The sequence below is a fragment of the Pseudomonas sp. ZT5P21 genome (genome assembly GCF_054897785.1).
Window position 1 is genome coordinate 230687 of record NZ_CM142705.1, and the last position, 113212, is coordinate 343898.

106 protein-coding genes, 2 tRNA genes, 4 rRNA genes and 1 pseudogene (1 of these 113 only partly in view) are annotated in these 113212 nt (G+C 58.4%); 56 read left to right on the top strand and 57 right to left on the bottom strand.

Annotation, left to right across the window (positions count from 1 at the left end; genetic code table 11):
* Window positions 1–290: the 5' portion of a GFA family protein gene (locus ACYZT9_RS01070; protein WP_462008166.1), read on the bottom strand. Its footprint begins 112 nt before the window's first position; only the first 290 of its 402 coding nucleotides appear in the window; the start codon lies at window positions 288–290; its stop codon lies beyond the left edge, outside the window.
* A gap of 324 nt (window positions 291–614) precedes the next feature.
* Here ACYZT9_RS01070 and ACYZT9_RS01075 point away from each other — a divergent pair, with 324 nt between their 5' ends.
* The 9 genes from ACYZT9_RS01075 to ACYZT9_RS01115 all read left to right on the top strand — a co-directional run bounded on the left by ACYZT9_RS01075 (window position 615) and on the right by ACYZT9_RS01115 (window position 11158).
* Window positions 615–1922, top strand: a complete 1308-nt coding sequence (locus ACYZT9_RS01075; protein WP_462008167.1) for a CitMHS family transporter — start codon at window positions 615–617, stop codon at window positions 1920–1922.
* 85 nt (window positions 1923–2007) lie between these two features.
* Entirely contained in the window at window positions 2008–2775 is a 768-nt protein-coding gene (locus ACYZT9_RS01080) for a TerC family protein (protein ID WP_462008168.1), read from the top strand.
* Between the two features lie 298 nt (window positions 2776–3073).
* Window positions 3074–4732, top strand: a complete 1659-nt coding sequence (locus tag ACYZT9_RS01085; protein WP_462008169.1) for a Na/Pi cotransporter family protein — start codon at window positions 3074–3076, stop codon at window positions 4730–4732.
* A gap of 175 nt (window positions 4733–4907) precedes the next feature.
* Window positions 4908–6284 carry a M16 family metallopeptidase gene (locus tag ACYZT9_RS01090; protein ID WP_462008170.1) on the top strand — a complete coding sequence of 459 codons (1377 nt, stop codon included), beginning with the start codon at window positions 4908–4910 and terminating at the stop codon, window positions 6282–6284.
* A 279-nt stretch (window positions 6285–6563) separates the two neighbouring features.
* Complete coding sequence (locus ACYZT9_RS01095; protein WP_462008171.1) at window positions 6564–7592, top strand: DUF5924 family protein; 1029 nt, start codon at window positions 6564–6566, stop codon at window positions 7590–7592.
* A gap of 54 nt (window positions 7593–7646) precedes the next feature.
* Entirely contained in the window at window positions 7647–8795 is a 1149-nt protein-coding gene (locus ACYZT9_RS01100) for an ABC transporter permease (RefSeq protein ID WP_462008172.1), read from the top strand.
* Window positions 8792–9595: an ABC transporter ATP-binding protein gene (locus tag ACYZT9_RS01105; protein WP_462008173.1), complete on the top strand. Its 804-nt coding sequence runs from the start codon at window positions 8792–8794 to the stop codon at window positions 9593–9595. Before ACYZT9_RS01100 ends, ACYZT9_RS01105 begins: the two co-directional genes overlap by 4 nt.
* A gap of 1 nt (window position 9596) precedes the next feature.
* Window positions 9597–10535, top strand: a complete 939-nt coding sequence (locus ACYZT9_RS01110; RefSeq protein ID WP_462008174.1) for an MlaD family protein — start codon at window positions 9597–9599, stop codon at window positions 10533–10535.
* Window positions 10532–11158: an ABC-type transport auxiliary lipoprotein family protein gene (locus ACYZT9_RS01115; protein ID WP_462008175.1), complete on the top strand. Its 627-nt coding sequence runs from the start codon at window positions 10532–10534 to the stop codon at window positions 11156–11158. Before ACYZT9_RS01110 ends, ACYZT9_RS01115 begins: the two co-directional genes overlap by 4 nt.
* A 119-nt stretch (window positions 11159–11277) precedes the next feature.
* Here the strand turns inward: ACYZT9_RS01115 and ACYZT9_RS01120 are convergent, their stop codons facing one another.
* The 5 genes from ACYZT9_RS01120 to ACYZT9_RS01140 all read right to left on the bottom strand — a co-directional run bounded on the left by ACYZT9_RS01120 (window position 11278) and on the right by ACYZT9_RS01140 (window position 15755).
* On the bottom strand, window positions 11278–12507 hold the full coding sequence (locus tag ACYZT9_RS01120) for a nucleoside recognition domain-containing protein (protein ID WP_462008176.1): 1230 nt from the start codon (window positions 12505–12507) through the stop codon (window positions 11278–11280).
* 203 nt (window positions 12508–12710) lie between these two features.
* A complete protein-coding gene (gene gltP, locus ACYZT9_RS01125; RefSeq protein WP_462008177.1) occupies window positions 12711–14042 on the bottom strand; it encodes a glutamate/aspartate:proton symporter GltP in 1332 nt (443 codons plus the stop codon).
* A 713-nt stretch (window positions 14043–14755) separates the two neighbouring features.
* Window positions 14756–15220 carry an inhibitor of vertebrate lysozyme family protein gene (locus ACYZT9_RS01130; RefSeq protein WP_462008178.1) on the bottom strand — a complete coding sequence of 155 codons (465 nt, stop codon included), beginning with the start codon at window positions 15218–15220 and terminating at the stop codon, window positions 14756–14758.
* Between the two features lie 2 nt (window positions 15221–15222).
* The gene (locus tag ACYZT9_RS01135; protein WP_003177151.1) at window positions 15223–15387 is read right to left on the bottom strand and encodes a DUF1328 domain-containing protein; all 165 of its coding nucleotides are present in this window, start codon (window positions 15385–15387) and stop codon (window positions 15223–15225) included.
* A gap of 80 nt (window positions 15388–15467) precedes the next feature.
* The gene (locus tag ACYZT9_RS01140; RefSeq protein WP_462008179.1) at window positions 15468–15755 is read right to left on the bottom strand and encodes a hypothetical protein; all 288 of its coding nucleotides are present in this window, start codon (window positions 15753–15755) and stop codon (window positions 15468–15470) included.
* Window positions 15756–16190: 435 nt separating this feature from the next.
* Here ACYZT9_RS01140 and algB point away from each other — a divergent pair, with 435 nt between their 5' ends.
* Together algB and ACYZT9_RS01150 are read left to right on the top strand one after the other, a co-directional pair.
* Complete coding sequence (gene algB, locus ACYZT9_RS01145; RefSeq protein WP_462008180.1) at window positions 16191–17537, top strand: sigma-54-dependent response regulator transcription factor AlgB; 1347 nt, start codon at window positions 16191–16193, stop codon at window positions 17535–17537.
* A gap of 10 nt (window positions 17538–17547) precedes the next feature.
* On the top strand, window positions 17548–19338 hold the full coding sequence (locus tag ACYZT9_RS01150; RefSeq protein ID WP_462008181.1) for an ATP-binding protein: 1791 nt from the start codon (window positions 17548–17550) through the stop codon (window positions 19336–19338).
* A 7-nt stretch (window positions 19339–19345) separates the two neighbouring features.
* Here ACYZT9_RS01150 and ACYZT9_RS01155 read toward each other — a convergent pair whose 3' ends face one another.
* The 7 genes from ACYZT9_RS01155 to ACYZT9_RS01185 form a co-directional block, all read right to left on the bottom strand.
* Window positions 19346–20959 (bottom strand): EAL domain-containing protein, encoded by a 1614-nt coding sequence (locus ACYZT9_RS01155; RefSeq protein WP_462008182.1) that lies wholly within the window; start codon window positions 20957–20959, stop codon window positions 19346–19348.
* 76 nt (window positions 20960–21035) lie between these two features.
* Window positions 21036–21818: an N-acetylmuramoyl-L-alanine amidase gene (locus ACYZT9_RS01160; RefSeq protein WP_462008183.1), complete on the bottom strand. Its 783-nt coding sequence runs from the start codon at window positions 21816–21818 to the stop codon at window positions 21036–21038.
* A 102-nt stretch (window positions 21819–21920) separates the two neighbouring features.
* Window positions 21921–23984, bottom strand: coding sequence for a GGDEF domain-containing protein (locus tag ACYZT9_RS01165; RefSeq protein ID WP_462008184.1), 2064 nt, complete (start codon window positions 23982–23984; stop codon window positions 21921–21923).
* On the bottom strand, window positions 23981–24859 hold the full coding sequence (locus tag ACYZT9_RS01170) for an endonuclease/exonuclease/phosphatase family protein (RefSeq protein WP_462008185.1): 879 nt from the start codon (window positions 24857–24859) through the stop codon (window positions 23981–23983). Before ACYZT9_RS01170 ends, ACYZT9_RS01165 begins: the two co-directional genes overlap by 4 nt.
* A 14-nt stretch (window positions 24860–24873) precedes the next feature.
* Window positions 24874–25515, bottom strand: a complete 642-nt coding sequence (dsbA, locus tag ACYZT9_RS01175) for a thiol:disulfide interchange protein DsbA (protein ID WP_462008186.1) — start codon at window positions 25513–25515, stop codon at window positions 24874–24876.
* Between the two features lie 199 nt (window positions 25516–25714).
* Window positions 25715–26326, bottom strand: a complete 612-nt coding sequence (locus tag ACYZT9_RS01180) for a c-type cytochrome (protein WP_462008187.1) — start codon at window positions 26324–26326, stop codon at window positions 25715–25717.
* A 46-nt stretch (window positions 26327–26372) separates the two neighbouring features.
* Entirely contained in the window at window positions 26373–26663 is a 291-nt protein-coding gene (locus tag ACYZT9_RS01185; RefSeq protein ID WP_462008188.1) for a c-type cytochrome, read from the bottom strand.
* A gap of 191 nt (window positions 26664–26854) precedes the next feature.
* On the opposite strand from ACYZT9_RS01185, the gene yihA reads away from it, so the two are divergent.
* A complete protein-coding gene (yihA, locus tag ACYZT9_RS01190; RefSeq protein WP_462008189.1) occupies window positions 26855–27496 on the top strand; it encodes a ribosome biogenesis GTP-binding protein YihA/YsxC in 642 nt (213 codons plus the stop codon).
* Between the two features lie 370 nt (window positions 27497–27866).
* On the opposite strand, the gene polA is transcribed toward yihA, so the two are convergent.
* Window positions 27867–30635 (bottom strand): DNA polymerase I, encoded by a 2769-nt coding sequence (polA, locus tag ACYZT9_RS01195; protein ID WP_462008190.1) that lies wholly within the window; start codon window positions 30633–30635, stop codon window positions 27867–27869.
* A 74-nt stretch (window positions 30636–30709) separates the two neighbouring features.
* On the opposite strand from polA, the gene ACYZT9_RS01200 reads away from it, so the two are divergent.
* Together ACYZT9_RS01200 and ACYZT9_RS01205 are read left to right on the top strand one after the other, a co-directional pair.
* Window positions 30710–31000: a DUF2782 domain-containing protein gene (locus tag ACYZT9_RS01200; RefSeq protein ID WP_253434324.1), complete on the top strand. Its 291-nt coding sequence runs from the start codon at window positions 30710–30712 to the stop codon at window positions 30998–31000.
* Window positions 31001–31058: 58 nt separating this feature from the next.
* Entirely contained in the window at window positions 31059–32009 is a 951-nt protein-coding gene (locus ACYZT9_RS01205; RefSeq protein WP_462008191.1) for a homoserine kinase, read from the top strand.
* A 140-nt stretch (window positions 32010–32149) separates the two neighbouring features.
* Here the strand turns inward: ACYZT9_RS01205 and ACYZT9_RS01210 are convergent, their stop codons facing one another.
* Window positions 32150–33070, bottom strand: a complete 921-nt coding sequence (locus ACYZT9_RS01210; RefSeq protein WP_462008192.1) for a zinc ABC transporter substrate-binding protein — start codon at window positions 33068–33070, stop codon at window positions 32150–32152.
* Between the two features lie 66 nt (window positions 33071–33136).
* Here ACYZT9_RS01210 and zur point away from each other — a divergent pair, with 66 nt between their 5' ends.
* Genes zur through ACYZT9_RS01230 form a run of 4 tightly spaced genes read left to right on the top strand, consistent with a single transcriptional unit; the run spans window position 33137 to window position 35939 of the window.
* A complete protein-coding gene (gene zur, locus ACYZT9_RS01215) occupies window positions 33137–33619 on the top strand; it encodes a zinc uptake transcriptional repressor Zur (protein ID WP_462008193.1) in 483 nt (160 codons plus the stop codon).
* Window positions 33619–34404, top strand: coding sequence for a zinc ABC transporter ATP-binding protein ZnuC (znuC, locus tag ACYZT9_RS01220; protein WP_462008194.1), 786 nt, complete (start codon window positions 33619–33621; stop codon window positions 34402–34404). The genes zur and znuC overlap by 1 nt, the downstream gene beginning before the upstream one ends.
* The gene (gene znuB / locus ACYZT9_RS01225) at window positions 34397–35185 is read left to right on the top strand and encodes a zinc ABC transporter permease subunit ZnuB (protein WP_462008195.1); all 789 of its coding nucleotides are present in this window, start codon (window positions 34397–34399) and stop codon (window positions 35183–35185) included. Before znuC ends, znuB begins: the two co-directional genes overlap by 8 nt.
* A 37-nt stretch (window positions 35186–35222) precedes the next feature.
* Window positions 35223–35939 (top strand): PA5502 family lipoprotein, encoded by a 717-nt coding sequence (locus ACYZT9_RS01230; protein WP_462008196.1) that lies wholly within the window; start codon window positions 35223–35225, stop codon window positions 35937–35939.
* A gap of 119 nt (window positions 35940–36058) precedes the next feature.
* On the opposite strand, the gene katE is transcribed toward ACYZT9_RS01230, so the two are convergent.
* The gene (gene katE / locus ACYZT9_RS01235; RefSeq protein ID WP_462008197.1) at window positions 36059–38197 is read right to left on the bottom strand and encodes a catalase HPII; all 2139 of its coding nucleotides are present in this window, start codon (window positions 38195–38197) and stop codon (window positions 36059–36061) included.
* A gap of 261 nt (window positions 38198–38458) precedes the next feature.
* Here katE and ACYZT9_RS01240 point away from each other — a divergent pair, with 261 nt between their 5' ends.
* From ACYZT9_RS01240 to ACYZT9_RS01250, 3 genes are all read left to right on the top strand, one after another.
* The gene (locus ACYZT9_RS01240; RefSeq protein ID WP_462008198.1) at window positions 38459–39466 is read left to right on the top strand and encodes a methionine ABC transporter ATP-binding protein; all 1008 of its coding nucleotides are present in this window, start codon (window positions 38459–38461) and stop codon (window positions 39464–39466) included.
* A complete protein-coding gene (locus tag ACYZT9_RS01245; RefSeq protein WP_462008199.1) occupies window positions 39466–40140 on the top strand; it encodes a methionine ABC transporter permease in 675 nt (224 codons plus the stop codon). Before ACYZT9_RS01240 ends, ACYZT9_RS01245 begins: the two co-directional genes overlap by 1 nt.
* A 77-nt stretch (window positions 40141–40217) precedes the next feature.
* Window positions 40218–40988, top strand: a complete 771-nt coding sequence (locus ACYZT9_RS01250) for a MetQ/NlpA family ABC transporter substrate-binding protein (protein WP_462008200.1) — start codon at window positions 40218–40220, stop codon at window positions 40986–40988.
* Window positions 40989–41160: 172 nt separating this feature from the next.
* Here ACYZT9_RS01250 and ACYZT9_RS01255 read toward each other — a convergent pair whose 3' ends face one another.
* The 5 genes from ACYZT9_RS01255 to ACYZT9_RS01275 are packed head-to-tail and all read right to left on the bottom strand — an operon-like array spanning window position 41161 to window position 45064.
* Complete coding sequence (locus tag ACYZT9_RS01255) at window positions 41161–41796, bottom strand: SCO family protein (protein WP_462008201.1); 636 nt, start codon at window positions 41794–41796, stop codon at window positions 41161–41163.
* The gene (cyoE, locus tag ACYZT9_RS01260) at window positions 41793–42692 is read right to left on the bottom strand and encodes a heme o synthase (protein ID WP_462008202.1); all 900 of its coding nucleotides are present in this window, start codon (window positions 42690–42692) and stop codon (window positions 41793–41795) included. The genes ACYZT9_RS01255 and cyoE overlap by 4 nt, the downstream gene beginning before the upstream one ends.
* A complete protein-coding gene (locus tag ACYZT9_RS01265; protein ID WP_462008203.1) occupies window positions 42680–43753 on the bottom strand; it encodes a COX15/CtaA family protein in 1074 nt (357 codons plus the stop codon). Before ACYZT9_RS01265 ends, cyoE begins: the two co-directional genes overlap by 13 nt.
* Window positions 43754–43764: 11 nt before the next feature.
* Window positions 43765–44358, bottom strand: coding sequence for a hypothetical protein (locus ACYZT9_RS01270; protein ID WP_462008204.1), 594 nt, complete (start codon window positions 44356–44358; stop codon window positions 43765–43767).
* A complete protein-coding gene (locus ACYZT9_RS01275; RefSeq protein ID WP_462008205.1) occupies window positions 44324–45064 on the bottom strand; it encodes an SURF1 family protein in 741 nt (246 codons plus the stop codon). The genes ACYZT9_RS01270 and ACYZT9_RS01275 overlap by 35 nt, the downstream gene beginning before the upstream one ends.
* Before the next feature lie 70 nt (window positions 45065–45134).
* Here ACYZT9_RS01275 and ACYZT9_RS01280 point away from each other — a divergent pair, with 70 nt between their 5' ends.
* Complete coding sequence (locus tag ACYZT9_RS01280) at window positions 45135–45338, top strand: twin transmembrane helix small protein (protein WP_462008206.1); 204 nt, start codon at window positions 45135–45137, stop codon at window positions 45336–45338.
* Window positions 45339–45342: 4 nt separating this feature from the next.
* On the opposite strand, the gene ACYZT9_RS01285 is transcribed toward ACYZT9_RS01280, so the two are convergent.
* The 4 genes from ACYZT9_RS01285 to coxB form a co-directional block, all read right to left on the bottom strand.
* Window positions 45343–46230, bottom strand: coding sequence for a cytochrome c oxidase subunit 3 (locus ACYZT9_RS01285; protein WP_462008207.1), 888 nt, complete (start codon window positions 46228–46230; stop codon window positions 45343–45345).
* 25 nt (window positions 46231–46255) lie between these two features.
* Entirely contained in the window at window positions 46256–46807 is a 552-nt protein-coding gene (locus ACYZT9_RS01290; protein ID WP_462008208.1) for a cytochrome c oxidase assembly protein, read from the bottom strand.
* Between the two features lie 138 nt (window positions 46808–46945).
* Window positions 46946–48532: a cytochrome c oxidase subunit I gene (gene ctaD, locus ACYZT9_RS01295; protein WP_461956485.1), complete on the bottom strand. Its 1587-nt coding sequence runs from the start codon at window positions 48530–48532 to the stop codon at window positions 46946–46948.
* An 82-nt stretch (window positions 48533–48614) separates the two neighbouring features.
* Entirely contained in the window at window positions 48615–49742 is a 1128-nt protein-coding gene (coxB, locus tag ACYZT9_RS01300) for a cytochrome c oxidase subunit II (RefSeq protein ID WP_462008209.1), read from the bottom strand.
* A 370-nt stretch (window positions 49743–50112) separates the two neighbouring features.
* Between coxB and ACYZT9_RS01305 the strand changes: the two genes are divergently transcribed.
* A complete protein-coding gene (locus ACYZT9_RS01305) occupies window positions 50113–50763 on the top strand; it encodes a hypothetical protein (protein ID WP_462008210.1) in 651 nt (216 codons plus the stop codon).
* Between the two features lie 122 nt (window positions 50764–50885).
* Here ACYZT9_RS01305 and ACYZT9_RS01310 read toward each other — a convergent pair whose 3' ends face one another.
* The 3 genes from ACYZT9_RS01310 to ACYZT9_RS01320 form a co-directional block, all read right to left on the bottom strand.
* The gene (locus ACYZT9_RS01310) at window positions 50886–52412 is read right to left on the bottom strand and encodes a SulP family inorganic anion transporter (protein ID WP_462008211.1); all 1527 of its coding nucleotides are present in this window, start codon (window positions 52410–52412) and stop codon (window positions 50886–50888) included.
* 89 nt (window positions 52413–52501) lie between these two features.
* Window positions 52502–53233, bottom strand: a complete 732-nt coding sequence (locus tag ACYZT9_RS01315) for a carbonic anhydrase (protein ID WP_462008212.1) — start codon at window positions 53231–53233, stop codon at window positions 52502–52504.
* 243 nt (window positions 53234–53476) lie between these two features.
* Window positions 53477–54535 carry a PA0069 family radical SAM protein gene (locus ACYZT9_RS01320; RefSeq protein WP_462008213.1) on the bottom strand — a complete coding sequence of 353 codons (1059 nt, stop codon included), beginning with the start codon at window positions 54533–54535 and terminating at the stop codon, window positions 53477–53479.
* Window positions 54536–54762: 227 nt separating this feature from the next.
* On the opposite strand from ACYZT9_RS01320, the gene ACYZT9_RS01325 reads away from it, so the two are divergent.
* Entirely contained in the window at window positions 54763–55071 is a 309-nt protein-coding gene (locus tag ACYZT9_RS01325) for a hypothetical protein (RefSeq protein ID WP_462010298.1), read from the top strand.
* 205 nt (window positions 55072–55276) lie between these two features.
* On the top strand, window positions 55277–55918 hold the full coding sequence (locus ACYZT9_RS01330) for a phosphatase domain-containing protein (RefSeq protein ID WP_462008214.1): 642 nt from the start codon (window positions 55277–55279) through the stop codon (window positions 55916–55918).
* A 45-nt stretch (window positions 55919–55963) separates the two neighbouring features.
* On the opposite strand, the gene ACYZT9_RS01335 is transcribed toward ACYZT9_RS01330, so the two are convergent.
* Both ACYZT9_RS01335 and prlC read right to left on the bottom strand, forming a co-directional pair.
* On the bottom strand, window positions 55964–56251 hold the full coding sequence (locus tag ACYZT9_RS01335; protein ID WP_462008215.1) for a YheV family putative zinc ribbon protein: 288 nt from the start codon (window positions 56249–56251) through the stop codon (window positions 55964–55966).
* A complete protein-coding gene (gene prlC, locus ACYZT9_RS01340; RefSeq protein WP_462008216.1) occupies window positions 56248–58299 on the bottom strand; it encodes an oligopeptidase A in 2052 nt (683 codons plus the stop codon). Before prlC ends, ACYZT9_RS01335 begins: the two co-directional genes overlap by 4 nt.
* Before the next feature lie 89 nt (window positions 58300–58388).
* On the opposite strand from prlC, the gene ACYZT9_RS01345 reads away from it, so the two are divergent.
* Window positions 58389–58934, top strand: a complete 546-nt coding sequence (locus tag ACYZT9_RS01345; RefSeq protein ID WP_462008217.1) for a gamma carbonic anhydrase family protein — start codon at window positions 58389–58391, stop codon at window positions 58932–58934.
* 44 nt (window positions 58935–58978) lie between these two features.
* Window positions 58979–59629, top strand: a complete 651-nt coding sequence (locus tag ACYZT9_RS01350; RefSeq protein WP_462008218.1) for an HAD family hydrolase — start codon at window positions 58979–58981, stop codon at window positions 59627–59629.
* A gap of 93 nt (window positions 59630–59722) precedes the next feature.
* Here the strand turns inward: ACYZT9_RS01350 and ACYZT9_RS01355 are convergent, their stop codons facing one another.
* Entirely contained in the window at window positions 59723–60814 is a 1092-nt protein-coding gene (locus ACYZT9_RS01355) for an aminopeptidase (protein ID WP_462008219.1), read from the bottom strand.
* A gap of 60 nt (window positions 60815–60874) precedes the next feature.
* Between ACYZT9_RS01355 and ACYZT9_RS01360 the strand changes: the two genes are divergently transcribed.
* Window positions 60875–61297 carry a PA0061/PA0062 family lipoprotein gene (locus tag ACYZT9_RS01360; RefSeq protein WP_462008220.1) on the top strand — a complete coding sequence of 141 codons (423 nt, stop codon included), beginning with the start codon at window positions 60875–60877 and terminating at the stop codon, window positions 61295–61297.
* Between the two features lie 41 nt (window positions 61298–61338).
* Window positions 61339–61761 (top strand): PA0061/PA0062 family lipoprotein, encoded by a 423-nt coding sequence (locus tag ACYZT9_RS01365; protein WP_462008221.1) that lies wholly within the window; start codon window positions 61339–61341, stop codon window positions 61759–61761.
* 6 nt (window positions 61762–61767) lie between these two features.
* On the opposite strand, the gene ACYZT9_RS01370 is transcribed toward ACYZT9_RS01365, so the two are convergent.
* Window positions 61768–62007 carry a DUF1161 domain-containing protein gene (locus tag ACYZT9_RS01370; protein ID WP_462008222.1) on the bottom strand — a complete coding sequence of 80 codons (240 nt, stop codon included), beginning with the start codon at window positions 62005–62007 and terminating at the stop codon, window positions 61768–61770.
* Window positions 62008–62145: 138 nt separating this feature from the next.
* The gene (locus tag ACYZT9_RS01375) at window positions 62146–62577 is read right to left on the bottom strand and encodes an OsmC family protein (RefSeq protein WP_008152515.1); all 432 of its coding nucleotides are present in this window, start codon (window positions 62575–62577) and stop codon (window positions 62146–62148) included.
* 242 nt (window positions 62578–62819) lie between these two features.
* Between ACYZT9_RS01375 and ACYZT9_RS01380 the strand changes: the two genes are divergently transcribed.
* On the top strand, window positions 62820–63821 hold the full coding sequence (locus ACYZT9_RS01380) for an LLM class flavin-dependent oxidoreductase (protein ID WP_462008223.1): 1002 nt from the start codon (window positions 62820–62822) through the stop codon (window positions 63819–63821).
* Window positions 63822–63937: 116 nt separating this feature from the next.
* Here ACYZT9_RS01380 and ACYZT9_RS01385 read toward each other — a convergent pair whose 3' ends face one another.
* Complete coding sequence (locus ACYZT9_RS01385; RefSeq protein ID WP_462008224.1) at window positions 63938–64159, bottom strand: DUF1161 domain-containing protein; 222 nt, start codon at window positions 64157–64159, stop codon at window positions 63938–63940.
* 122 nt (window positions 64160–64281) lie between these two features.
* Window positions 64282–64497: a dodecin gene (locus ACYZT9_RS01390; protein WP_462008225.1), complete on the bottom strand. Its 216-nt coding sequence runs from the start codon at window positions 64495–64497 to the stop codon at window positions 64282–64284.
* Between the two features lie 157 nt (window positions 64498–64654).
* On the opposite strand from ACYZT9_RS01390, the gene ACYZT9_RS01395 reads away from it, so the two are divergent.
* Window positions 64655–64981, top strand: a complete 327-nt coding sequence (locus ACYZT9_RS01395; protein ID WP_462008226.1) for an ElaB/YgaM/YqjD family protein — start codon at window positions 64655–64657, stop codon at window positions 64979–64981.
* Here the strand turns inward: ACYZT9_RS01395 and ACYZT9_RS01400 are convergent.
* Window positions 64978–65871: a LysR family transcriptional regulator gene (locus ACYZT9_RS01400; protein ID WP_462008227.1), complete on the bottom strand. Its 894-nt coding sequence runs from the start codon at window positions 65869–65871 to the stop codon at window positions 64978–64980. The two genes, ACYZT9_RS01395 and ACYZT9_RS01400, sit on opposite strands and share 4 nt — an antisense overlap.
* A 124-nt stretch (window positions 65872–65995) precedes the next feature.
* On the opposite strand from ACYZT9_RS01400, the gene trpB reads away from it, so the two are divergent.
* Complete coding sequence (gene trpB / locus ACYZT9_RS01405) at window positions 65996–67231, top strand: tryptophan synthase subunit beta (protein WP_462008228.1); 1236 nt, start codon at window positions 65996–65998, stop codon at window positions 67229–67231.
* On the top strand, window positions 67231–68043 hold the full coding sequence (gene trpA, locus ACYZT9_RS01410; RefSeq protein WP_462008229.1) for a tryptophan synthase subunit alpha: 813 nt from the start codon (window positions 67231–67233) through the stop codon (window positions 68041–68043). Before trpB ends, trpA begins: the two co-directional genes overlap by 1 nt.
* Before the next feature lie 92 nt (window positions 68044–68135).
* On the opposite strand, the gene ACYZT9_RS01415 is transcribed toward trpA, so the two are convergent.
* The 10 genes and pseudogenes from ACYZT9_RS01415 to ACYZT9_RS01460 form a co-directional block, all read right to left on the bottom strand.
* Complete coding sequence (locus tag ACYZT9_RS01415) at window positions 68136–70097, bottom strand: DUF7844 domain-containing protein (RefSeq protein ID WP_462008230.1); 1962 nt, start codon at window positions 70095–70097, stop codon at window positions 68136–68138.
* Window positions 70094–70414 carry a DUF2388 domain-containing protein gene (locus ACYZT9_RS01420; protein ID WP_462008231.1) on the bottom strand — a complete coding sequence of 107 codons (321 nt, stop codon included), beginning with the start codon at window positions 70412–70414 and terminating at the stop codon, window positions 70094–70096. Before ACYZT9_RS01420 ends, ACYZT9_RS01415 begins: the two co-directional genes overlap by 4 nt.
* Before the next feature lie 27 nt (window positions 70415–70441).
* A pseudogene (locus ACYZT9_RS01425) lies at window positions 70442–70751 on the bottom strand (DUF2388 domain-containing protein).
* Between the two features lie 104 nt (window positions 70752–70855).
* A complete protein-coding gene (locus ACYZT9_RS01430; protein ID WP_017335802.1) occupies window positions 70856–71173 on the bottom strand; it encodes a DUF2388 domain-containing protein in 318 nt (105 codons plus the stop codon).
* Between the two features lie 410 nt (window positions 71174–71583).
* Window positions 71584–71799, bottom strand: a complete 216-nt coding sequence (locus ACYZT9_RS01435; RefSeq protein WP_462008232.1) for a DUF1127 domain-containing protein — start codon at window positions 71797–71799, stop codon at window positions 71584–71586.
* Window positions 71800–72118: 319 nt separating this feature from the next.
* Window positions 72119–73612: an acetyl-CoA hydrolase/transferase family protein gene (locus ACYZT9_RS01440; RefSeq protein WP_462008233.1), complete on the bottom strand. Its 1494-nt coding sequence runs from the start codon at window positions 73610–73612 to the stop codon at window positions 72119–72121.
* A 180-nt stretch (window positions 73613–73792) separates the two neighbouring features.
* On the bottom strand, window positions 73793–75229 hold the full coding sequence (locus ACYZT9_RS01445; RefSeq protein ID WP_462008234.1) for an NAD(P)(+) transhydrogenase (Re/Si-specific) subunit beta: 1437 nt from the start codon (window positions 75227–75229) through the stop codon (window positions 73793–73795).
* A complete protein-coding gene (locus ACYZT9_RS01450; protein ID WP_007947884.1) occupies window positions 75229–75552 on the bottom strand; it encodes an NAD(P) transhydrogenase subunit alpha part 2 in 324 nt (107 codons plus the stop codon). The genes ACYZT9_RS01445 and ACYZT9_RS01450 overlap by 1 nt, the downstream gene beginning before the upstream one ends.
* Window positions 75553–75567: 15 nt before the next feature.
* Window positions 75568–76689 carry a Re/Si-specific NAD(P)(+) transhydrogenase subunit alpha gene (locus ACYZT9_RS01455; RefSeq protein ID WP_462008235.1) on the bottom strand — a complete coding sequence of 374 codons (1122 nt, stop codon included), beginning with the start codon at window positions 76687–76689 and terminating at the stop codon, window positions 75568–75570.
* A 433-nt stretch (window positions 76690–77122) separates the two neighbouring features.
* Window positions 77123–78022: a LysR family transcriptional regulator gene (locus tag ACYZT9_RS01460; RefSeq protein WP_462008236.1), complete on the bottom strand. Its 900-nt coding sequence runs from the start codon at window positions 78020–78022 to the stop codon at window positions 77123–77125.
* A gap of 157 nt (window positions 78023–78179) precedes the next feature.
* On the opposite strand from ACYZT9_RS01460, the gene ACYZT9_RS01465 reads away from it, so the two are divergent.
* From ACYZT9_RS01465 to ACYZT9_RS01505, 9 genes are all read left to right on the top strand, one after another.
* Complete coding sequence (locus ACYZT9_RS01465; RefSeq protein ID WP_462008237.1) at window positions 78180–79361, top strand: acyl-CoA dehydrogenase; 1182 nt, start codon at window positions 78180–78182, stop codon at window positions 79359–79361.
* A gap of 13 nt (window positions 79362–79374) precedes the next feature.
* On the top strand, window positions 79375–80595 hold the full coding sequence (locus ACYZT9_RS01470) for a CaiB/BaiF CoA transferase family protein (RefSeq protein ID WP_462008238.1): 1221 nt from the start codon (window positions 79375–79377) through the stop codon (window positions 80593–80595).
* A 641-nt stretch (window positions 80596–81236) separates the two neighbouring features.
* Window positions 81237–82773: ribosomal RNA gene (locus tag ACYZT9_RS01475) — 16S ribosomal RNA — on the top strand.
* 82 nt (window positions 82774–82855) lie between these two features.
* Window positions 82856–82932, top strand: a tRNA-Ile gene (locus ACYZT9_RS01480).
* A gap of 28 nt (window positions 82933–82960) precedes the next feature.
* Window positions 82961–83036 (top strand) — tRNA-Ala (locus ACYZT9_RS01485).
* Between the two features lie 236 nt (window positions 83037–83272).
* Window positions 83273–86164: ribosomal RNA gene (locus ACYZT9_RS01490) — 23S ribosomal RNA — on the top strand.
* Between the two features lie 159 nt (window positions 86165–86323).
* Window positions 86324–86439, top strand: a 5S ribosomal RNA gene (gene rrf, locus ACYZT9_RS01495).
* A gap of 106 nt (window positions 86440–86545) precedes the next feature.
* A 5S ribosomal RNA gene (gene rrf, locus ACYZT9_RS01500) occupies window positions 86546–86661 on the top strand.
* The 16S, 23S and 5S rRNA genes sit together here with 2 tRNA genes alongside, the layout of an rRNA operon.
* Before the next feature lie 302 nt (window positions 86662–86963).
* Window positions 86964–88844, top strand: a complete 1881-nt coding sequence (locus ACYZT9_RS01505; RefSeq protein WP_462008239.1) for a methyl-accepting chemotaxis protein — start codon at window positions 86964–86966, stop codon at window positions 88842–88844.
* A gap of 147 nt (window positions 88845–88991) precedes the next feature.
* Here the strand turns inward: ACYZT9_RS01505 and ACYZT9_RS01510 are convergent, their stop codons facing one another.
* The 5 genes from ACYZT9_RS01510 to ACYZT9_RS01530 all read right to left on the bottom strand — a co-directional run bounded on the left by ACYZT9_RS01510 (window position 88992) and on the right by ACYZT9_RS01530 (window position 95967).
* Window positions 88992–89459: an SRPBCC family protein gene (locus ACYZT9_RS01510; RefSeq protein ID WP_462008240.1), complete on the bottom strand. Its 468-nt coding sequence runs from the start codon at window positions 89457–89459 to the stop codon at window positions 88992–88994.
* A 26-nt stretch (window positions 89460–89485) separates the two neighbouring features.
* On the bottom strand, window positions 89486–92902 hold the full coding sequence (locus ACYZT9_RS01515) for an amino acid adenylation domain-containing protein (RefSeq protein ID WP_462008241.1): 3417 nt from the start codon (window positions 92900–92902) through the stop codon (window positions 89486–89488).
* 13 nt (window positions 92903–92915) lie between these two features.
* Window positions 92916–93845 (bottom strand): diiron oxygenase, encoded by a 930-nt coding sequence (locus ACYZT9_RS01520; protein ID WP_462008242.1) that lies wholly within the window; start codon window positions 93843–93845, stop codon window positions 92916–92918.
* Window positions 93842–94618, bottom strand: a complete 777-nt coding sequence (locus ACYZT9_RS01525; RefSeq protein WP_462008243.1) for a DUF3050 domain-containing protein — start codon at window positions 94616–94618, stop codon at window positions 93842–93844. The genes ACYZT9_RS01520 and ACYZT9_RS01525 overlap by 4 nt, the downstream gene beginning before the upstream one ends.
* A gap of 638 nt (window positions 94619–95256) precedes the next feature.
* Window positions 95257–95967: a GntR family transcriptional regulator gene (locus tag ACYZT9_RS01530; protein WP_462008244.1), complete on the bottom strand. Its 711-nt coding sequence runs from the start codon at window positions 95965–95967 to the stop codon at window positions 95257–95259.
* Between the two features lie 199 nt (window positions 95968–96166).
* Here ACYZT9_RS01530 and lapG point away from each other — a divergent pair, with 199 nt between their 5' ends.
* Window positions 96167–96859 carry a cysteine protease LapG gene (lapG, locus tag ACYZT9_RS01535; RefSeq protein WP_462008245.1) on the top strand — a complete coding sequence of 231 codons (693 nt, stop codon included), beginning with the start codon at window positions 96167–96169 and terminating at the stop codon, window positions 96857–96859.
* Between the two features lie 14 nt (window positions 96860–96873).
* Window positions 96874–98820, top strand: coding sequence for a cyclic di-GMP receptor LapD (gene lapD, locus ACYZT9_RS01540; protein WP_462008246.1), 1947 nt, complete (start codon window positions 96874–96876; stop codon window positions 98818–98820).
* Window positions 98821–98977: 157 nt separating this feature from the next.
* Here the strand turns inward: lapD and ACYZT9_RS01545 are convergent, their stop codons facing one another.
* On the bottom strand, window positions 98978–99343 hold the full coding sequence (locus tag ACYZT9_RS01545; RefSeq protein WP_462008247.1) for a tryptophan synthase subunit beta: 366 nt from the start codon (window positions 99341–99343) through the stop codon (window positions 98978–98980).
* 230 nt (window positions 99344–99573) lie between these two features.
* On the opposite strand from ACYZT9_RS01545, the gene ACYZT9_RS01550 reads away from it, so the two are divergent.
* From ACYZT9_RS01550 to ACYZT9_RS01570, 5 genes are all read left to right on the top strand, one after another.
* Window positions 99574–100461, top strand: coding sequence for a TauD/TfdA dioxygenase family protein (locus ACYZT9_RS01550; protein ID WP_462008248.1), 888 nt, complete (start codon window positions 99574–99576; stop codon window positions 100459–100461).
* An 18-nt stretch (window positions 100462–100479) separates the two neighbouring features.
* Window positions 100480–101505 carry an ABC transporter substrate-binding protein gene (locus tag ACYZT9_RS01555; protein ID WP_462008249.1) on the top strand — a complete coding sequence of 342 codons (1026 nt, stop codon included), beginning with the start codon at window positions 100480–100482 and terminating at the stop codon, window positions 101503–101505.
* A 5-nt stretch (window positions 101506–101510) separates the two neighbouring features.
* Window positions 101511–102371 (top strand): ABC transporter ATP-binding protein, encoded by an 861-nt coding sequence (locus ACYZT9_RS01560; protein WP_462008250.1) that lies wholly within the window; start codon window positions 101511–101513, stop codon window positions 102369–102371.
* Between the two features lie 20 nt (window positions 102372–102391).
* Window positions 102392–103258: an ABC transporter permease gene (locus ACYZT9_RS01565; RefSeq protein WP_462008251.1), complete on the top strand. Its 867-nt coding sequence runs from the start codon at window positions 102392–102394 to the stop codon at window positions 103256–103258.
* A 219-nt stretch (window positions 103259–103477) separates the two neighbouring features.
* The gene (locus tag ACYZT9_RS01570) at window positions 103478–104053 is read left to right on the top strand and encodes a hypothetical protein (protein ID WP_462008252.1); all 576 of its coding nucleotides are present in this window, start codon (window positions 103478–103480) and stop codon (window positions 104051–104053) included.
* Here the strand turns inward: ACYZT9_RS01570 and ACYZT9_RS01575 are convergent.
* Together ACYZT9_RS01575 and ACYZT9_RS01580 are read right to left on the bottom strand one after the other, a co-directional pair.
* Window positions 104050–104808, bottom strand: coding sequence for a slipin family protein (locus tag ACYZT9_RS01575; RefSeq protein ID WP_462008253.1), 759 nt, complete (start codon window positions 104806–104808; stop codon window positions 104050–104052). The two genes, ACYZT9_RS01570 and ACYZT9_RS01575, sit on opposite strands and share 4 nt — an antisense overlap.
* A 2-nt stretch (window positions 104809–104810) precedes the next feature.
* The gene (locus ACYZT9_RS01580; protein ID WP_462008254.1) at window positions 104811–105341 is read right to left on the bottom strand and encodes an NfeD family protein; all 531 of its coding nucleotides are present in this window, start codon (window positions 105339–105341) and stop codon (window positions 104811–104813) included.
* Between the two features lie 258 nt (window positions 105342–105599).
* Here ACYZT9_RS01580 and ACYZT9_RS01585 point away from each other — a divergent pair, with 258 nt between their 5' ends.
* The 4 genes from ACYZT9_RS01585 (at window position 105600) to ACYZT9_RS01600 (ending at window position 109113) form a co-directional block, all read left to right on the top strand.
* On the top strand, window positions 105600–106061 hold the full coding sequence (locus tag ACYZT9_RS01585) for an aminoacyl-tRNA deacylase (protein WP_462008255.1): 462 nt from the start codon (window positions 105600–105602) through the stop codon (window positions 106059–106061).
* Window positions 106062–106229: 168 nt separating this feature from the next.
* On the top strand, window positions 106230–106475 hold the full coding sequence (locus ACYZT9_RS01590) for a DUF2789 domain-containing protein (protein ID WP_462008256.1): 246 nt from the start codon (window positions 106230–106232) through the stop codon (window positions 106473–106475).
* A gap of 221 nt (window positions 106476–106696) precedes the next feature.
* On the top strand, window positions 106697–107332 hold the full coding sequence (locus ACYZT9_RS01595; protein ID WP_462008257.1) for an NADH:ubiquinone oxidoreductase subunit N: 636 nt from the start codon (window positions 106697–106699) through the stop codon (window positions 107330–107332).
* 275 nt (window positions 107333–107607) lie between these two features.
* Entirely contained in the window at window positions 107608–109113 is a 1506-nt protein-coding gene (locus tag ACYZT9_RS01600) for a YdgA family protein (protein WP_462008258.1), read from the top strand.
* A gap of 3 nt (window positions 109114–109116) precedes the next feature.
* On the opposite strand, the gene ACYZT9_RS01605 is transcribed toward ACYZT9_RS01600, so the two are convergent.
* Entirely contained in the window at window positions 109117–110643 is a 1527-nt protein-coding gene (locus ACYZT9_RS01605; RefSeq protein ID WP_462008259.1) for an FAD-dependent oxidoreductase, read from the bottom strand.
* A 138-nt stretch (window positions 110644–110781) separates the two neighbouring features.
* On the opposite strand from ACYZT9_RS01605, the gene ACYZT9_RS01610 reads away from it, so the two are divergent.
* From ACYZT9_RS01610 to ACYZT9_RS01620, 3 genes are all read left to right on the top strand, one after another.
* Window positions 110782–111342, top strand: a complete 561-nt coding sequence (locus ACYZT9_RS01610) for a YbhB/YbcL family Raf kinase inhibitor-like protein (RefSeq protein ID WP_462008260.1) — start codon at window positions 110782–110784, stop codon at window positions 111340–111342.
* A 90-nt stretch (window positions 111343–111432) separates the two neighbouring features.
* Window positions 111433–111699, top strand: a complete 267-nt coding sequence (locus ACYZT9_RS01615; RefSeq protein ID WP_462008261.1) for a hypothetical protein — start codon at window positions 111433–111435, stop codon at window positions 111697–111699.
* A 392-nt stretch (window positions 111700–112091) separates the two neighbouring features.
* On the top strand, window positions 112092–112406 hold the full coding sequence (locus ACYZT9_RS01620) for a DUF6124 family protein (RefSeq protein ID WP_462008262.1): 315 nt from the start codon (window positions 112092–112094) through the stop codon (window positions 112404–112406).
* Between the two features lie 200 nt (window positions 112407–112606).
* Here ACYZT9_RS01620 and ACYZT9_RS01625 read toward each other — a convergent pair whose 3' ends face one another.
* Window positions 112607–112846: a pyocin S6 family toxin immunity protein gene (locus ACYZT9_RS01625; RefSeq protein ID WP_462008263.1), complete on the bottom strand. Its 240-nt coding sequence runs from the start codon at window positions 112844–112846 to the stop codon at window positions 112607–112609.
* Window positions 112846–113076 carry a DUF7683 domain-containing protein gene (locus ACYZT9_RS01630; protein ID WP_462008264.1) on the bottom strand — a complete coding sequence of 77 codons (231 nt, stop codon included), beginning with the start codon at window positions 113074–113076 and terminating at the stop codon, window positions 112846–112848. Before ACYZT9_RS01630 ends, ACYZT9_RS01625 begins: the two co-directional genes overlap by 1 nt.
* Window positions 113077–113212: the final 136 nt, after the last annotated feature.

Below are 113212 nucleotides of genomic sequence, written 5' to 3' on the forward strand. Positions count from 1 at the left end.
GTGGCGATTGTCAGGTCGATGCTCTCGGGACTGAGATGTGTCACCAGCGCCAGCTGCGCCCCACAGTTCGGGCAGAAATACCGTACGCAGCTTGATGAAGAAGCGTACTGCGCCGGTGCGCCTTTCACCCACTCAAAGACTGACGCGGGCACGGTGATCCAGGTGGTCACGATCCCGCCGCTGACCCGTCGGCAAATCGAGCAATGACAGTGGGCGATGTCCTGCAACGGACCACTGAATTGATAGCGCAGGTGTCCGCAATGGCAGCCGCCGGTGTGAATTGTGACCATGCTGTTTCCTCCTGTTGCGTATGTACCGACGCTTCCCCGACCCGGCCCGACGACCGGTTGCCCATCCGGTCAATGCTTTCACCGCCGAAAGCTGGGTGAAAGCTTCCCCGATTAGGATCGCCCCACTGCCGGCAACAGACCGGTCGGCCAATGCCAGTGTTTTTATCGCTTGCACAGCCCATTTAACAACAACAATGGTGATCCTGATGTCCTTTGCTACCCGCCGCTTCGCTGCAACTCCGCCCGTACGCCTCGTGCTTCCCGTTCTGCGCTGACCCACCCGGTTCGCTCATTCCCTAGCCGCGCTACGCCTGGAGTATTCCCATGCTGACTTTCCTTGGCTTTGCCATGGTCATCACCTTCATGTTCCTGATCATGACCAAGCGCCTTTCCGCGCTGATCGCCCTGATCATCATCCCAATCGTCTTCGCCCTGTTCGGCGGTTTTGCGCCGAAGATCGGCCCGATGATGCTCGAAGGCATCACCAAGCTTGCGCCGACCGGCGTGATGCTGATGTTCGCCATTCTCTACTTCGCCCTGATGATCGATTCCGGGCTGTTCGACCCGGCTGTGCGCAAGATCCTCAAACTGGTCAAGGGCGACCCGTTGAAAGTGTCGGTCGGCACCGCCGTACTGGCGCTCGTCGTTTCGCTCGATGGTGACGGTGCGACCACTTACATGATCTGCGTGGCCGCCATGCTGCCGCTCTACAGCCGCATCGGCATGAGCCCGCGGATCATGGCCGGGCTGATCATCCTCGCCGGCGGCGTGATGAACATGACCCCATGGGGCGGCCCGACCGCCCGTGCGGCCAGTGCGTTGCACGTGGACCCTTCGGCCATCTTCGTACCAATGATTCCGGCGATGGCTGCCGGTGTCCTGGCCATCCTCGCCATCGCTTACTTCTACGGCAAACGTGAACGTGCGCGTCTGGGTGAACTGCATCTGGTGGGTGACGAAATCGACCACAGCGAAATCAGTGTTTCGCAATTCCCGGATGCCCGTCGTCCGAAGCTGATCTGGTTCAACGGCGCCCTGACTTTCGCGCTGATGTGCACCCTGATCGCAGGCCTGCTGCCGTTGCCGGTGCTGTTCATGGTGGCATTCAGTATTGCAATGATCGTCAACTATCCTTGCCTGCAACAGCAGAAGGATCGCGTCGCGGCTCACGCCGGTAGCGTGCTGGCGGTGGTCGGTCTGATCTTTGCCGCGGGCATTTTCACCGGTATTCTGACGGGCACCGGCATGGTCGATGCGATGTCGAAAAGCCTGTTGGCGGTCATCCCGGATTTCCTCGGCCCCTACCTGGCCGTGATTACCGCGCTGGTGAGCATGCCGTTCACGTTTTTCATGTCGAATGACGCATTTTATTACGGCGTGTTACCAGTACTTGCCGAAGCGGCCAGTCATTACGGTATAACCGCGGTTGAAATGGCACGTGCCTCGATCGTCGGTCAGCCCGTCCACTTGCTGAGCCCGCTGGTACCATCGACGTATTTGTTGGTGGCCCTGGCCGGGATTGACTTCGGTGACCATCAGCGCTTCACCCTGAAATGGGCAGTGCTGGTGTGCATGTGCATACTGGTCGCCGCGTTGCTGATGGGGATTTTTCCGCTGTTCAGCACTTTATAAGCCCAAGACTCATCACAACGGGTCCTGGCTTTGCTGTTTGAAGCCCGGGCCCGTTGTGGTTTAACACTCGCTCAAAGGAATACACATGGAATGGCTGACCAACCCTGAAATCTGGGTTGCCTTCTTTACCCTGACCGCCCTGGAAATCGTCCTGGGTATCGATAACATCATCATGATTTCGATCCTGGTCAGCCGCATGCCCAAGCACATGCAGGCGCGCACCCGGATTTTCGGCCTGGCGCTGGCCATGGTCACGCGGATTCTGTTGCTGCTGTCGATCACCTGGGTCATGCGCCTCACCACAGATCTGTTCGTCGTGTTCGGCCAGGGCATTTCCGGGCGTGACCTGATCCTGTTCTTCGGTGGTCTGTTCCTGCTGTGGAAGAGCTCGCAAGAGATGTACCACGCACTGGAAGGCGAAGACGAAACCCACGACGAGCCGACAGGCAAGGGTGGTAGTTTCATCTACACCATCATCCAGATCGCGATCATCGACATCGTGTTCTCCCTGGATTCGGTGATTACCGCGGTCGGTATGGTTTCCCATGTCCCGGTCATGGTCGCAGCGATCATCGTCGCCGTACTGGTGATGATGCTGGCGGCTGGCACCATCAGCGCATTCATCGACAAGCACCCGTCGCTGAAAATGCTGGCGCTGTCGTTCCTGTTGCTGGTTGGTACCGTGTTGATTGCCGAGTCCTTCGAAGTGCACTTGCCAAAAGGCTACGTCTACTTCGCCATGGCGTTTTCGCTGGCGGTGGAAGCGGTCAACATCAAGATGCGCACCGCGATGGCGAAAAAGCGCAAACAGCAGGATCCGGTAAAACTGCGCAAGGATATTCCGGGGCAATAAAACTTTGTAGGAGCGAGCTTGCTCGCGATGGTCGTTAACGATAACGCGTGCTGACTGAATGTACGCGGTGTCCTTGTTACCATCGCGAGCAAGCTCGCTCCTACATGAATCGGGGGCCTTCGGGCCCCTTTTTCACGTCTGCATCAAGCTGTTTCATGACAGTTTTGTTTCAATCACTTCTTTAGCTATGCGATGCTGGCGCCCGGGCCGTTAGCCAACTACAGCTTAAGTACACAACGTAGAACGTCGCGGTACCGTCAACTTGCTCCTTTGGGGCGCTAGCACCACAGGGGGCCGTATGCTCACCCTGCTCAATCTGCTCTCTGCCGTCGCCTTGTTGATCTGGGGCACGCACATCGTCCGAACCGGCATCCTGCGGGTCTACGGTTCCAACCTGCGGCATGTGATCGGCCAGAACATGTCCAGGCGTTGGCTGGCGTTCATCGCCGGTATCGTCGTAACGGCCATGGTCCAGAGCAGCAACGCTACTGCCATGCTCGTCACCTCCTTTGTCGGTCAGGGCCTGATGGCGCTGACACCGGCGCTGGCGACCATGCTCGGTGCCGACGTGGGTACAGCGCTGATGGCGCGGGTCCTGACCTTCGATTTGTCTTGGCTGTCGCCGCTGCTGATTTTCATCGGGGTGATTTTCTTCCTGTCGCGCAAACAGACGCGGCTCGGGCAGATGGGTCGCGTCAGCATCGGCCTCGGGCTGATCATCCTGGCGCTACAACTGATTGTCGAAGCGGCTGCGCCGATCACCCACGCCCAAGGGGTCAAAGTGATTTTCGCTTCGCTGACCGGCGACATCCTGCTCGACGCTCTGGTCGGCGCACTGTTCGCGATGGTTTCTTACTCCAGCCTGGCCGCTGTCTTGCTGACCGCGACCCTGGCCGGCGCCAGCGTAATCAGCCTGCCCGTGGCCATCGGCCTGGTGATCGGCGCTAATATCGGCAGCGGCATTCTTGCGTTCATGAGCACCAGCATGCAGAACGCCGCGGGCCGTCAAGTGGCGCTCGGAAGCCTGCTGTACAAGCTGATCGGCCTGTTGCTGATCATCCCGGTGCTCGACCCGCTCGTGCACTGGATCGACAGTCTGGATTTCAGCCCACAGGAAATGGTCATCGGCTTCCACCTGCTCTACAACACCGCGCGCTGCCTGATCCTGCTGCCAAGCGTCGGGCCGATGGCCAGGCTTTGTGCGTGGCTGCTGCCGGAGCGGCAGGAAATCAACGGCACCGCCAGACCGCGACACCTTGACCCGACGGCGCTGGTGACCCCCAGCCTGGCGCTGGCCAACGCCGTCCGGGAAACCCTGCGCCTCGGCGATCTGATCGACAACATGCTGGAAGCCATGCTCGACGTGCTGCGCGGCAAGCAAACCGCCGTCACCCAGGAAATGCGCCGGCTGACCGATGATGTGGAAGCGCTCTACAGTTCGATCAAGCTCTATCTGGCGCAGATGCCTCGTGAAGACCTCAGCGAGCACGACAGTCGGCGCTGGGCGGAAATCATCGAGCTGGCGATCAACCTCAAACTTGCCAGCGATCTGATTGAACGCATGCTGCGCAAGGTGCAACAGCAGAAAACCTCGCAGCGCCGGTCTTTTTCCGAAGTGGGTCTGGACGAATTGGCGGGGCTGCACAGTCAGCTGATTTCCAATTTGCGCCTGGGACTGTCGGTGTTCCTTAGCGCCGACAAGGAAAGTGCCCGCCAGTTGCTGCGGGAGAAACGTCGCTTTCGCGCACAGGAACGCCGCCTGGCCCATGCACATGTCAGCCGGTTGCAACGCAAGATCGCGCAGAGTATCGAGACCAGTTCGCTGCACCTGGAGCTGATCGCCGACATGAAGCGCTTGAATTCACTGTTCTGCAGCAGTGCGTATGTGGTGTTGGAAACGTCTGACACTGGTGCGCTGGTCGTCGACGATTTGGCTGACATCACGCATTCGCCTTGAACGTCTGGCCGTGTGGTCAGTCAGTAACATTGGTTCAGCGTTAAGGCCATTCGCGAGCAAGCCCGCTCCCACATTGGTTTTGTGAACACCGCAAATTACCTGTGGGAGCGGGCTTGCTCGCGAAGACGGCCTGACTGACTACACGGATCTCCAATCGCTCGTACGGAAACTTGTTATGCGTTGTCTGCTGTTCGCCTGTCTGCTAGTTGGATCACTGCCATCGTTCGCCCTGGATCGCTTTCAGGTCGAGGGCTATACGCTGCCCAACGGTTTGCAAATGCTGCTCAAGCCCGGCACCGAACGCGGGCACGTGGCGATTCGTCTGGTGGTCGGCATCGGTATCGATGATTTCAGCTGCGCCGACAAGGAACTGCCGCACCTGCTCGAGCACCTGCTGTTCAGCGGCATCGACACTACTGGCGAAGGCGGTCTGGAAGAACGCATGCAGGCACTCGGCGGAGAGTGGAACGCTTACACCAGCAACGCCGATACCACGTTCGTCATCGAGGCCCCGGCGAAAAACCAGCGCAAGGTCCTCGATCTGTTGCTGGCGTTGTTGACTCAGACCCGAATCGACGACAACGCCATCAAGGCCGCCAAGCAGGTGGTCGAGCGCGAGGACGGTGGCCATTACTCGCACTTGCAACGCTGGCTGGATCGTCAGGACCTGGGCCACACGGCGAGCAATCAACTGGCCGTGGAGCTGGGCCTCAAATGCCCGGAAAGGGCTGAGGTCGATCACCTGACCCGAAACCAACTGGAGACGGTGCGCAAAGCCTGGTACGCGCCGAACAACATGACACTGATCATGGTCGGCGACCTTGAGCGCTTGTTACCGGCCTATCTCGAACGGGCCTGGGGCGAACTCGAAGCGGTTGACCCGACCGATCACCCGCCACTGCCGCAAATCCAGGCCAGTGCGGCGCACGAGCGCACGTTGAGTCGCGGCGTCGTCGGTGGTGGCGCGAAGTTGCACTGGCTGGTGCCGGAGCCGGTGCTGGAAGGCCAGCACGACGAAACCTTCGATCTGCTCAAGGACTATCTGGACTGGGCGCTCTATCGCCAGTTGCGCCTGGCGCACAGTTTGTCCTACGGCCCCTCGGCTGAACGAGAGGTGTTTGGCGGCGTGGGTTTCATGAGCCTCAACGCCGACCTTGAGCGCGAGGATGTGCCCGACGCCGAACAGGTGCTGGAAGAGTTGAAGGCCGGGCTGTTGAAGGACGGCCTGGACGCCGACACGTTCAACCGCCTCAAGCAGGCGGCCATCGCTCGTCAGGCCTGGGCGGTGCAAGGCAACAGCGCGCTGGCCGATTACTACTGGAGCGCGCTAAGTGACTACGAGGATGGCCGTTTCGCTGACCCGGCCAGGGAACTGCGGGGCGTGACGCTGGAAGAGGCCAACAAGGCCATGCGCGAGTTGCTCTCGCAACCGGGCTATCTGCGGATCGAGAAGCCGTTGATGAGTGATGACCAGTTGTTGTGGGCGATTGCCGGGGTGTTCGCTTTTATTTTGCTCGGGCTATTAGCCTGGCGCGTCCATCGCAGCCGTTAGCCAATTCCTGTGGCTGCGGGGCTTTTGTGGCGAGGGGATTTATCCCCGGTTGGGTCGCGAAGCGGCCCCCAGCGTCCGGCCCAACAAAACTGAATTGTACGGATTGGCGACTGCTTCGCAGCCGAACGGGGCGGTGCGACGTTTCGCTAAATCCCCTCGCCACAGTCAGATATCCAATCCGGGTTTTGTATTTGCCAAAGTGATCGGCACACTCGCCATACCGCCCTTCTCAGCGTTAACCTGTCGGGGATTTTTCCCACGACTATTGTGAATCGCCGAATGCCTACCCTGACCTTGTTCGTACAGCGCATCCTCGAATTGATGAAGCGCTACCCAGGGGTCATTGCGCTCGGCGGTTTCATCTCTGGTGTCGGCAGCTTCATGCTGGTGGATCGTCAGCAAGGCCTGGCGACCTGGATCACCATCATCATGGTGCTCAGCTGGATCTGGCTGATGCTGGAAAACAGCCTCACCAAGCTCTTCACCCGGGTCTTCAAACGGGAAATCCCCCAGCCGTTGCTGCGCTACGCCACGCAGATGATCCATCAGGAAAGCCTGTTCTTCGTCTTGCCGTTCTTTTTCATCACCACCACCTGGAACAGCGCCCAGCTGTTTTTCACCGGGCTGCTGTGCATCGCTGCGCTGATTTCCATTACCGACCCGCTCTACTACAAATGGCTGGCGCCCCGGCGTTGGGCGTTCCTGGCGCTGCACACGCTGACGCTGTTTGCCGCCCTGCTGACCGCCCTGCCCGTCATCCTGCACCTGACCACGTCCCAGAGCTTCAAACTGGCCCTGGGCACGGCCGTCGTCCTGTCGTTCCCGAGCCTGGCATCGATCTTCCCGATCCGAACCCTGCGCAATGCGCTGGCAATTCTGAGTATCACCGTCGGCATCGGCGGCGTGGGTTGGGTGCTGCGCTCCTGGGTGCCGCCGGCCACCTTGTGGATGACCGATGTGGCGATCAGCACCCAGGTGCAGGACCGCACGCCCGGCAAAAGCCTGAAAGAAGTCAGCGCCGAGCAGATCCGTGGAAACGGCCTGTACGCCTACACGGCGATCAACGCCCCGCGCGGTCTCGGCGAGCGGATTTACCACGTCTGGCAGTTCAACGGTAAAGAAGTCGACCGCATCGCGCTGGACATCCACGGCGGGCGCAAGGAAGGCTATCGCGCCTGGACGCACAAGCAGAATTTTCCCGGTAACCCGGCGGGCAACTGGCAGGTTCGGGTGCTGACCGAGGACGGCCAGTTGATCGGTGTGTTGCGCTTCAAGATCACGGACAGCACACCGACCAAAGAAAAGTAATGCGGTTCGTGCTATTACGTAGCTCTGCGTAACAGCCGAACAAGCACGGAGCTTATGACCAGCAACACAACGCCCGGCAGTGCCTTGATGGACACCTCGCACACCCCTGCGCATTTGCGGGTCGTGGGTGACTGGACGCTCGCCCATTACGCCGACCTCAAGGACCTGAGCGAAAAGCTTCACGGCCAATACGACGACAGCACCCACATTGACCTCAATGGCCTCGGTGCGCTCGACACCGCTGGAGCATCGCTGCTGGTGGAATTGCTCGGTTCGGACCGACTCGGTAAATCCACCGAACATCCCGCCTGCACCTTGTCTGGCGCCGATCGTGCCCTGTTACAGACTGTTTATCGCTCAATGACCGATTTCTGCGTGCCGATCAAGGAACCGGAAATCGGCGTCGGCGTCCAGCTGCTGACCCGCATCGGCCGCGCGGTGGACGCTGTCTGGCAGGACACCTTGCAACTGTTGGGTTTCGTCGGCCTGATCCTGGAAACCATCGCCCGTGGATTATTTCGCCCGAAGCGCTGGCGCATCACGCCAATGGTCGCGCACATCGAGCAAACCGGCCTCGACGCCGCGCCCATCGTCGCCCTGCTGACGTTTCTGGTGGGCGCCGTGGTGGCGTTTCTCGGGGCGACGGTGCTGGCGAGTTTTGGGGCGAGCATTTTCACCGTGGACCTGGTGGCGTTCTCCTTCCTGCGTGAGTTCGGGGTGTTGCTGACGGCGATCCTGATGGCCGGGCGAACTGCGAGTGCGTTCACCGCGCAGATCGGCTCGATGAAGGCCAATGAAGAAATTGACGCCATTCGCACCTTGGGCCTCGACCCGATGGAGTTGCTGGTGGTGCCGCGCGTATTGGCGCTGCTGGTGGCGCTGCCGATGCTGACCTTTCTGGCGATGCTGTCGGGAATTGTCGGCGGTGGAGTGGTGTGCGCCGTGGCACTGGATATCTCGCCGGCGATGTTCCTCTCGCTGCTGCAAACCGACATCGGTGTTCAGCACTTTTTGGTGGGGATCGTCAAAGCGCCGATCTTTGCGTTCCTGATCGCCGCCATCGGGTGCCTTGAAGGCTTCAAAGTCAGCGGCAGCGCCGAGTCCGTGGGCGCGCACACCACGTCGAGTGTGGTGCAGTCGATTTTCGTGGTGATCGTGCTCGACGCCGTGGCTGCACTGTTTTTCATGGAGATGGGTTGGTGAGTCGTCTACCCCGAGCGCCCTCCGAGGCGGTGATCGAAGTCCGTGGGCTGTGCAATCGCTTCGGCCGCCAGAGCGTGCACGAGAACCTCGACCTGGATCTGTACAAGGGCGAAATCCTTGCGGTGGTCGGCGGTTCCGGCAGCGGCAAATCGGTGCTGCTGCGCAGCATTGTCGGCTTGCGCCAGCCCAGCGAGGGGGTGGTGAAGGTGTTCGGAAAAAATCTGCCGACGCTGTCCGAAGACGAGCGGTCCAGGGTCGAACGGCGTTTCGGTGTGTTGTTCCAGAAAGGCGCGCTCTTCTCTTCGCTGACCGTGACCGAGAACGTCGCCCTGCCCCTCATCGAACACGCCGGCCTGAGCCGCAACGATGCCGAGCACCTGGCGGCGGTCAAACTGGCGTTGGCCGGGCTGCCACTGTCGGCGGCCGACAAGTATCCCGCTTCGCTGTCTGGCGGGATGATCAAGCGCGCGGCGCTGGCCCGTGCGCTGGCGCTGGATCCGGACATCCTGTTTCTCGACGAACCCACCGCAGGTCTCGACCCGATTGGGGCGGCGGCCTTCGATCAGTTGATCCTGACCCTGCGCGATGCGTTGGGCTTGAGTGTGTTTCTGGTCACCCATGACCTCGACACGCTCTACACCATCACCGATCGCGTGGCGGTGCTGGCGCAGAAGAAAGTGCTGGTGGCGGACGCCATCGACAAGGTCTCGGAAACCGACGACCCGTGGATTCACGAATACTTCCATGGCCCTCGCGGCCGCGCGGCGCTGACGGCCGCCCAACAGTTGAATGAGGTCTGAGATGGAAACCCGAGCCCATCATGTATTGATCGGCCTGTTCACCGTGATTGTGGTGGCAGCCGCCCTGCTCTTCGGCTTGTGGCTGGCCAAGTCCAGCGTCGACACCGAGTTCAAGGACTACGAAATTGTTTTCAACGAGGCGGTCAGTGGCCTGTCCAAGGGCAGTGCCGTGCAATACAGCGGGATCAAGGTCGGCGACGTGGTGACCTTGCGCCTGGACCCGAAAGACCCGCGTCGGGTGCTGGCGCGGATTCGGCTGGGCGGCGATACGCCGATCAAGGAAGACACCCAGGCCAAACTGGCGCTGACCGGGATTACCGGAACGTCAATCATCCAGCTCAGTGGCGGCACACCGCAGAGCCCGACGCTCAAGGGCAAGGACGGCGACTTGCCGACGATTGTGGCATCGCCCTCGCCCATCGCCCGTTTGCTCAATGACAGCAACGATTTGATGGCCGGCGTGAACGTGTTGATGCACAACGCCAATCAACTGTTTTCCTCGGAGAACGTCGAGCGCATCAGCAAGACACTGGAACATCTGGAACAAACCACCGGCACCATCGCCGATCAGCGTGGCGACATCCGTCAGGCGATGCAGCAACTGGCGTCGGTCGGTAAACAGGCCGGCGCTACGCTGGAACAGACGTCAGCGCTGATGCGCAGCGCCAACGGTTTGCTCAACGACCAGGGCAAGCAGATGTTCGGCAGCGCCGAGCAAGCCATGAAGTCGCTGGAACAAAGCAGCGCGACGATCAACAAACTGCTCACCAACAATCAGGACTCGCTCAACAGCGGCATGCAAGGTCTCAATGGCTTGGCTCCGGCGGTGCGTGAGCTGCGCGATACCCTGACGTCATTGCGCGCGATTTCCCAGCGCCTGGAAGCCAACCCCAGCGGTTACCTGCTGGGCAATGACAAGAACAAGGAGTTCACGCCATGAAGCTGACTCACATTGCCCTCCTCGGCGCTTTTGCATTGACCGGCGCCTGTTCGATCCTGCCCAAATCCGATCCGTCCGATGTGTATCGGTTACCTTCGGCCCAGAACAGCACCACAGCCAGCCATGGCACGCCGCAACGCTGGTCGCTGCGTCTGACCAAGCCGCAGGCCAGCGAAGCGTTGAACAGCCCGCAAATTTCCGTGATTCCTCACGGCGATCTGATCAGCAGCTACAAGGCTTCACGCTGGAGCGACCCGGCGCCGGTGCTGCTGCGCAATCGACTGCTTGATGGTTTCCAGCGTGATGGTCGGGTGCCGTTGTTGAGCACCGATGACAGCAATTTCCAGGCGGATCTTGAATTGGGCGGCAATCTGCAAGCGTTTCAGACCGAGTATCAAGGCACAGCTGCCAGCGTGGTCGTGCGACTCGACGCGTTGTTGGTGCGCGGTTATGACCAGCGCATTCTCGCCAGCCGTCGCTTTGAAGTGCGCCAGCCGTTGAGTGATGTGAAGGTGCCTGCGGTGGTTGTCGGGTTTGGCCAGGCGAGTGATCAGTTGACGGCGCAGGTGGTGAGTTGGGCGGTTGAGCAAGGGCAGAAAGTTGCGCAGCCACCAAAGCCTTGAAGGACACCGCAAACCTAATGTGGGAGCGAGCTTGCTCGCGATAGCGGTGTGTCAGTCAGCATCTACATAGACTGACAGACCGCTATCGCGAGCAAGCTCGCTCCCACAGGGGTTCTCGGTTAGCCGAAGAACCAGTAGCAAACGCCGATAGCGCCGAGCACCCCGGCCAGCTCCGCCAACAACGCACATCCCACCGCATGCCTTGCCCGCTGAATCCCCACTGCGCCGAAATACACCGCCAGCACATAGAACGTCGTTTCCGTACTGCCCTGAATCGTCGCCGCCACCAACGCCGGGAAGCTGTCTACGCCCGAGGTCTTCATGGTTTCGATCAGCATCGCCCGTGCGGCGCTGCCGGAGAACGGCTTGACCATCGCCGTCGGCAACGCATCGACAAAACGCGTGTCCCAACCGGCCCATTCCACCAGGTGCCGAATCCCGTCGAGGCCGAAATCCAGCGCCCCGGACGCCCGCAGTACGCCCACCGCGCACAACATCGCCACCAGATACGGCAGCAGATTCCTGGCCACGTCGAAGCCTTCTTTCGCGCCTTCGACGAACGCTTCATAGACCTTCACTTTGCGCAGCGCACCGATCACCAGAAATAGCATGATCAGCCCGAACAGCGTCACGTTGCCGAGGATCGAGGACAACCCGGCCAGCGCTGTCGCCGAGAGCGTTGTCAGCAACGCCATGAAACCGCCGAGGGCGAGGGCGCCGGGGATCAGATAGGCGAGCACCACCGGGTCCCACAGACGCAGGCGCTGCATGAACGCCACCGACAGCAATCCCACCATGGTCGAACAACTGGTGGCGAGCAGGATGGGCAGAAACACCAGCGTCGGATCAGGCGCGCCTTGCTGCGCGCGATACATGAAGATGGTCACCGGTAGCAGGGTCAAGGAGGAGGCGTTGAGCACTAGGAACAAGATTTGCGCGTTGCTGGCAATGGTGTCGCTGGGGTTGAGCTCTTGCAGCGCCTTCATGGCTTTCAGGCCGATCGGCGTAGCGGCATTGTCCAGTCCCAGGCCGTTGGCGGCGAAGTTCAGGGTGATGAGGCCGATAGCCGGGTGACCTGCCGGCACTTCCGGCATCAGGCGCAGGAACAACGGGCCCAGCGCCTTGGCCAGCCATTCGACGATCCCGGCCTTTTCGGCGATCCGCAGAAAACCCAACCAGAGGGTGAGGGTGCCGAACAGCAGGACCATGACCTCGACCGACAACTTGGCCATGGCGAAAATGCTTTCCACCATCGCCGCGAAGATCCCGGCGTTACCACCGATCAGCCATTGCGTCAGCGCCGAAACGGCCGCCACGATGAAGAAGCCAAGCCACAGGCCATTGAGCATCAGTTAAATCCCCGAAAAAAGGTGGCGAATGATAGCGGGGTAGCCAGAAACGACAAACCCCGGATTTCTCCGGGGTTTGTTTAGCGCGATGTACGCGGTCCACTGTGGGAGCGAGCTTGCTCGTGATTACGGTGTATCAGTCGATATCTATCTCGGCTGTCAGTACGCCATCGCGAGCAAGCTCGCTCCCACAGGGTTTTGTATTAACTATTCGAGACTTCACCCACCGGCAACTTTTCCTTGCTGCGCCAGTGTGGCAGCGAGTTCCAGTAGCGCTGGCCCTTGGCATCGTCGTACATACCTTCCCAGCGGGCGATGACCAGTACGGCCAAGGCATTGCCGATCACGTTCAGTGCGGTACGTGCCATGTCCATGATGCGGTCGACACCGGCAATAAACGCCAGGCCTTCCAGCGGAATACCCACGCTGCCCAACGTGGCCAGCAGCACCACGAAGGACACACCCGGTACACCGGCGATGCCTTTGGAGGTGACCATCAGGGTCAGCACCAACAGCAATTGCTGGCTGATCGACAGGTCGATGCCGTACAGCTGGGCAATGAAGATCGCCGCGATGCTTTGGTACAGGGTCGAGCCGTCGAGGTTGAAGGAGTAGCCGGTCGGCACTACGAAGCTGCAGATCGCTTTTGGCGCGCCATAGGCTTCCATTTTCTCGATCACACGTGGCAGCACGGTTTCGGAGGAGGCAGTGGAGTAGGCCAGCACCAGCTCATCCTTGAAGATGCGCATCAGCTTGATCACCGAGAAGCCGAACAGGCGAGCGATCAGGCCCAGCACTACAAAGGCGAAGAAGGCGATGGCGACGTAAACCAGGATCACCAGTTTGGCCAGTGGCAGCAGGGACGCGAAGCCGAAGTTGGCAACGGTCACCGCGATCAGTGCGAAAACGCCGATCGGGGCGTAGTTCATGATCATGTGAGTGACCTTGAACATGCTTTCCGATACGCCCTGGAACATCGTCACCAGCGGGTCGCGCAGGTCGGCTTTCAGGCTCGACAGACCGAGACCGAACAGCACCGAGAAGAAGATGATCGGCAGCATTTCACCGCGAGCGATGGCGGCGAAAATGTTCGACGGGATCAGGTTAAGGATGGTTTCGATGAACGCATGTTCATGCTGTACCTCGGCGGCAGTTGCCTGGTACTTGGAAATGTCCACGGTACCCAGGGTGCTCATGTCGATGCCGGCGCCCGGATGGAACACGTTGGCCAACACCAGGCCGACGAGGATGGCGATTGTGGTGACAATCTCGAAGTAGATGATGGTTTTCAGGCCGATGCTGCCGAGTTTCTTTGCATCACCGACACCCGCAATACCGACGATCAGCGACGAGATCACGATCGGGATCACAATCATCTTGATCAGACGGATAAAGATATCGCCTGCCGGTTGCAGGACGTTGCTGATCCACCATGCCTTCTCGGCACTGAAATGGTTGAGCAGCGCACCGATTGCAATCCCCAATACCAGACCGATGAGGATCTGCCAGGCGAGGCTAAGCTTTGCCTTCTTCATATCTTTACCCTTACTTGCGTTTGACTCGTGCAGATGCAGCAACTGGAACGCTTTTGGCGAAAAAGTCTTGAGCAACTGCCCCCGTATAAGGTGCCCCGGAGCGATTATTTATGGCTCTCTGGCAGGCGAAAAAGGCGCAACTATTCCGATGCAAAGAAGCGACGTCTAATGCCGTAAACGCCTACCCTATGCCGAATCGGCATGAGGTTTTCTGACTGAAACGCACGTCCCAACCGGTTCGAATACGACATTTCGGCAGGCATAAGTGCCGTGAACCGGCCAATTCCGGGCTAGGTGTGTATTTTTCGATTCCTGGAGCAGAAGGGTTATTTCAGAAAAATTCGACAATGAGGGACGAGAAATCTCTGGAAAATCAGTCGGTTTTTTCTCGATGTACGGTCACGCAAGTCACACCGGAAAAAATATTTTCCAGTGAATATTTGCGCGAGTGGGAAGTGAAGCAGCGAAATCGAATGGATCGGTCTGTCTTGACGTTTTGCGCATAAGCTCTTCGCAAGTCCGTCGCGGCCCTGTCGGGACGACGAACTTGCGTCGCAGCTTTTTCCTGACCCGGCCCTTGCGCAGACACTCCCTGTACCCGTAGGTCACTCCGCCCCTGAAACAGGCAGAACGTCCCGGCCCCTTGGTCATGCGTTAACCTTCTTCAGGTCGCGCATTGGAGAGAAGCATGCTGCTTCCTTCGTGTTACAAATTCAGTACCAGTTCGGATCTTTTTTCAGCTGTTCCATCAACAGGTCTTGCATGCCCTGGTCAGGCTTGCCGAGGAAGCGGTAGTCGGCATGCCGCGTGGGCGACTTGTCGGCCGGCAATCCTGCAGGCACTTCGACCAGCATGGCGTAGGCATCTTTCTTGTCGAAGCTGACGGCCACGATGAGGCGTTTGTTGAGGCATGTGTCATGCGATTCGCAGAGCGGCCCCACCAGGTACTTGTCGCCATCTTCTTCCACGGCATTCATTTGCTCGGCATCGCCGGACAGGTTCATGACCCATTCCGGCAAGCGCTCTTCCTTCTTTACCACACCCTGCCAGGTCTGATGGAACTGCGGGTCTGCGCTCAATAACTCGTTGACCCGTGCCTGGCCATCATTGGCCGCCATCGCGATGGCACTGCCGCCCATAACCAGGGCGGCTGCCAACGTTTTCAGGAAAACGTTCATCTTCAACCTCGACCGCGACGGCCAAAGAAGAACGAAGCAATGAACATCACCAGGAACACGACAAAGAGAATCTTGGCGATACCCGTGGCGGTGCCCGCGATACCACCGAAGCCCAATACGGCGGCGATGATGGCAATGATCAAGAATGTGATTGCCCAGCTCAACATGGTGATTCTCCTTACGCTTCTATTTAGAGGTGTTGCTTGTGATGCATTCCCGGCGCATCGAATGCGCCAAGTTCATGTGTTTAGAACACCCAACGTTCCTGACGTGGCGTGTCATCGACAGGCTGAGCCTGGTCGACGTCCATCATTCGCATCGGCACGCTGTCGGCGAAAGTGCTGCTGACGGCGCTGAAGTGGGTTTGGGTCGGATGCTGAATCGACATACGTGGCGTCTGCGGCTGTTGCCCTTGCTCCCAGCGCTGAAACTGCTGGCCACCGATCAGAGTGATCAAGAGCGCCATGACAGCAAACAGGCCTTGTTGGATATGCAGGGGCGAGATACGCAATCGGGCGGCACGTTGGCGACTCATTCTGAAGCTCCTCCCACACGGTGGTGATTTTGCTGAGGGCGTCTGTTCTGAATGCCCTGGTTAGTCAGGGTATTGCAGCCTGCATGCCAGTTTTTTTCTAGAAAAAAATATATAAAAATCAATAAGTTATGTTTGAACTGCATAACAGTTGGGACGCATCCTGCACGATGACCCTTTTGTCGTCGTGCGTAATGCACGAAAAATATGTAGGAACTTTCAGAATTTTTGAATTGCGCAGAGGGCGCAGGTGTCTCAAAGGGAGTCGCATAGCGCTTGAAAGCCGGTGATCTGATTAAAAAACAACGAAATCAAACGATTAGCCGTAGTGTGAGCAGATAGCTACCCTGAATCGCTCGGAATCGACCAGAATAAACCATGCAACTTGCCCGATTTTTCCGGGACTAACCAAGATCATTCATTAAGGAGCGTAGGAAAATGGAATCAGCCACCGAGCATCAGGGCCGCATTCTGCTAGTGGACGATGAGTCCGCCATCCTGCGAACTTTTCGTTACTGTCTTGAAGACGAGGGCTACAGCGTCGCCACTGCCAACAGCGCGGCTCAGGCGGATGCGTTGCTGCAACGCCAAGTGTTTGACCTGTGTTTCCTCGATTTACGCCTCGGTGAGGACAACGGCCTCGACGTGTTGGCCCAGATGCGTATTCAGGCGCCGTGGATGCGCGTTGTAATCGTCACCGCTCACTCGGCCGTGGACACCGCAGTCGACGCGATTCAGGCTGGCGCCGCTGATTATCTAGTCAAACCGTGCAGCCCCGATCAATTGCGACTGGCCACCGCCAAGCAACTGGAAGTGCGGCAATTGTCGGCGCGTCTGGAGGCACTGGAAGGTGAAGTGCGCAAATCCAAGGATGGACTGGATTCCCACAGCCCGGCGATGAAAGTGGTGCTCGAAACCGCCCGCCAGGTGGCCAGCACGGATGCCAATATTCTGATTCTCGGCGAATCCGGTACCGGTAAAGGCGAACTTTCCCAGGCCATTCACGGCTGGAGCAAGCGCGCGAAAAAATCCTGCGTCACCATCAATTGCCCATCGCTGACTGCCGAATTGATGGAAAGCGAACTCTTCGGCCACAGCCGTGGCGCATTCACCGGTGCGAGCGAAAGTACGCTGGGACGGGTAAATCAAGCAGACGGCGGAACGCTGTTTCTCGACGAAATCGGCGATTTTCCCCTGACGTTGCAACCAAAGTTGCTGCGTTTCATTCAAGACAAGGAATACGAGCGAGTCGGCGACCCCGTTACCCGGCGGGCCGATGTGCGCATCCTGGCCGCCACTAACCTTAATCTCGAGGACATGGTGCGAGAGGGGCGTTTCCGTGAGGACTTGCTCTACCGACTGAATGTCATCACCTTGCATTTACCGCCGTTGCGAGAACGACGGGAGGACATTCTGAACCTGGCAGACCGGTTCCTGGCTCGTTTCGTCAAGGAGTACGCGCGCCCGGCACGAGGCTTTAGCGATGAGTCCCGTGAAGCGCTGCTGAGCTACCGCTGGCCGGGGAACATTCGGGAGTTGCGCAACGTGGTTGAGCGGGCGAGCATCATTTGTCCACAGGAACGCGTCGAGATCAGCCACTTGGGGATGGCCGAAACCCCGTTGAACAATGCGCCACGCATTGGTGCTGCGCTGAGTCTGGACGAGTTGGAGAAGGCCCACATCGGCGCGGTGCTGGCCACCGCGGATACGTTGGACCAGGCCGCGAAAACGCTCGGCATCGACGCTTCGACGCTGTACCGCAAACGCAAGCAGTACAACCTGTGAGTCTTGCTTGATGAAACTGGCGATGAAGTTGCGTACGCGGCTTTTTCTGAGTATTTCCGCCCTGATCACCGTTGCGCTGCTTGGGCTGCTGCTCGGGTTGGTGAGTGTGATGCAGATGGCTGGAACTCAGGAAGCATTGGTGCGCAACAACTTCGTGACCTTGGACCTGGGTCTCAAACTGCGCCAGGCCTTGGGCGACCAACTGATTCTGCTGATGGCCGAGAAACCCGACCCTGCGGCGTTTGAAGCGTCCAAACAGCATTATTTTCAGCTGCTGGATGAAGGCATCGCCCATGAACAGAGCGGCGAGGGGCGCCCGTCCGGATTCTTGCAAGCCAAGGACGATTACCTGAGCTTTGTTCAGGCATTGGACCTGTCACGCGATCCTTCTCATGTGTTGAGCGGCAACGAAGCGCTCACCGAAAAATTCAACGTGTTGCGAAACGGTCTGATCGCCGAGCACAAGCACGCGCTGGATAGCATCAATGAAACGCAACGCCAGGCCCGGGATCGGGCACTGCTGATTGCCGGTCTGCTCGGGTTCGTCGGGCTGGCAGTGCTGATTATCGGCTTCGTGACCGCTCATGCGATCGCACGCCGATTCGGCGCGCCAATCGAAGCCCTGGCCCAGGCCGCCGATCATATCGGCCAAGGCAATTTCGAAGTGACCCTGCCGATTTCATCGGCGGCGGAGATGAATCAGCTGACCAAGCGCTTCGGGATCATGGCCGAGGCACTGCGTCAGCACCAAGCCACCAATATCGACGAGTTACTTGCGGGCCAGCAGCGTTTGCAGGCGGTGCTCGACAGCATTGACGACGGTTTGTTGATGATCGATCGCGATGGCCACCTCGAACACCTCAACCCGGTGGCGCAGCGCCAGTTGGGTTGGGACACCAACCGTCTCGGCCAAGGGTTGGGCTCGGCGCTCGAACGCCCCGAACTGGATCAACAGCTGCAACTTGTTCTGCGTGGAGGCACGTTGGAGCGTGCACCGGAAGACCTGAGTATCGAGGTCGATGGTGAATCGCGTTTGCTCACTTACAGTTTGACACCGGTCAGCCATACCCAAGGCCATATCCTGGGCGCGGTGATGGTGCTGCATGATGTTACCGAGCAGCGGGCGTTCGAAAGGGTGCGCAGCGAGTTTGTGTTGCGAGCGTCCCATGAATTGCGTACGCCGGTTACCGGGATGCACATGGCTTTCGGCCTGTTTCGCGAGCGCACACATTTTGCCGAGGATTCGCGTGAAGCCGACCTGCTGGAAACTGTGAATGAAGAAATGCAGCGCTTGATGCAGTTGATAAATGACCTGTTGAACTTCTCACGCTACCAGAACGGCTTGCAGAAACTTTCGTTGGCGCCGTGTTCCATCGAAGAATTGCTGGAGCAGGCCCGGTCGAGGTTTGCCGATTCGGCGAAAGAAAAGGGCATCGATTTGTTAGTGGAGGTGCAGGGGCCATTGCCGTGGTTACAGGCCGATCAGGCACAACTGGAGCGCGTGCTCGATAACCTCATCGACAACGCGTTGCGTCATACCGGCGCTGATGGCCAGATCCGGCTGCAGGCGCGACGCCACGGCGAGCGGGTGATTATCAGTGTCGAAGACAATGGCGAAGGGATCGCTTACGGCCAGCAGGGGCGGATTTTCGAGCCCTTCGTACAGGTGGGGCGCAAGAAGGGTGGCGCGGGGCTTGGCCTGGCGTTGTGCAAGGAAATCGTGCAGTTGCACGGTGGGCGGATGGGCGTCTATTCGCGGCCGGGGCAGGGCACTCAGTTCTATATGGCGCTGGCGGTCTGACGCGCGTTTACGCTTCGTCATCCAGGCGTCGGCCGGCCAGACGCCGGCCACGGGTAATCAGCTCGATGAACTGCACGGCGCTCAACGCATGGGCGAACAACCAGCCCTGGCCGAACTTCACCCCTTCACTGCTCAGAAACGCTGCCTGTGCTTCATGTTCGATGCCCTCGGCAATCACTTTGAGTTGCAGCGCCTGCGCCATGTGAATGATGTGCGGTGCCACGCCGCTGCTGGCGGCGTCATGCCCCAGCGCGTCGATAAACGCTTTGTCGATCTTCAGGCAATCCACTGGCAGGGTTTGCAGGTAGGCGAGGCTGCAGTAGCCCGTGCCGAAGTCGTCGATCAACACCTGATGTCCGACGTCACGCAAGGCTTGCAGGTTTTCCCGAGCCACCACCACGTCGATCAGGCCGCGCTCGGTGACTTCAAAAGCGATCTGCTTGGCCGCGACGCGGTGCAAGGTCAGCAGGCGCGCCATCACCTCGCCGATACGCGGCACCATCACATCGCAGGCCGCCAGGTTGACTGAGATATACAGCTGCGGATTGGCTCGCAGCAAATGCCCAAGCTGCTCAAGCAGGCGTTGCAGGACGAAGTCAGTCATCTGGCGGATCTGGCCGGTGTTCTCCGCCATCGGAATGAACAGGTCGGGGCTGGTCAGGGTGCCGTCGGGTCGGCGCCAGCGCAGTAAGGCTTCGGCCCCGACGCAGTTGCGGCTGTCGAGGTCGAAGATCGGTTGATATAAAACCTGCAACTCACCTCGGCGTATCGCGCCGGTCAATTCGGCGTCGAGCGACTGTCGCTGACGCACCAGCAGAAACACCATAAAACCCACAAGCAATCCCAGCACCACGCTAGCCGGTAGCAACCACCACCAGGCGGCGGGTACTTGCCTGCCTGTGCGCGGGGTGATCAGCACCAGTTGGTATTCCGGGTTGTTGGTCGGCATTCGATAAATCAACCGAGTCTGCGTGACTTGCAACGCATCGCGGCTTGTCGGCTGCCAGGATTCGATGGGGGGCCAGGGCTGTGCCGTACCCAGCACAGGAATGGCTCGTGTGCCGTGGGCGAGGACGACGAGAAGGCTACTGCCGGGCGACAGATCGACCATATCGGTCAAATGCCCACGAGAGGTCGCGACGCGAAAATTGCCACGCCCGAGCATCAGCGCGGCACGGTTTTCATCGGGTTCGGTGGTGGTGTTCAGCCAGTAGCTGTAGGTAGGCCCTTTGATGTCCGGCGCCCGTGCCAGCGACAATCCTTCCTGGCGCGGACGGTTAGAGCAGATTCGCGAGGCATCCATATAAGCGGCTTCGTAAACGAAGCGGTAATTGAAGGTAACCTGCTGCAAGGTCGCGATCATTTCGTCGTCGCAGGTTCGCAGCGGTTGGGCTTCCAGATCATCAAGGCTTTCGCGCAGCTGTCCGAAAAGCTGCTCCAGGCGCGCAAGGAACCGCTCGCCCTGGGCGTTCATCTCCTGGCTTTCGTTCTGCTCGATCTGATGCATGGCCACGAACAGGCTGCCTGCTATCAACAGTGTGGTGCTCAAGGCGGCAGCCAGCATCGCCAAAAACAAAGGGCGATAGAACCAGCTACGTAACGTCTCTTGAGCAGCGGTCATATTGGAACATCCGAAGAATTACCAATGAGTTATAGCTGCTGATCAGGAAAAAGCCCGGACCGTCGGGCGGGCGTCATTATTTTGTCTGGTTTAACACCTGAAGAAGTGCTGCCGTTTGCGCGTCCGGCATCCCGTCGAAACGGGAGGGTCGGAAATGCATCTGAAAAGCTGCAATCACATGGCGTGTCGCAACATCCAGCTCTCCAGTTTGCGGCGTGGCATATCCCAGGCGAGCCAATTGTCTCTGGAACCAGCTGATGCTCGGCAGTTCTACGTTGAACTGCACTTGTTGCCTTGCCACGGCCTGTTCGTCCGGCCAAATTCCCAGGCCTTCGGCCGCCAGGCGCTTCCAGGGGAAAAGCGGCCCCGGGTCCAGCTTGCGCAGCGGGGCAATGTCACTATGGCCGATGATGCCGCGGGGACTGATGGCATAGCGATTGCTGATGTCCTTGAGCAAAACGATCAACGACTGGACCTGGGCTTCGCTGTAGGGGTACCAGTAACGCCCTCCGGTCGGGATTTCCTTGAATCCGGGATTGACGATTTCGATGCCGATGGAGCTGGAGTTCAACCAGGTCCGACCCTGCCACTCACTCTCTCCGGCGTGCCATGCCCGCAGGCTTTCATCCATCAGCTTGTAGATGGTGGCGTCTTTATCGTCGCCGATCAGGTAGTGGCTGCTGACTTCGCCGTGGGTCAGCAGTTGCAGCGAGCGTTCCATTGATGCGGAGGTGTAATGCACTACCACGAACTGAATGCGGCTGTCGTGATTGACGGAAGCATGGCTGGTGTCGAACCGAGGCCCGCTGGCACAGCCGGCCAACAGAATCAGCGACACGATGAGGGCGAGAAATTTCATGGCAGGGACAGTACACGCAAGTCAGTAATGCAACAGTGTAACGTACTGACTTGCGCGACGGCGGCTAACGGGACCATTTAAACAAAATGGAACAATTGGCTATCAGCCGGGTTCCACCCGATTCCGGCCTGCATGTTTGGCACGATACAACGCCTGATCGGCCCTTTTCAGCACTTGATCACTGTGTTCTCCGGGTTTGAACGCAGTCATTCCCATTGAAACGGTGATCGTCACCGGCTCCCCCTTGAAATGGAAAGGGCAGGCTTCGATTGACACGCGCAGGTTCTCCAGCAATTTTGCCCCCGCCGCTGGCACTGTGCCTGGCATCAGCAGGACAAACTCTTCGCCGCCAAACCGGGCGATGAAATCGGTCCCGCGCAGCCGTTTGCGCAGCACGCTGGCGATGATTTTCAGCACCTTGTCCCCCGCCAGGTGGCCATAGTTGTCGTTGATGCGTTTGAAATGATCGAGGTCGAGCATTGCCAGCAATAAGGTATTGCCGTGTTGTTGCCACTGACTAATTTCGTGGTCGAGTCGTTCGCTCCACGCCGCCCGGTTGGGCAGCCCGGTCAGCGGGTCGATCAAGGCTTTCTGGCGCTGTTCTTCAAGATGCTCGCGGTAGCCTTGGGCTTCCTGCTCCATGTGCGCGACGCGTTCGGCCAGACCTTTAAGGCGGGCGGCCACTTCCTGCTCGCGTTCGTCGCGCTGTTTCTGGTGTTGATCCATGGTCCCGAGCAGGCCTTCGAGGTGGTTTTCCAGGACGTGCTTGAGATCCTCGAGATCCGCCGCTTCCTGCATGCTGCTCTGCAGGCCGTCGACCTGCTCGCGAATCTGCGTGTCCATTTCCCGCGCGGCAGAGCGGTTGTCTGCATGGCCATCGCTGGCGGCTTGCAGGTTGCTCTGAAATGACTCGAGGCGCTCGTTCAGTTGTTGCAGATAGGCTTCGAATTCATGCTGGCCGCTGTTGTTGATCGCCAGCATCAAGGTGGCCAGATCGTCGAGAATCGGCAGCAGTTCGTACCAGTTCAAACCATTTTGCAGGCGATCGCGCATCGCTTCGGCTTGTGGGCGATAACGCTCGGGTAGCGACAGGTCGTCAAGCAGGCCGAGTAGTGTGTCTTCGATGTGTTTGGCGACAGAGCTGTAGGACGGTTCTGGCGAGTCCGGGAGGGCGTAGAGAGTATCGTGTTCAGATTGTTCCGGATCGATGGCGGCCAATGCCTGGGCCTTGGCCGAGGGCAGGGGCAGGGCCAAGCGGTCGAGAAATACCGTCGGAGTCAGCTCGTCTGGATTGATCGCCAGTGGAGCCTCGGCAACCATTTTCAGGGCGGCCGATGCAGGCTGCTCTGGTTGTTCACCGTCCGGATGGGCCGGAGCAGACGCTTGCTGAGGCTCATGGACTGGCGGGACAAATGCCACGACTTCATCGAGTGACGTGGTCGCTGTGGTTGCTTCGATCACCTGTCGATCAGGCCGGGCAGGATGATCGGCGGGCGGCGTCACGGGTGGTTCGTGGGCAACTGGCGCGGGATCGACTGTCACTCGTGCCAGTTCGGGAGGTGCCGCAGCAACCTCTTCGACAGGCAGCGGGGTGGATACTTGCGCCTCCGGGGGCGCCACCTGCTGTACCGCATCTTCCGTTTCACGATGGCCAAACAAGCGCTGCAACAAACCTGGGCGACCGGGTTCCGCCGGGTTCTCCAGCTGGCTCAAGGCTTTTCCTTGCAGACCGCTCAGCTCGCTGAGCAGCAAAGGGATCTCGCGAGCCTGACCGACGCGTCCGTCCAGTGTTTTGGCGAAGTTCTTGAGTGGGCGGCTCACCTCCCGGGGCAGTGGCAATGTCTGCAGTTGCGCCACTAGCGCGGCCAGTGCGACGCTGGTCTGATTGACTCGGGTTTCGCGGCGCTGTTCAGAGTCGAGTACCGCTTTTTCCAGTCGTGGAAGCAGCGCCGCCAGGCCAGCGTCCATGTCATTGGTGCGGATTACTTCGCGCATTTCTTTCATGCACTGGTCGACCGAGCGGTCGGTGCCCTCGGCCGCCAAAGTGCTGCGCACCAACCCTCGACGCAACAAGTCGAGCCGGGCGTCCCATCGACGCTCGAGTTTTTCCTGTTGTTCGATGCTTTTGAGGTATTTCTCTTTCCAGCGCTCTGTTTCGTCGCTCATTCATGGGTTCCGCGAAGGGCAGGACTCAACGCGGGCAATGCATCGGCCGTGAGCGAACCCGGCAGACGAATCTCTACCGCGACCGGCAGGTGATCGGAAATGGGTTGTGCCAGCACTTCGACCTTTTCAAGGGTTAGAGTCGGGCTCAACAGAATATGGTCCAGGCAGCGTTGTGGGCGCCAGCTGGGGAAGGTCGCTTCCAGTTGCGGCGCCAATAGGCCGAGGTCGCGCAACGGGGAGTTTTGCAGCAGGTCACTGGCGTGGGTGTTCATGTCGCCCATCAGCACCTGGTGTTTGTAACCGCCGATCAGCTCGCGGATGTAAGCCAGTTGCATGCTCCGGGCGCGGGCGCCCAGCGCCAGGTGCATCATGACCACCACCAGCGCTTCCGGTCCTTCACCGAAACGCACCAGGATCGCCCCGCGACCCTTGGGCCCCGGCAGCGGATGATCTTCAATCGCCCACGGGCGCAGGCGGCTGAGCACGCCATTGCTGTGCTGGCCCAACCGACCGAGATTGCGATTGAGTTGTTGATACCAGTAGGGGAAAGCGCCGAGTTGGGCCAGGTGTTCGACTTGATTGACGTAGCCGGATCTCAGGCTGCCGCCATCAGCTTCCTGCAGGGCAACCAGATCGAAGTCACCCAGCAGACTGCCGATTTTTTGCAGGTTGTCGGCGCGCCCGTTGTGCGGCAACAGGTGTTGCCAGCCCCGGGTCAGGTAGTGACGATACCGCTCGGTGCTGATGCCGACCTGGATATTGAAGCTGAGCAAGCGCAGACGGCTGTCTGCTGGCAAGCCCGTCGATTCCAGGTGATGTTCGTTGACCCGCGGATCATGCAGGCCAACGATGCGGTCAGTACCCCAGCGGCGCATGGCAGGCCCCGGGCTTAGTTGGCAGCAGCCTTGTTAGCCGCTCGCTCTTTGTCGACCAGTTTGTCGGCCAGTTGCAGGGCTTGCTCGGCGCCGCCGGCAGAACCTACGTCAAAGCGATACTTGCCGTTGACGATCATGGTTGGAACGCCGGTGATTTCATATTTCTTGGCCAGTTCGCGAGCCTTGGTGATCTGGCCCTTGATGGCAAAGGAATCGAAGGTCGCCAGGAACTTGTCCTTGTCTACACCTTGAGTCGCCAGGAAATCGGCCATTTCATTTTTATCGACCAGCTTCTTGTGTTCTTTCTGAATGGCGTTGAACACCGCAGCGTGAACCTTGTTCTCGACGCCCATGGCTTCAAGAGTCAGAAACATTTGGCCGTGTGCATCCCATGGGCCGCCGAACATGGCTGGAATACGGACGAAATTCACGTCGGACGGCAGTTTCTCGACCCAAGGATTGATCACTGGCTCGAAAGCGTAGCAATGCGGGCAGCCGTACCAGAACAGCTCCACCACTTCGATCTTGCCAGGCACCGCGACCGGAACCGGATTGCTCAGTTCGACATAAGGGGCGGCGGGTGCTTCGGCGGCTTGGGCAGTCATGCCGAACAGGCTCGCAGCGACGAGTGCGGCGCTGATGATCAGATTACGCATGCTTTACTCCTGGACAATTGGGTCGCCTCGCGCGACCTGTTTTCAGACAGGTCGTGGCGGGCTTCAGTTCTGTAGTGTAACGGCAGCGGCCACAAAAAAGGGCGGCCTGAGCCACCCTTTTTATACTTGCTGCGACGGATTAATAGAGCGTTAACGTTGCAGGAGATGTACATCCCGCCCGACGCCCGATTCGCCAGTCTTAGTGCAGGCCCTGAATGTAACTGGACACTGCTGCGATATCTTCGTCGCTCAGGCGTTTGGCAATGGTCTGCATGGTTTTGGTGTCGCCATCGTTGGTGCGGCCGCCTTCTTCCTTGCGGAAATCGGTCAGTTGCTTGGCGATGTACTGAGCATGCTGGCCGCCCAGGTGCGGGAAGCCGGCAGCGGCGTTGCCTGCGCCATTTGGCGAATGGCAGCCGGTGCAGGCGGGCAGGCCCTTGGCAAGGTCGCCACCACGGAACAGTGCTTCACCGCGAGCCACGACTTTAGGGTCGGCGGCGCCAACGCTACCTTTCTGGCTGGCGAAGTAGGCGGAGATATCGGCCAGGTCCTGATCGCTCAGGTTGGTCAGCAGGCCGGTCATCTCAAGGACGACACGTTTGCCGGACTTGATGTCGTGAAGCTGCTTGTTCAGATAACGCTCGCCCTGACCTGCCAGTTTCGGAAAGTTAGGCGCCATGCTATTGCCATCCGGGCCATGACAGGCACCACATACTGCGGCTTTCGCCTGACCAGCAGTTGCATCACCTGCAGCATGGGCTATGCCGGAGATCCCCACGGTCAACAGCAGACTCACGATCAATTTGTTCATCAGCTAATCCAACTACGGCTAAGGGTTAAAGAGTTATGGACCGGGATCACTTGCTCATCCACTGGATGATGGCCTGGTAATCCTCGGCACTGCAGTCCATGCACAAACCACGCGGCGGCATCGCCTTGAAACCCTGGGTCACGTGTTGCACCAGCGTCTCCATACCTTTCGCCAACCTCGGCGTCCAAGCTTCCTGATCGCCCTTTCGGGGCGCCATGGGTAGTTGGCCGGAATGACAGGCACCACAAACACGGTTGTACACAGCTTCCGGATCCTGTGTAGCCTGAGCGCTGTAAAGCGGCATCAAGACACCGGCAGCTAGCAGCCATTTCGTCATAAAACGACCTTTTCAGGGTTGAGAGCGTTCTGCGTTCTAGTGCGCAATCAAGGTTAATCGCTCTCGTGAACTTCATCCTACGCTGGGACAAAGCGCACACAAAATCTGCGGCATTATATACTGGCGTCACTGAAACGGAAACGACACCGCTTGCCGCGTCCATTCCCGGCGCCGCCCACATCGGAAATCCCATGCAACTCAAGAACCCCATCCTCGGCCTGTGCCAACAGTCCACCTTCATGCTCAGCGCTGCCAAAGTCGACCAATGCCCCGACGACGAAGGCTTTGAAGTAGCCTTCGCCGGGCGTTCCAACGCCGGTAAATCCAGCGCGTTGAACACCCTGACGCATGCCAGCCTGGCGCGGACCTCGAAAACCCCGGGTCGCACGCAACTCTTGAACTTCTTCAAGCTAGACGATGATCGTCGTCTGGTCGACCTGCCGGGTTACGGTTACGCGAAAGTGCCGATTCCGTTGAAGCTCCACTGGCAGCGCCACCTGGAAGCTTATCTGGGTGGTCGCGAAAGTTTGAAGGGGCTGATTCTGATGATGGACATCCGTCATCCAATGACCGATTTCGACCTGTTGATGCTCGACTGGGCCGTCGCCAGCGGCATGCCGATGCACATTCTGCTGACCAAAGCGGACAAGCTGACTTACGGCGCGGCGAAAAACGTCTTGCTCAAGGTTCAGTCGGACATTCGCAAAGGATGGGGCGATGCGATCAGCATCCAGCTGTTCTCGGCGCCAAAACGCATGGGGCTGGAAGACGCCTACACTGTATTGGCGGGCTGGATGGAACTGGCTGACAAGGGCTCCGAGGTTGCCGGGTAAGCGTCCCTGCAAAAACAGTGGGCAAAAAAAACCCCGGACTTCTTATGGGGAGGGGGAAGTTCCGGGGTTCAAGCTCCGGACCGTTAGGGCGGGGTCCAGATATCTGCCAACACTTAACACAACATAGGAGCATGAAGGGCTTCACCAGCCATTCAGTTATTCTGAGTGGCAGTTCACAGGTTTAGTTCCGGCGTTCCAAAAACCATTCGAAATAAGTCGCGTCGATTTCCGAAATAAGCCCGCAGGTCGCATCATCGGACACAGTAGGAGCGAGCTTGCTCGCGATGGTCGTTAACGATAACGCGTGTTACCTGAATGAACGCGGTGTCCTCGAATTCATCGCGAGCAAGCTCGCTCCTACAGAAAGGGATCAGTGAGCCTCATCCCAGTTATTTCCTACGCCAACCTCGACCAGAAGCGGTACATCCAGCTTCGCGGCTTCGCTCATGTGCAGACGGATTTCCTCGCGAACCTGGTCAACCAGATCTTCACGCACCTCAAGCACCAATTCATCGTGCACCTGCAGGATGACTTTGGCATCGAGCCCCGATGACGTCAGCCATTTATCCACAGCCACCATGGCTTTTTTGATGATGTCCGCCGCGGTACCTTGCATCGGCGCGTTGATCGCCGTGCGTTCGGCACCTTTGCGTAGGGCCGGGTTTTTCGCGTTGATCTCCGGCAGGTACAGGCGACGACCGAAGATGGTCTCGACGAAACCTTGCTCGGCGGCCTGCGCGCGGGTGCGCTCCATGTACTCGAGCACGCCTGGGTAACGGGCGAAATAGCGGTCAATGTAAGCCTGGGACTGTTTACGATCCACGCCGATCTGCTTGGCCAGACCAAACGCGCTCATGCCGTAGATCAAGCCAAAGTTGATCGCCTTGGCGCTACGCCGCTGATCAGTGGTGACCTGTGCCAACTCAACACCGAAAACCTCGGCGGCGGTGGCTTTGTGCACGTCCAGGTCATTGCGGAAGGCGTGCAGCAAACCTTCGTCCTTGGCCAGGTGAGCCATGATCCGCAGCTCGATTTGCGAATAGTCCGCCGCCAATAGCTTGTAGCCTTTGGGCGCCACGAACGCCTGACGAATCCGTCGCCCTTCGGCGGTGCGGATGGGAATGTTCTGCAGGTTCGGATCGATGGACGACAAGCGCCCGGTGGCGGCGACGGCTTGCTGATAGTTCGTATGGATGCGGCCAGTACGCGAGTTGATCTGCTCGGGTAGACGGTCGGTGTAAGTGCTTTTGAGTTTGCTCAGCGAGCGGTACTGCATCAATACCTTGGGCAGCGGGTAGTCCTGTTCCGCCAGTTCGGCCAACACCGCTTCGGCCGTCGAAGCCTGGCCTTTGGCGGTTTTGCTGAGTACCGGCAAACCGAGCTTTTCGTAGAGGATGACGCCCAGTTGCTTTGGAGAACCGAGGTTAAATTCCTCGCCCGCAATGGCAAATGCCTCGCGCTCCAGGGCAACCAGTTTCTCGCCCAATTCCACGCTCTGGATGCCCAGTAGTTTCGCGTCCACGAGCGCACCCTGACGTTCGATCCGGGCCAGCACTGGCATCAGGGGCATTTCAATGTCGTTGAGCACTTTACCCAGACTTGGCGTCGCCGCGAGTTTTTCCTGCAGCGCCACATGCAGACGGAAAGTAACATCGGCATCTTCCGCGGCATAGGGCCCGGCCAGCTCCAGGGATATCTGGTCGAAAGTCAGCCGTTTGACGCCTTTGCCGGCGATCTCTTGAATGTCGGTCTTGCTCTCGCCCAGGTACTTCAGCGCCAGGCTGTCCATGTCGTGGCGGGTGGCGGTCGAGTCGAGCACGTAGGATTCAAGCATCGTGTCGTAGACAATGCCCTGAAAAGTGATCCCGTTGTTCTGATCGCCACCAATGGCGCAATTGGCGAGGATGTTGGTTTCGAACTTGGCATTCTGGCCGACTTTCAGCTTGTTCGGGTTTTCCAGTAACGGTTTCAATGCCAGCAGAACGAAATCGCGGTCCAGTTGTTCTGGCACGCCCATGTAGGAATGGGTCAGCGGAATGTAGGCCGCTTCGTTGGCAGCGACGGAAAAAGACAGCCCCACCAGTTGCGCGTGCTGAGCATCGGTGCCGTTGGTTTCCGTGACGAGGGCGATCAGTTGCGCCTTGTCGAGTTTGTCCAGCCAGGCTTCGAAGCGCTTGGCGTCAAGGATGGTTTCGTACTTCGATTCGACAGCCCCCGGCTGCTCCTGAACGACCTCGACAATCTCCTGGCCGGAACGCTTGGCATCACGCTGGTTCTCGTCTGACCAGCTCTTGAATTCCAGCAGCGTGTAGAGTTCGGCCAGTTTGTCGTGATCCGGCTTGCCCATTTGCAGGTCGTCGAGGCCGATGTCGAGCGGCACGTCGATCTTGATCGTCGCCAGTTGATAGGAGAGGAATGCCATCTCCTTGTGCTCTTCGAGTTTGGCCGGCAGGGTTTTTGCCCCACGAATCGGCAGGGTCGGAACGATGTCGAGTTGCGCATAGAGCTCGGTCAGGCCGCCGTTCACGCCCACCAGCAGGCCGGATGCCGTCTTCGGACCGATACCCGGAACGCCCGGGATGTTGTCGGAAGAATCGCCCATCAACGCGAGATAATCGATGATCTGCTCGGGAGCGACACCGAATTTCTCCTTCACGCCCTCTACGTCCAGGGCGCTACCGGTCATGGTATTGACCAAGGTAATGTGGCCGTCGACCAGTTGCGCCATGTCCTTGTCGCCGGTGGAGATGATCACCGGGCGGTCGGCCGCCGCGCTGCTGCGGGCCAGAGTGCCGATCACGTCATCGGCCTCGACGCCATCGACGCACAGCAGCGGGAAGCCCAGCGCTTTCACGCTCTGGTGCAAGGGTTCGATCTGCACGCGCATGTCGTCGGGCATGCTCGGACGGTTGGCCTTGTATTCGGCGTACATGTCATCGCGAAACGTCCCACCCTTGGCGTCGAACACCACGGCAAACGGACTGTCCGGGTACTGCTTGCGCAGACTCTTGAGCATGTTCAGCACGCCTTTGACCGCTCCGGTCGGCAGACCTTTGGAGGTGGTCAGCGGCGGCAGCGCGTGAAAGGCGCGGTACAGGTAAGAAGAACCGTCCACCAGGACGAGGGGGGCTTGGCTCATGAGCAGGATCAACCTTTTCGGCGGGTCCGGCGCTAGAATAGCGGGACCGTTGACGACAAAGGGACAAGGTTATCATGCGCACACTCAATCGCCTGTTGCTGGCTGGCTTGTTTGCAACCGTTCCACTGGCCGCCATGGCAGCGGACGATGCGCCGACACCGGAGCCGGAAGTCACGATCCGCACGGAAGGGGACAAAGTCATTCAGGAATACCGCCAGAACGGTTTCCTGTATGCAATCAAGGTCACGCCGAAAGGTGCACCGCCGTATTTCCTGGTGCGCGCCGACGGTACAGATGCGAACTTCATCCGCTCGGATCAGCCGGATATGCTGATTCCGTCGTGGAAGATTTTTGAATGGAAGTAGTTTCTTAATTTCAATCGGCGCTGGCTCAAGTAGCGGCGCCCGTACTGGCAGTTAAAACATGTCTGTGTTCACCCCGCTGGCTCGGCCCGAGCTGGAAATCTTTCTCGCCCCATACGGGCTCGGCCGCCTGCTTGATTTCCAGGGGATTGCCGCCGGTAGCGAAAACACCAATTTCTTTATCAGCCTTGAGCAGGGCGAATTTGTCCTGACCCTGGTTGAGCGTGGTCCGGTCCAGGAAATGCCGTTCTTCATCGAACTGCTCGATGTGCTGCATGAAGCCGATCTGCCGGTGCCCTACGCCTTGCGCACCACCGACGGTATCGCCTTGCGCGAACTGGCTGGCAAGCCTGCGCTGTTGCAGCCACGTCTGGCCGGCAAGCACATCAAGGTCGCCAACGCGCAGCATTGTGCTCAGGTAGGCGAGTTGCTTGGACACCTGCATCTGGCCACTCAGGCCAACATGATCAAGCGCAAAACCGATCGCGGTCTGGACTGGATGATGGAAGAGGGCACGCAGCTGTTGTCGCACCTGAATGCCGAGCAGAAAGAACTGCTGCAACGGGCGCTGGACGAAATCACACAGCAAAAAGAAAAGATTCTGGCGTTGCCGCGGGCCAACATCCATGCGGACTTGTTCCGCGACAACGCGATGTTTGAAGGCACGCACCTGACCGGGTTGATCGATTTTTACAACGCCTGCTCGGGGCCGATGCTCTATGACGTAGCGATTGCCTTGAACGATTGGTGTTCGGACGACAACGGGTTGATCGACGGGCCACGAGCGCGGGCGTTGCTGGGAGCCTATGCCGCGTTGCGTCCGTTCACTGCCGCCGAAGCTGAGCTTTGGCCAACGATGTTGCGGGTGGCGTGCGTGCGGTTCTGGTTGTCGCGGTTGATTGCGGCGGAGTCTTTTGCCGGACAGGACGTGTTGATTCACGATCCGATGGAGTTTCAGTTGCGGTTGGCGCAGCGACAGAAGGTCAGTACGCCTCTGCCTTTCGCCCTCTGAATGCTGGTCAGATAAAGACCGGCATCACTGCAATCCCCTGTGGGAGCGAGCTTGCTCGCGATGGCGGAGTAACATTCAGCATTGATGTTGACTGAACCGGCGCCATCGCGAGCAAGCCCGCTCCCACAGGTTTGTGCCGGTTACAACGACTCCAGACACCCCGCCAAATCATTCCCCAGCTTCTCCAGCAACTGCTCATACCCCTGAGCAGTGGCCGGCGTGTATCCGCCCAAGGCATCCAGCTCTGCCAGTTTCACCGGCAACCCCGCCACCAGCGTCTCCGCCAGACGCGGACGCAACGGCGGTTCACTGAACACACAGGTCTTGCCTACTGCCTGCAACCGCGTGCGCATCGCTGCGACGTGCTGGGCGCCGGGCTGGACTTCGGCGGCGACGCTGAACACGCCCGCATGCTTGAGGCCGTACGCCTCTTCGAAATAGTCAAAGGCTTCGTGGAACACAAAGTACGGTTTCCCCGCGATGCCCGCCAGACGCGCCTTCAAGCGCAGGTCCAGCGCATCAAGACGCGCGTCAAATGCCTTGAGGTTGCTTTGATAGCGCGCTGCATTGGCCGGATCGGCAGCGCTCAAATCAGCGGCCATTTTCGTCGCGATTACCCGAGCGTTGACCGGCGACAACCACAAATGTGCATCCAGGCTGCCGGGACGGTGATCGTGATCATGTTCATCGGCTTCTTCGGCGTGGGAGTGACTGTCTTCCGCGAAAGAACGCAATTTCAGCCCCGGCAGATCCTGCACTGCGACGCTCGGCAGCGTACGACCCTTCAGCACGCGAGGCAGGAAACCTTCCATGCTTGGACCGATCCAGTAAACCAGCTCCACCGATTGCACCTTCCGTACGTCGGAAGGGCGCAGGGCATAGTTGTGCGGCGAAGCACCCGGCGGCAGCAGCACTTCCGGAACTGCCACGCCGTCCTGCACCGCCGCGGCAATCAGCTGTAGCGGCTTGATGCTGGTGAGGACTGTGACTTCGGCATGAGCCGTACCGATCAACAGAAAACTGGCGACAAATGCGACAAAGATAGAAAAAAGTCGGGACACGATGACCACTCGAAGAGGCGAGAACGGGTAACATAATAACGTCTCTCACAAAACTCGTCGCCGCTCATGCCTAAAACACCGATTGCCAGCCGTCCCCACGACCACTCTCATTGTGTTCATAGTGCTCTGTCTGAGGCCGATGCCCTCTGCGCACGTCAAGGCCTGCGCCTGACTGCCTTGCGTCGGCGGGTGTTGGAACTGGTGTGGCAAAGCCACAAGCCGCTGGGCGCTTACGACATTCTTGCCGTGCTCAGCGAGCAGGATGGCCGCCGCGCTGCGCCGCCGACCGTATACCGCGCGTTGGATTTCCTGCTGGAAAACGGTCTGGTGCACCGGATCTCTTCGCTGAACGCCTTCGTCGGCTGCAATCACCCGGAACACGCCCACCAAGGCCAATTCCTGATCTGCCGCGAATGCCACGCCGCCATCGAACTTGAGCAGAAGTCCATCAGCGACGCGATCATCGGCAGCGCCGGGGATGTCGGATTTGTTGTAGAAACCCAGACCGTCGAAGTGGTCGGTGTCTGTTCGGGTTGCCAGGGGGCTTGATGAGCAACGCGCTGATCCTCCTCGAGCAGGTTGCCGTCACCTTTGCCGGGCAAAACGTGCTGGATAACATCGAGCTGAGCGTCGAGCCGGGGCAGATCGTCACCCTGATCGGCCCGAACGGTGCCGGAAAAACCACCCTCGTGCGGGCGGTGCTCGGCTTGCTGAAGCCGGACAGTGGCAGCGTGTGGCGCAAGCCGAAACTGCGAGTCGGTTACATGCCGCAAAAACTTCACGTCGATCCGACGCTCCCATTGTCGGTGTTGCGCTTCTTGCGACTGGTGCCCGGTGTGGATCGCTCTCGCGCGTTGGCGGCACTGAAGGAAGTCGGCGCCGAGCAGGTGATCGACAGCCCGGTGCAAAGTGTTTCCGGTGGTGAAATGCAGCGGGTGTTGCTGGCCCGGGCGCTGTTGCGCGAGCCTGAATTGCTAGTGCTCGACGAGCCGGTGCAGGGCGTCGACGTGGCAGGCCAGGCCGAACTGTACAGCCTGATCACTCGTCTGCGAGACCGTCATGGCTGCGGCGTGTTAATGGTTTCCCACGATTTGCATCTGGTCATGAGCACCACCGATCAAGTGGTCTGCCTCAATCGGCACGTTTGCTGTTCCGGCCATCCCGAGCAGGTCAGCGGCGATCCGGCTTTCGTCGAGCTGTTCGGAAAGAACGCACAAAGCCTGGCGATTTATCACCACCATCACGACCACGCCCATGATCTGCATGGTTCGGTGGTCACCGCGACCACGCCGGGCCAACCCCACGTTCACGGAGATAGCTGCAAGCATGGCTGATTTTCTGCTTTACGCCCTGCTTGCAGGCCTGGCTCTAGCGCTGGTGGCGGGCCCGTTGGGTTCGTTCGTGGTCTGGCGGCGCATGGCGTATTTCGGCGACACCCTGTCCCACGCGGCCTTGCTCGGCGTGGCGTTGGGCTTCCTGCTGGATGTCAGCCCGACCGTGGCCGTCACCGTAGGCTGTTTACTGCTGGCGGTGTTGCTGGTGACCTTGCAACAGCGCCAGCCGTTGGCGTCCGACACGCTTTTGGGAATTCTCGCGCCGAGCACACTCTCTTTGGGCCTAGTGGTACTAAGCTTCATGCACGAAGTGCGGATCGACCTGATGGCCTACCTGTTCGGCGATTTGCTGGCGATCAGTCCGACCGATCTGGCGTGGATTCTCGGTGGCAGCGCGGCCGTTCTGGCCCTGTTGGTGACGTTATGGCGGCCCTTGCTGGCGATCACGGTGCATGAAGAGCTGGCCAGGGTGGAAGGTTTGCCCGTGCCGGCGCTACGCCTGACCCTGATGTTGCTGATCGCCGTAGTGATCGCAGTGGCAATGAAAATTGTCGGTGTGTTGCTGATTACGTCGCTGTTGATCATCCCCGCGGCTGCGGCGCAACGTCACGCCCGGTCACCGGAGCAGATGGCGCTGGGCGCAAGCTTGATGGGCGTGCTCGCGGTGTGTGGCGGTTTGGCATTGTCCTGGTTCAAGGACACCCCGGCGGGCCCGTCGATCGTGGTGACGGCCGCCGCGCTGTTTCTGCTGAGTTTTGTCCTGCCCCGTCGAGGGGTGTAGACTTGCTCGTTTTTTGCGCAAATAGAGAGTCGCAGGAATGAAGCTGTTAGCCTCCCGTTATCTGCTCCTTGTCGCATTTTCACTGCTACTGGGTGCCTGTCAAAGCACGCCTCCGGCGGCCACCGAGCCCACTGATGCGCAGGCCGCGGCCATCGCGCAGCTCGAGCAAAGCCTCGCCAGCAGCGAGCTGGCCACTGCCGAAAGTCAACTGGCTGCGTTGCAGGCTGAGTCGCCGAACGACCCATTCCTCGTGCAGTACCAACGCCAACTCGCCGAAGCCTATCTGCAACGCAGCCAGATCGTGCTGCAAAAAGGCGATGTGAATGCCGCTGCCACCGCCTTGAGCCGTGCGCGGGCATTGATGCCCAAGGCGCCGGCGCTGACCGGTGGGGTCAACAACGCCATCGTCAATGCGCGCAAGGCTGAGCTCGATAAAGCCGAAGCGGCCCTGTTGGCTGCCGAGGCTAAACCGCAGGCGAAACTGATTGATCCGACCGCCGAAAGCACCACGATTGCGCTGAACCTCACCGATATGTCCAAGCTTCGTCGCCAACTGGATGCGATCGCTGCCGATGTGGTGAATTATCAGTGTGACGTGAGCATTCAGGCACCGCGAACGCAGGACTATCCGTGGTTGGCGACGTTGTTGACCAAACGGGTGAAGAAGCTGGATTCGGACTTTGATTTGAATCTGCAGAAGCAGATTGTGCGCAACATTCCGGCCCAAATAGTTTTGAGCCCGCGTAAACCCTAAAAGCTTCGCGAGCAAGCCCGCTCCCATAGGATCTGTGTCGTTCTCTAATTATGTGAACGACACTGAACCTGTGGGAGCGGGCTTGCCCGCGAAGGCGTCCTCGCTATCGATACAAATCTTTAAGCCGGAATCGCCTTGGCCTTAGGCTCCCGATCCCAAACCCGATGCTGCGCAATCGCGGCAAAAAACGGTTTGGTCAGCGAGGCATCCGCCCCGACGATCAACCCCGCGTCCACTTCCAGCTTCAACACATCCAGCAACTGCTTCGCCTCACCCTGCAGCGCAATCGCCTTCAAATGCTTGTACGCCTCCAACACATAGTGCAGCGCCACGCCATCACCGCTCAACGCCTTGATCGACGCCGCGCCACCCGGCACAAAGACCGCATCGAACGCAATGGATGGCAAGCCTTCCATCGACGCATCCACGGGCAGCAGTTTGCCGTCAGCAGTTGTCACCGGCGCCGATGTCGGGCCGAGCAATTTGGCATGGGCGCCTTCGGCCTTCAGCGCTGCTTTCATCGCATCGATAGCAGCACCTTCAACGCCATTGGCCGCCAGAATCGCGATTTTTCGGGTTTTGATATCACCCGGCAGCAGATTGGCCTGACTCAAGGCCGGCGAGCGGTCCAGCGAAGTTTTTGGCACATCGACAGTTCCAGCCTTTGGCGCCGGCAATCCAAGGTTTTGCGCCACACGGCTGGCCAGTTCCAGGTCGATGTTGGCGAGGATCTCATTCACCTCACGCGCACGGATGTACTCGCGCTCGACCTTGCCCAATTCGAAGCTGTAGGCCGAAATGATGTGTTCCTGCTCGTGCTTGCTCATGCTCTTGAAGAACAGGCGCGCCTGGGAGAAGTGATCGCCGAACGACTCGCTGCGCTGACGGATCTTGTTGGCGTCGATGCGCTCTGGATACGACTCGAAGCCACCATCCTGCGCGGCGGGTGGCGTTTCTTTCGGCCAGCCACCGTCGATGGAGTTCGGCTCGTAGGACGCGCGACCCTTGTCAATGGTGGTGCGGTGAAGCGCATCTCGCTGACCATTATGGAACGGTGCCACCGGACGGTTGATCGGGATCTCGTGAAAGTTCGGCCCACCGAGTCGGCTGATTTGCGTATCGGTGTAGGAAAACAGTCGACCTTGCAGCAGCGGGTCGTTGGAGAAATCGATCCCCGGCACGATATGCCCCGGGCAGAAAGCGACCTGCTCGGTTTCGGCGAAGAAGTTGTCCGGGTTGCGGTTGAGCACCATCTTGCCCAGTGGCGTGATAGGTACGATTTCCTCGGGAATGATTTTGGTCGGGTCGAGAATATCGAAATCGAAGGAATGTTCGTTTTCCTCCTCGACCACCTGTACGCCCAATTCCCATTCCGGGTAATCGCCCATCTCGATCGATTCCCAGAGATCGCGCCGGTGGTAGTCGGTGTCTTTACCGGCGAGCTTCTGGGCTTCATCCCAGACCAGCGAGCAAGTCCCGGCGGCAGGGCGCCAGTGGAATTTGACGAAGCGTGATTTGCCCTCGGCGTTGATCAGGCGGAATGTATGCACGCCGAAGCCTTGCATGCTGCGCAGGCTTTTCGGGATCGCACGGTCAGACATCGCCCACATCACCATGTGCGCTGATTCGGGCACCAGCGAGACAAAGTCCCAAAAGGTGTCGTGCGCCGAGCCACCCGTAGGAATCTCATTGTGTGGCTCGGGTTTTACCGCGTGCACGAAGTCAGGAAACTTGATCGCGTCCTGTATGAAAAACACCGGCATGTTGTTGCCCACCAGGTCGAAGTTACCTTCGTCGGTGAAGAACTTCACGGCAAAACCGCGTACGTCGCGCACAGTATCGCCCGACCCGCGCGGGCCTTGCACCGTGGAAAATCGTACGAAGACTGGGGTTTTCTTACCTGGGTCCTGTAGGAAACCGGCCTTGGTCAATACGGAATGATTTTCGTAGGTCTGGAAAAAACCATGAGCGCCAGTACCCCGGGCGTGGACGATGCGCTCCGGGATGCGCTCGTGGTCAAAGTGCGTGATCTTTTCACGCATGATGAAGTCTTCCAGCAGCGAGGGCCCGCGGGCACCGACTTTCAGCGTGTTCTGGTTGTCCGAAACCTTCACACCCTGATTAGTGCGCAGGGCTTGGTCGGTGGCGTCGGAACGGAATTTTTCCAGGCTGTCGAGCTTGGTGTTGGTGTTGCCGCGGTCCAGGGTGTCGGTCCCGGCCAGTGCGCTTTTGGGGGAGGCAGGCTTCTTGGTACTCATCAGTCGTAAACTCCTCGTTTCGTTCTCGTCCTAGCCGGACTTGTAAGCAAGGTTCCAGCCTCGACATCTGCAGTTATCGAGTTGCTTTAGTAGTGACTGGCGAGGGTTTCAGCCGTTCCTTTTTTATGACCTTTGATCGCGTTATTGCCAAATGGAAGGTTGAATGCGGAATAAATGCTAATAACCTCTATACGGAAAGGCTAAAATGCGCGCCCGGCTAACCGCTGATCCTTTTCTAACGCGCCCCACAAGGTTCGCTACGTGATCGAGTTTCAAAACGTCCACAAAACCTACCGCGTCGCCGGTAAGGATATTCCCGCCCTGCACCCGACCAGTCTGACGATTGAGAACGGTCAGGTCTTCGGCCTGATCGGTCATTCTGGAGCGGGAAAAAGTACTCTGCTGCGTCTGATCAATCGCCTGGAGAACTCCAGTGGCGGCAAGATCATCGTCGACGGCGAGGAAGTCACGGCGCTCGACGCCAACAGCCTGCGACGTTTCCGTCAGCAGGTCGGGATGATTTTCCAGCACTTCAACCTGCTGGCGTCCAAGACCGTTGCCGACAACGTTGCGTTGCCACTGACCCTCGCGGGCGAACTGACGCGCAGTGAGATCGATCAGCGTGTGGCCGAGTTGCTGGCGCGGGTGGGTTTGTCCGACCACGCCAAAAAGTACCCGGCGCAGTTGTCCGGTGGCCAGAAGCAGCGTGTGGGTATTGCCCGCGCTCTGGCAACCAAACCAAAAATTTTGTTGTGCGATGAAGCCACCAGCGCCCTGGACCCTCAGACCACGGCGTCGGTCCTGCAACTGCTGGCCGAGATCAACCGTGAGCTGAAGCTGACCATTGTCCTGATCACTCACGAAATGGATGTGATCCGTCGGGTCTGCGACCAGGTGGCGGTCATGGACGCTGGTGTGATCGTCGAGCAAGGCTCGGTGGCCGAGGTGTTCCTGCATCCCAAGCACCCGACCACCAAGCGTTTTGTGCAGGAAGACGAGCAGATCGACGAAAGCGAACAGCGCGACGATTTCGCTCACGTGCCGGGTCGTATCGTGCGTCTGACCTTCCAGGGCGAAGCGACCTACGCGCCGTTGCTGGGAACTGTCGCTCGGGAAACGGGCGTGGACTACAGCATCCTGGCCGGTCGTATCGACCGTATCAAAGACATCCCCTACGGGCAATTGACCCTGGCGGTTACCGGCGGCGATATGGAGGCGGCGTTTGCCCGCTTCACCGCGGCTGACGTCCACATGGAGGTGCTGCGCTGATGGAAGCCCTGACAAGTTTCTTCGCCAATATCGACTGGTTCGAAATCTGGCTGGCCACCGGCGACACTCTGCTGATGCTCGGCGGTTCGCTGTTGTTCACCGTGCTGTTGGGCCTGCCACTGGGTGTGCTGCTGTTCCTTTGCAGCCCGCGTCAGTTGCTCGAGGCCCGGGGCGTTTACGCGATGCTGTCGCTGGTGGTGAACATTCTGCGTTCGCTGCCCTTCATCATTTTGCTGATCGTGATGATTCCGTTCACCGTGTTGATCACCGGCACCTCGCTGGGTGTTGCCGGTGCAATTCCACCGCTGGTGGTGGGCGCCACGCCGTTCTTCGCGCGTTTGGTGGAAACCGCTCTGCGTGAAGTGGATCGCGGCATCATCGAAGCCACCCAGGCGATGGGCGCGACGACACGTCAGATCATCACCAATGCCTTGCTGCCGGAAGCCCGCCCGGGCATCTTCGCGGCGATTACGGTGACAGCAATTACACTGGTGTCCTACACGGCGATGGCCGGCGTGGTGGGTGCGGGCGGTCTGGGCGACCTGGCGATCCGTTTCGGTTACCAGCGTTTCCAGACCGATGTAATGGTGGTCACCGTGGTATTGCTGCTGGTGCTGGTTCAAGTGTTGCAAACCGTTGGCGATAAGCTGGTCGTACACTTTTCGCGTAAATAAGCTTTTGTCATTAAATGCATGAGCCGGCCATTCGCTGGCAGGCGCCGCAAACAGGCGCCGCACAAGGAGTTAGCTGAATGAAAAAACTACTCGTCGCGTTCGCTGCCGTTGCAGCCTTTTCCGCCCACGCCGACACCCTGACCGTCGCGGCCACCCCGGTCCCGCACGCGGAAATCCTCGAATTCGTGAAGCCGGCCCTGGCCAAAGAGGGCGTGGACCTGAAGGTCAAAGTCTTCACCGACTACATCCAGCCAAACGTGCAAGTGGCCGAAAAACGTCTGGACGCCAACTTCTTCCAGCACCAGCCGTACCTCGATGAATTCAACAAGGCCAAGGGCACGAACCTGGTTTCTGTAGGTGGTGTGCACCTGGAACCGTTGGGCGCTTACTCCAGCAAGTACAAAGCGCTGACCGAATTGCCGGGCGGCGCCAACGTGGTGATCCCGAACGACGCCACCAACGGGGGCCGCGCGCTGTTGCTGCTGGCGAAGGCTGGCCTGATCAAGTTGAAGGATTCGAACAACATCCTGTCGACCGTCAAGGACATCACCGAAAACGCCAAGGATCTCAAGTTCCGTGAACTGGAAGCCGCGACCATCCCACGCGTGCTGACCCAGGTCGACCTGGCGCTGATCAACACCAACTACGCGCTGGAAGCCAAGCTTGATCCGGCCAAGGATGCGCTGGTCATCGAAGGCAGCGATTCGCCGTACGTGAACATCCTCGTGGCCCGTCCGGACGACAAGGACAGCGAAGACATGAAGAAGCTGGTTGCGGCGCTGCACAGCCCGGAAGTGAAAGCCTTCATTCTCGAGAAGTACAAAGGCGCGGTCGTGCCGGCGTTCTGATCTGAAGCTGTAACGACAAATGGGGCGCATTGAATGCGCCCCATTTTTTATGCCTGAAACACCGAAACCTTGTGGGAGCGAGCTTGCTCGCGATAGCGGTCTACCAGTCAACATTGATGTTGAATGTACAGGTCCGATCGCGAGCAAGCTCGCTCTCACAGGTTCTGTCCTGTTACTTGCGGTTAAGCATCACCGGCAACTGCGCCACCAACTTGGCGTTGTTCAACGGCGCCCGAATAAACCCGCGCTGCGTTCCATCCGGCCCGATCACGGCCAGGTTGCCGCTGTGATCAACCGTGTAATTCGGCTTGCGGGTGTCTGCCGGAATAAAGGGAATGCTCACCGCATTGGCCAGTTTCTGGATGTCCTCCACCGACGACGCCGTCAGCCCCTGAAACTGCGGATCGAAGTAGCCCAGGTATTGCTTGAGCTGCTTGGGCGTGTCGCGGTTCGGATCGACACTCACCAGAATGATCTGCAACTTATCCACAGCCTCCGGCGGCAATTCGCTCTTGATCTGGCGCAACTGGGCGAGGGTGGTGGGGCAGATGTCCGGGCAGAAGGTGTAACCGAAGAACAGCAGACTCCACTTGTCTTTCAGCGCATTGACCGCCACCGGTTTGCCGTCCTGATCGGTCATCGTCACGTCCGGCAGGTTACGGCTTTGCGGCAACAGGATGATTCCGGCGTCAATTAACGCGGTCGGGTCGCCCTGGCCTTTGCCGGACAGCACTTTATTGATGGTCAGGCCCAGAACCAGCGCGATCAGGGCGACGAGGATGAAGACGGTTTTCTGAGTTCGGGTCATAGGTTCAACAGTAAGTAGTGGTCTACGAGCAGCGCGATAAACAGCAGGAACAAGTAGTAAATAGAGTACTTGAACGTGTTGATCGCCGCGTGCGGCCGAGTGCCACGGTACAGCACCACGGCCCATTGCAGAAACCTCGCGCCCAGTCCCAGCGCGCAAATCAGGTAGAGGATGCCGCTCATGTGGATCACGTACGGCATAAGGCTCACGGCCAGCAGCGCGAAGGTATAAAGCAGGATGTGGATTTTGGTGTAGTGCTCGCCGTGGGTCACTGGCAGCATCGGGATGTCGGCCTTGGCGTATTCCTCTTTGCGATGAATCGCCAGCGCCCAGAAGTGCGGCGGGGTCCAGGCGAAGATGATCAGCACCAGCAGCAGCGGTTCGGCGCTGACGTGGCCGGTGGCTGCGGTCCAGCCGAGCAGCGGCGGGGCGGCACCGGCCAGACCGCCAATGACGATGTTCTGCGGCGTCGCGCGTTTCAGGAAACCGGTATAGACCACGGCGTAACCGAGCAGGGAAGCCAGCGTCAGCCAAGCCGTCAGTGGATTGGTAAACGCCAGCAACAAAGCCTGGCCTAGCACCGCCAGCACCAATGCGAACGTCAGCGCCGCCGTCGGTGAAACCCGGCCTTCGGCCAAGGGACGCTTGTGGGTGCGCGCCATGACTGCATCGATTCGCCGGTCCACCACATGGTTGACCGCCGCCGCCCCACCGGCACACAACGCAATCCCCAGATTGCCAAACACCAGCACCGTCCACGGTACCCCGGCGCGGGTCGCGAGAAACATGCCGACCAGTGAGGTGATGAGCATCAGCACCACCACTTTTGGCTTGGTCAGCTCCAGGTAGTCACGCCAGATCGCCTGACTTTGACGTGCGCCGATCAGAGTCGCCATGGCATCTCTCCTTTTATTGTTATGGGCCCGGCTGAGTGTTTGCGCGGGCTGAAGCGCCAGCGTGTCTTTTGTTTGACCCGAACCAGACGGGTTCTCGCGTGGTAATTGACCAGCACCATCGTCAGCAATAGCGCTGCCCCACCGGCATTGTGAGCGACGGCCACCGGCAGTGGCAGGTGGAACAACACGTTGCTGATGCCGAGGGTGATTTGTGCAGCGAGAGCGATCAGCACCAGCCCGGCGAGTCGGGTCATGCCGACCACTTTCAGTTGCCACGCCAGACCGAGCAGCACCATTGTGACCAGCAGCGCACCGATACGATGAGTGACGTGAATCGCCGTGCGAGCATCGCTGTCGAGCTGCCCGCCAAGGTAATTGGGGCCGATGTGTTGGGTCAGGTGAAAGCCGTTGGCGAAGTCCGCCTGGGGCAGCCATTGCCCATGGCAGGTCGGGAAGTCGATGCAGGCCACCGCCGCGTAGTTGGAGCTGACCCAGCCACCGAGGGCAATTTGCAGGATCACCAGCAGTAACCCGGCCGTCGCCCAGTACTGCAAGCGCCGGGGCACGGTCAGCGCTGGCAGCACGCCGGACAGGCGCAAGGTCAGTAGAAACAACAGACTGAGCGTGGCAAAACCACCGAGCAAATGCCCGGTCACCACTTGCGGCCACAACTTGAGCGTCACCGTCCACATGCCGAACGCCGCTTGGGCAATCACCACCGCCAGCAGAAACAACGGCAACTTCACCGGTTGGCCCGGATGCCGGCGATGGACCCAGGCACGACCGGCCAGCACCGAAATCAACAAACCCAGCGTGCCGGCGAAGTAGCGATGAACCATCTCGTTCCAGCCCTTGTGGGCTTCGACGGGTGCATCGGGAAAATGCAGTTCGGCATGGGCCAGTTGGGCTTCGCTATTCGGCACGCTGATAAAGCCATAGCAGCCGGGCCAGTCCGGGCAACCGAGGCCGGCGTGGGTCAGGCGGGTGTAGGCGCCAAGCAGCACCACAATCAGTGCCAGCAAGGTGGCAAACAACGCGAGGCGAAATCCAGGTTTGGCCATGACGGATGCCCTTATCCGATGTTCGACAGTTTCAACAGATGACGCAGATCGTTGAGCAGGTCCTTGCCCTTCACGGTCGGGCCGTAGCGCAGCACCAGATTGCCGTGCGGGTCGATGATCCACAGCTGCGGCACGGTTTGATCGCCCGTGGTCTTGCTGAACGTGGTCAGGTCCATGGGATAGCGTTGCAGTTGTGGGTATTCACGGGTCAGCTTGGCGTCGTAGTCGCTGCTCAGTGGTTGCGCGGCTGCCAGTGCATGGCTGGCGCGGGACGCGTCGCGGCCGAGGCCGATCTGGATTTGTCGTGCCAGATACACCAATTGCTGGCAGTCCACCGAGCAGTCCTTCGGTGCGGTGACCAGCAACTGCCAGCGCTCCTCCTGAGCCTGTACACCGAGGTCTGCGCGGGTCTGGCCGTTGCCGATCAGTTCGCCGTGATAGCTGCGACCCTCTGGCACCCAGAACTGCAGTTTGTACATGCCGGTGGCGAGGATCATCGGACCGATCACCCCAAGCAGGATCAGCAACAACTGCAAGCGACCCTTGCGCCGATTCGCCGGCGTTTTCGCCTCAGACGTGCTGGGTGGATTCATGGCCGCTCCCATGGTGTTTCTCCTTTGCGTTGTGCCAGCCGAGATAGAGATAGAGGCCAAGCAGGGCGATCGACAGGGCGAACCACTGCACGGCATAAGCGATGTGTTTTTCCGGCCCCATGGCCACCACCGGCCAGTCGGCCTGGTAGGACGCGGGGCCGGTTTCTGCGCGTAATTCGTAGGCAAAACCTTCACGGTCCAGCGCCCCCCAGAGCTTCGAAGGCTCGACGGTGGTGACTAACCGAGGCCAGGTCGTGGTGTTCGGATCAGCCTGTAATTGAAAGGCCGCGCCGGGCGAAACATAGACCCAGGCCTCCAGGCTCAATGCTTGAGTCGGTGTGGTGAATTGCGCGGGGATGCGCCGGTCCGGCCATGGCAGCCAGCCGCGATTGACCAGTAGCCACAACCCTGTCACCTGATCTTGAAACGGTTGCAGCAGCTCGACGCCCACCTTGCCGTCGCGCTGACGGTTGTCCAATAACAGGCTGTGCGCCGCATCGAACTGGCCGTGCAGGCGAACCCGGCGAAAGGCCGGATCCTCGGTGTGTGGCAGTTCAGTGCTGGGCATCGGTGCGGCGGCACGGCGCTCGGCGTAGGTGTGCAGCAGCGCGCTTTTCTCCGCACCCCGGCTCAGTTGCCAGAAGCCGAGCGACACCAGCAACGGCAGCAGGAGGGCGACCACCAGCGTTGGTACGACGCCCGGCCGAAAGCGCTTCATGGCGTCGCCAGAAAGTCGGTAGTCGCGATAGCTATACTCAAGTGCATCGCCTGTCCCCCGGAGTTCCACCATGCTCAAAGCAGCCATCGTCCTGATGCTGATTGCCACGGTTGTCAGCCTGTTCAGCGGCCTGTTTTTTCTGGTCAAGGACGGCAGCAGCTCGAACCGCCTCGTCATTGCCTTGAGTGTTCGCGTTGCCCTGGCCGCCATCACCGTCGGCTTGATCGCCTGGGGGTTTCTCAGCGGCCAGTTGGTGTCGCATGTGCCCTGGTAGAACCTCAGAGCACGTAGACGAAAACGAACAGCCCGATCCACACCACGTCCACGAAGTGCCAATACCAGCTCGCTGCCTCGAAGCCGAACTGGTGCTCGTTATCGAAGTGCCCGCGCATGACCCGCATCAGCATCACGAACAGAATGATGGTGCCCATGGTGACGTGGGCACCGTGGAACCCGGTCAGCATGAAAAACGTCGCGCCGTAGATACCGGAACCCAGGGTCAGGCCCAGTTCCTTGTAAGCATGGATGTACTCTTCGGCCTGAAAGCCAAGGAACGCGCAACCCAGTAATACGGTGATCGCCAACCAGATTTTCAGCGCCCCGCGATGGCCTTTTTTCAAGGCGTGGTGGGCGATGGTCACGGTCACGCTGGAACTCACCAGCAACACGGTGTTAAGCAGCGGCAGGCCCCACGGACTGATGACTTCCTTCGGCGGCGGGAACAGTTTCGAGTCAGGGTTGTTCAGCAACGGCCAGACGAACTCGAAGTTCGGCCAGAGCATATGAGCCAGGCCTTTGGCGCCTTCGCCGCCGAGCGCCGGACCGGAGACTTGCCGCACATAAAACAGCGCACCGAAGAAGGCGATGAAAAACATTACCTCCGAAAAGATGAACCAGCTCATGCCCCAGCGAAACGAACGATCCATCTGCGCGCTGTATAAGCCGCTGCGACTTTCCTTGATCACCGTGCCGAACCAGCCGAACAGCATGTAAGCCAGCAACAGGCCGCCGACGGAAAAGATCAGCGGGCCGTGGGATTCCGGCCGCGCAGCCTTCAGGTCGTTGAACCAGGTCGCCAGGCCGAACACGGTGACGAACATGCCGACCGTGGCGATGATCGGCCACTTGCTCTGGGTCGGTACGTAATAGTGCTCATGAGTTGCCATTTATTGTTCTCCTTATCGGGCACGCTCAGCCGCCAGTATTTACAGCCACCGGCGGATGTCGGGCGGTGATATCGAACAGCGTGTAGGACAGCGTCAGGTGCTTCACATCCTTGGGCATGTCACGGTCAACGATGAAACGCACCGGCATCTCGATCCGTTGACCGGGCTGCAGCACTTGCTGGGTAAAGCAGAAACATTCGGTCTTGTGGAAATATGCCGCGGCGTTGCTCGGCGCGATGCTCGGCACGGCCTGGGCGCTCATTGGCCGATCGGTAGGGTTGTGCGCGATGAAGATCATCTCGTTCACCGCGCCCGGGTTGGCGGTCAGTTCGTCGCTCTTGGGATAGAAGTCCCAGGACATGTCGGCGGAGTTGGTCGACAGGAACTGCACGCGGACTTGCCGCGAAGTATCGACGGTTTGCTCGCCTTCATATTGCCCGGCGGTCTTGCCGTTGATGCCGAACGCCTTGCACATCACGTCGTAAATCGGCACCAGAGCGAACCCGAAGACAAACATCGCCACCACCACCAGCAACAGGCGCGTGACCAGCTTCTTCATCGAAATAGAATCAGCCATGATTTCTAACCTCTACACCTGCCCCTGTAGGAGCGAGCTTGCTCGCGATGGTCGTCAACGATAACGCTGGAGACCTGATACCCCGCGTCGCTCTCAGGTTTTTCGCGAGCGAGCTCGCTCCTACAGGGCTGAGGCTGTTCATTTCACTTCCGGCGGCGTGGTGAAGGTGTGATATGGCGCCGGTGACGGGATGCTCCACTCCAAGCCTTCGGCCCCATCCCACGGTTTGGCCGGTGCTGGCTCGCCGCCGCGAATGGTCTTGATCACGATGAACAGGAAGAAGATCTGCGTGGCGCCAAACATGAACGCACCGATCGACGACACCATGTTGAAGTCGGCGAATTGCAGGTTGTAGTCAGGAATACGCCGCGGCATACCCGCCAGACCCACGAAGTGCATCGGGAAGAACGCCATGTTCATGCCGATGAAAGAGAGCCAGAAATGCAGCTTGCCGAGGGTTTCGTCATACATGTGGCCGGTCCATTTCGGCAGCCAGTAGTAGGCCGAGGCGAAGATCCCGAAGATCGCCCCCGGGACCAGTACATAGTGGAAATGCGCGACCACGAAGTACGTGTCCTGGTACTGGAAGTCCGCCGGGGCGATGGCCAGCATCAGCCCGGAGAACCCGCCGATGGAGAAGAGGATCACGAACGCCACGGCGAACAGCATCGGCGTCTCGAAGGTCAGCGAGCCTTGCCACATGGTACTGGCCCAGTTGAACACCTTCACCCCGGTCGGTACGGCAATCAGCAACGTGGCGTACATGAAGAACAACTCGCCCACCAGCGGAATGCCGACCACGAACATGTGGTGCGCCCAGACGATGAACGACAGGAACGCGATGCTCGCCGTCGCATAAACCATCGAGGTGTAGCCGAACAATGGCTTGCGCGAGAAGGTCGGAATGATCGAACTGACAGCGCCGAAGGCCGGCAGGATCATGATGTACACCTCGGGGTGCCCGAAAAACCAGAACACGTGCTGGAACAACACGGGATCACCGCCACCGGCGGCACTGAAGAAACTGGTGCCGAAGTGAATATCCATGAGCATCATCGTCACGCAACCCGCCAGTACCGGCATGACTGCGATCAGCAGGAACGCGGTGATCAGCCAGGTCCAGACGAACAGCGGCATTTTCATCAGCGTCATGCCGGGGGCGCGCAAGTTGAGGATGGTCGCGATCACGTTGATCGCACCCATGATTGAACTGATCCCCATCAAGTGGATAGCGAAGATAAAGAACGTCACGCTTTCCGGCGCGTAGGTCGTCGACAGTGGGGCGTAAAACGTCCAGCCGAAGTTCGGTCCACCGCCGGGGGTGAACAGAGTGGACACCAGCAGAATAAACGCCGCCGGCAGCAGCCAAAAGCTGAAGTTGTTCATCCTTGGCAGGGCCATGTCCGGTGCGCCGATCATCAGCGGAATCATCCAGTTGGCGAGGCCGACAAACGCCGGCATCACCGCACCGAACACCATTACCAGGCCGTGCATCGTGGTCATCTGGTTGAAGAATTCCGGCTGGACGATCTGCAAACCGGGCTGGAACAGTTCGGCGCGAATCACCATCGCAAACGAACCGCCCAACAGGAACATGGAAAACGCGAACCACAGGTACAGTGTGCCAATGTCCTTGTGGTTGGTGGTCAACACCCAGCGCATCAGGCCTTTGGCGGGACCGTGGGCGTGGTCGGCATGACCATGGTCATCGATGACGGCGCTCATGGCGTGTCTCCTGCAAACAGATGGGCTGGGCAGGCCGGGGCTCGCAGCCCCGACCGGTTCCTTATATGCGCAATAGACCGGGTCATTTGCTTTCCGCCTGTTTCAGCTCCAGCACTTCTTTAGGTGTGACCATGTCGCCTTTGTTGTTGCCCCAGGCGTTACGTTCGTAGGTCACGACCGCTGCGATATCGACTTCCGAGAGCTGTTTGCCGAACGCTGCCATGGACGTGCCAGGCTTGCCGTGGAAGACGATGTTCAGGTGATCCTTGATCGGTCCGGTGGCGATTTTCGAGCCTTTGAGCGCCGGGAACATCGGCGGCAAGCCCTGGCCTTCAGCCTGGTGACAGGCAACGCAAGAGGTGTGATAGACCTTGTCGCCGCGCTCCTTGAGCTCGTCAAGGGTCCATTCCTTGCTGGTCAACTCTTTGAGCTGCAGGGCCTCGGCCTTGCGTTCGCCCAGCCAATTTTCGAAGTCGGCCTTTTCCTTGACCTCAACCACGATCGGCATGAAGCCATGGTCCTTGCCGCACAATTCGGCGCACTGCCCACGGTAAAGGCCGGGCTTGTCGATGCGGGTCCAGGCTTCATTGACGAACCCCGGGATCGCATCGCGCTTGACCGCGAAGGCAGGCACCCACCAGGAGTGGATGACGTCGGCGGAGGTCACGAGGAAACGCACCTTGGCGCCAATCGGCAGCACCAGCGGCTTGTCGACCTCGAGCAAGTAATGCTCGCCCTTGGCTTCCTTGTTATGGATCTGATCGGCGGGCGTGGCCAGATTGCTGAAAAACTCGACGTCCTGGCCCAGGTATTTGTAGTGCCATTTCCACTGATAGCCGGTGACCTGGATATCGATATCCGGCTCACTGGCGTCGTACATCTTGATCAGGGTCGCGGTGGCAGGAACCGCCATGGCCACCAGAATCAGGAAGGGCACGATGGTCCAGAGGATTTCGACGGTAGTGCTTTCATGGAATTTCGCGGCCACCTGCCCCGTCGAGCGGCGGTGGAGGATCATCGACCAAAACATGGCGCCGAAGACGATGATGCCGATCACTACACAGATCCAGAAAATGGTCATGTGCAGGTCGAATACTGCGTGACTGATTTCAGTCGCTCCAGGCGCCATATTCACAGTCCAGGCGGCTTGCGCCTGACCGAAAATCGACCACAACAGGAGGCCCATCCAGACGTGTGGATGTCGCATCATTGCGGGTTCCCCTTATCGTTCTTGTTATCCCGCCGGCTTTCACCTGCGGCAAGGGAGCGGCTTTTTCAGACTACGAACTTGAATCGCCGGCCTTGCTGCGTGCGCAGTCGGGCGTCATCAGCTAACTCCATTCCCACCCGAGTATAGACAGCGACTGGCACCTCGCAATGTGACGGCGTAAATGATCTGAAACAGCCGGGACTTGCGTTCCAGGTCCCGAATGGAGAAGGATGCGGACGAGTGGTGGCAAATGGATATAACTTTGGTGTCTCAAGGATGAAACAATTATGACAAATGCGTCTTAGCCTTTTTCGTAAGCCAGCTAAGTTATGTCTTCCCTATTTCATTGCCTTTGTTTCCTGGAGTTTTCATGAACACCGCCGCATTGCGCGAGCAGATCCAAAAAGCCCAACAACACGAGGCCGAGACTGGCCTGTTGACGCGTCAACTGGAAAGTAAACTGCCTCAGCTGCACCCATCGATTCAGTTACCGGAGGCTGACGCCAACGGCGTGCTGACGCGTTTTGTCATCGCCTACATCAATGAGGTTCCTGATCTGCTGGATGCAGCCAACGAAGTCGCCAGGGAAGCGGGTATCGAGTCACAGATCAAACCGGTGCTGAAAATTGCCGAACAATACTTTCTCCAGCCGCCGGACATCATGGCCGGTCACGTAGGGCTCGACAGCCTGCTGGACGAAGCCTATCTGGCGCATCGGTTGGTTGAAGAGGTCAACGACCTGTACATCAAGCACTTAGGCCAGCCACTGATCCCCTTGGACATGACTGTCGCCAACCTGATTGCTCACCAACTGATAGGTGAGGAGTTTGCCAACCAACTGGATGAAGTGGTGCACCACGCGGTGGACAACATGCTTGACGACGATAGCTTTGCGCTGGAGTCGGTGGAGGCCTACCGCGAGAAGCTCAGCAGCCCGGATACCGGCGCTGCGTGGAAGCGCTGGCCGTGCATGTCGCGCCGGTTGGGCGTGGGCCTTGAGCTAGACCAGCCTGCTGCGTAAATCCAAAGGCCACCCCCGTAACAAATGTGGGAACGGGCTTGCTCGTGAATGCGTTGGGACAGCCGACATCATTATCGACCGGTCTGACGCATTCGCGAGCAAGCCCGCTCCCACAGGGATTTTCAGCCAGCCGCACCAACACCCGTATTGGTTCGTAAACGCCCTTCCAGCCTGCGCTTCAACCCCCGCGCTTCAATCAATAGCGTCGAACCCTTCGCTGCATTGGCTCGCCCCCATTCCTCCAACAACTCCAGGCACGAGTGATCGATGTAGCTCAGGTTATTGAGCGGCACATGCACCGTCGCACCGGCGGGAATGGTCCCCAGCACCTGAGTCAAAGCCGGCACCTTGAGAAAGGTCGCAGCCCCAATCAATCTCAACTCCATTTCGCCGTCCTTGGGCAGATCGATCAGGCTGATCTTCAGCCGTGAGGCTTTCCACGCAAGCTTGGCCAAGGTCAAGCCGAAGCCGATCAACACGCCCGTCAGCAAGTCGGTAAAGACGATCGCCAGCGCCGTTGCAGCGTAGGTGAACATCGGCATCCGGCCGTATCGGCCCAGACCGCGAAAGGCTTTGAGGTCTACCAACTTGAAACCGGTATAAACCAGCACACCCGCCAGACTCGCCACGGGAATGCTTTGCAGCACGCTCGACAACAGCAAAACGAACGCCAGCAGCCACAGACCATGGAATATGGTCGACATTCGTGTGGTAGCACCGGCCTGCACGTTGGCAGAACTGCGGACGATCACGCCGGTCATTGGCAGTGCACCGAGCAGGCCGCAGAGCATGTTGCCGACACCCTGAGCCGACAATTCCCGGTCGAAGTCCGAGCGTTGACCGTTGTGCATGCGGTCCACCGCAGCGGCGGACAGCAGGGTTTCGGCACTGGCGATGAAGGCGACAGCGAACGCGGCGATCAGCAAAGTCGGGTAAGCGAGATTGAGCAAGTCCGCCGGTTTCAGCCAGTCGATGGCTTCTGCCAGATTGGCCGGGACTTCCACGCGTTTGACCTGTAAAGCGAGCATCAGGCTGGCGAGAGTCGCCAGACCTACACCCAGTAGCGCTCCCGGAATGAAGCGCAGGGAGTGTGGGCGGAGTTTTTCCCACAGGTACATCACCGCTATTGTTGCGATCCCGAGCAGACCTGCCTGCCAACCAAAGGAAGGCAAGGCTTGCGCGACGGCGGCCGGAAAGGCCGCCAGGTTATCCAGCCCCGACGGTTTGGGCACAGCGTCGAGCATCACATGCACCTGTGACAACACGATCAGCACGCCAATCCCGGCGAGCATGCCGTAAACCACCGCCGGCGCTGTTACCCGGAACCAGCAGCCCAGCTTCAAGCGTCCAGCGACCAATTGCAGAAAACCCGCCAGCAGCAGAATCGGCCCGAGCATGTCGATGCCATGCTGGCGCACCAGTTCGAACACCAGAACGGCCAAACCCGCCGCCGGACCGCTGACTTGCAGTGGCGAACCCGCGAGCCAGCCCACGACCAGACCACCGATGATCCCGGTGATCAGGCCTTTGGCGGGTGGTAATCCCGAGGCGATGGCGATGCCCATGCACAACGGCAGGGCGACCAGAAACACGACCACTGAAGCGAGCAGCTCCCGTGGCAGAACAGTTTTGAGTTGCGCAGCACGCATGTTGATTCTCCCGAAGTTTTCTTCAGGCATGGCAAAGCCAGGCTGCTTGATCAGCAGCCTCGGCCAAACCACACAGGATTTAGGAGTCGTTAGAAGCGCGCTTTGGGCGTCGCCACCGGAGTCGGATGGCTGCCATCGAGGGGCAGGAAACAAGCCTGATCCGCGTCGTAAGCTTTGATTTCGCTGGTTTTGATGTCGTAGACCCAGCCATGGATGAACAGTTGACCGTTCGCCATGCGCGAGGCTACTGAAGGATGGGTTCGCAAGTGCTGCAATTGGGCGATCACATTCTCCTCGGTGAGGACCTGCATGGTCTCGTTTTCGTCAGTGCAATTGCAGTTGTCGTGCACCATGGTTTTCGCGACTTCCGCATGCCGCAGCCAGGCCTTGACCGTGGGCATTTTTTCCAGGCTATCGGGATTGAGCACTGCACGCATCGCGCCGCAATCGGAGTGGCCGCAGATGATGATGTGCTGTACGCCCAGCGCCAGCACCGCGTACTCGATGGCGGTGGAAACGCCACCGTTCATCTGACCGTAAGGCGGTACGACGTTGCCAACGTTGCGGGTCACGAACAGATCACCCGGCGAACTATGGGTAATCAGCTCGGGCACTATGCGCGAGTCGGCACAGGTAATGAACATTGCCCGTGGCTGTTGGGCCGTGGCGAGTTTTTTGAAGAGCTCTTCCTGCTGCGGAAAGATCTCATGATGAAAATGCAAAAAACCGTCAACGATATGCTTCAGCGCTGCATCGGCGGTTTCCGCCTCCGGTTGGGCGGAAGCCGACACAGCCAACGGCTGTTTATCCTTGTCACTCATGAATTCATCCTCTTTGGCGGAGTCAGGGGATTTTCCCGTTTTGTCCGGTGTGAAGCCAGTGTCTGTTTAAAAACATTCGGGCGAGAATTTCGACCCGTCCAGTCACTCGATGAAGAAGGTAACTGCCGAAACTTAACTCAAACTGAATCAACCGCTCTAAAACGTGTGTTCCAGGTTACAAAAAATGTGACCAGCCTGACTACGCTGAGCGATTCCCGCGACGCAACCCTAGGCCCATTGTCCTCAAATCAACGACATCTGGCGACCCGGCGGACAAAAGGCTTCGCAATCCAGATTGAACCCTTCCCGGCGATTGAGCCCCAGGCGTTTGATGGTTTTGGCAAACCGTTGCGCCAGCAGGTCGGCAAATGGACCTTCGCCACGCATCCGACTGCCAAACCGACTGTCATAGAGCTCACCGCCGCGGCTCTGGCGGATCAGGCTCAGGACATGAGCGGCACGTAGAGGGTAGTGGGCCGCCAGCCATTCCTCGAACAACGGCGCCACTTCCAGTGGCAGGCGCAACATCATGTAGGCCGCACTTTGGGCGCCGACCGCCTGCGCCTCGGTCAGCAGGCCTTCGAGCTCGCTGTCGTTGATCATCGGAATCATTGGCGAACACAGCACACCTACCGGAACTCCAGCTTCACGCATCACACGGATCGCCCGTAGACGGGCCTTCGGTGCAGCGGCTCGGGGTTCCAGGATACGTTTCAGTTCATCGTCCAGGGTGGTGAGACTGATCATTACCGCCACCAGCCGTTGTTCGGCGAGTTCGGCCAACAGGTCCAGGTCGCGCAGAATCAGCGAGCCTTTAGTGACGATGGTCACGGGATGCCGGTAACGCAACAACACTTCCAGGGTTTTGCGGGTGATTTTGTACTCGCGTTCAATTGGCTGATACGGATCGGTGTTGGCGCCCAGGGCGATCGGCGCGCATTGATAACCACGCCGGGACAGCTGTTCTTCCAACACATCGGCAGCATTGGTCTTGGCGATCAGTTTGGTTTCGAAATCCAGTCCCGGTGACATATCCCAATACGCATGACTCGGCCGCGCATAGCAGTAGATGCACCCGTGTTCGCAGCCACGGTAAGGGTTGATCGTGCGATCGAAGGGCAGGTCCGGCGAATTGTTGCGGGTGATGATGGTTTTCGCGGTCTCGATGCGCACCTCCGTGCCCTGGGTCATTGGCGCTTCCTGATACCAGCCATCGTCCTCGGCCACCGAACGGTTCGGGGCGAAGCGGTTGTGCGGATTGATGGCGGTGCCGCGACCGCGGGGTGGCAAGGGAGTGCTCATCGATTAATACTCGTTGCTGTATGTGCATACAGTATCGGAGGTCGAGCGAGCCGGCCAGTGCCGTTCGGCGCTCTGGTGGGCCTGTCTACTTTTTTGACGCGGGGTTAATCGGGAAGTGCAACTTTGCGCAATGCCGGGAAACATATAACGGTTAGCCTGAAAGTAAATCCTGTAAGTACTATTCGCGGCACACGAGGTCTTCGTGAATTACTCATTAAAAGGAATTAATCAATGTCGTTTTTAATCAGCGCGGTATCTTTTTACAATTGTTGGCGCCAAGCGTTACCAATCCGCGGGAAGCACAAGTCGCCATGCAACTTGCTCGCAAAGTGACGGGCTGGGACCCCGTAAATCAAGAGCCGACGGAGGCACTTGTGGATTCTGTCTACGTGACGGCGATCTCGAATGACGGTGGCCGGTCTTTCAGCATCAAAGCTATTAACAGCGATGTGGACGGAGACGGCGATATTGACAGTGACGACAAGGCGAAGCTACTGGCTTTGGTAAACGCTTATTCCAGTATCGTCAATCCGTAAGTATGTTTGTCAACTAAGCCTGTGCGAACACTCATGCAGGCTTAGTTGTGATGGGTGTGTCGAGTGAGCCATCGCAGGTGTTGTTGAAAAGCTCGGATTCAATGGGCGCTGATTCACGATTCTTTGACAGGGGGCTCACGGACCTTTGACCGCTCAAGGCCCATTGTGGCGTCGTCACCCCCGCCTCTCAATACGGTCGCCGAACATGTCCCCACGCCTTATTCCTGCGATGTGTCTGTCGCTGGTTGCACTGTTCTACCTGACGTTTGTTCATGCTGACGAGACGGTCGTGACCCGTCCTTCGGAGTGGGCTCAACCGGTAGAGGTTCAATACAACCTCTTCCAGATGTCCCCGACCCTCTACCGCAGCGCATTACCCGACCGAGGAGCCGTTCCCTTGCTGGCGAAGCTCAAGGTCGCCACGGTAATCAATTTCCTGCCCGAATCCGATTCAAGCTGGCTGGCCACGCCCGGTATCGATCAGGTTCAACTGCCTTACCGTACCAATCACGTGGATGATGCGGATGTGCTCAGGTCCCTTCGTGCCATTCAGAGCGCCGAGGCCAAAGGCCCGGTCCTGATGCACTGCAAACACGGCTCGGATCGGACTGGTCTGATGGCCGCCATGTACCGGGTGGTCGTGCAGGGATGGAGCAAGGAAGACGCGCTGAGCGAGATGACTCAAGGTGGCTTTGGCGACAGCACCCACTTCCGGGACGGTGTTCGTTACATGATGCAGGCCGATGCCGACAAGTTGCGCACTGCGCTGACCAACGGGGAGTGCAGCACGAGCCCGTTTGCCGCGTGTTCGATGAAAAACTGGTTCAAGTCCGCCCACGTCGAGTAGACACCACCTCCCACGGCATTGCGCTGTGGGAGGTGCTCGCTGTACTCAGTGCTGTTCGTCAGGCTTTTTCTTCAGCTTCGGGTTCGGGAAAAACTGCACGGCTTGAACCTTGGCGTCCGGCACTTTCAGCGCCGAAGTATTGACCCGCGTACCCAATTCCTTGGGCACGGACAGGCCTTGTTCATTCAACGTGTCCGAATACCCGCAGGCCACGCACTCGCGATGCGGGACGTCGTCTTCGTTCCACATCATCAACTTGTCCGGCTCGCTGCACGCCGGGCAGACCGCCCCGGCAATGAAGCGTTTTTTTGTCTTCACAGGCCCGTCACTCATGCTGCTGCGTCCTCACTCAGGCCGCTGTGGCGCAAGAGTGCGTCAATCGACGGGGCACGGCCTCGGAAGTCGACGAACAGCACCATCGGCTCCTGAGAACCACCGCGCGCCAGGATCGCTTCGCGGAAGGCGCGGCCGGTTTCAGCATTGAGCACGCCATCCTCTTCGAACTTCGAGAAGGCGTCGGCCGACAGCACTTCAGCCCACTTGTAGCTGTAGTAACCCGCCGCATAACCACCCGCAAAAATGTGCGCGAAGCTGTTCGGGAAGCGGTTGTAAGCCGGCGGGCGCATGACTGACACTTCGTCTCGCACGCCTTCGAGCACTTGCAGCACGCTGCGGCCATCGCCGTGGGTGGCATGCAGTTCGAAGTCGAACAACGAGAATTCCAGCTGACGAACCATCATCAGCCCGGACTGGAAGTTCTTCGCCGCGAGCATTTTCTCCAGCAGGTCCTGGGGCAGTGGCTCGCCGGTTTCGTAATGACCGGAGATCAGCGCCAGGCCTTCCGGCTCCCAGCACCAGTTTTCCATGAACTGACTTGGCAACTCGACCGCATCCCACGCCACGCCGTTGATGCCGGACACGCCCGCGTGCTCGACGCGGGTCAACAGGTGATGCAGGCCGTGACCGAATTCGTGGAACAGGGTGGTCACTTCGTCGTGAGTCAGCAGCGCTGGTTTGCCGCTGTCGGCCGGGGTGAAATTGCACACCAGATTGGCCACAGGGTTTTGCAGCGAGCCTTCAGCGGTGCGGCGGCGGTCGCGGGCACCGTCCATCCACGCACCACCGCGCTTGTTGGCGCGGGCGTAGAGGTCGAAGAAGAAGCGGCCGACATGCTGGCCGTTTTCCGTGATCTCGAACAGGCGAACGTCCGGGTGCCACGTGTCGAAGCCTTTCTGCTCGGCGATCTCGATGCCGTACAGACGTTGAACGATGGCGAACAGACCGCTCAACACTTTATCGATCGGGAAGTAGGCGCGAAGGGCTTCCTGGGCAACGCTGTAACGTTGTTCGCGGAGTTTTTCGCCGTAGAAACCGCTGTCCCAGCTTTGCAGGTCCGGGCAGCCTTGTTCGGCGGCGTAGGCCTTGAGCTGTTCCAGATCGTGGGCGGCAAAGGGCTTGCTGCGCTTGGCCAGGTCGCGCAGGAAACCCAGTACCTGATCGCTGGATTCAGCCATTTTGGTGGCCAGACTCAGCTCCGAAAAACTGGCGAAGCCCAGCAGTTTGGCCAGTTCCTGACGCAGGTCGAGGATTTCTTCCATGACCGGGCCGTTGTCGTTCTGGCCGGCATTCGGTCCTTGGTCAGACGCGCGGGTGCAGTAGGCGGCGTAGACTTCTTCGCGCAGGGCACGGTCTTGCGCGTAGGTCATCACCGCGTAGTAGCTCGGGAATTCCAGGGTGATCAGGAAGCCCTCCAGACCCTTGGCCTGGGCAGCGGCGGCCATTTGCGCCTTGGCCGAATCGGTCAGGCCGGCGAGGGCGGCTTCGTCGTTAACGTGCTTGGTCCAGGCTTGAGTCGCGTCGAGCAGTTGGTTGGAGAAGCGGCTGCCCAGTTCCGACAATTTGCTTTGCACTTCGGCGTAACGTTTTTGCTCAGCTTCCGGCAGATCGATACCCGACAGACGGAAGTCACGCAGGGAGTGTTCCAGGATAGTTTTCTGCGCAACGTCAAAACCGGCGGCTTCCGGGCTCTTGGCCAAGGCTTCGAAAGCCTCGAACAATTCGCGATTCTGACCCAGTTCGGTGGAGTAGGCGCTCAAGGCAGGCAAGCAGGACTCGTAGGCTTCGCGCAATTCGGCACTGTTGCACACGGCATTCAAGTGACTGACCGGGCTCCAGGCAGCGCCCAGACGGTCGTTGAGTTCGTCCATCGCCAGCACCAGGCCGGCCCAGGTCGGTTGTTTGCCCTGGGTTTTGAGGATCTCGATAATCGCGGCGCGGTTGTCAGCCAGGATCTTTTCAATGGCCGGTTGCACGTGTTCGGCACGGATCGCCGAGAACGGCGGCAGGTCGTAGGACTGCAGAAGAGGGTTGTTCACGCTCACGGTTGGCACCTTGGCTGGAAGAAACATGCGGCCATCTTAATTACAATCGACGCTCACCGCAGCTATCGGCAACAGAGAGAAACCCTATCGTGACCCTTCGCAAGTATCAGAACCACACGCCGCTGCTGGGCAAAGGCGCTTTTGTCGACAGCTCGGCGGTGGTAATCGGCGACGTCGAAATCGGCGATGACAGCTCCGTTTGGCCGCTGACGGTGATCCGCGGCGACATGCACCGCATCCTCATTGGCGTACGCACCAGCGTTCAGGATGGTTGTGTGTTGCACATCACCCACGCCGGGCCGTTCAACCCCGATGGCTTTCCGCTACTGATCGGCGACGATGTGACCGTCGCGCATAAAGTCATGCTTCACGGGTGTAGCGTGGGCAGCCGGGTACTGATCGGCATGGGCAGCATCGTCATGGACGGTGCGGTGGTTGAAGATGACGTGATTATTGGTGCCGGCAGCCTGGTACCGCCGGGTAAACGACTGGAAAGCGGCTTTCTGTATGTAGGCAGTCCGGTGAAACAGATCCGTCCGCTGACTGACAAGGAACGCGCCTTTTTCACCTACAGCGCGGCGAATTACGTGAAGCTCAAGGATCTGCATCTGGCTGAAGGCTACGATCAGCTTTAAGCCTCTGATAACGGAAAGCGTCTCGCACTGGCTCAGGATTTTCCATGCAATACGAAACTGTTTTGTTCGACCTCGATGGCACCCTGACCGACCCGCGCGAGGGCATCACCCGCTCGATCCAGTTCGCCCTGAGCAAACTGGGGATCGATGAACCCGACCTGACCAGGCTGGAACACTTCATCGGCCCGCCGTTGTTGCAGGCGTTCATGCAGTTCTACGACTTCGACGAGCCCAAAGCCTGGGAGGCGGTGAACTTCTATCGCGAGCGTTTCAAGGTCACAGGCCTGTATGAAAACCGCGTGTTCGATGGTGTTACGCCGCTGCTTGAAACCCTGGGCGACCAGGGTCGCCAGCTGTACGTCGCGACCTCCAAGCCGTGGATCTTCGCCCGGGAAATCGCCCGGCACTTCGACTTTGCCAAACACTTCAAGGTCATTTACGGCAGCGAACTGGATGGCACGCGGACCAACAAGGTCGAGCTGATCGCCCACCTGATGGCCGAAGAACGTCTGGACCCGGCCACCACCCTGATGATTGGCGACCGTAAACACGACCTGATCGGTGCGCGCAGCAATGGACTGGACGCGGCGGCGGTGGGGTATGGTTTTGGCAGCCGGGAAGAGCTGAGCGCAGAAGCGCCGACCTATCATTTTGAAACGCTGGAGGAGATGCATCAGGCGTTTTTGCAGCGCTAGTTAAATCGCCTTCGCGAGCAAGCCCGCTCCCACAGTGGATCTGCGACATGCACAAATCCCTGTGGGAGCGGGCTTGCCCGCGAAGAGGCCCATTCAGTCGCCGGAAGTGTTCGATTCCGCCAAGGCTTTCAATGCCGCCTTCCGCTCTTTTACGGGCAACTCGCCAAGCCTTTCCACCGCCGCATAAAACGCCACCCAATCCCCACTTCCCTGTTTGAACAACGCCGCAAACGCCGGCACCCATTGGTCATACAACCCAAACGGCAACAACCGGGCATTGTTCATCGGCGCGTTGATCCACGCGTCATAGCGTTTATCTCCGGCCCATTGGCTGTCTCGCACCTTGCTGTACTCGCTGCGTAGTCGTTCGAACTCTTCAGCTTTACGCTGGCGCATTTGCTCCGCGGCCAACGGCTGAACGTAAAGCCGTTCTAGCCGCGTACGGGTGTCCAGAACCAACTGAATAAACTGATCCCGCCGCTGCGCGGGAGCGCCATTGTCCGGCGCTAACCCGCGATGCGCACGCCACTGCCGAGTGCCTTCCTGCTCCACGAACGTGGCAAAAGACTCGTTGAATTCGGTGTCGTCCTTCACATAAAAGCGCTGGTGCGCCAACTCATGGAAGATCAAGGTCGCCAACCGCTCATCCCCCCAGCCCATCATCGAACTGATGATCGGATCGTTGAACCAGCCGAGCGTCGAATAAGCCTCGACACCGCCAATCGACACGTCCATACCTTGCAGTCGCAGCAATGCTGCTTCGCCACGGGCCGCGCTCTGGCTGTAATAGCCGCGATAGGCCACGCAACCGGCAACGGGGAAACAATGATTTTTCGGCGTCAGGGAGAATTCCGGCGTGGCGAACACGTTCCAGACTACGAACGGTCGGCCAATGTCCGCGTATAAACGGTAACTCTGGTTATCTGGCAGATGCAGTTGCTGGCTGGCGAACATTCGCGCCTTCTGTGACTGAGCCAGATGCACACGCAGCTTCTGGTCGCGAGACGGATCGGCAATCACGTCAGAAACCGGTTCCCGGGCTCGCAGCAACTGCAGTTGACCACTGGCCAATTGACCGTAATAGCTGACGCTGGCGCAACCATTGAGCAACAAAAGCAACACACCCGGAAACAAAACGCGCAAAACGCGATCAAGTAACCCATGGCTTGGACGCGGCTTGATCAAAATAAAATCATCCCTGGAGAGTCTGTTCGCAAGACTATCCCGCCTGACTGGAGCTCCGCTATGCGCAAGATGATGCTGACGGGAGGTCTGTTGATGCTGACAGGCTGTGCAGGATTTGGATTACCTCACCACGATCCCGCTCAAGCGTGGATCGATCTCGAATCACAGCAGGAAGACACCGCGCTGCAGGCGCTGGAAGTCGATGACAAGGCCGCCTCCGACAAGCGCTATTTCGAGGTTCAGCCCGGCAGCCACGAGTTGACGGTGCGTTATCAATTTCCGGTCGAACCGAGCAATATCGGGCCTGACGCAGAGCCGCTGCGGCGGGATTGCCAACTGAATGTGAAATTCAACAGCTTCAACGCGGGTGAGAAATATCAACTGCAGGCAGGGAATATCGGTTTCCGGCCTTGGGCCAAGCTCTATGATCGACAGCGAAAGGTGATAGGCCAAGGCACACCGGCAGGCTGCCAACGCACCTGATCGGCGCTATGCTGAATTGACCAATCCTCGGGACATTCATCATGCGCAGGTTGTTGCTATTGCTCGTGGCAGGCACCTTCGCCGGTTGCCAGAGCCCATTGCCGGCGGTTAATCCACAGATGGCCTGGGTCGAATTTTCTACGCCATTCCCCAATGATAAGTTGCTGATGGCGGAACGACTGGACAAGCAGCGATTGCGTGATGGGCGTTTTTTCCAAGTGACGCCGGGTAGCCATGAGCTGATCGTTCGATTCGACTTTGAAGTGCCCGGTGGCGGGGGCTTGGGTATGATGAACGGCCCCTCCGAACGGTTGTGCTACCTGACCATCAACTACGATCATTTCGAAGCGGGGCAGCGTTATGTGCTGGAAGGCCGTTCGATAGCGTTCACCCCCGGCGCCCGGTTGTACAACGCCAAGCGCGAGATAGTCGCTGAAGATCGAGAATCCTATTGCCTCATGTGAGGCGAATCAGCGGTCGTTCTTCTGGTAAATGATGGCTTTGGTGCCGTAATCACAAGTGCCGACGACCATGGCGACGTCATGCTTGTCGGCCTCTTCCTTGGAAACAATCTCTAGCGTGTAGGAAGGCACCGCGTTCGCCTGAATCTTCACTTCGATCTCGTTCTTCAATTCTTCGCAATCTTTGGGCGCTGCGTACGCCGAGGTCGCCAACGCACTGCAGAAAATCATGAGGGCAAAACGTTTCATTGATGAAGCTCCTTTGAGGCGCACGCGTTTTCGCTGCTGTCATTTATTCGACCACAGTCACGCCAGCCGGGTTTTGTTTCAGCGCAAAAAAATCGCAGCCTGTCGAAGGCTGCGATCACTTATCGCGATAACACGGATCTAGCTGACCAGTGTGGCATCCAGACTGATCTTCGCATTCAGCACTTTGGACACCGGGCAACCTTCTTTGGCTTTATTGCTCAGCTCCTCGAACTGCGCCTGGGTCGCCCCAGGGATTTTTGCCTTGAGGATCAATTTCACTGCCGTGATGGCGAACCCGCCGTCCACCTGGTCCAGTGTGACCTCGGCATTGGTGTCGATGCTGTCAGCCTTGAGACCGGCGTCGCCGAGAATCATCGAAAAAGCCATGGAGAAACAGCCAGCGTGGGCCGCGCCGATCAGCTCTTCCGGATTGGTGCCTTTACCGCCCTCGAAACGGGCCTTGAAGCCGTAGGGTGCTTCTCTGAGAACACCGGTTTCCGTGGAAATCGATCCGATGCCGGTTTTCAGGTCACCTTCCCAATGCGCTGATGCTTTCTTGGTAATCGCCATGTCTGCCTCCTCAAGTTCCGGCGCGGAGTGTCGCGCCTTCGTGGTTTTCGGTTGCTAGGGTTCTGAGGATAGACGGTGGCGCAAAGTTCACCTGATCTGATTAATCCTACCGTTTTCGTAGGAAATTTTGCTCTCGCTATTGAAACTCGGGTATATGCCCTCATTGCATGAAACACGCTTATGGATTCGGCAGGTTTTCGTTACGAGAAAAAACCTGCGCCCTCAATTGGAGAAGCAGGTTTATGAAACGACTGTCCGATATCAAGTTCTCGACTCTTGATCTAGTGCCCGTGCGGGAGAACGGCAGTGCAGCCCAGTCGCTGCGTAACTCCCTGGACCTGGCACAGCACGTCGAAAAATTCGGCTACAACCGTTTCTGGGTGGCCGAGCACCACAACATGGACGGCATCGCCAGTTCGGCGACTTCCGTGCTGCTTGGCTATCTGGCCGGCGGCACTTCCACCATTCGGGTCGGCTCGGGTGGCGTGATGTTGCCCAACCACGCGCCGCTGGTGATAGCCGAGCAGTTCGGTACCCTCGAAAGCCTTTATCCGGGACGGATCGACCTCGGCCTGGGACGGGCCCCCGGTTCTGATCAGATGACCGCCCGCGCCCTGCGCCGTGAGCGCTCCGGCAGCGCCGACGATTTTCCTGAAGATGTGGCAGAGCTGGTGCGCTACCTCGGCCCACGCACGCCGAATCAGCGAATCATCGCGATGCCGGGCACCGGCACCAATGTCCCGGTTTGGTTGCTGGGTTCGAGCCTGTTCAGTGCACAACTGGCGGGCGAGCGCGGTTTGCCCTACGCCTTCGCTTCCCATTTCGCGCCGCGATTGATGCATGAGGCGATTCGCGTCTATCGCAATCACTTCAAGCCTTCAGCGGTCTTGGATAAGCCCTACGTGATGCTTGGCGTTCCGCTGGTGGCGGCAGACACCGACGAGCAGGCCGAGTTTTTGGCAACGTCGGTTTATCAGCGCATCCTCGCGTTAATGCGTGGCCAAAGCCTGGTGCAACGTCCGCCGGTGAACACTATGGACGGGCTGTGGCTGCCTCATGAGAAAAGCGCGGTCCATGATTTCCTTGGGCTAGCGATGGTCGGCAGTCCGCAAAAAATCCGCGCCAAACTGGACGTGTTGATCGAGCAGACCCAGGCAGACGAGCTGATTTTTACCTGCGATCTATACGAACATGCCGATCGCGTGCACTCCTATGAGCTGCTGGCGCAGGTCATGAAAGGCTGACACCTGTAGGAGCGAGCTTGCTCGCGATGGACGTCAACGATAGCGCATGCTTTCTGAATAAACGCGGCGCTCTCCCTTCCATCGCGAGCAAGCTCGCTCAGTGAAGCGGAATCAGCCTACCGCTTGTAGACGATCTCCTTGGAGCCTTTTTCACAGATGCCGACGACTTTTCCGTCAGCAGCGGTGCCTTTATCCACGATCTCAAGCGAATAGCTAGCAACGCCCTTGGCGTCAAGTTTCGCTGCGATTTCGGCTTTCAGCTCTTCGCACGACTTGCCGGCAGCAAACGCTGTACCCGCAAGGCTCAACAAACCTACTGCCAACATAAACTTCTTCATCGGTCGCACTCCCTGGTCGGATCAAAGGGAGCATCCAGCCATGGGCGGGATGCACTCATGTAGCGCTTTGCCATTCCCTATGGCACTCGGCCAGCGCGCAAGTTCAGAAGACTCGCTCAAACTCAGCTACTGGCAATCCGGAACCCGACTTTGAGCGTAACCTGGAAATGTGCAGCCTTACCGTCCTTGATGTGCCCGCGGGTCTCGGTCACTTCAAACCATTCCAAGTATTTGATGCTCTTGTTGGCTTCGGCCAGCGCGTTGTTGATGGCATCCTCGATGCTGCTGGTGGATGAGCCGACAAGCTCGACTTTCTTGTAAGTGTGATGGTCAGTCATGGGCGTTCTCCTTGGGTATGAAATACAGCCTAGCAGTGATTTTTCGTATTACTTCTGTCGGCCATTGCGAGGCAGAAGTTCAGATTTACTGCACTTTCTCGATCCCCTGAAGTCCCAACCAACACACGTCACTCATCACCAATGCAGGAGAGCCACCATGGCCAACACCTCTTTACGTAAAGCCTCATTGCAAAGCATGGAAGCCGAGATCGAGAGTCTGCTGAAGTCTTTGGAAAACCTGAAGGACGATGCCTCGGACGAGTCGCGTAAAACACTCAAGGCCCTGAAAGCCAACGCCGAGAGCGCGCTGAAGCATTCGCGCCATCTGCTCAGCGACGCGTACGAAGAAGTCAGAGTCAAAACCCGTGAAACCGGGATCGCCACGCGGGACTACGCGCAGGAACACCCTTGGACTACAGCCGGTGTCGCTGTGGGAGCGCTGGGTCTGCTCGCGGCTTACCTGCTGTTCAAGCGCGGCGACTAATCTGCTTGGCGCAGCTCGTTTTTGAGCCACTGCGCCAGTTGCCGAGCGCGCCCGTCTGCGGCGCGCTTGGGTAGCCATAACGCCAGTTGCGCCGAAGTTTCACTGAAGCCCCACGGCGCAACCAGGCGACCGGCCTTCAAGTCCTCGGTCACCAGCGGTTCAGGGGCAATCGCGACACCCAGCCCGGCAACCGCCGCCTCCAACAAATAATACAAATGCTCGAAACCCTGCCCGTACTTCAACGCATTGGCGTCGAGGCCGCTTTGCTGCGCCCAACTTGGCCAGGCCTGTGGACGTGAAGTCGTGTGCAGCAACGGCTCTTTCAACAGCGCGCTTGCAGGTGCTTTTTCGAGTCGGTCGTAACCGGCGGTGCGTGGGCTCATGACCGGTCCGATTCGTTCGCTGGCCAATTCGTAGACCTGCATGTCGGACGGCCATGGCGGCTCGGCAAACACCAATAACGCGTCGAGCCCCGGTCGACGAGGATCAAGATCGCCTTCTCCGGCCGACAGGTGCAGGCGCAGGTCCGGTAGGTCAGCATTCAACCGTCCCAGACGCGGAATGAACCAGCGCGCCAGTAGACTTCCCGAGCAGCCGAGCACGAACGGTGCTTCGGCAGTGCTTTGCGTCAATTCGGCGCAGACTGTGCGCAACCGTTCGAACGCCTCACTGCTTGCGTCGCGTAATCGCACACCGGAATCTGTGAGTTTAAGGCCGCGCCCGTCCTTGATGAACAAGCTCACGCCGAGATGCTCTTCGAGCACTTTCAGTTGCCGGCTGACTGCGCCATGGGTGACGTGCAGTTGCTCGGCGGCTTGGCTGACGCTGTTCAGGCGAGCAGTGGCTTCAAAAGCGCGAAGAGCGTTCAGCGGAGGAAGGTCATGGCTCATGGGGTCTGTGAGTTTTCCTGACAGGTTGCGGCGATCTTATCGGTTTTCAGCCTGGGGCGTCAGGGGTAAAGTTAAGCCAACTCTCTTCAAAAGCGTCATCTCACGTATTCAACCGGAGCGACCCATGACCCAGACTAATCTGCGCAACGGCCCCGACGCCAACGGCCTGTTTGGCGCGTTCGGTGGCCGCTACGTCGCCGAAACCCTGATGCCGTTAATCCTCGATCTGGCCCGCGAGTACGAAACGGCCAAGGAAGATCCGGCCTTCAAAGAGGAATTGGCCTACTTTCAGCGCGACTACGTCGGACGTCCAAGCCCGTTGTATTACGCCGAACGTCTGACCGAGTTCTGCGGCGGTGCGAAGATTTATCTGAAGCGTGAAGAGCTGAACCACACCGGCGCGCACAAGATCAACAACTGCATTGGCCAGATCCTGCTGGCCCGGCGCATGGGCAAGAAACGCATCATTGCCGAGACCGGCGCCGGCATGCACGGCGTGGCAACCGCTACCGTAGCCGCGCGTTTTGGCCTCGACTGCGTGATCTACATGGGCACTACCGACATCGAGCGTCAGCAAGCCAACGTTTTTCGCATGAAACTGCTGGGCGCCGAGGTGATCCCGGTTGTGGCCGGCACCGGCACCCTGAAAGATGCGATGAACGAAGCCCTGCGTGACTGGGTGACCAACGTTGACAGCACCTTCTATCTGATCGGCACTGTCGCCGGCCCGCACCCTTATCCAGCGATGGTTCGCGACTTTCAGGCCGTCATCGGCAAGGAAACCCGCGACCAGTTGCAAGCCCAGGAAGGCCGGCTGCCCGACAGCCTGGTGGCGTGCATCGGCGGTGGCTCCAACGCCATGGGCCTGTTCCATCCGTTCCTCGACGACAAAAGCGTCGAGATCATCGGTGTTGAAGCCGCCGGACACGGCATCGAAACCGGCAAGCACGCCGCCAGCCTGAACGGCGGCGTACCGGGTGTGCTGCACGGCAACCGCACGTTCCTGCTGCAGGACGACGACGGCCAGATCATCGACGCCCACTCGATCTCCGCCGGCCTCGACTACCCGGGCATCGGCCCGGAACACGCCTGGTTGCATGACATCGGTCGCGTTCAATACACCTCGGTGACCGACGACGAAGCCCTCGATGCGTTTCACAAATGCTGCCGCCTGGAAGGGATTATTCCTGCACTGGAAAGCGCCCATGCCTTGGCCGAAGTGTTCAAGCGCGCACCGACCCTGCCCAAAGATCACCTGATGGTGGTCAACCTGTCCGGCCGTGGCGACAAAGACATGCAAACCGTGATGCACCACATGGAACACTCTCAACAAGAGCAATCCCAGCAGGAGAAACACTGATGAGCCGCCTGCAAACGCGTTTTGCCGAACTCAAGGAACAAAACCGCGCCGCCCTGGTGACCTTCGTCACCGCTGGCGACCCGAGCTATGACACTTCCCTGGCAATTCTCAAGGGTTTGCCCGGTGCTGGCGCCGACGTGATCGAGCTGGGCATGCCTTTCACCGATCCAATGGCCGACGGCCCGGCGATCCAGCTGGCCAACATCCGCGCCTTGGGCGCCAAGCAGAATCTGACGAAAACCCTGCAAATGGTTCGCGAGTTCCGTGAGGGCAATACCGAGACGCCGCTGGTGCTGATGGGGTATTTCAACCCGATTCACATGTACGGCGTGCCGCGTTTCATCGCCGACGCCAAAGAGGCCGGCGTGGATGGTCTGATCGTGGTCGACCTGCCGCCCGAGCATAACGGCGAACTGTGCGACCCCGCCCAGGCTGCCGGTCTGGACTTCATCCGTCTGACCACCCCAACCACCGATGATGTGCGCCTGCCTACGGTGCTGAACGGCAGTTCCGGTTTCGTCTACTACGTGTCTGTTGCCGGTGTGACCGGTGCTGGCGCGGCGACGCTGGAGCACGTTGAAGAGGCGGTTGCGCGTCTGCGTCGCCACACCGATCTGCCGATCAGTATCGGTTTCGGTATTCGTACACCTGAGAAAGCGGCGTCCATTGCGCGTCTGGCTGATGGCGTGGTGGTCGGTTCGGCACTGATCGACCACATCGCCAATGCTTCGACGCCGGATCAGGCGGTTGATGGCGTGTTGAGCCTTTGCGCTGCGCTGGCCGATGGCGTGCGTAAGGCTCGCGTCAGCTGAAGGTAAAGTTCCTGATGCAGAGGAATTACAGCCTCGTGGCACAGAATAACCAGCAAGACCGAGGGCTTCAGGACTACTTTCTGAAGCCCTTTTTATGGCAGCTCCAACCCGCCCGCTGCTTTATGCAATGTGCGCAAATGCTCACCAACCTGTTTCAGGTTGGCTTCATTGGCGGCCATCTCCATTGCACGGCTCGGCTCGAGCAATGCTCTCACTTCTTTGTCCAGATCACCGGTCAATGCCTGAAGCTGCTTCTGTCGCAGGCTGCTTTCCGATTCCAGGCGTTGCCATTCGCTGGGTTGAGGCAAGCCATAACCGCCGGTGCCGAGTAGCTCCGCCGGACGGCTGAGGAAGCCGCTGTTGGCGAGAATCTGCTGCAACGTCGCGTTGGCTTTGTCCATGCCGCCGTTCTTCAACTCCCGAGCGCCGAGATAGCGTTGCTTCACTTCGTTCTGGGCCAGCACCAGTTGTTGTCGGAAAGCTGCCTGTTCCAGTAGCAGCAACGCCGCGCTGGTGCGTAAATCGGCCTGATCGATCCATTGGCGGCGCTCTTCAGCCTTCAATGCCAGCCAGTCTTCGACCTTGTCCTGTTTGATCGGCAGGTGCTTCTTCAGCACTTCGAACATCGCTTGATAGCGATCGCGGAAAGAGTCGAAGCGGTAGCCCAGGCGCAGTGCTTCGCGAGGATCATCCAAAACGCTGGTATCCGCCAGTCCGCGACCCTTGAGCACTTCCAGCAAGCCGTTGGGCATGATGTTGTCCAGCCCGACCAGCTTTGCGTTGTTGGTGCCACTGCGGAGCAACTTCAGACCTTCTACCGCGCAGTTGTTGGACAGGAAGAAGTAATTGCCGTCGTAGCTCCAGTGCATTTCGGCGGCGTGTTCCACTACGTCTTCAATCTCGTTGCGCGAAAAATTCAGCGGCACCGAGGCGAGGCTGCGCAGTTCGGTCTTGGTGTACTCGTCGATCACTTGGGCCAGCGGCAAGACGAACAGGCGCGACGGGTATTTGCCGACCAATCCGTCCCAGCTCGACAGCTGTACGTCACCCACGAAGGCACGGTAGGACAACACCAGGTGCTGGTCCAGATCCAGCCGACAATCCGGTCCACGTGGCCGGCCGGGTGCGCAGATCACCAGGCGCAACATGCTGTGGCCCCAGCGGCTGACCCAGTTCTGGTTGGCTTCGGCCAGCAGATAATCCACGGCATACACCCGTTCCGGATTGACCTGCCCCAAGGGCTGTTTGGCGAAATCATTGCCGGCGTTCAGGAAGGCGAAGGATTTGCCGCAGGTGTCTTTGGCGGCGGGTGCCCAGCCGAAATGTTCTTTGTAGTAGCGGTACAGCGCAGGGCGGCGACAGGCGTAGCTCGGGTCAAGAAGGAAATACTCCATGTTGACCGGGACGAACTCTTTGGGGCTGCTCGTTTCGTAAATGTCCGGGCTGCGGGCGATCTGTCGGTTGTGCTGTTCACGCTCGCCGCGACGGCCGACGTATTGCGGCCAGCCAGCGAGGTCGAGCAGGCGCGGGTCATCGCTGAGGGTAAAGCGTCGGGAGGATTGGCCACGGCATTCATCCGGAATGCCGATCAGCCCGGAACTGTTGTTGCGCCGGGTGCAGCGCTGGATAAGTGCACGCTCGGTGGTTGACCAGAGACGCGAGCGGTCATAGATGTGAGTGAGCTCGTGCAGCACCGTAGCCAGCATTTCACGGCGGACAGTGCCGTGGGGGCGATAAGTCTTTTTGGTTGCAGCGCTGCCGTCGGTGAGGCTGGCAAGCAGGTTGCGATTGAGATCGAGCTCGGACACCAGTGACGCCTGGCCGTAGGCGTTGCTTGGCATGTCATCGGTCCAGCCGACGTCGATGCGCCGGTCGAGTTGTTCGATGAACCGCGGCGGCAACGCTTGCATGGCTTCATCAAGCAGCGCCTGGCTGGCTTGTTGTTGCGCAGGGCTCAAACCTTCGGCCTTGAGCCGTAATTGCAAGCCGGCCTGAGCCGTGTTGCCGAGTAGCAACACAACCCCGGCCAGCAGCCAGGCACCTAACGAGCTCACAGTGCGAGGATGGCTTCGGCGAGTACTTGGTCACTGGCATCCCGGGCTTCCGGTACGCGGGTGCGCAATGTGTTGAAGGCCGCTTCAAGGTGCGCGCCACGGATTTCACCCTCACTGGCGACGAAGCTGGCCGCATCGTCGTGGGCTTCACGGACGATTTTCGAGTCACGGATAGACGTAGTGGTGTCGGACGTGAAATCAAGCGTGCGTTGGGTGGCGTTGATGATGATGTTACTGGTGGCTACCAGGGTGTGTGCCTGGGCCAGATCGGCCAATAAAACCAAGCCAAGGGTGAGGACAATCAGCGGGCTACGCATGGAACGACTCCGGAGGAACAAGGATAACTATTGGACGAGAATAGCCCGTGCCAGTTCAAGGTCGCTTGCATGAAGTTTTGGCTGGGCTCGACGCAGGTAGACCAGGGCGGACTCCAGTTGCGCTCCTCGCAATTGGCCGTCACTGGCTATGAAGGAAGCGGCGTCATCCCTGGCGGCGAGCAGTAGCTTACGGTCGAAGGGGGGCAGAGGTCACCATGCTTGTGGCGTAGCCTGTGGCCACGAGCCCCTGTGTCGTCAGGTCAAAGGCATGGGCCGAGCCAGCCCACCAGGCCGCCATGAAAACAGGTGTCATCAATAGATGTGCAGGAAAACGCATAAGACTCGACAGTTGAAGGTCAGCCCAAAGGCTATCGCAACGCCCGGTCTAGAGCCAGTGCGAAGCATTGGGACACATTGCGTGTCCCGGGAGGAGAGGGCGTTTTAGATCGTCAGAATAGCCTGAGCCAGTTGAGCATCCGTTGCGTTCAACCCCGGCGCCTGATGGCGAATGTGGTCGAGTGCGCTTTCCAGTTTCACGCCACGGATGGCGCCTTCGCTGGCGACGAAGCTAGCGGCGTCATCACGGGCGGCACGGACGATCTTGTCATCGCGAAAGGACGACGTGACATCGGAAGTCGCGTCGGACGTTGCCTTGAGTGCACCGACGACGGCATCGGTGGTCACGATGAAGCTGGTGGCGTGGGAATTGGCAGCCACGGCAAGCAGGGCTGCGGCGCTGAGCAGGCGAAGTCGGGACATGGTGTAACTCCTTTGGGTAAACCGATTGAGAGTGGCGCGGTATCTGTTGGATCAGACGCCTGTCGCGCAGCCATCGCCACGTTCGGACTTGATATTAGGCGTGTAGGTATCGGTTCGCACAGTCCTGTCTGTTCAAGCCAGCATCAGTAAGTGATCCATGGGTTCCTTTTTGCGGGCGGGGAGGGATTTCCTGAAGATCCCGCCGACACTACGCGACAGATGCACTCAGTTGAAATTGTACTGGTTAGATTTGGATTGTTTTCGACTGTACTTGTTTGCGGTTGTGCCTAGTATTTAGAGGCTTCGGTGACCAAAACGACAAAACCCGTCGTGGTTTCCCACGACGGGTTTTGTTTGTTCAATTCGGGTGCTGGCGGTTGACCCTGAAGGTCAGAGCCAGCGACGCTAAATTAGCGCCAGAACGGCTTGCTCAGCTCTTCGTAGCGTTGTGCTTCGCTAATCCCGGCGTCAGCCAGCAGACGCGAATCCAGACGAGCCAGTTGATGGCGGCTGGCGATGCGGCGCTGCCACAGCATCAGGTTGGCGATAACGCGAAGAGGCATGGAAGCCTGGGTTTTTGCAGCAGTATCTTCGAAGAACAGATCGGAACTGAGTGTACGTTCCATGGTTGACATCCTTCCGCTTGTGGCGGGATTAGGTAGTGGTTTAACTGATGCCAATGATCCTCTCGTTTGGCCAGTCTCTCTAGATACAGTTCACCTGTATTGTGAGGGACCAGTTAACTGTTAAAGGGGGGTGTACTGGTCGAAATTGAGGCAACTGTACCTATCGGCACTGATATGGTGCGTTTTTTATGACTAAGGTCGAAAAGGCTGGTTTTTACTGTAGGAAAAGACCGGTACAGCAGTACAGTTTTAAACGCATTTGTGCCGAACAATAGCGAGCCGACGAAACTGTGTTTGCGTCAGCTGCTATCTGTATCAATTACCCAGCGAGCATCCGCCCGGTTTCTTCCAGTTTAATGTGCCAGCTAAGGGCGTCACGCAGGATATGCGGCGTGTGTCCGCCAATGGCGCACGCGGCGGTGAAGTAGTCGTCCAGCGCTTGGCGATAGTCCGGGTGCACGCAGTTATCGATGATGACGCGAGCCCGTTCCCGTGGGGCCAGACCCCGTAAGTCGGCCAGCCCGATCTCGGTCACGAGGATGTCGACGTCATGTTCTGTGTGATCGACGTGGCTGACCATCGGCACCACGCTGGAGATCGCGCCGCCTTTTGCGATCGACTTGGTCACGAAAATCGCCAGGTGCGCATTGCGCGCGAAGTCGCCCGAGCCACCAATGCCGTTCATCATCCGCGTCCCGCAGACATGGGTGGAGTTGACGTTGCCATACAGGTCAAACTCCAGCGCCGTGTTGATGCCAATGATACCGAGCCGGCGCACCACTTCCGGGTGGTTGGAGATTTCCTGCGGCCGCAAGACCAGTTTGTCCTTGTAGCGATCGAGGTTGCCGAACACATCGGCGTTGCGACGGCTCGACAAGGTGATCGAACTGCCAGATGCGAATCTCAGCTTGCCAGCGTCGATCAGGTCGAAGGTCGAATCCTGCAGCACTTCGGAGTACATGCTCAGATCTTCGAACGGCGAGTCGATCAGGCCGCACATCACGGAGTTGGCAATGTTGCCAATGCCGGCCTGCAGTGGGCCCAGCTTGTTGGTCATGCGCCCGGCCGCCACTTCCTGCTTGAAGAAGTCGATCAGGTGGTCGGCAATGGCTTGAGTATCGACGTCGGGCGGCAGCACGGTTGAAGGCGAGTCGGGTTGGTTGGTGATCACGATCGCGACGATCTTTTCTGGCGGGATCGCAATGGCGGTGCTGCCGATGCGATCGTCGACCTTCACTAATGGAATCGGCGTGCGTGTCGGGCGATACGTCGGGATATAGATGTCATGCAAACCCTCGAGGTTCGGGTTGTGCGCCAGGTTGATCTCGACGATGACGTGTTTGGCGAAAATCGCGAAGCTGGCCGAGTTGCCCACGGACGTGGTCGGCACGATGTGGCCTTGCTCGGTAATCGCCACAGCCTCGATCACGGCGATGTCCGGCAGTTTCAGCTGCTGGTTGCGCAATAGCTCCACGGTTTCCGAGAGGTGCTGATCGATGAACATCACTTCGCCGGCGTTGATCGCCTTGCGCAAGGTGCTATCGACCTGAAAAGGCATGCGCCGCGAAAGAACGCCGGCTTCAGTGAGCTGTTTATCGAGATCGTTGCCCAGGCTGGCGCCGGTCATCAACGTGATTTTCAGCGGGGTGACCTTAGCGCGTTCGGCCAATGCATGGGGCACGGCTTTGGCCTCGCCGGCGCGAGTGAAACCACTCATGCCGACGGTCATGCCGTCCTCAATCAGAGCGGCAGCATCGGCGGCGCTCATCACCTTATCCAACAACGAAGGCAAGCGAATACGATCACGGTACATGGATTGTCATCTCGGGCAACGGAAGCAAGGAGTGCAGTCTAGTGATTTGAAAAAAATCCGTCCCGCTACCATGGTCGAATGTCGAGCCCTGATTTAGAGCCTTTGGTCGGGTTTCACGGGGAATAAAAAAACCCCAGCCTACTAAAGGCCGGGGTTCTTGGTATTGCGCTGGAGCAGGTTTTACTCGACGGCTTTGACCATGTCTTCGATGACTTTCTTGGCGTCGCCGAAGACCATCATGGTTTTATCGAGGTAGAACAGTTCGTTGTCCAGACCGGCATAGCCGCTGGCCATCGAGCGCTTGTTGACGATGATGGTCTTGGCCTTGAACGCTTCGAGAATCGGCATGCCGGCAATCGGCGATTTCGGGTCGTTCTTCGCGGCCGGGTTGACCACGTCGTTGGCGCCCAGTACCAGCACCACGTCGGCCTGGCCGAACTCGGAGTTGATGTCTTCCATCTCGAACACCTGGTCGTAAGGTACTTCGGCCTCAGCCAGCAATACGTTCATGTGGCCAGGCATACGACCGGCGACCGGGTGGATCGCATACTTCACGGTCACGCCGCGATGAGTCAGTTTCTCGGTCAGTTCTTTCAGTGCGTGCTGCGCCCGTGCTACTGCCAGGCCGTATCCCGGAACGATGATTACGGTGTCAGCATTGGTCAGCAAGAAGGTCGCGTCGTCAGCCGAACCGGATTTCACCGGGCGAGCCTCTTTCGAGCCGGCAGGGCCGGCCGCATCCGCGGTGTTGCCGAAACCACCGAGCAGTACGTTGAAGAACGAACGGTTCATCGCCTTGCACATGATGTACGAGAGAATCGCACCGGACGAACCCACCAGCGAACCGGCGATGATCAGCATCGAGTTGTTCAGCGAGAAGCCGATACCTGCCGCTGCCCAGCCAGAGTAGCTGTTGAGCATCGACACCACCACCGGCATGTCCGCGCCGCCAATCGGGATAATGATCAGCACGCCCATCACGAAGGCCAGGGCCAGCATCAGGGCGAAAGCGCTGAGACTGCCGGTCAGCATGAAGGTGATGCCCAGCGCCAGGGTCGCCAGACCCAGCAGCAGGTTCAGCTTGTGCTGGCCGCTGAACTGTACCGGTGCGCCCTGGAACAGACGGAACTTGTACTTGCCCGAGAGCTTGCCGAACGCGATCACCGAGCCGGAGAAGGTGATTGCACCGATGGCTGCGCCGAGGAACAGTTCCAGACGGTTACCGGCAGGAATAGCATCACCCAGTTGCTTGACGATACCCAGCGACTGCGGCTCAACAACAGCCGCGATGGCAATGAATACCGCGGCCATACCGATCATGCTGTGCATGAAGGCGACCAGTTCCGGCATCTTGGTCATTTCAACGCGCTTGGCCATGATCGAACCGGCAGTACCGCCGACCAGCAGGCCGACGATGACGTAACCGATGCCGGCGGTGGCAAGCTCTGCGCCCAGCTTATAGATGAGGCCCACGGTGGTGAGGATTGCCAGCGCCATGCCGAGCATGCCGTACACATTGCCGCGCCGCGACGTGGTCGGGTGCGACAGGCCTTTGAGGGCCTGAATGAAGCAGATCGACGCGATCAAGTAGAGCGTCGTTACAAGGTTCATGCTCATTACTTGGGCGCCTCTTCTTTTACGACTTTCGGGGCTTTTTTCTTGAACATCTCAAGCATTCTGCGGGTGACCAGGAAGCCACCAAACACGTTCACCGCCGCCAGGGCCACCGCGAGGGTGCCCATGGTTTTGCCCAGTGGCGTCACGGTCAATGCCGCGGCGAGCATGGCGCCGACGATCACGATCGCCGAGATCGCGTTAGTCACCGCCATCAACGGCGTGTGCAGCGCAGGTGTAACGTTCCAGACCACGTGGTAACCGACATAAATCGCCAGCACGAAGATGATCAGGTTGTAGATACCGGGGGAGATAAGCTCTTCCATCGTCTGAATCCCTGCTTAGGCGTTTTTGCGGATGACTTGGCCGTCGCGGCACATCAGGCACGCGGCGACGATGTCGTCTTCGAGGTTCAATTCGAACTGGCCTTCTTTGTTGAAGACCAGCTTCAGGAAGTCCAGCAAGTTGCGCGCGTAAAGGGCCGAAGCGTCTGCCGCGACTGCGCCGGCCAGGTTGGTCGGGCCGCAAATGGTCACGCCATTCTCGACCACCACCTGATCGGCAACGGTCAGCGGACAGTTGCCGCCCTGTGCCGCGGCGAGATCGATGACCACCGAACCTGGCTTCATTTGCGCCACGGTTTCCGCGCTCAACAGCGTCGGCGCCTTGCGACCCGGGATCAGCGCAGTGGTGATGACAATGTCAGCCTGCTTGGCGCGCTCGTGCACGGCCAAGGCCTGACGTTGCATCCAGCTGGCGGGCATTGGGCGTGCGTAACCGCCGACACCTACGGCGCATTCACGCTCCTCATCGGTTTCGTAAGGCACGTCGACGAACTTGGCGCCGAGGGATTCGATCTGCTCTTTAACCGCAGGACGCACGTCAGACGCTTCGATCACCGCACCCAGACGTTTCGCCGTAGCGATCGCCTGCAAACCGGCTACACCGGCACCAAGAATCAGCACGCGCGCCGCTTTCACGGTGCCCGCCGCGGTCATGAGCATCGGCATGAAGCGTGGATAGTGGTGAGCGGCCAGCAACACGGCTTTATAGCCGGCGATGTTGGCCTGGGAGGACAGCACATCAAGGCTCTGAGCGCGGGAGGTGCGCGGCGCAGCTTCCAGTGCGAACGCAGTAATGCCGCACTCAGCCAGCTTGGCGATGGTTTCATTGCTGAACGGGTTGAGCATGCCCACCACAACGGTGCCGCTCTTGATCAGAGCGAGTTCGCTGTCGCTGGGAGCGACCACCTTGAGAATCAGCTCGGCACCAAAGGCATCGTTGGCGCTGCCAATGGTTGCGCCTGCCGCTTCATAAGCACTGTCGACAACGCTGGCGTTAATGCCGGCGCCGCTTTGAACAGTGACCTTATGACCTTGGCCGATCAGCTTCTTGATGGTTTCCGGGGTTGCAGCAACCCGTGTTTCACCCGTCTGGGTTTCGATTGGAACACCAATGTGCACGTCAAATCTCCTGCGTGATCTTATTGAGTAAACCCATGCACTACGGATGGTGCGGCTGGGGCGGCCGATCAGCACGGTCCCGCCGAATCAGGGCGGGGCGCGGCATTTTGCAGGCGAACTTTGTGCCCTTCAAGGGTTTATGACGCGTGACGGAAAATTAACTACAAGTCATCCCGTGACCGAATGTCGCACTGACCGGTTCAATCCCTTGCAGGCCGTGCCTTGTAAGGATTTTGGCCGAAATTCAAGAATTTACACATCGGCACGGTGAATGAGGTGATATTGCTGCTGAATAGCGGCTCAAGGCCACGTCTTCAGGCGCTTGTGGGACGTTTGTACCGCTTCTCGGTACAGTCTGCGAATATGCGACAAATACTTATATCTGTAGGGCTTTTAGTTTATTGACTACGAGGTCAATAATCGCGTTGAGCCTTTATCCCTCTAGGCTGTAGCTTTGTGCCTGATTCACCAGCCAGTCGCGAAATGCCTTCAAAGACGCGGATTCGACTTTTCGCTCGGGAATCATCAGGTAATACGCCTTGATGCTGGACAGCGCCTGAGCGTTGGCAATCACCAGGCGCTTCTCCGCCAGTTCGCGTTGAATCAGGAACGGCGGGATTAAGGCGATCCCCATGTCATGCATCGCCGCTTGGGCAAGCATGGAGAATAGCTCGTAGCGCGGTCCTGTCATGTCGCGCGGGATATTAAGGTTTTGCGAGTTGAACCATTGGCGCCAGGCGTAGGGGCGGGTGGTCTGTTGCAGTAGGGGCAGTTCGGCAATTTCAGCCGGTGTGAGACGTGTCTTTTTGCCCAGTAGGGCGGGGCTGCACACGGGCATCGGGTTTTCGCCCATCAATCTGTGGGATTCAGTGCCTGACCAGTCCGCATCGCCGAAGTAGATCGCCGCATCGAAGTCTGTGTCGGCAAACAGGAAGGGGCGGGTGCGGTTGGTGAGATTGACCGTCACTTCAGGATGTTTTTGCTGAAAATCCTTGAGTCTTGGCAGCAGCCATTGGGTGCCGAAAGTTGGCACAACGGCCAGTTCGATCACGTTGGCGCCTTGCTGGCCCATGACCGACAAAGTGTCGCGCTCAACGGCGTCCAGTTGGGTGGCGACCCTGCGGCTGTAGGAAAGCCCTGCTTCCGTCAGCTTGACCCCGCGTCGGGAGCGTCGGAACAATTCCACACCGAGGAACTCCTCAAGGCTGGCGATCTGTCGGCAAATCGCTCCCTGGGTGAGTGAAAGTTCCTGAGCCGCCTTGGTAAAGCTTTCATGGCGTGCGGCCGCCTCAAAGCTGATCAGGGCTGTTGTGCTGGGAATCTTTCTGCGCATGTACATCAACCTCACTAATACATCGCATTAAAGCTGTTTCGCGACGTTTCGGAGTGAGAAATTAGCACAACAGTATGCAAAATCCTCGTTTGCCGTGAAGCCGAGCCGGGCCTAGGATCGTTCCACGATATTTGACCCTATTCGAGAGGACACACTCATGGGCGGTAAAGCTAGCTTCAACTGGATTGATCCCCTGCTGCTGGATCAACAGCTCACCGAAGAAGAACGCATGATCCGCGACACCGCCGAGCAATTCGCTCAGCAAAAGCTCGCGCCACGTGTTCTTGAAGCATTCCGCCATGAGAAAACCGATCCGGCAATCTTCCGCGAGATGGGCGAAGTCGGCCTGCTGGGCGCAACCATTCCTGAACAGTATGGCGGCAGCGGCCTGAACTACGTCAGCTACGGCTTGATCGCCCGTGAAGTCGAGCGCGTCGACTCGGGCTATCGCTCGATGATGAGCGTGCAGTCCTCATTGGTGATGGTGCCGATTAATGAATTCGGTACTGAAGCCCAAAAGCAGAAGTACCTGCCAAAACTTGCCACGGGCGAGTGGATCGGTTGCTTCGGTCTGACCGAGCCCAACCACGGCTCCGACCCAGGCGCGATGATTACTCGTGCGCGCAAAGTGGAAGGTGGCTATAGCCTGACCGGCAGCAAGATGTGGATTACCAACAGCCCGATCGCCGACGTGTTTGTGGTCTGGGGTAAGGACGACGCAGGCGACATCCGTGGCTTCGTACTGGAGAAGGGCTGGAAAGGCCTGAGCGCTCCGACGATCCACGGCAAGGTCGGCCTGCGTGCGTCCATCACGGGTGAGATCGTCATGGACAACGTGTTTGTCCCCGAAGAAAACATCTTCCCTGACGTCCGTGGTTTGAAAGGCCCTTTTACTTGCCTCAACTCTGCGCGTTACGGTATTTCCTGGGGCGCTTTGGGTGCAGCTGAGTTCTGCTGGCACACCGCTCGCCAATACACCCTGGATCGTCAGCAGTTCGGTCGCCCGTTGGCCGCTACTCAGCTGATCCAGAAGAAGCTGGCCGACATGCAGACCGAGATCACCCTGGCGCTGCAAGGTTGCCTGCGTCTGGGTCGCATGAAAGATGAAGGTACTGCGGCGGTCGAGATCACGTCGATGATGAAGCGCAACTCCTGCGGCAAGTCCCTGGACATTGCTCGTATGGCGCGTGACATGTTGGGCGGTAACGGTATCTCCGATGAATTTGGCGTGGCTCGTCACCTGGTCAACTTGGAAGTGGTGAATACCTATGAAGGTACGCATGACGTCCACGCATTGATCCTTGGTCGTGCGCAGACCGGCATCCAGGCGTTCTATTAATAGGAGAACGGTCATGGGCGCGCTTTCACATCTACGGGTACTGGATTTATCGCGGGTGCTGGCCGGACCGTGGTCCGGGCAGATATTGGCGGACCTTGGCGCCGAGGTGATCAAGGTCGAGCGTCCGGGCAATGGCGATGACACGCGCGCCTGGGGGCCTCCTTTTCTGAAGGATGCCTATGGCGAGAACACCAGCGAGGCCGCCTATTACTTGTCGGCCAATCGCAACAAGCAATCCGTGACCATCGACTTCACGCGCCCGGAGGGGCAGAAGCTGGTACGTGAGTTGGCGGCCAAGTCGGACATCCTGATCGAGAACTTCAAGGTCGGCGGTCTGTCGGCTTATGGGCTGGACTATGAGTCGCTCAAGGCCGCCAACCCGAATCTGATCTACTGCTCGATCACGGGTTTTGGTCAGACCGGTCCGTATGCCAAGCGCGCAGGTTATGACTTCATGATCCAGGGCCTGGGCGGTCTGATGAGCCTTACAGGTCGGCCGGAAGGAGATGAGGGCGCAGGGCCGGTGAAAGTCGGCGTGGCGCTGACGGATATTTTGACCGGACTCTATTCGACTGTGGCGATCCTGGCGGCACTTGCGCATAGGGATCATGACGGTGGCGGTCAACATATTGATATGGCGTTGCTGGATGTGCAGGTGGCTTGCCTGGCCAACCAGGCGATGAACTACCTGACCACGGGCAACGCACCGAAGCGTCTGGGTAATGCACATCCGAACATCGTGCCTTATCAGGACTTTCCTACAGCAGATGGCGATTTCATCCTTACCGTGGGTAATGACGGGCAGTTCCGCAAATTTGCGGAAGTGGCCGGGCAGCCGCAGTGGGCGGATGATCCGCGCTTTGCGACCAACAAGTTGCGGGTGGCGAACCGGACGGTGCTGATTCCGTTGATCCGTCAGGCTACGGTGTTCAAGACCACTGCTGAGTGGGTATCGCAACTGGAGCAGGCGGGCGTGCCATGTGGGCCGATCAATGATCTGGCTCAGGTGTTTGCCGATCCTCAGGTAAAAGCGCGAGGACTGGCTATCGAGCTGCCGCACGTTCTGGCCGGAATGGTGCCGCAGGTGGCGAGCCCGATACGCATGTCCGAAACACCAGTGGAGTACCGCAATGCGCCTCCTTTATTGGGTGAGCATACGCTGGAGGTGCTGCAGCGGGTGTTGGGTCTGGATGCGTGTGCGGTGGCGGCTTTTAAAGAGGCCGGGGTGCTTTGAGAATTCCTTCTATATAGAGGGCGTGTTTTCGCTCTTCTATATAGAGGGAAACGGGCTGTTTTCCAGGCTTCTGCAAGTTATTGATAGAAAAGCGTAATTAAGGGTTGACGGCAGATTCTGGAAGTCTATAATTCGCCCCACTTCCGGCGCAGTCGAAACGGAAAACTCCTTGTTAAACAAAGAGTTACGCAGTTTTCGGCAGCGAGTTGCTTCAGGTCATCGAAGCCCAGAAGGAGTTGGTAAGGCAGTGTGTTTTCGCCTTATTGACGTTTCGATCCCCTCGGTCGAAAGCGGAGAAAAAGAGGTGTTGACAGCAGCGAACAACGCTGTAGAATTCGCCTCCCGCTAACGAGAGATCGGAAGCGCAAGTGGTTGAAGTTGCAAAGGAAACTTTGAAAACTTCTGAAAATAACCGCTTGACAGATACAGAGGACGCTGTAGAATGCGCGCCTCGGTTGAGACGAAAGATCTTAACCAACCGCTCTTTAACAACTGAATCAAGCAATTCGTGTGGGTGCTTGTGGAGTCAGACTGATAGTCAACAAGATTATCAGCATCACAAGTTACTCCGCGAGAAATCAAAGATGTAACCAACGATTGCTGAGCCAAGTTTAGGGTTTCTTAAAAACCCAAAGATGTTTGAACTGAAGAGTTTGATCATGGCTCAGATTGAACGCTGGCGGCAGGCCTAACACATGCAAGTCGAGCGGTAGAGAGAAGCTTGCTTCTCTTGAGAGCGGCGGACGGGTGAGTAATGCCTAGGAATCTGCCTGGTAGTGGGGGATAACGCTCGGAAACGGACGCTAATACCGCATACGTCCTACGGGAGAAAGCAGGGGACCTTCGGGCCTTGCGCTATCAGATGAGCCTAGGTCGGATTAGCTAGTTGGTGAGGTAATGGCTCACCAAGGCGACGATCCGTAACTGGTCTGAGAGGATGATCAGTCACACTGGAACTGAGACACGGTCCAGACTCCTACGGGAGGCAGCAGTGGGGAATATTGGACAATGGGCGAAAGCCTGATCCAGCCATGCCGCGTGTGTGAAGAAGGTCTTCGGATTGTAAAGCACTTTAAGTTGGGAGGAAGGGCAGTACATTAATACTGTGTTGTTTTGACGTTACCGACAGAATAAGCACCGGCTAACTCTGTGCCAGCAGCCGCGGTAATACAGAGGGTGCAAGCGTTAATCGGAATTACTGGGCGTAAAGCGCGCGTAGGTGGTTTGTTAAGTTGGATGTGAAAGCCCCGGGCTCAACCTGGGAACTGCATTCAAAACTGACAAGCTAGAGTATGGTAGAGGGTGGTGGAATTTCCTGTGTAGCGGTGAAATGCGTAGATATAGGAAGGAACACCAGTGGCGAAGGCGACCACCTGGACTGATACTGACACTGAGGTGCGAAAGCGTGGGGAGCAAACAGGATTAGATACCCTGGTAGTCCACGCCGTAAACGATGTCAACTAGCCGTTGGGAGCCTTGAGCTCTTAGTGGCGCAGCTAACGCATTAAGTTGACCGCCTGGGGAGTACGGCCGCAAGGTTAAAACTCAAATGAATTGACGGGGGCCCGCACAAGCGGTGGAGCATGTGGTTTAATTCGAAGCAACGCGAAGAACCTTACCAGGCCTTGACATCCAATGAACTTTCCAGAGATGGATGGGTGCCTTCGGGAACATTGAGACAGGTGCTGCATGGCTGTCGTCAGCTCGTGTCGTGAGATGTTGGGTTAAGTCCCGTAACGAGCGCAACCCTTGTCCTTAGTTACCAGCACGTGATGGTGGGCACTCTAAGGAGACTGCCGGTGACAAACCGGAGGAAGGTGGGGATGACGTCAAGTCATCATGGCCCTTACGGCCTGGGCTACACACGTGCTACAATGGTCGGTACAGAGGGTTGCCAAGCCGCGAGGTGGAGCTAATCCCAGAAAACCGATCGTAGTCCGGATCGCAGTCTGCAACTCGACTGCGTGAAGTCGGAATCGCTAGTAATCGCGAATCAGAATGTCGCGGTGAATACGTTCCCGGGCCTTGTACACACCGCCCGTCACACCATGGGAGTGGGTTGCACCAGAAGTAGCTAGTCTAACCTTCGGGAGGACGGTTACCACGGTGTGATTCATGACTGGGGTGAAGTCGTAACAAGGTAGCCGTAGGGGAACCTGCGGCTGGATCACCTCCTTAATCGACGACATCAGCTGCTCCATAAGTTCCCACACGAATTGCTTGATTCATTGAAGAAGACGATAAGAAGCAGCCCGAAATTGGGTCTGTAGCTCAGTTGGTTAGAGCGCACCCCTGATAAGGGTGAGGTCGGCAGTTCGAATCTGCCCAGACCCACCAATTTTTGTGTGGGAACCTGTAGCAATACGGGGCCATAGCTCAGCTGGGAGAGCGCCTGCCTTGCACGCAGGAGGTCAACGGTTCGATCCCGTTTGGCTCCACCACTACTGCTTCTGTTTGTTGAAAGCTTAGAAATGAGCATTCCATTGTGATGATGGTGAATGTTGATTTCTAGTCTTTGGCTAGATCGTTCTTTAAAAATTTGGGTATGTGATAGAAAGATAGACTGGACGTTACTTTCACTGGTAACGGATCAGGCTAAGGTAAAATTTGTGAGTTTAATCGCGAATTTTCGGCGAATGTCGTCTTCACAGTATAACCAGATTGCTTGGGGTTATATGGTCAAGTGAAGAAGCGCATACGGTGGATGCCTTGGCAGTCAGAGGCGATGAAAGACGTGGTAGCCTGCGAAAAGCTTCGGGGAGTCGGCAAACAGACTTTGATCCGGAGATGTCTGAATGGGGGAACCCACCTAACACAAGTTAGGTATCTTAAGCTGAATACATAGGCTTAAGAAGCGAACCAGGGGAACTGAAACATCTAAGTACCCTGAGGAAAAGAAATCAACCGAGATTCCCTTAGTAGTGGCGAGCGAACGGGGACTAGCCCTTAAGTGGCTTTGAGATTAGCGGAACGCTCTGGAAAGTGCGGCCATAGTGGGTGATAGCCCTGTACGCGAAAATCTCTTGGCCATGAAATCGAGTAGGACGGAGCACGAGAAACTTTGTCTGAATATGGGGGGACCATCCTCCAAGGCTAAATACTACTGACTGACCGATAGTGAACTAGTACCGTGAGGGAAAGGCGAAAAGAACCCCGGAGAGGGGAGTGAAATAGATCCTGAAACCGTATGCGTACAAGCAGTGGGAGCCCACTTTGTTGGGTGACTGCGTACCTTTTGTATAATGGGTCAGCGACTTATTTTCAGTGGCGAGCTTAACCGAATAGGGGAGGCGTAGCGAAAGCGAGTCTTAATAGGGCGTCTAGTCGCTGGGAATAGACCCGAAACCGGGCGATCTATCCATGGGCAGGTTGAAGGTTGGGTAACACTAACTGGAGGACCGAACCGACTACCGTTGAAAAGTTAGCGGATGACCTGTGGATCGGAGTGAAAGGCTAATCAAGCTCGGAGATAGCTGGTTCTCCTCGAAAGCTATTTAGGTAGCGCCTCATGTATCACTGTAGGGGGTAGAGCACTGTTTCGGCTAGGGGGTCATCCCGACTTACCAAACCGATGCAAACTCCGAATACCTACAAGTGCCGAGCATGGGAGACACACGGCGGGTGCTAACGTCCGTCGTGAAAAGGGAAACAACCCAGACCGTCAGCTAAGGTCCCAAAGTTATGGTTAAGTGGGAAACGATGTGGGAAGGCTTAGACAGCTAGGAGGTTGGCTTAGAAGCAGCCACCCTTTAAAGAAAGCGTAATAGCTCACTAGTCGAGTCGGCCTGCGCGGAAGATGTAACGGGGCTCAAACCATACACCGAAGCTACGGGTATCACTTAGGTGATGCGGTAGAGGAGCGTTCTGTAAGCCTGTGAAGGTGAGTTGAGAAGCTTGCTGGAGGTATCAGAAGTGCGAATGCTGACATGAGTAACGACAATGGGTGTGAAAAACACCCACGCCGAAAGACCAAGGTTTCCTGCGCAACGTTAATCGACGCAGGGTTAGTCGGTCCCTAAGGCGAGGCTGAAAAGCGTAGTCGATGGAAAACAGGTTAATATTCCTGTACTTCTGGTTATTGCGATGGAGGGACGGAGAAGGCTAGGCCAGCTTGGCGTTGGTTGTCCAAGTTTAAGGTGGTAGGCTGGACTCTTAGGTAAATCCGGGGGTCTAAGGCCGAGAGCTGATGACGAGTTACCCTTTGGGTGACGAAGTGGTTGATGCCATGCTTCCAAGAAAAGCTTCTAAGCTTCAGGTAACCAGGAACCGTACCCCAAACCGACACAGGTGGTTGGGTAGAGAATACCAAGGCGCTTGAGAGAACTCGGGTGAAGGAACTAGGCAAAATGGCACCGTAACTTCGGGAGAAGGTGCGCCGGTGAGGGTGAAGCATTTACTGCGTAAGCCCATGCCGGTCGAAGATACCAGGCCGCTGCGACTGTTTATTAAAAACACAGCACTCTGCAAACACGAAAGTGGACGTATAGGGTGTGACGCCTGCCCGGTGCCGGAAGGTTAATTGATGGGGTTAGCTAACGCGAAGCTCTTGATCGAAGCCCCGGTAAACGGCGGCCGTAACTATAACGGTCCTAAGGTAGCGAAATTCCTTGTCGGGTAAGTTCCGACCTGCACGAATGGCGTAACGATGGCGGCGCTGTCTCCACCCGAGACTCAGTGAAATTGAAATCGCTGTGAAGATGCAGTGTATCCGCGGCTAGACGGAAAGACCCCGTGAACCTTTACTATAGCTTTGCACTGGACTTTGAATTTGCTTGTGTAGGATAGGTGGGAGGCTTTGAAGCGTGGACGCCAGTTCGCGTGGAGCCAACCTTGAAATACCACCCTGGCAACTTTGAGGTTCTAACTCAGGTCCGTTATCCGGATCGAGGACAGTGTATGGTGGGTAGTTTGACTGGGGCGGTCTCCTCCTAAAGAGTAACGGAGGAGTACGAAGGTGCGCTCAGACCGGTCGGAAATCGGTCGTAGAGTATAAAGGCAAAAGCGCGCTTGACTGCGAGACAGACACGTCGAGCAGGTACGAAAGTAGGTCTTAGTGATCCGGTGGTTCTGTATGGAAGGGCCATCGCTCAACGGATAAAAGGTACTCCGGGGATAACAGGCTGATACCGCCCAAGAGTTCATATCGACGGCGGTGTTTGGCACCTCGATGTCGGCTCATCACATCCTGGGGCTGAAGCCGGTCCCAAGGGTATGGCTGTTCGCCATTTAAAGTGGTACGCGAGCTGGGTTTAGAACGTCGTGAGACAGTTCGGTCCCTATCTGCCGTGGACGTTTGAGATTTGAGAGGGGCTGCTCCTAGTACGAGAGGACCGGAGTGGACGAACCTCTGGTGTTCCGGTTGTCACGCCAGTGGCATTGCCGGGTAGCTATGTTCGGAATAGATAACCGCTGAAAGCATCTAAGCGGGAAACTAGCCTCAAGATGAGATCTCACTGGGACCTTGAGTCCCCTGAAGGGCCGTCGAAGACTACGACGTTGATAGGTTGGGTGTGTAAGCGCTGTGAGGCGTTGAGCTAACCAATACTAATTGCCCGTGAGGCTTGACCATATAACACCCAAGCAATTTGTGAACTCGAAAGAGGCCAGATTGCGGTGTGTGAAGACGACACGAACCGAAAGTTCGAGAGACTCGCAAAACACCAAACTATCGCATACCCATTCGCTGGAGCGTGAACCTGCAAAGGCCCACGACCTGGCTACCGAATTTCTTGACGACCATAGAGCATTGGAACCACCTGATCCCATCCCGAACTCAGCAGTGAAACGATGCATCGCCGATGGTAGTGTGGGGTTTCCCCATGTGAGAGTAGGTCATCGTCAAGATTAAATTCCGAAACCCCTATCTGCGTATGCAGGTAGGGGTTTTGTTTTAGTAGAAGTCACCGATTTTGCTGGCACGTTACCGCGTAACGGGCTGGTCACAGAATTTCTTGACGACCATAGAGCATTGGAACCACCTGATCCCATCCCGAACTCAGCAGTGAAACGATGCATCGCCGATGGTAGTGTGGGGTTTCCCCATGTGAGAGTAGGTCATCGTCAAGATTAAATTCCGAAGCCCCTGTCTGCTAACGCAGACAGGGGTTTTGTCGTTTCGGGCTCACTAAAAAGCCCAATCGCCCTCCACACGAATGCTACCTCACGCGCTCTATCGCACCGTTTGGCAGGTATCTGACGCAACGGCCGACCATTTCACACATATCTCTAAGATTTATCTCGTTTGTGCCGACAGACTGATGAGACATGCGTGCACCAAAGTAGAGCGGTCATAGAACGCCGCTCGAGCTGTACATGGAATGTTGCAACCCGGACCGCATCCCCACTTTCTGCATAAGAAGTCCCATGAAATGAATCTCAAGTTCAGCCATAAAATCCTGTTGGCCGCCTCCGGCGTCGTGGTGCTGGCTTTTGCGTTGTTCACTTTGTACAACGACTATCTGCAGCGAAATACCATTCGGCAAAACCTCGAATCCTCTGTTCAACAGGCCGGTGACCTTACCGCTAGCAGTGTGCATAACTGGATGAGCGGCCGCGTGCTGGTCCTGGAAAACCTCGCGCAGAATGTCGCTCATCAAGGCGCCAATGCCGATCTGCCGGGTCTGGTTGATCAGCCGGCCTTCACCTCGAATTTCCAGTTCACGTACGTTGGCCAGACCAATGGCGTGTTCACCCAGCGCCCGGACGCGAAGATGCCGGACGGCTATGACCCGCGTCAGCGGCCTTGGTACAAGCAAGCAGTTGTCGCTGACAAAACCATGTTGACCCCGCCTTACATGGCCGCCGTCGGTGGCCTGGTCGTGACCATCGCCATGCCGGTGAAAAAGAACGGCGAATTGCTCGGCGTAGTCGGCGGTGACCTGAGTCTGGAAACGCTGGTGAAGATCATCAACTCGGTGGACTTCGGCGGCATCGGTCACGCGTTTCTGGTCAGTGCCGACGGTCAGGTGATCGTGAGCCCGGATAAAGACCAGGTCATGAAAAACCTGAAGGACATCTACCCTAACGCGAGCCTACGCATCGAGAAGGGTAATCAGCAAGTCACCCTGAACAACCAGGAGCGCATCCTCTCGTTCACCCCGGTCAACGGTTTGCCGAATGCGGCGTGGTACATCGGTCTGTCGATCGACAAGGCAAAGGCCTACGCGCCGTTGAGCCAGTTCCGCACCTCGGCGTTGGTCGCGATGTTCATCGCCGTGGCCGTGATTGCAGGGCTGTTGAGCCTGTTGATCAACGTGTTGATGCGCCCACTGACAACCATGGGTCGAGCGATGCAGGACATCGCCCAGGGCGAGGGTGACCTGACCCGTCGACTGGCCGTGGAAAGCAAAGACGAATTCGGCGAACTGGGCGGTTCTTTCAACCAGTTTGTGGAGCGGATTCACGCGTCGATTTCCGAGGTGTCGTCGGCCACTCGCCAGGTCCATGACCTGTCGCAACGGGTCATGGCTTCGTCCAACGCCTCGATCGTCGGCTCCGATGAGCAAAGTGCGCGCACCAACAGTGTGGCGGCGGCGATCAACCAATTGGGTGCCGCGACTCAGGAAATCGCTCGCAACGCCGCCGATGCCTCGCAGCACGCCAGCAGCGCGAGCGAGCAGGCGGATGACGGTCGTCAGGTGGTGGAAAAAACCATTCTGGCCATGACCGAGCTGTCGCAGAAAATCAGCCTGTCATGCACACAGATCGAAACCCTTAATGCGAGCACCGACAACATCGGGCACATTCTCGACGTGATCAAGGGCATCTCCCAGCAAACCAACCTGCTCGCCCTCAACGCAGCCATCGAAGCGGCCCGCGCCGGTGAAGCCGGGCGTGGTTTTGCCGTGGTGGCAGACGAGGTGCGCAATCTGGCTCATCGTACGCAGGAATCGGCCGAGGAGATTCACAAAATGATCACCTCGTTGCAGATCGGTTCTCGCGAAGCGGTGACCACCATGAACGCCAGTCAGGTATCCAGTGAAGAGAGCGTTGAAGTGGCGAATCAGGCGGGTTTGCGCCTGGTCAGTGTGACCCAGCGCATCGGCGAAATCGATGGCATGAACCAGTCGGTGGCCGCGGCGACTGAAGAACAGACTGCGGTGGTGGAAACCCTCAACGTCGACGTTAACCAGATCAATTTGCTGAACCAGCAGAGCGTGGCCAACCTCAATGAAACGTTGAAGGATTGTGATGCATTGTCGTTGCAGGCTAATCGGTTGAAGCAATTGGTTGATAGCTTCAAGATTTGATTTTGTTTAGTTCTACCGCGTCATCGTTCATTCGCGAGCAAGCCCGCTCCCACTGGTTGACCGCATTCCTTATGAAGGAACGCGGTCAACCAGTGGGAGCGGGCTTGCTCGCGAAAGCAGCGGCTCAGTCACCGCAGAACAGAACCCCTACGCAAAAAGCTTCAGCACATTATTCATCGCATCATCCGCAAACCCCTGCACAAAAGCCTTGAACCCAGGCAGCGCCTCGGCACTACCCTGAGCCGGTTCGGCAATAATGGTCCAGGTCGCTCGGGACTTGCCTTCACCCAGCGCTTCAACCGACATCGCCGCCCACAAATTTGCTACACCTAAGGTGTTGTAGATCGTAGTCCAGGTCATGCTCAATGCCTGGTCATCCCGCGAGTTGAGTTGCTCGACCACCAGGTTGCCGTCCTTGAAGAATTTCTTGCGCAACGAAGACACGCCTTCGCCGGTCGTCTCGATGTGCGACAGCGCCGGGATGAATTGATCGAAGCCGGCAAAGTTGCCGACCACCGCCCAGACTTTCGTGGCATCAGCCGGCACGTCCACTGAAGACACGACGTGGCAGCCATCAGGGTTTTTGATCAGGGTATCGGGTTTCAGAATGCTCATGGTCTTGCTCCATTGGGTTGAGTGAATCAGATGAAGTTGATTTCTTTGAGGTAGTCGCAGCCACGACGCAGCAGCGCCGGGGATTTTTTTGGGTAGCGCGCGCCCATCTGGCGCACACCGGCCTGGGCGTTGTCGTGGCCGATCATCGAGATGTCACCGATGTCTTCCTCGAAGCCGTTGAGGTAGAAGCCGAGTACACCGAACAGCGCGTTGTCGCTGTCGACCCGGCCCAGTTGCTGCTGCCAGTCGGCAACGCTGACCATGGAGAATGTCCGGCCGGCCTCACGGAAGGACGCGACGTAATCGTCCCAACTTAAGGGTTCGGGGTTGTGCAGGTTGAACACCGCTTTTTCCGCTGAATAGCGACTGGCGTGGAACGCGATGAAACGGGCGAGAAAATCCACCGGCATCAAGTCGAAATTCAGCGCGAACTCCGGCACCTGACCGAGCTGGATCGAGCCCTTGAGCATCAGCATCAACCGATTTTTGTGCGGTTGGCAGACACCGGTGAGGCTGTTGAAACTGATGTTGCCGGGACGATACACATTCACCCGAACCCCAAGCTCCCGCGCTCGTTCGAGGATCCGTTCGCCGACCCATTTCGACAGGTTGTAGCCATTCTTGATGTAGATCGGCGGGGTCTGCGCGGCGGGCAGTTCAAGCACCCGGCCGTCGTCGGATATCGAGCTCGACGCTGACAGTGTCGAAACGAAATTGAAGATCTTTTTACTGCGCCCTTCACACAGTCGCAGGCACTCGAAAATCGGTTCGACGTTGTCCCGCGCCAGCGACTCGTAATCGAGCACGTGATTGACGTTGGCGGCGTTGTGCACCAGCGCGCCGAACTCGCGATCAAGACGCTCGTAAACATCCATCGCGAGCCCGAGTGAGGGACGTGTGATGTCCGCCGCGTAAACCCGCACCCGGCTCAGATCCAGATGCTCCAGACGGTTTTCCCGCAACGCGTGAGCGAAGCGGTCTGCCGCCGATTGCCCGCCGCCATCGCGCACCAGACAAGCCACTTCGCTGGCACCCCAGGCCAGCAACGCCTCGACGATGTGCACGCCGACAAAACTGTTGGCGCCGGTGACGATCACCTTGTGCACATCACCCATGCGGCTCACCGGCAGCGGCTGCACCTCCAGTTCGCGGAAGGCATCGGCCATGGCTTGTTCGCTCAGTACTTCTTCGGTGCCGGAGCCGCGCACCAGCGTCGCCAGTTTTGCAATGGTGGGCAGTTCGATAAAGCGGTTGATCGAGATGCTGCGCCCGAACTCTTCACGCAGACGCAACAGCATGCGCGACAGCAGGATCGAGTGGCCGCCCAGATTGAAGAAGCTTTCGTCGGTAGAAATATCGCTGGCCGGCAACTCCAGCAGCTCGGCCCAGATCTCCAGCAGCAGCGCTTCATCGGCGTTGGCAGGCAAACGCCGCGACACGTTTTCGGCAATGCAGACGGGCAGTTTCAACAGGGCTTTGCGATCGACCTTGCCGTTGCTGGCGAACGGCATGCTCGTCAGTTCGGTCCAGGCGGTGGGCTGCATGTAGTCGGGTAAAAACCGAATGCCGTGCGCCTTCAGCGCTTCGCGCGCGGCGCCCGGTCGGGTTTCCTGAGGCTGGGCGAGGAAGGCAAGGATCCGCCGTTGGCTGTCGATCACCACCGCCACCTGGCGGTACAGCTGACTGTCGCGCAGGCAGCGTTCGATCTCTTCCGGCTCGACCCGAAAGCCACGAATTTTCACTTGGTTATCCCGGCGTCCGCACAGCTCGATGCCTGCGCGGGTCCACTTCGCCATGTCGCCGGTGCGATAGGCGCGCAAACGCTTACCGTTCGGCAGGCACAGGTTCAAATAGCGTTCGGCGGTGTGCTGCGGATTGTTTAAATAGCCCAGGCACACACCCGGCCCAACGATGTACAACTCGCCGACGGTCTGTTCGGTCACTGGCTTAAAATCCTCGTCGAGAATCAGCACCTGACTGTTGGCGATCGGCGCGCCGAGGGTACGATTGCTGTCGCCGGTGCGCAGTTGCCGCGCGGTGATCAGCACCGTGGCCTCGGTTGGGCCATACAGGTTGTACAGGTTGCCCTGACGGGTGAGTTGCTCGATGACATAGGGCTCACAGACATCGCCACCGGTCATCACGTGATCCAGTATCTGCAACTGATCCAGCGGCAGAATGCTCAGCAAGGCGGGCGGCAAAAACGCATGGCTCAACTGTTGACGCCGGATGAGTTCCACCAGTTGCAACGGGTCACGGCGTTGATCGTCGCTGGGCACGGTCAGCTCGGCGCCTTGGAGCAGCGTCGGGAAGATATCGATCAGCGACGAGTCGAAGCTCAATGATGAAAACTGCAATACGCGGCTCTGTTCGGTCAGTTGCACATAGTCGGCGTACCACGCGGTGAAATGCGCGAGGTTGGCCTGGCTGAGCAGCACGCCTTTGGGATGTCCGGTGGTGCCCGAGGTGTAGAGCGCCATGCACGGCGCATCGAGATCGGGGCGCCGGTGCATTAACGGGAGATCAAGGTCCACGTCCGCAATGTCGATGGCGCTGATGTTCAGACTGAGCCTCTCACCCGCGAGCGGATGCTCCCCGTCATGCAGCAACAGCACGGCGCCGGCATTCGACAGAATGTATTGCTGGCGCTGCAATGGATGGCTCGGCTCCAGCGGCAGGTACACCGCGCCGCTGCCGAGAATCGCCAATATCCCCGCATACAACGCGCAGCATTTTGGCAGGCAGATTCCGACCACCAGCGGCCCGTCGTGGTGTTCGAGCAACGGTTGCAGTCGCTGCTGAATGGCGCGGCTGTGAGCGTGCAATTGGCGATAGCTGAGGGAGGTGCCTGCAACGTTCAGCGCTGGTCTTTCGGCGGACTGAATGAGGCGCTGCTGAAGACGCTCAATCATCGGCACCTGAGCGAGTTGCAGCAGGCCGGGTTCAGCGGTCGCATTGAGACGGTGGACGAAGGCCAGGTTGTCTAAAAATGGCAGACTTTCCACCTGTTCGAAATGAACGGGAGTCGCAGGTGTAGCAAGCAGAAAATAGTCCGCATCCCGGGAAAAGCGACTGACCAGCAATGCTGCGTGATCCACCAATTCCGCCACCGCTCGCCGACGCAGCGCCTGACCGTTGCCCGAAGGCTCATCGGCAATCGGCACGCGCGTGAGCAGCGTCGAACCGTGCAGACACAGTAGATCCAGCGGCGGCAAACCTGAGTCACCTGGAACGCCGACACCCAAGCGCAATGTCAGTCGCGGTGTATCGCTCAACGGTTGAAACGGCAGACTGGCATCATCAATCAGCAGATCAGCATTGCCCGACGGCGGCTGGTCGAGGGCCGTCAGCCGCGTCAGTGAATGACCGTGTTGTTCAAGTTCCAGCGCCAGGTCGGTCAGGGCCTGGCTCTGCCCAATGAGCAGGATGTCGAGACGTCTCATGATGTGTCCCTCGTTAAACCAGGTAGTCGCTCAAGGCTGCTTGAACGCACGGCGAATCGAGCAGCGAACTGCTGTGGAAAAACCGCACGATGTTGGCGACCAGTGGGTGATGGCGGTTGATCGGGAAGGCCAGCCCCGACACTTCGCTCTTGAGAGCGCGGCGCGCGGTATCGCTGATCTGCAAAAACTCGATCAGGCGGAAGTCGAAGGATTTCTGAATGTCGTTGGTCAGATAATGGCCGATGAACACCGGCAGAATCTGCGCGATGCATTGACGGTCATCTTCGCTCGCGGTGTGCCAGTAGATGCGCACCATACGTGCCCAGAACCCGGAGTGCCGGCCCTCATCGAGCAAGTGATCGGCCATCAATCCCTTGATCGATTGCTTGACCGTATCGTCCTTGGCGAATGCCGCCACGTCGCCCGTCACGGTGTTCTCCGCGATAGCCACGCAGATCAATTCCACGGCGCTGCGCAAATGCTCCGGTGCCAGCGCCACGGCGGCCGGAATGGCGCGGCTAAGTTCGATTTCATCCGGCAACTCGATCGGCGTGATGCCGGTCATGGCGACGGTTTGCTGCATGAAATCCATTGCGACCAGCGCGTGGTAATCCTCGTCCACCACCACGGTCATGGCGTCGTAACGACAGGCGAACGGGAAGGCCACGGCAAAGCGGTTCTTGGCGATGCTGCGCGCGGTTTTGTCGACGATCTCGGTTTCGAAAATCACCACGTCGTTAATGAATTTGTAGAGCGTCTGCACCAGAGCGAAATCCCGTTGCTCGGGGCATTCGCGCAGAAAGGTTTCGCTCAACACCAGCGGTTGACGGCTGAGCGGGTAGATCAGCTTTTCGTCGTTTTCCAGCACGCGACGCGGGCGGGTGCGGATGGTCGCGTGGCTTTCCCAGGCATCGGCGAAGGATTGGTAGTCGGCGGCGTTCATGCGTTCACCTCCGCCACCGGTTCGCTCATGCTCAGGCGCAGGCCGTCCCATAGAGCGATGCGGCTTTCCACTGCCGCCAGGGCGCTGGCGTAGACGTCTGCTTCCCGCTGCGGATCGCCATCGACCAGCCGCGCGAGGAGTTTTTCCGCTGCCGGGCCATGATCTTCCGAATCGACTTCGATGTGCCGCTCCAGGTAGTAACGAAAGGTCGGCGCCTGTTCGATGCCGATGCCCCAATCGTCGAGAATGCGTTGGAACATCTGCGGAATGACGCTCTCGCGCCCGTGCAGAAACGCAGCCGCAACGCTGTGGCGTGGCGCATGCAGCGCGGTGTGCAGGGTGTGGCGCACGAATGTCGCAGCGGCCGGGTCGACGTCCACGCTTTGCAACGCCACGTCGTAACTCACGCCTTCTTGCTGCAAGGCTACGAAGCGCTCGACGGCAGCGGTGCTGGCACCCACTTCGCGCATCGCATCCAGATACAACTCGAAATGGCTGTAATGACCGTGGGCCGGACGATCATCGGACTCTTCACCTAGTACAATCTCGTTGATCAGTCGGGCAGCCTGCGGATCTTTCGGCGGCAGCCAGGGCAACTGAACGCAGGTCAGCTCCTGTTGAAGGCGCTTGGTCAGCGACATGAAATCCCACACCGCAAAAACATGGGTTTCCATGAAGCGTTGGAGCACCGAAAGCGAATGTATTTCAGAAAAAATTGGGTGAGCACTAAGTTCTGCTTTCTTCTGATTAAGACGGTCTTTAGTCAATTTCATGGCGAGCCTATAAGTGATCCGAAGTGGGGTGAGATCAATAAATGATGGGCGCTTAAAGTATTCTGACGACGAGCAAGTGCCTCAAATGAATTGATCGGTATTAGTTGCTTGTAGGTCGTGTTATTGCGAGCTTGCATCCGGTATCCAGTGGTGGCGGAGAAAAGCTAATACACGAATAAAGTTCCGGGCAAGTCATTTTTATACTATTTTTAAGTTTAACTTTCGCGGGCGCGACAAGTTCCTATAAGACTTTTGGTTTAAGTTTTATTTGGGCGTAGTTGCTCCTTCCGACTTATATAAGTCAAAATCGAAATAAAGAGTGAATGCCTCACTCGAGCAACTTTCTAAGGGTGATCGTTAGTGTGATTTAAGGGGTGGAAGTTGGCCGGGACGCCGATGCTTCCTTTCCCGTGACAAGACTCCTTCCGTAGGTTCTTGATGCGGGGACTGCGCCGCTCATGCGGTACGTCACCCGTTTATTATTTGGTGGCAGGCCAAGAGTGAGCGTAAATCAGAGCAGCCGCTATCTCCGACGCGTCATACGGTCGATGCAATTGTCTGGCTTGGAATAACGGACACGCAGGCGCGGCAAGCGCAGGCGAGCAGGTTGATCTGCTCGCTCCGGTTGCCGGTATGATTTATTTCGAGGTTTTTCTGCTTTGTGCTTCGGGGCTATTGAGGTAGCGCGTGATGACCTCGACGCCTCGGTTCAGGTGATGTTCGAGTAACTTCACCGAGCGCTCGATGGCGCGGTCTTGCACTGCGCGTAACAGCGCACGGTGATCTTCCTGTGACAGTTTGCCCAGGCCCATGGCTTCCAGGTTGAAGCGCAGGAAGCGTTCTTCTTCGTTCAACCCGTCTTCGACCAGTTTCAACAGCCGACGATTAGGTGCCTTGCAGTACATCGCCATATGAAACAGGCGGTTGAGCCGGCCGATCTCGGTGTAGTCGTGCTCCGTCTCCAGTTCGTCGATGTAGCGGGCCGCCCGCTCAAAGTCCTCGCTGGTGAGCAAAGGGATCGACCGGCGCAGTGCTTCGGACTCCAGCAGGATCCTCAACTCGTACGTTTCGGCGGCATCGCCCTGAACCAATGGCGCGACCACCGCACCTTTATGGGCGACCACATTAAGCAGCGCTTGCGCTTCGAGCTGGCGCAACGCTTCACGGACCGGCATACGACTGACCCCGAACAGGTCGGCCAGGTCTTGCTGGCGAAGGGCTGTGCCGCAAGGAATACGGCCGTCGAGAATGGCGGCGCGCAGGGTTTCCTCGATGACGGAGCGGGCCGCATGTGCGGGAATCGGACCGTTGACCTTGATGCTGCTGAGAGGGTTGGGTTTCTGTGTCACTACTACGCACCCTGATTGACTGAAAAAATTTGGATCCAAGAGGACACTAGTGACTGCCTGTCAGGTTGTCAAACACGCCAGAAAACAGCTCACACCCCAAAGTTTAGCGCGCTCCTGGTGATCTCACCGTGCCATTGTCTTTTTAACCGGCTACCCTTCACCATCATTCGATTCCACCTGCCTACCTGGATGCCTCGCATTGGCGGTACGTTTCGCGATCCCTCGGACTTTGCGCTGGCTGTGCTGCGCGTTGCTGCTGGCCGGTGTCATGCCGGGCGGTTTGCATGCCGACTGGGATTTTTCCCTGATCAGCCGCCAGGCGCAGGCATTGTACGGGCCATTGGGCACAGGGCAGCAGCGCATTGATGCCTGGCAGCAGTTGCTGGCCACGCGCAAGCAGATCAGCGAGCTGGAGCAGCTCAACGTGATCAACCTGTTCTTCAATAAACAGATGCGCTACGAAGAGGACATCGACCTGTGGCACGAGGTCGACTATTGGGAAACCCCGATCGAAGCCTTGTGGAAGGGCGCCGGTGACTGCGAAGACTACGCCATTGCCAAGTATTTCAGCCTGCGCCACCTCGGCGTTTCCAGCGACAAGCTACGCATCACCTACGTCAAGGCCGTTAGCCTGAACCGCGCGCACATGGTGCTGACTTACTACGCCAGCCCCGAGGCCATGCCGCTGGTGCTCGACAGCCTGATGGATGCGATCAAACCCGCCAGCCAACGAACCGATCTGCTGCCGGTCTACGCTTTCAATGCGCAAGGGCTGTGGTTGCCTGGTGCAAAGGGCAACAAAAAAGTGGGTGACACCAAACGCTTGTCCCGTTGGCAGGACGTGTTGAAGAAAATGCAGGCGGAAGGTTTTCCGGTCGAGACGATTAACTAGGAGCACGCGCTCAGATGTCTTTGTTCAAACAGCTGTTGATCGCAATCTGTCTGTTCCTGGTGGTCGCCTTCACCGGCAGCTTCATGGTCAGCCTCGAGAGCTCGCGCACCCAGTACGTCAACCAGTTGCGCTCCCACGCGCAGGACGCCGCGACGGCGCTGGCGCTGTCGTTGACGCCGAACATCGACGATCCGGCGATGGTCGAGTTGCTGGTCAGCTCGATTTTCGACAGCGGTTATTACGCGAGCATCCGCGTCGTCGATCTATCGGACGACAAGACTCTGGTCGAGCGCAGCGGTATTCCGGCGGTGAACAACGTGCCGGACTGGTTCGTCAAACTGATCGGTCTGGAGCCGGCGGGCGGCGATGCGATTGTCAGCCGTGGCTGGGAGCAGGCGGCGCGGGTCGAAGTGGTCAGCCACCCGATGTTCGCGCTGGCCAAGCTTTGGCAGAGCGCCTTGGGCAGCCTCGGCTGGCTGCTGCTCTGTGGCGCGGTGAGTGCGGCGTTGGGCGCGTTGCTGCTGCGCCGGCAATTGAAACCGCTGGACTACATGGTCCGGCAATCCCACGCCATCGCCCGCCGGGAATTCCTCAGCCTGCCTGACCTGCCGCGCACACCTGAATTGCGCCGCGTTGTGCAGGCCATGAACCAGATGGTCGAGAAGCTCAAGGCGCTGTTTCAGGAACAGGCCGAGCGCAGTGAAAAATTGCGCGACGAGTCCTATCTGGACACCTTGACCGGGTTGGCCAACCGGCGCTATTTCGAGATGCAACTGAATGCGCGGGTGAGTGATCCGGAACAGGCGAGTTCAGGTTATCTGGTGTTGCTTCGGGTGAGGGATCTCGCTGGATTGAATCAGCGTCTGGGCGGCCAACACACCGATGAATTGTTGATCGCGGTCGGCGAGCAGCTGTCCCGCGAGTGCGCCAAATACCCCGAAACGCTGAACCTCGTCACGCGGATCCGCGGCGGCGAATTCGCCGTGCTGGCGCCGGGGCTGGTGCACGCCGAAGCGTTGCAACTGGCGCAAAACCTCGACACTGCCTTAGCGAGCCTGCATGCGACCGGCGCCACCGATGTGGCCGCAGTGGCCTTCATCGGGCTGGCGCCATTTGTTTATGGCGACTCACCGCAAGCGGTACTCGGGCTGGCGGATCAGGCGCTCGCGGAGGCCGAAGGCCAGGGCGATTCGAGGTGGGTCTGCTTGAATCACACGGCGTCGGCGGACGTCGGCGATGATCATCATGCCTGGCACAGCTTGCTTGATGAGACGCTGAATCAGCGGCGGTTCGAGCTCTATTTCCAGCCGGTGGTGGCGAGCCAGGACACGACACTGGTGCTGCATTACAAAGTACTTTCCCGCCTGATCGACGAGCAGGGTCAGGCGATTCCTGCCGGTCGATTCCTGCCGTGGCTCGAGCGTTTCGGCTGGGCTGCTCGGCTGGATCGCCTGATGCTGGAGCGAGTGCTCGAGCAAATGGCCGATCATGAAGCATCGCTGGCGGTGAACCTGTCTTCGGCGACGCTGAGCAATCCGCAGGCGCTGGACAAAGTTTTCGATATTTTGCACGCGCATTCCAACCTCGGTCCGCGGCTGACCCTGGAAATCGGCGAGGAACAATTGCCGGAGCAAGCGAAGCTGGAAGAACTGACGCGACGCCTGCGAAAAATCGGATTTTCGTTAAGCCTGCAACACTTTGGTGGACGTTTCAGCATGATCGGCAACCTCGCGCGGCTTGGGTTGGCGTATCTGAAGATCGACGGCGTTTACATCCGCGCTATTGATGAGGAGGGTGACAAGCGTTTGTTTATCGAAGCGATTCAGCGTGCGGCGCACAGCATTGATCTGCCGTTGATTGCCGAGCGGGTCGAGACCGAAGGGGAGCTGTCAGTGCTGCGCGAGATGGGGGTTTATGGTGTGCAGGGGCGGTTGTTTGGGGAGCCGAAGCCTTGGGGTTAGGAACCCGAAACCCAGGCGCATTTACGGGCACTTTCGCGAGCAAGTCCGCTCCCACACTGGATCTCGGATTTAGGCAAATGCTGTGTTCGCTGAAGATCTAATGTGGGAGCGGGCTTGCTCGCGAAGGCGTCCGGACGGGCGACAAAAATGTTCAGGCCTAGATCAACCCCGACTCATCATCCCCGATCAGATTACTCAACCCACCCAACGCCTCCCGGGCCTGTGACCGGTCTATGAGTTTGGCCTGCGCAGCGGCCGGCAGGTCGGTGACGCGGATCACGCCTTTATCAGTCAGCACCTGAATCAAATCATCCAGTACCCGGATCATGTCCAGGTCGCTCTGCTTCAACTGCTTGAGCTGTCTGATTTGCTGCAGTTGCTTGTGGCTGGTGGCCATGACTTCGCTGGCGAACCAGGCCTGAAGATCCGGGTGATCGGCGGGCAGGCTTTCAGTGGATCCGGCATAGGCCTCGGCTTCCACGCGCATCAGTTGGCCATCTGCATTGCGTTGCACGTAGAACATCGAGCGTCCCTCAAGCGTTGAGCAGCGTCATCCTGTCAGCAGCATAGGCGAAATAAGCCATATGGTTATTCACTAACGGTATTTAAATTCAAGTTCTTATACCTATAAAGTCAGACTCCTGCGTACCTGCCGACCAATCGGCGCGCCGCACGACACGAACCAACACGGGACCTCCGTGAGTTTCTGATCGACGCGCGCGCCCTTGAGCGTGCCGTGCGTGGGAGTGATTTATGTCTGTCGTCTCTGCAACTCAAAGCATCGCGCCGCAAATTTTCGAGATCCGTCCGTTCAGCGGCGCCGTCGGTGCCGAAATCATCGGCCTCGACCTGTCCCGCCCGGTCAATGACCAGGACTTCGCCCGCATTCACCGCGCGCACCTGGATCATCACGTCGTGGTGTTCCGCGACCAGCGCATTACCCCCGAACAGCAAATCGATTTCAGCCGCCGTTTCGGCGTTTTGCAGATCCACGTGCTCAAGCAGTTCCTGCTGGCCGGACACCCGGAAATTCTCATCGTTTCCAACATCATAGAAAACGGCCAATCCATTGGCCTCGGTGACGCCGGCAAATTCTGGCACTCCGACCTCTCCTATAAAGAATTGCCAAGCCTGGGCTCAATGCTGCACGCCCAGGAATTGCCGTCCGAAGGTGGCGACACCTTGTTCGCCGACATGCACAAAGCCTGGGACAACCTGCCCGGGGCGCTGCGCAAAGCGGTCGAAGGTCGCTCGGCTGCACATTCCTACACCGCGCGTTACAGCGAGACCAAATTCGAAGGCAACTGGCGCCCGACCCTGACGCCAGAGCAACTGGCTCAAGTCGCCGAAGTCGTCCACCCGATCGTCCGCACGCATCCGGAAAATGGTCGCAAGGCGTTGTTCGTCAGCGAGGGTTTCACCACCCGCATCGTCGGTTTGCCGGAAGACGAGAGCAAGCAACTGCTCGATGAGCTCTACGCCCACAGCGTGCTGCCGCACAACATTTACCGCCACCGATGGCAGCCCAACGACCTGGTGTTCTGGGACAACCGCTCGCTGATTCACCTTGCCGCCGGATGCCCGAGTCATCTACGCCGCAAGTTGTATCGCACCACCATCCAGGGCGACGCGCCTTTCTGATTTTTCGGAGATTGAATCATGTCCAAACGTCTTCCCTTTGCACCGTTGGCTGCGGCTATCGGCCTGGGTTTCAGCCTGATCGCCGGCAGCCTGGTGGCGCCGACCGTGGCCCACGCCGAAGGTGAAATCCGCATTGCCGAGCAGTTCGGCATCGTTTATCTGCTGCTCAACGTGGTGCGCGATCAAAACCTGATCGAGAAGTACGGCAAGCAGGAAGGCATCGACATCAAGGTCGACTGGACGCAGCTTTCCGGTGGCGCTGCGGTCAACGATGCGTTGCTCTCCGGTTCAATTGATGTCGCTGGCGCCGGCGTTGGTCCGCTGCTGACCATCTGGGACCGCACCCACGGCAAGCAGAACGTCAAAGCCGTCGCTTCCCTCGGCAACTTCCCGTACTACCTCGTGAGCAATAATCCGAAAGTCAAAACCATTGCCGACTTCACCGAGCAGGACCGCATCGCGGTGCCGGCGGTGGGTGTGTCGGTGCAGTCGCGATTCCTGCAATACGCGGCCGCCAAGCAGTGGGGCGACAAGGAATTCAATCGCCTCGACAAGTACACCATCGCCGTTCCGCACCCTGACGCGACAGCAGCGCTGATTGCCGGCGGCACCGAGTTGACCGGGCACTTCTCCAACCCACCGTTCCAGGATCAGGCGCTGGCCAACCCGAACGTGCATGTGGTGCTGAACACCTATGACTTGCTCGGCCCGAACTCGCCGACGGTGCTGTTCGCCACGGAGAAATTCCGCAACGAGAACCCGAAAACCTACAAGGCATTCGTCGAGGCGCTGACCGAAGCCGCGCAGTTCGCGCAGAACGATAAAGGTGCCGCCGCCGATACCTACCTTCGTGTGACCAAGGCAAAAATCGATCGCGCTGCGCTGTTGAAAATCATCGATAACCCGCAGTTCGAGTTCAGCGTCACGCCGAAAAATACCTATCCGCTCGCCGAGTTCCTCTACCGCGTCGGCGCGATCAAAAACAAACCGGATTCATGGAAGGATTATTTCTTCCAGGACGCCAAACCGCTGCAAGGGAGCTGACCAACATGAACGCCCCTTTGCAAGGCCACACGGTCAGCAAATCGAACGCAGCAGCTCAGGCGCTGCTGTCGGTCGACAAGGTCAGCCTCGAATACCGCACGCCGCAGCGGGTGGTTCGGGCAACTCACCAAGTCAGTTTTGAAATCGATCCGGCGGACCGCTTTGTGCTGCTGGGGCCGTCCGGTTGCGGCAAATCCACGTTGCTCAAGGCGGTTGCCGGGTTCATCCAGCCTTGCGAGGGCGAGATTCGCCTGCAAGGGCAAACCGTCAGCGCGCCGGGGCCGGACCGGATTGTGGTGTTTCAGGAATTCGATCAACTGCCGCCGTGGAAGACGGTCAAGCAGAACGTGATGTTTCCGCTGCTGGCCTCGAAAACCCTTAAGCGTAAAGAGGCCGAAGAACGGGCGCTGCACTACCTCGACAAGGTCGGTCTGGCGGCGTTTGCCGATGCCTATCCGCACACGTTGTCCGGCGGTATGAAAGCGCGCGTGGCGATTGCTCGGGCGTTGGCGATGCAACCGAAAATCCTCCTGATGGATGAACCTTTCGCCGCACTCGATGCGCTGACCCGCCGCAAGATGCAGGAAGAATTGCTGCTGCTCTGGGAAGAAGTGCGCTTCACGCTGCTGTTCGTCACGCACTCCATCGAAGAAGCGCTGGTGGTGGGCAATCGCATTCTGTTGCTGTCGCCGCATCCGGGGCGGGTCCGGGCGGAAGTCCACAGCCATCAATACGATTTGCACAGCCTTGGCGGCGTGGCGTTTCAGGACTCGGCGCGGCGGATTCATCGCTTGTTGTTCGATGAAGGTCAGTCACCGGAAACCGAGCGTGAGCTGGATTTTTCCGACATTCGCATCGCTTACTGAGCCATTGAGAGGAGTGCCCGATGAGCCAGTTTTCATCTGCGCGTGAAGAGTTTGAAACCGTTTTGCAGCCATTGACCAGCGTACCGCTGGAGCGTGAATTACCCCTCGGTCAGCGTCTATGGCAACAGGGATGGGTTCGTAAAAGCCTGATACTGATTTTGCTTGCGGTGCTGTGGGAAGTGGTGGCCCGCATTCAGAACAACGACCTGCTGCTGCCGAGTTTTGTGCAAACCGCCAGCGCGCTGTACGGCGGCCTGCTCAGCGGCGAATTGCTGGAGAAAGTGTGGATATCCCTGGTGGTGTTGCTCAAGGGTTACCTGATCGGCATCGTGCTGGCATTCGCCCTGACCACGCTGGCGGTGTCGACGCAGTTCGGTCGCGATCTGCTGAGCACGCTGACCTCGATGTTCAACCCGCTGCCGGCGATTGCGCTGTTGCCGCTGGCGCTGCTGTGGTTTGGGCTGGGGCAGAACAGCCTGATTTTCGTGCTGGTGCATTCGGTGCTTTGGGCGTTGGCGTTGAATACCTATGCCGGGTTCCTGGGCGTCTCGGAAACCCTGCGCATGGCCGGGCGAAATTACGGTTTGAAGGGCATGCGCTTCGTGCTGTTCATCCTGATTCCGGCGGCGCTGCCGTCGATTCTCGCCGGGCTGAAAATCGGCTGGGCGTTCGCCTGGCGCACGCTGATCGCGGCTGAACTGGTGTTTGGCGCTACCAGCGGCAAGGGTGGTTTGGGTTGGTACATCTTTCAAAATCGTAATGAGCTGTACACCGACAAAGTGTTTGCCGGGTTGGCGGTGGTGATTTTGATCGGGTTGCTGGTGGAGAATCTGGTGTTTGATTCGCTGGAGCGGGTGACGGTTAAGCGGTGGGGGATGCAGCGTTAGATTCTGCTACGTCTGGTCTGGCCTCTTCGCGGGCTTGCCCGCGAAGAGGCCGGCCCGGCCAACACAAAAATTCAGTGTTTATGTATCCGTTGACGGTCGGTGTTGAGTGAAAGCAGGAAGACAAAAGTAGGAGCGGTCCTGATTTATTTGTGTGGGATTGGGGGGCACTGAACGGGCGTTAGTATTTTCCGCTTCCCCCCTGACCGCGACGGTGCTCCAGTGAACACTGAATCCTATGCCACCCCCATTTCGAGCCTTGAGGCGACCGAGCCTGCGCAGCCGACCTTTTATGTCGTGAGCCAACGCAAGTTCATATTGCTGTTCCTGACAACACAGGGCTGGTATTTGATTTATTGGTTTTATAAAAACTGGAAGCTTTATCGCGCGGCGACCGGAACAAAAGTAATGCCTATCGTTCGGACCATACTTTTGATTTTTTTCGTGCACTCACTGTTTACCCGGATTAATCGTCGCATCGTCGTCTCGGGCCAGCGGTATTCCTGGTATCCCCGCAGCGTTGCACTGGTTTTCATCTTCGCGTGCGTCTTAGGTGCAGGGCAAGTCTGGGTGTGGGAGCAATATTTAAAAACCGCGCTCGCGATGTTGTCATTGTTCTTGCAAACAGCGTGTTTGGTGTATGTGCAAACCGCAATCAACTATGGGGAAAGCGACGCCGAAGGTGTAGCCAACTCAAGGCTGACGTTTGCCAATGGCATGTGGGTTAGCTTGGGTTTGTGCATCTGGGCTCTGTTAGCGTTGGGCGTTTACACTGAGTTAGCGGGCATTGCTTATTAATCTTTCGACGACAAATCCGCCATCCCCTTGAGCAATTCAATTGGCAATGGAAATACGATGGTCGAGGTCTTGTCACCGGCAATCGAGCTCAGGGTCTGCATGTAGCGCAGTTGCATGGCGCCCGGCTGACGACCGAGCATTTCGGCGGCCTGCATGAGCTTTTCCGAGGCCTGCAATTCACCTTCGGCGTGGATGACTTTGGCCCGGCGTTCCCGTTCGGCTTCGGCCTGCTTGGCGATGGCGCGGACCATCGATTCGTTAAGGTCCACGTGCTTGATCTCGACGTTGGCCACTTTGATGCCCCAGGCGTCGGTCTGGGCATCGAGCACTTGCTGAATATCGATGTTCAACCGTTCGCGCTCGGCCAGCAGCTCATCGAGCTCGTGTTTACCGAGCACCGCGCGCAAGGTGGTCTGGGCCAACTGGCTGGTGGCCATGAGGAAATCTTCAACCTGGATAATTGCTTTCTGCGGATCGAGCACACGGAAGTACAGAACGGCGTTGACCTTGACCGAGACGTTGTCGCGGGTGATCACATCTTGCGGCGGTACATCGAGCACCACGGTACGCAAATCGACGCGAACCATTTGCTGCACCACGGGAATCAGCAGGATCAGGCCGGGGCCTTTGACTTGCCAGAAGCGGCCGAGCTGGAACACCACCCCGCGCTCGTATTCGCGCAGGATACGAAAAGTCGATCCCGCCAGCGCGATGACCAACAGCAGCAGCGCGGCAAAACCCAGTTGCAGACCCATGGTTATTCTCCACCCGGCGCCGCGTCAGCCGCGGCCACTTGCAGCAGTAATCCCTTGCGCGCCACCACCCGGACCCGTTGCCCGGTTTCCAGCGGCGTGGCGCTGAGGACTTGCCACTTTTCTCCTTGCAGGTGCACCCAGCCGTTGCAGGCATTGCCGGGCTGCAACGACATCACCGGAGCCACGCTGCCCACGAGCCCGGCATCGCCACTGACGGTTTGGCGCGGACGGGTTTTAAGGGCGTGGATCACCAGGAATATCAACAGCAGGGCGCTGATCAGACCCAGGCCGATCATCAACGGAACGGGCACTTCGGTGTTGCTCAGAATCACCGCGCCGACGACGAACATGACAATCCCGCCCAACCCGATGACGCCGTAATTGGGCAAGGCAGCTTCGGCGATCAGAAATGCGATGCCGAACGTGATCAGCCAGATCCCGAGGGGGTTGGAAACCAGCACGATGGTGTCGGCCGCGAACGCCGATCCGCTCAAGGCCAACAGCAACGCCACTGCACAGCAATGAGTGTTCACGTGACCCTCCTTGTAGGAGCGAGCTCGCTCGCGATGAGCCTGAGAACACCGCGCTGATACAGACAGCCTGCGTTACCGTTAACGCCCATCGCTCTACTCAGTCTAGTCGAGCTGTGGATTGTACGAATTTTGCTCAGTTGTCGACGATGTTCCAGTGGGCAGATTTCCCGCGCGGTGGCGTCAGCGGGCCTAGACTTTCCAGTGGAGAAAACGTTTATCCATTGCCCGCGAACGTTGCTGCGGACACCGAGGTGCATCATGCGTATGGCAAGAACCGTGCAGAGCAGCCTGGAAAAGGCGCGCTGCGAATTTGATATCGTCACCCACCCACATTCGGCCAGCAGCCTTGAAACGGCGCGGGTTGCCGGCATTCCTGCCGAACGGGTGGCCAAGTCGGTGATCCTCGACGATCACCATGGTCATTACCTGATGGCCGTGCTCCCGGCGAGTCGTCACCTGGACCTGAGCAAAGTGCGCAGCAGCGGCGAGTGGCAGATCACCCGGGAAAGCACCCTTGCGCGTCTGTTCGAAGACTGCGAACGCGGCGCGGTGCCGGCGTTGGGTGAGTCCTATGGCATGGACATGGTCATCGATCCGATGCTCACCCGGCAGAATGACATCTACCTGGAGGCCGGTAACCACAACAACCTGCTGCATATGAGCATGCCGGAGTATCTGAAAATGGTGCCGCATGCCGAGGTGCGTGAGTTGAGTCATTGAGTTTTTGGGCGTCAGTTTTGACGCCTTCGTCGGCATGCCGCCCAGGCCAAGCCTCGCTCCTACAATGGACCGCAATTCCCGTGTAGGAGCGAGCGGGCGGCGATCCGACTTGCCCGCGAATGACTGCGCAGTAGTCACCCATCATTCAAAATTCCCAAGGAGCAAAACATGCAATCCCCAACCCACAGCCTCCCTTCCCTGTTCAAACAACTCGGCCTGGACAGCGATCCGGTCAGCATCGACCAGTTCATCGCCACCCATTCACCGCTCAAACCGGAATTGCACCTGGCGGACGCCTTTTTCTGGACCCAGAGTCAGGCATCGCTTTTGCGCGACGAGATTCTGGATGATGCGGATTGGGCGGAGGTGGTGGATCAGTTAGACGTGCTGCTTAGAAAGGGGCGAGGGGTGTAAATGATCTGTAAGCTCGAATTCCTGCCGCCAACACGCAAGTTGCCATGAGCCAGATCGATTTGTTTCTGGCTCTGGGCGGTGGCTGGGAAAGCGGACGAACGCAACCCACGAACCCCGGCAAACCCTGAGGCCGTTGCTATGCTTTGATGTGTTGGGCTGACGCACCACGAGCCACGCCAGTCCACGGATCAAGGCTCGCGTTGGTCATGGGGACTCTAATAATGAAAAACCCTTATGCTCTCGGCTTCTGGTGCGCTATTGCGGCATTGGTGTTGCTGTCGGCCACCTATTTCTACGGCATCATGCTGGCCCATCAGATCGACAAGGCGCTGGTGTTCCTCGACAGCGCGATCGCGCTGATCGCCGTGATGGCTATCGTCGTGGTGGCCTGGGCTTCTCTCCAGGGCCAACGCATCAAAAAAAGACAACTCGAACAAGGCAAGACCCTGGTGCTGATCTGGGACACCAAGGTCGCTTTGCGTCGGGTCGAAACGGTGTTCGATCGTTACTTTTGGGGTAGTTACTGGCAACCGGGGCGCACGTTCCAGGAAGTCATGGGCGAACTCACCGGCACGCCGCTGGAAAAAAGCCTCGAAACGCTGAAGAAGCAATGTCTTGAGCTGGACAAGCAAATGGCCGAGGACGACTGGCATTGGCTGAACAACGCCCGAGAACTGTCCGATGTTGCTACCGCCATGGCCCGCGAGCGCTATCAACTGGACTTCTGCGACCCGCGCGCGGACGTGGCGGGCGGGGCGGTGATCAATCGGGATTTTGAAGTGCTGGTGTATACATGGACGGCACGGATGAAGAGCTTTGATCATCAGCTGGATGAGATTGAAGTCCAATACTCCTGATTCTGCGTCGTCAGCTCTGTCGCCTTCGCGAACAAGCCCGCTCCCACAAGGATCACGCCGAACCTGTGGGAGCGGGCTTGCTCGCGAAGGCGATGGTTGAACACTGAAACTCTCAAACTCTCCCCGCGGTCCATAGACACTCTTTAACCTTTAAACATTGGGCCACCCGGTGCGCCCAGTGCTAATCTCCATCGCACTATCAGCGCAGTCGTGACCGAACCCGTCACGGGTTCAAGGAAGACGACTTCAAACAACGGACATTGATCGGGTCATTCATGAATAAATCAGCAGGCGTGTTTCTTGGGATTGTGGTGGCCATCGGTGCAATCAGCGCCGGCGGTGCCTGGTACACCGGGACGAAGCTCGAAGGGGTGCTGAACACTTCGATCGCCGACGCCAACAAGGAACTGCAAGCCGCGCTGGTCGGCGCCAACGGCACCGCGTCGCTGGAGCTGGTATCGCTTGAGCGCCACGTGTTCAGCAGCACGGCGCACTACCGCCTCAAGGGCGAGGGCGAGATGTTCGGCGAAGCGCCGGCCGAATTACTCTTCGTCGATCACATTGAACACGGCCCGCTGCCGTTCTCGCGTCTGGTGTCGCTGAAGTGGCTGCCGGTCATGGCTACCAGTCATTACCAGCTGGAGAAAACGCCGATCACCGAGAAGTGGTTCGCCGCCGCCAAGGACAAATCGCCGCTCACCGGCGTGGTCAATATCGGCTACGACAACGCCACCAACGGCACCCTCGAATTGCTGCCGCTGGACGTAGCGCTGGATGACAAGTCCCACCTGAAGTTCTCCGGTCTGAACCTCGACGTCGCGGCCAACGCCCAGGCGCAGAAAGTCAAAGCCAACGGCTACATGGACCACTTCACGCTGACCACCATCGATGAAAACCAGGCACCGGTAAAAGTCGAATTGAACGGCCTTACCCTCGCCAGCAACCTGGTGAAAAGTACCTATGGCTACTACACCGGCGAGAACACCGTCGAACTGACCGACAGCAAAACCACGTTCGGCGCGCAACAGTCGGTGTTGGGCATCAAGAAATTCGAAATGAAAAACCAGACCGAGGAAACGGGCACCAACGCTTCCGGACGTGCCGATTACAAAATCGGCGAAGTGTCCCTCAACGGCAAGACGGTCGGTTCCGCGAAGTTGGCCATGAGCCTGAAGAACCTCGACATTCCGGCGACGATGTCGTTGATGCAGATTTATCAAACCAAACTGCAGCCGTACGAAAAAGCCGCCGCCGAGGCTGCTGCTGCCGGTGAGCCGGCGCCAGAGCTGGTCTTGACCCCTGCCGAGGAAGCACAGGTGAAAACCGGTCTGGAGAAACTGCTGGCGGCCGGTCCGCAGGTCGCTCTGGAAAACCTGTCGTTCACCACCGCCAACGGTGAAAGCCGCGTCAACCTGGTGCTAGATCTGACCAAACCACAATCCATGGACCTGCCGCCAGACCAATTGACCAGACAGTTGATCGCGCTGCTGGACCTCACTATCAAAGTGTCCAAGCCGATGCTGGTTGATTTACTCAGCGTCCAGGGGCAAATCGACGGTCAGACCGACGCCAAGGTCATTGCCGATCAGGCGACTGCCACCGCTGACATGTTCGGCGCCATGGCAGTCGGCACGCAGTTCGCCAAAGCGGACGGCAATGACATCGTCACCAAACTGCATTACGCCAACAATCAGGTGGAATTCAACGGCCAGAAAATGACCGTCGAGGAATTCATCGGGTTCATCATGAGCAAGCTCGGTGGTGCTGGCGTCATCCAGTAACGCTTAGACGTCCCGAATCAGCCGCCATGCCTCGTCAACAGGCAGCGGCTGTTTCATCCGCTCGGCCAGCATCGCCATCGCCCGCTCTTCATCGCAGGCGACGGCGGCGGATACCACACCGTTCTTGCCGAACAGACCGATAAAAGGTGGATGGTACGGATCGCCCTTGAATTCGACCTCGTCCCAGGCTTCGGCGTGACCGAGGTAGTCGTAGTTTTTGCCAAAGTGGTAAGTCCAGAAGTACGGTACATCCAGGTAATGCTCGTCACCGCCCAGCATATTGGACGCCGCAATTCGCGCGTGCTGTTGCGCCAGCCGCCAATGCTCGATCCGCTGTGGCTGGCCGTTGAGCGGGAAGGTCGCGATATCACCGGCCGCCCACAGCCCTTCGGTCACGCGCATCCCGCCGTCGACCTTCAATGAATGGTCTTTTTCCATGGGCAGTCCGGTATACGGCTCTGTCGCGGGGCTGACACCAATACCGACCAACACCAGGTCTGCTGGCAAACGCTGGCCGTTTTTCAGTTTCACCGCTTCAACCCTGTCGGTGCCCTCAATCTGCGCGGCTTCGCTGTCGGTCATAAACACAACACCGTGAGCCACATGCCGGGCAAGAATCGCTTTGCCGACGGTTTCGCCGAACTGTTTGGCGAAGGGCACCACGTGGCGCGCCAGAACAGTGACGTCCAGACCGTACTCGCGCAGGGCCGCAGCGGACTCCATCGCGATAAAGCTGTCACCGATGATTACTGCACGATGGCCGGGTTGGGCGGCGGTCAGAATCTTTTGTGCCTGTTCCTTCGAGCGCAGCAAGAAAATCTGCGGCAGGTCGGCGCCGGGCACCTCGAGAGGTTTGGGTGTGCCGCCAGTGGCCAGCAGCGCGGCGTCATAGGTCAGTGTCTGGCCGTCCTTGAGTCGCACTGTGCGGTTCTGTGTATCCAGGCTCGCCACTTCGCCGTTGACTCGATCGATGCGTTGTTCGCGATAAAAACTTTCATCACGCAGCGGCGGGACTTCCTCTGGCGGCATCTCCCCGGCGAGCACGAATTTGCTCAACACGGTGCGGTCGTAACCAGCGTCAGATTCGCGGTCGATCAGCAGCACGCGGCCGCCGAAACCCTTTTCGCGTAACGCCGCCGCACCCGCCGTGCCTGCGGCGCCGGCACCGATAATCACAAACGTACGGTCATCATCGGCCGGCGGGGTGTGAGCATCCGGAAGCGGATTTTCGTCGACCCAGACTTCGTCTTCACGCATTTCCAGCGGATAGCGCTTGAGGCTGTCCAGCGACGGTGGTTCGCACAAGGCGCCATCTTCAATCCGATACGCGGCCTTGTGCCATGGGCAAATCAGCCGCCCGTGACACAGCGCGCCTTCGGCGAGCGGCGCTCCCGCGTGCGGGCATTCGCCCTGATAGGCGCGCAATTGATCGCCGACCCGCAGCAAGACGATTTTAGTGTCGCCAATCCGGACTTCCAGGCCACGGTTGTCGGGCACGTCGGCAAAACGGGCGACGCGGTGCAGTGCCATGATCGCTCTCCAGGTAGCGTTTCACTTAAGAGTTTGGCGCTTATCCCGAGGTTCAGCCAATTCCCACTGCCACCGCACGAACGGTCCGGCTATAGTTTGCACGCCGACCACGGCCCCACCCGCACAAGGTGCTCCGGTATGACCCGATTGACCTCTCTGAACCCTTGGCTGGCGGCCGTCGCCGTCGCGCTTTGCGCGCAGTTTCCGGCGCAGGCCGCAGAACGCTTCACCGTCAGCATGCCCGGTGTGACGGACAACCGCCTGTTCACGTCGGTAGCGGCAAGCGATGCCAGCGGCTGCGGCGGCAAGAACCAGTCCCCGGCCCTGAGCTGGACCGCCGCACCGGCGGGCACCTTGAGTTACGCCATCGTTATGCACGATCCGGACGGACAGAAAGGTTTGGGCGTCGATCACTGGATTCACTACGGCATCAAATCCACGACCCGTCAGATTCCGGCTGGTGTGGGCGCCAAATCCGCCCTCGAAGGTGTGAGTGGCAGCAACAGCAAAGGCACCACCGGCTACATCGGTCCTTGCCCTCCGGTCGGCGACAGCTCTCACCACTACATCATCCAGCTCTACGCCCTCGACCTCGCCCCGGACGCCTTGCCCGCCGGCCTGACCCGCGCGCAGTTGCTGGAAAAAATCAAAGGCCATGTGCTGAAAAACAGCAGTGTAGTGCGGCGTTATCATCGCTAAAGTTTTTTTCAGCGGGGTTAACCCGAACCGGTTGGGCTGCCCGTCTCAGAGGATGAATGGATCAATTTCCTCCTGAGGTCAGCCCCCAATTTGGCATCCACCCCTGAAAGCGCGCACTATCGACCCATAGCCGATGCTTTGGAGGATGCCGTGGCAAAAAAAATCGACCGCATCGCCCAAATGCTCAACTGCTCGGAAAAGGGCGAGGAACTGCGGCGAGCAATTACCGAGAGTCGTAAGGAGTTTCTTCTGGCTAAGCAGGCAGAAGCAGCGCCGGAGGAAGACGTTCTTGATGAGGAAGAAATCGAGGGCGACGAGGATGATGAGTACGACGAGTTTGATTGGACCACTGAGTGACGTTCTCTGGTGGAATGACCTCCTGTAGGAGCGAGCCGGTCAGTGATTTTGGGGTTGTTTAAAAGGGCTTTGATTTACTTCCTGCAAGCTACAAATTCTTGCGTCGTTGCCTACGGCTAAGCCAGAATCCGCCGGCTTGTGCGCTTTGGGAACGGTCTGTAATTTGAATCCCATCACTGGTCGTCAGTGATCGGGTTTAGCAGCCCGCCGTAGTTAGTGAAGTGCATAGCATCCTCGTCGGTCAGGTTCCTAACCTGCACGTTATGGCAGCTGTGCGTGGGGCGCCCTCGGGCGCGCCGGTTTGCTAACTCCCCGGTCTGCTAACCCGCGCACAGCCGCCACCCATCGTTTAGCAGCGACGTGTGAACGGCTCCACTTCTGGAGTTAGTCAGATGTCCAAAATAGTCCCCGACCCACCAGTCACCGAACCAGAGCAACCTAAACGCAAAGGCTCGCTCTTCACCGTCAGCCCCAACATCAACACCGAAGCCCTGCTCGCCAACGTCTCGGAAGACCTGCTGTCGATCAGCGCCATCGCCGCCGACCTCGCCGACGATGTGGACGGTTCGCGCCGCTCCAAAGCCTTGGCGCTCAGCCGCATGGCCGATGGCGTGCATTTGTTGGTCGAACGGGCGCTGGATCACCTGGATGAGCCAGAGATGGCGGCGATTTTCGCCAGGCAGCAAAACCAAACCGCTGACGCTTAGGCGCCGGCCACAAAAAATGGGCGCCGGATAATTGTGGTGAGCCGGCTCTGGGCGGCGTTCCGACGATGGTCGTAAACGATAACGCGGGCAGCTTGAATGCCCGCGTTGCCCGGGCATCGCCATCTTGCGGCTGACGTTGCGCGAACCCTCGATTTGAACCGTCGGGACTGTACCTCGTCTAGTTCCACTATTAATCCCTGCTATGCCCGCACACCGATGAATAGCTCCAATTCCTTCGGGAATGACTGGTGTATCGCAATTTCTATTTGTTGGACCTGCCCGCCGGTTAATGGAAGCTCGCCATCAGCTTCGGCTGCTAAGCAATGCCAGCCCAATACGTCCATAACGGCTTGCTCAAACTCGGGACTTACGTCGAGCTCAAATTTGATCAAATCGTCTTCGTTGTCGCCTGCAAGAAAGCCCGTGATCTCTAAAAACATCAAGCAGAACAGGACAGTTGAAAGATGAACTCAGGGCTATTGAAGGTCTTTCCAATCATGCCTTCAAGACAACTAACTTGCTCTGGCGATATCTCATATTCATAAATGGCATCTTCCGGCTCACGCCAAGCCATCAGCTCTGCCAATGTCGCGAACTGGTCAGCAGGGATTTCAATGCTGAAAACCAATTGCTCGGTTTTCTTGTCGAATGCAAGAATTTCATGTTGCATTTTTGGGCTCCTTTCAACTTACTTTGGCGAAGTTCGGCCTGGCTCGGCGTCCTTTTTGCGTTCTCCCGTTTCAGGGTCCAGGTGCTCCAGATCGGGCGCCGTGACTGCCTCCAGCGGCGCACCTGCTCTCACCCCC

Coding starts and splice junctions, on each gene's coding strand:
- algB (WP_462008180.1), top strand. CDS start 16,191: ATGGAATCAGCCACCGAGCATCAGGGCCGCATTCTGCTAGTGGACGAT.
- ACYZT9_RS01525 (WP_462008243.1), bottom strand. CDS start 94,618: ATGAAATTGACTAAAGACCGTCTTAATCAGAAGAAAGCAGAACTTAGT.
- polA (WP_462008190.1), bottom strand. CDS start 30,635: ATGAGCCAAGCCCCCCTCGTCCTGGTGGACGGTTCTTCTTACCTGTAC.
- coxB (WP_462008209.1), bottom strand. CDS start 49,742: ATGATGCGACATCCACACGTCTGGATGGGCCTCCTGTTGTGGTCGATT.
- ACYZT9_RS01090 (WP_462008170.1), top strand. CDS start 4,908: ATGCGTTGTCTGCTGTTCGCCTGTCTGCTAGTTGGATCACTGCCATCG.
- ACYZT9_RS01250 (WP_462008200.1), top strand. CDS start 40,218: ATGAAAAAACTACTCGTCGCGTTCGCTGCCGTTGCAGCCTTTTCCGCC.
- ACYZT9_RS01595 (WP_462008257.1), top strand. CDS start 106,697: ATGAAAAACCCTTATGCTCTCGGCTTCTGGTGCGCTATTGCGGCATTG.
- ACYZT9_RS01365 (WP_462008221.1), top strand. CDS start 61,339: ATGCGCAGGTTGTTGCTATTGCTCGTGGCAGGCACCTTCGCCGGTTGC.
- ACYZT9_RS01395 (WP_462008226.1), top strand. CDS start 64,655: ATGGCCAACACCTCTTTACGTAAAGCCTCATTGCAAAGCATGGAAGCC.
- ACYZT9_RS01155 (WP_462008182.1), bottom strand. CDS start 20,959: ATGACCGCTGCTCAAGAGACGTTACGTAGCTGGTTCTATCGCCCTTTG.
- ACYZT9_RS01600 (WP_462008258.1), top strand. CDS start 107,608: ATGAATAAATCAGCAGGCGTGTTTCTTGGGATTGTGGTGGCCATCGGT.
- ACYZT9_RS01430 (WP_017335802.1), bottom strand. CDS start 71,173: ATGTCCCGACTTCGCCTGCTCAGCGCCGCAGCCCTGCTTGCCGTGGCT.
- ACYZT9_RS01270 (WP_462008204.1), bottom strand. CDS start 44,358: ATGGGAGCGGCCATGAATCCACCCAGCACGTCTGAGGCGAAAACGCCG.
- ACYZT9_RS01320 (WP_462008213.1), bottom strand. CDS start 54,535: ATGAGCACTCCCTTGCCACCCCGCGGTCGCGGCACCGCCATCAATCCG.
- ACYZT9_RS01510 (WP_462008240.1), bottom strand. CDS start 89,459: ATGAGCATTCTGAAACCCGATACCCTGATCAAAAACCCTGATGGCTGC.
- ACYZT9_RS01245 (WP_462008199.1), top strand. CDS start 39,466: ATGGAAGCCCTGACAAGTTTCTTCGCCAATATCGACTGGTTCGAAATC.
- ACYZT9_RS01460 (WP_462008236.1), bottom strand. CDS start 78,022: ATGCGCAGAAAGATTCCCAGCACAACAGCCCTGATCAGCTTTGAGGCG.
- znuB (WP_462008195.1), top strand. CDS start 34,397: ATGGCTGATTTTCTGCTTTACGCCCTGCTTGCAGGCCTGGCTCTAGCG.
- ACYZT9_RS01115 (WP_462008175.1), top strand. CDS start 10,532: ATGAAGCTGACTCACATTGCCCTCCTCGGCGCTTTTGCATTGACCGGC.
- cyoE (WP_462008202.1), bottom strand. CDS start 42,692: ATGGCGACTCTGATCGGCGCACGTCAAAGTCAGGCGATCTGGCGTGAC.
- ACYZT9_RS01360 (WP_462008220.1), top strand. CDS start 60,875: ATGCGCAAGATGATGCTGACGGGAGGTCTGTTGATGCTGACAGGCTGT.
- ACYZT9_RS01200 (WP_253434324.1), top strand. CDS start 30,710: ATGCGCACACTCAATCGCCTGTTGCTGGCTGGCTTGTTTGCAACCGTT.
- ACYZT9_RS01590 (WP_462008256.1), top strand. CDS start 106,230: ATGCAATCCCCAACCCACAGCCTCCCTTCCCTGTTCAAACAACTCGGC.
- ACYZT9_RS01120 (WP_462008176.1), bottom strand. CDS start 12,507: ATGCTCAATGGCCTGTGGCTTGGCTTCTTCATCGTGGCGGCCGTTTCG.
- ACYZT9_RS01450 (WP_007947884.1), bottom strand. CDS start 75,552: ATGGAAGAGCTTATCTCCCCCGGTATCTACAACCTGATCATCTTCGTG.
- ACYZT9_RS01620 (WP_462008262.1), top strand. CDS start 112,092: ATGTCCAAAATAGTCCCCGACCCACCAGTCACCGAACCAGAGCAACCT.
- ACYZT9_RS01555 (WP_462008249.1), top strand. CDS start 100,480: ATGTCCAAACGTCTTCCCTTTGCACCGTTGGCTGCGGCTATCGGCCTG.
- ACYZT9_RS01170 (WP_462008185.1), bottom strand. CDS start 24,859: ATGCGCCGCTGGGGTACTGACCGCATCGTTGGCCTGCATGATCCGCGG.
- lapD (WP_462008246.1), top strand. CDS start 96,874: ATGTCTTTGTTCAAACAGCTGTTGATCGCAATCTGTCTGTTCCTGGTG.
- ACYZT9_RS01585 (WP_462008255.1), top strand. CDS start 105,600: ATGCGTATGGCAAGAACCGTGCAGAGCAGCCTGGAAAAGGCGCGCTGC.
- katE (WP_462008197.1), bottom strand. CDS start 38,197: ATGAGTACCAAGAAGCCTGCCTCCCCCAAAAGCGCACTGGCCGGGACC.
- ACYZT9_RS01375 (WP_008152515.1), bottom strand. CDS start 62,577: ATGGCGATTACCAAGAAAGCATCAGCGCATTGGGAAGGTGACCTGAAA.
- ACYZT9_RS01550 (WP_462008248.1), top strand. CDS start 99,574: ATGTCTGTCGTCTCTGCAACTCAAAGCATCGCGCCGCAAATTTTCGAG.
- ACYZT9_RS01085 (WP_462008169.1), top strand. CDS start 3,074: ATGCTCACCCTGCTCAATCTGCTCTCTGCCGTCGCCTTGTTGATCTGG.
- ACYZT9_RS01310 (WP_462008211.1), bottom strand. CDS start 52,412: ATGCGTGCTGCGCAACTCAAAACTGTTCTGCCACGGGAGCTGCTCGCT.
- ACYZT9_RS01350 (WP_462008218.1), top strand. CDS start 58,979: ATGCAATACGAAACTGTTTTGTTCGACCTCGATGGCACCCTGACCGAC.
- trpA (WP_462008229.1), top strand. CDS start 67,231: ATGAGCCGCCTGCAAACGCGTTTTGCCGAACTCAAGGAACAAAACCGC.
- ACYZT9_RS01205 (WP_462008191.1), top strand. CDS start 31,059: ATGTCTGTGTTCACCCCGCTGGCTCGGCCCGAGCTGGAAATCTTTCTC.
- ACYZT9_RS01445 (WP_462008234.1), bottom strand. CDS start 75,229: ATGAGCATGAACCTTGTAACGACGCTCTACTTGATCGCGTCGATCTGC.
- ACYZT9_RS01610 (WP_462008260.1), top strand. CDS start 110,782: ATGACCCGATTGACCTCTCTGAACCCTTGGCTGGCGGCCGTCGCCGTC.
- ACYZT9_RS01290 (WP_462008208.1), bottom strand. CDS start 46,807: ATGGCTGATTCTATTTCGATGAAGAAGCTGGTCACGCGCCTGTTGCTG.
- gltP (WP_462008177.1), bottom strand. CDS start 14,042: ATGAAGAAGGCAAAGCTTAGCCTCGCCTGGCAGATCCTCATCGGTCTG.
- ctaD (WP_461956485.1), bottom strand. CDS start 48,532: ATGAGCGCCGTCATCGATGACCATGGTCATGCCGACCACGCCCACGGT.
- ACYZT9_RS01390 (WP_462008225.1), bottom strand. CDS start 64,497: ATGACTGACCATCACACTTACAAGAAAGTCGAGCTTGTCGGCTCATCC.
- ACYZT9_RS01230 (WP_462008196.1), top strand. CDS start 35,223: ATGAAGCTGTTAGCCTCCCGTTATCTGCTCCTTGTCGCATTTTCACTG.
- ACYZT9_RS01575 (WP_462008253.1), bottom strand. CDS start 104,808: ATGGGTCTGCAACTGGGTTTTGCCGCGCTGCTGCTGTTGGTCATCGCG.
- znuC (WP_462008194.1), top strand. CDS start 33,619: ATGAGCAACGCGCTGATCCTCCTCGAGCAGGTTGCCGTCACCTTTGCC.
- ACYZT9_RS01265 (WP_462008203.1), bottom strand. CDS start 43,753: ATGGCCAAACCTGGATTTCGCCTCGCGTTGTTTGCCACCTTGCTGGCA.
- ACYZT9_RS01160 (WP_462008183.1), bottom strand. CDS start 21,818: ATGAAATTTCTCGCCCTCATCGTGTCGCTGATTCTGTTGGCCGGCTGT.
- ACYZT9_RS01545 (WP_462008247.1), bottom strand. CDS start 99,343: ATGTTCTACGTGCAACGCAATGCAGATGGCCAACTGATGCGCGTGGAA.
- ACYZT9_RS01605 (WP_462008259.1), bottom strand. CDS start 110,643: ATGGCACTGCACCGCGTCGCCCGTTTTGCCGACGTGCCCGACAACCGT.
- ACYZT9_RS01400 (WP_462008227.1), bottom strand. CDS start 65,871: ATGAGCCATGACCTTCCTCCGCTGAACGCTCTTCGCGCTTTTGAAGCC.
- ACYZT9_RS01505 (WP_462008239.1), top strand. CDS start 86,964: ATGAATCTCAAGTTCAGCCATAAAATCCTGTTGGCCGCCTCCGGCGTC.
- ACYZT9_RS01435 (WP_462008232.1), bottom strand. CDS start 71,799: ATGGAACGTACACTCAGTTCCGATCTGTTCTTCGAAGATACTGCTGCA.
- ACYZT9_RS01330 (WP_462008214.1), top strand. CDS start 55,277: ATGTCCCCACGCCTTATTCCTGCGATGTGTCTGTCGCTGGTTGCACTG.
- ACYZT9_RS01335 (WP_462008215.1), bottom strand. CDS start 56,251: ATGAGTGACGGGCCTGTGAAGACAAAAAAACGCTTCATTGCCGGGGCG.
- ACYZT9_RS01560 (WP_462008250.1), top strand. CDS start 101,511: ATGAACGCCCCTTTGCAAGGCCACACGGTCAGCAAATCGAACGCAGCA.
- zur (WP_462008193.1), top strand. CDS start 33,137: ATGCCTAAAACACCGATTGCCAGCCGTCCCCACGACCACTCTCATTGT.
- ACYZT9_RS01185 (WP_462008188.1), bottom strand. CDS start 26,663: ATGACGAAATGGCTGCTAGCTGCCGGTGTCTTGATGCCGCTTTACAGC.
- ACYZT9_RS01135 (WP_003177151.1), bottom strand. CDS start 15,387: ATGTTGAGCTGGGCAATCACATTCTTGATCATTGCCATCATCGCCGCC.
- ACYZT9_RS01110 (WP_462008174.1), top strand. CDS start 9,597: ATGGAAACCCGAGCCCATCATGTATTGATCGGCCTGTTCACCGTGATT.
- ACYZT9_RS01420 (WP_462008231.1), bottom strand. CDS start 70,414: ATGCGTAGCCCGCTGATTGTCCTCACCCTTGGCTTGGTTTTATTGGCC.
- yihA (WP_462008189.1), top strand. CDS start 26,855: ATGCAACTCAAGAACCCCATCCTCGGCCTGTGCCAACAGTCCACCTTC.
- dsbA (WP_462008186.1), bottom strand. CDS start 25,515: ATGCGTAATCTGATCATCAGCGCCGCACTCGTCGCTGCGAGCCTGTTC.
- ACYZT9_RS01280 (WP_462008206.1), top strand. CDS start 45,135: ATGCTCAAAGCAGCCATCGTCCTGATGCTGATTGCCACGGTTGTCAGC.
- ACYZT9_RS01380 (WP_462008223.1), top strand. CDS start 62,820: ATGAAACGACTGTCCGATATCAAGTTCTCGACTCTTGATCTAGTGCCC.
- ACYZT9_RS01470 (WP_462008238.1), top strand. CDS start 79,375: ATGGGCGCGCTTTCACATCTACGGGTACTGGATTTATCGCGGGTGCTG.
- ACYZT9_RS01520 (WP_462008242.1), bottom strand. CDS start 93,845: ATGAACGCCGCCGACTACCAATCCTTCGCCGATGCCTGGGAAAGCCAC.
- ACYZT9_RS01370 (WP_462008222.1), bottom strand. CDS start 62,007: ATGAAACGTTTTGCCCTCATGATTTTCTGCAGTGCGTTGGCGACCTCG.
- ACYZT9_RS01180 (WP_462008187.1), bottom strand. CDS start 26,326: ATGAACAAATTGATCGTGAGTCTGCTGTTGACCGTGGGGATCTCCGGC.
- ACYZT9_RS01630 (WP_462008264.1), bottom strand. CDS start 113,076: ATGCAACATGAAATTCTTGCATTCGACAAGAAAACCGAGCAATTGGTT.
- ACYZT9_RS01465 (WP_462008237.1), top strand. CDS start 78,180: ATGGGCGGTAAAGCTAGCTTCAACTGGATTGATCCCCTGCTGCTGGAT.
- ACYZT9_RS01075 (WP_462008167.1), top strand. CDS start 615: ATGCTGACTTTCCTTGGCTTTGCCATGGTCATCACCTTCATGTTCCTG.
- ACYZT9_RS01440 (WP_462008233.1), bottom strand. CDS start 73,612: ATGTACCGTGATCGTATTCGCTTGCCTTCGTTGTTGGATAAGGTGATG.
- ACYZT9_RS01150 (WP_462008181.1), top strand. CDS start 17,548: ATGAAACTGGCGATGAAGTTGCGTACGCGGCTTTTTCTGAGTATTTCC.
- trpB (WP_462008228.1), top strand. CDS start 65,996: ATGACCCAGACTAATCTGCGCAACGGCCCCGACGCCAACGGCCTGTTT.
- ACYZT9_RS01625 (WP_462008263.1), bottom strand. CDS start 112,846: ATGTTTTTAGAGATCACGGGCTTTCTTGCAGGCGACAACGAAGACGAT.
- ACYZT9_RS01275 (WP_462008205.1), bottom strand. CDS start 45,064: ATGAAGCGCTTTCGGCCGGGCGTCGTACCAACGCTGGTGGTCGCCCTC.
- ACYZT9_RS01315 (WP_462008212.1), bottom strand. CDS start 53,233: ATGAGTGACAAGGATAAACAGCCGTTGGCTGTGTCGGCTTCCGCCCAA.
- ACYZT9_RS01130 (WP_462008178.1), bottom strand. CDS start 15,220: ATGAACGTTTTCCTGAAAACGTTGGCAGCCGCCCTGGTTATGGGCGGC.
- ACYZT9_RS01255 (WP_462008201.1), bottom strand. CDS start 41,796: ATGACCCGAACTCAGAAAACCGTCTTCATCCTCGTCGCCCTGATCGCG.
- ACYZT9_RS01100 (WP_462008172.1), top strand. CDS start 7,647: ATGACCAGCAACACAACGCCCGGCAGTGCCTTGATGGACACCTCGCAC.
- ACYZT9_RS01165 (WP_462008184.1), bottom strand. CDS start 23,984: ATGAGCGACGAAACAGAGCGCTGGAAAGAGAAATACCTCAAAAGCATC.
- ACYZT9_RS01515 (WP_462008241.1), bottom strand. CDS start 92,902: ATGAGACGTCTCGACATCCTGCTCATTGGGCAGAGCCAGGCCCTGACC.
- ACYZT9_RS01305 (WP_462008210.1), top strand. CDS start 50,113: ATGAACACCGCCGCATTGCGCGAGCAGATCCAAAAAGCCCAACAACAC.
- ACYZT9_RS01080 (WP_462008168.1), top strand. CDS start 2,008: ATGGAATGGCTGACCAACCCTGAAATCTGGGTTGCCTTCTTTACCCTG.
- ACYZT9_RS01285 (WP_462008207.1), bottom strand. CDS start 46,230: ATGGCAACTCATGAGCACTATTACGTACCGACCCAGAGCAAGTGGCCG.
- ACYZT9_RS01095 (WP_462008171.1), top strand. CDS start 6,564: ATGCCTACCCTGACCTTGTTCGTACAGCGCATCCTCGAATTGATGAAG.
- ACYZT9_RS01140 (WP_462008179.1), bottom strand. CDS start 15,755: ATGAGTCGCCAACGTGCCGCCCGATTGCGTATCTCGCCCCTGCATATC.
- ACYZT9_RS01565 (WP_462008251.1), top strand. CDS start 102,392: ATGAGCCAGTTTTCATCTGCGCGTGAAGAGTTTGAAACCGTTTTGCAG.
- ACYZT9_RS01385 (WP_462008224.1), bottom strand. CDS start 64,159: ATGAAGAAGTTTATGTTGGCAGTAGGTTTGTTGAGCCTTGCGGGTACA.